Here is a 110,460-nt window from a genome sequence, read left to right on the forward strand (position 1 = left end):
CGGTGACGACTGATCCTGTCGGCAGTACGTCGTTCACAATTCTCGTCGCCCCGCGGGTGCAAGACGCTTCACAGAGGGACAGCCGACAGTACGGCTGAAACGCCGTCAGCGGCGGATTGAACCCCAGCTTACTCGCCTGTAGTCTGAACTTAGCACTCGGAACGGTCCCGGACGGTCGTCGGCGTTTATATGCACCGTCGTGATAGCTCGGCGTATGCTGGAACTCGCGACTCCGCTACAAATCGGTGACGGTGGCTTTCTGTACTGGGCGGTCGTCTTCTTCGTCCTCGCAATCGTTGCAGCCGCGGTCGGTGCTCGCGGTGTCGCCGGAATTTCGATGGAGATTGCACGGATCTTCGTGTTGATCTTCATCATTCTCGCGATCGTCGCGCTCCTTTTGTGAGCCGATAGTTAGCCGGTTGGAATGTGCACACAATCGGTTACGAATGCGCAGAACTTGCCACCGCGCTCGTTGCACTCGAGCCACGGAAAGGCGTGTATTTTGAGCCCGTATTGATTGGTCCGCGACAGCCGGCGTAACTAAATTTGGTTACCTCCCGTCGGGAAGGACTAACACGACGGAGGACGAAGATAATAGTGAGCATTTACCATGACAGATATTGGCGGCTTCCACGACAACGTCGCACGCATCGACCTCGGGGAGGAGTCGGTCGGCTACGAGTCGATCGACGACGAGGACGCGAAGAAGTATATCGGTGCCCGCGGGCTGGGGGTGAAGTACGTCTTCGAACAGGGACCGGACGTCGACCCGCTTGGTCCGGAGAACCTCCTCGCGTTCATGAACGGGCCACTTTCGGGGACCCAGGTGACGATGAGCGGCCGGATCGCGGTCTGTACGAAATCGCCGCTGACCGGGACCGTCACCGACAGCCACCACGGCGGCTGGTCGGGAGCGCGGCTCAAGTGGGCCGGCTTCGACGGCCTGCTGTTCGAGGGCCAGGCCGACGAGCCAGTCTACGCGTACATCGAGGACGGCGAGGTCGAGCTTCGAGACGCCTCCCACCTCTGGGGGAACGGCGTCCATGAGACTCGAGACACCATCGAGGAGGAGATCGACGGAGCGTACGGCAAGAACCTCTCGATAATGGCGATCGGTCCAGGCGGCGAAAACGGGGTCAAGTACGCCTGCATCGTCAACGAGGACGACAGAGCGTCGGGTCGAGGGGGAACCGGCTGCGTCATGGGCTCGAAGAACCTCAAAGCGGTCGTCGTCAAGTCGACGACGAAGATGCCCCAGCCCGCCGACCAGGAGACGTTCAAGGAGGGCCATCAACAGGCGATGGCCGCGATCACCGAATCCGAGGTAACTGCGCCCAACGAGGGCGGCCTCTCGCTGTACGGCACGAACGTCCTGATGAACATCACGGAAGAGATGGACGGCCTCCCGACGAAAAACGGGGTGTACACCTCCACGGAGAGTATGACCGAGGCCGAGGGCGTCGACATCGATGCCGAGCGCGTCTCCGGCGAGAACGTCCGCGAGAATATCCTCGTCGACGAACCGACCTGTCACTCCTGTCCTGTCGCCTGCAAGAAGGAAGTCGAGGTCCAGACGATGCACAAGGGCGAGGAGATGAACGTGACGACCGAGTCCTACGAGTACGAGTCGGCCTACGCGCTCGGCCCGAACTCAGGACACACCGACCGGGACGAGATCGCGCTCATGATCGAACGCTGTAACGATATGGGCATCGACACCATCGAGGTCGGGAACATGATGGCGATGGCCATGGAGATGAGCGAGCAGGGCAAACTCGAGGAAGGCCTCGACTGGGGCGACTCCGAGACGATGATCGACATGATCGAGCGGATCGCCGCTCGCGAGGACGACCTCGCGGATCTGCTCGCAGAAGGGCCGCGCCGAGTCGCGGACCGCAAAGACGCACACGAGAACTCCCTGGCCGTCAAGGGCCAGACTATCGCGGCGTACGACCCGCGCTGTATGAAGGGAATGGGCATCGCCTACGCCACCTCGAATCGCGGCGCATGTCACCTTCGTGCATACACGCCCGCAGCCGAAATCCTCGGCGTGCCGGAGAAGGTCGATCCCTACGAGTACGAAGGAAAGGGCGAACTGACCGCCGCCTTCCAGGATCTCCACGCCATCTCCGACAGCTTCGACATCTGCAAGTTCAACGCTTTCGCCGAAGGGATCGAGGAGTACGTCCTCCAGTACAACGGTATGACCGGACTTGAGTTCACCGAGGACGACCTGCTCGAGGCCGGCGAACGGATCTACAACTTAGAGCGGTACTACAACAACCTCGCCGGATTCGATGGCGCAGACGACTCCCTGCCAGCCCGGTTCCTCGAGGGCGAGGAGGGCATCGCCGGACAGGGTGCGAGCGAGGGCGAGTTCTGTGAGCTCGAGGAGATGAAAGACGAGTACTACGACCACCGCGGCTGGGTCGACGGCGTCGTGCCGGACGAGAAACTCGAGGAACTCGAGATCGATATCGGCCCCGGAACCGGCGTGGATTCGAGCGGCGGTGCGACTGCCACCGGCGACGACTGATCGCCGCCACCGGCGAAGGGAACTCGATCGCTCGATTTTGGCGACAGCAAAGCTTCGGGCGTCGACGACAGTGAGGGAAGCGAAAAATCAGCCGCGATTACTTCTTAAATTCGTACGTGGCGATTTCGGTCGAATCGCAGTTCGGACAGACGTCGCGTTCTTCATCCAGCGTCGTCCCGCAGTTTCGACACTCATAGTGTGGGTCGTCGTCCGTCAGCAGTTCCGTGAGAACGTCTTTGAGAACCATTACGGATCGATTGGGTCCGGCTCTCGGCCGAACTCGGTCGCGGGCTTTTGGAAACTATCGAGCGTTCGGTCGTCGATGCCGTCCCGCGAAAGGACGGTCACGACGTCGTCCGAGCGAATCGTCGTCTCGCCGCGAGGAGTTAGCACGGTACCGTCCCGCTCGATGGCGACGACGAGAAGGTCGTCCGGGAGGACACCGTTGTTTCCGGCCTCCTCGAGCGTGTAACCGCGTATTTCGGATTCGGAGCCGACGGTGACTTCGACGACGTTGGCGTCTCCGGTCAGGCTAATCACATCCATCGGCGTCGGTTCTGCCGTCGTTTCGTCGGGGCCGTACGGCGCGTACGGACGCGAAAGTTCGTCCTGAACGAGATCCTCGTCTTCGATTTCGGCGCCGAGTTCGGACAGCGCGCGCCCGATCCGCTCGAGGGACTTCGTGTCCGCGCCGACGGCGACGACGTGGAGGTTTCGTCGCCCGGTCATCAGTTTTCGAACGTTGATGACGCCGGGAATCGCGCTCACTTTCTGAGCGACCGATTCGCGGTTTTCGACCGGAACGTTGCACTGAAAGAGCGTCGTCAACCCGCCCTCGGCGGACTCGAAATCGACCGACGTGTGGTAGCCGCGGATGATGCCGTGGCTCTCGAGTTGATCGATCCGATTGCGGATCGTCGCCGGAGAGACGCTGACCTCCTCGGCGATCATGGGCGCGGACGTGTTGCGCGCGTCGGCCATCAGCGCGTGGATTATCCGTCGATCGATCTCGTCGAGACGGTATCCCGAATCGGGGCGCTGATTAGCGATAGCGGCTCACCCTCATTGGTCACTCAGTTGGCTTTCACGATCGAACAATAAATACTCCCCGGATTATTCAAACCGTACTCTCAGTTCGAATAGCTCAGGAAGCGAAAATTCTACCGATACAAATATATGTTCTACGCTGACCTGCCAACGTCCGAACAGCACGCCCGCTTGCATAACAGATTTCGCTCTTTTGCCTCGACACTGTTTAGAATCACAACAGAAATCGCGTATGAGAATACGACTGATCAAGAGCTTGGACGCGATTTCGGCTCCTCGAGACGACCTACCACTCGAGTCGGAGAATCGTCCACTTTAGGTCCCGATAATCAGTGGATCTCGGATCTCGAGTGCCGCCTCGAACTCCGAGAGGCGATCCTGTCGTCTCCCGATCCGCTGGAGTTGTTCTTCGTGCGCGCGACGAACCGCCGACGTCTCGCGACGGTCCCAGTCGAACCGCTCGCCGAGTTCCTCCCAGTGGCCCCACTCGACGAGGAACGCACAGCGGTCGTCGTCCTCGAAGACGGTCTCGTACTCGCGTCGATACCGTGCGATATCCGACTCGAGTCGTTCCTGTGCCCGGTCGACGAGCGCGGGGAGCCGAGTCGGGGGAACGCTGGCTTTCGCCGCGGCGAGAACCAGAATCTGTCCCTCGATCGGATCCGCCATCAGCCACCCGCCCGCATTGCTTTCTGCGCGAACTCCTCGACGAGCGATTCGAGATGATCGTCCTCTCCTTCGAAGACGACGGTCACCTCGGTGAGCGTCAGCGACGGACCGATCTCGACCGTCTCCGAGGTGATCGACGCCGACCACCGCTCGCTCTCGACCGTCTCGTCGTCGACCCGTTCGCCCCCCAGATTCGTCAGATATCGGATCGCGAGCCGTTCGGAAATCCCTCGAAAGGAGCGCTCGATACGCCGTGTCATAGTCGGTCTTCGGTCAGCAGCCGAATAAAGCCATCTTCGTCGGCGAAACTGCACTCGAGGCCGGACCCGCGAACATCGGCTCGAAAAAAGTGCCGGCGATTCGACGGATTACCCGCCCGCAACTGGCGGAAAGACGGAGAGTCGATCCCCGTCTTCGAGGGGCGTCTCCGGCCCCTCCATGTGAACGACATCGCGGCCGTTTTTCAGCACGCTTAGCTGCGGTCGGATCGAACCGTTCTCGAGTAACTGCTCTTCGAGTCCGTCGTACTCGTCCTCGAGAGCGCCGAGAACGTCGCCGACGGAGGCACCGTCTTCGACTGTCCGGCGTCGCTCTTTTTCGCCGACGGCCTCTCGAAAGGTCGCGAAGAATCGAAGCTCGAGTTCCATGTCGGTCCCTTGTCGGCTGTAACCATAAGTTCGGGCGGTACGACCGCCGCGTGAGCGTGTGGCCGCCACTCGGAGGGCTTGACCACGAGTGTTCGTCGCACGAGGTCCACGTCGTGACCACGCGGTATCTGACCCCTGATAAATGACGGGGGGAGACCACCGACAACAACTTATTGACGAGCGGATTATCTCCTCTCAACAGGTATGTGCGAGCGTTCCACGAACTGCTCGAAAGAGGATGCGTGTCAGCTCATCGTCCGGAACAACGATACCGGAATCGAGACCGTCGAGTACTATTGTAAGGCGCATCTCGTCGTCCGTATCTGTGAAGTCGAAGATGACGATGGACTCGCTGTCGTCGACGCGACGAAACTCTGGAACTGAGCCGTCCCGCAGGGAAGTACCGCCATCCCCCGGCGTGCTCGCCGAAGAGCATCGGTTCGTTACTCCTCGCTTACAATTGCTGGCGACGGATATGAGACGGATTCGAAACCAGCGTTCTCGACGATCGTCTCGATTCTCCTCGCACCAACTTCTTCCGCCGCTCGTGCGGACTCCGCATCGACACTGACGAAAAGACGAAACGATATCACGATCGTGTACGGGTCGAACGGTGCCGCAGGATGTTCGTACACCTCGGCATCGAGACCGTTCCAGTCGATCCCTCCGGTTGTCTCCGATTCGGCCAGCGACTCGAGCGCCCCGGCGATTTCGTCCGTCGCTTCGTCGCGGGCGGTCGTGTCGGTCCCTTCGTGGAGCGTTACGAGTGTCCGGACCTCGCGCGAGACGATATGGGTCATAGTAGTGCTATCCAGCCGGGAACATTGAACGCTTGGACTGGGCGATTCGACCGCGCCCTCGATCGTCGTCCGTCGCCCGGCAACACTCCGAGAGTATTTACTCGCGACCAGGTAAATTTATTGTTGAGCGTCGTCTGTGTTCGAGCAATGAAAGCGATCGCAGTCGAACCAGGCGCCGGCGATCCCACCGTCATCGAGAAGCCGATTCCCGAGCCGGCGGTCGGCGAGGCGCTCGTTAGAACGCTTCGCGTCGGCGTCGACGGCACCGACCACGAGGTCATCCGCGGCGCGCACGGTGAACTCCCCGACGGGAGCGACCGACTCGTGCTCGGACACGAGGCGGTCGGCGTCGTCGAGGACCCGAACGGAACCGATTTCGAAGAAGGCGACGTCGTCGTCCCGACGGTGCGTCGACCGCCCAACGGGACCAACGAGTTCTTCGAACGCGGCGAACCCGATATGGCTCCCGAGGGTGCCTACCTCGAGCGCGGCATCGTCGGCGAACACGGGTTCATGGCGGAGTACTTCACCAGCCCAGCCGAGACGCTCGTCTCGATCCCCCGTGACCTCGAACCGCTTGGCTTTCTGGTCGAACCGATCAGCATCACCGAGAAGGCTCTCGAGCACGCCCAGGCGGCCCGCTCGACGGTCCACTGGGAGCCCGAATCCGCGATCGTCCTCGGAAACGGCTCGCTTGGGCTCGTCACCCTCGCGATGTTCGAGAAGGTCCTCGAGATCGATCGAACGTACTGTCTCGGAAAGCGCGATCGGCCGGATCCCTCGATCGAATTGATCGAGGATCTCGGGGCGACGTACGTCGACTCTCGAGAAACGCCCGTTTCCGAGATTCCGGACGTTCACGAGCCGATGGACCTCGTTTACGAGGCGACGGGCTACGCGAAACACCCCTTCGAAACGGTCGACGCGCTCGCGCCAAACGGCGTCGGCGCGCTGGTTGGCGTCCCCGACGACTGGTCGTTCGAAATCGACGGCGGGAAACTCCACCGGGAGCTCGTCCTCCACAACAAGGCACTCGTCGGGACGGTTAACTCCCATCGTGGACACTTCGAGGCCGCCGTCGATACCCTCTCATCAGTTCCGGAGTGGGTCACCGACGACCTCGTAACCGGCGTCTACGACCTCGAGAACTTCGACCGGGCCTTCGAACAGGACGAGTCGGTGATCAAAACGGCGGTCGAGTTCGATACGCTCTGATCAGGCACAAGGACTATTTACCGGCTCGCTGGTACGAAAACACGAACCGAACGAGTCCGACTGCGAAATGTATTCACAGGATAGAAAAACATTACTATGATACGAGTAACTCATTAGTCATGGGAGTCGATTACTCACAGCTACACGATCCGAACGCCGAGTACACGATGCGGGAACTGTCCTCGGAGACAATGAACGTCACGCGCGAGCGCGGGGGCGGCCGGGACGTCGAAATCACGGACATCCAGACCACGATGGTCGACGGTAACTTCCCGTGGACGCTGGTCCGCATCTACACAGACGCCGGCATCGTCGGCACCGGCGAAGCCTACTGGGGCGCGGGCGCGCCCGAACTCATCGAGCGAATGAAGCCGTTCCTGCAGGGCGAGAACCCGCTCGATATCGACCGCCTGACCGAGCACCTCGTCCAGAAGATGTCGGGCGAGGGCTCGATCGGTGGCGTCACCGTCACCGCCATTTCGGGCATCGAAGTCGCCCTTCACGATCTGGCGGGCAAGATCCTCGAGATCCCGGCCTATCAGCTGCTGGGCGGAAAGTACCGCGACGAGGTTCGCGTTTACTGCGACTGTCACACCGAAGACGAAGCCGATCCGATCGCCTGTGCCGACGAAGCCGAACGCGTCGTCGAGGAGCTGGGCTACGACGCGCTCAAATTCGACCTCGACGTGCCGAGCGGCCACGAGAAAGATCGGGCCAACCGCCACCTTCGCGGCCCCGAGATCGACCACAAGGTTTCGATCGTCGAAGCCATCACCGAACGCGTCGGCAGCCGCGCCGACGTGGCCTTCGACTGTCACTGGACTTTCTCCGCCGACAGCGCGAAACGACTCGCGACGGCCTTGGAGGAGTACGACATCTGGTGGCTCGAGGACCCCGTCCCGCCGGAGAACCACGACGTCCAGCGGGAGGTCACCCAGTCGACGACGACGCCGATCACCGTCGGCGAGAACGTCTACCGCAAGCACGGCCAGCGCCAGCTCATCGAAAAGCAGTCCGTCGACATCATCGCCCCCGACATGCCGAAAGTTGGCGGGATGCGCGAGACCAGAAAGATCGCGGATCTGGCGGACATGTACTACATCCCGGTCGCGATGCACAACGTCGCCTCACCCGTCGCGACGATGGCCTCGGCCCACGTCGGCGCGGCGATTCCGAACTCGCTCGCCGTCGAGTACCACAGCTACGAACTCGGCTGGTGGGAGGACTTGGTCGAGGAGGACGTCATCGAGGACGGCTCGATCGAGATTCCCGAGAAGCCGGGTCTCGGCCTGACCCTCGACATGGACGTCGTCGAGGAACGGATGGTCGAGGGCGAAGAGCTCTTTGACGAAGCGTGAGCTTCGTCAAGCCAGCAAATCTCTGATTTGCGCTGTTCGATTGAGAGAAGTGAAATCGGACTCGTGAATCTCCGATTCACGGGTCTGACGAGGCATAAGCCGCGTCACGCTCGCTGAGAGCTGTTCAGCGTTTTCGACGAGGGTGAGACTCGAGACGGCGGTTCGAAACGTATTGAGACCACGTTCGGATCAAACGCCAACTCCATAGCAACAGAGAGTCTGTCCGCGACATCGGTTTTCTTCGGTCGGTTTTTCGATCCTCCACGTACCCTCGATTCGAAAAGATAGACGCGAAAATCGAGGGGCCCACCGACTCGAGGAGAACGCCTCGCTCCTCCGTGCGTACGCGGGCCGAAAAACAGAAAGAACGGCGATTAGCCTTCCATCCCGCCGAAGGAGAGCCCGCTTTCGACGTAGCTCTGTGCGAGGAAGTAGATGACCGCGACGGGCAGTGCGAACAGGATGGCAAAGGCCGAGAACTCCGTCCACGGCGTTTCGTAGCTCCCGCCCGCGATGAGCGAGTAGAGTTCGACCGAGAGCGTGTAGTTGTGGGACTGAAGCAGCGTCTGGGCGATGATGAACTCGTTCCAGCCCGCGAGGAACGTAAAGACCAGCACGACGGCGATACCGGGTTTCGACAGCGGGAGGATCACCTCGCGGATAACCTGTAACTGGCTCGCGCCGTCGATAACCGCCGCTTCCTCGTAGGAGACCGGGATGTTGTCCATGAATGTCTTGAGCAACCAGGTGTTGAACGGGATCGCCCCCGCGGCGTAGAACACGCCGAGCACGAGGAGGTTGTTGTCCAACCCGAAGTTGACGAACAGGGCGTAGAGCGCGATCAGCGTCGCGATCGATAGCCCCGCGCCAACCTGCGTGAACAGGACGTAGCCGTAGAGAACCCCACGCCGACCGAGGAACTTCCGGCGCGAAAGCGCGTACGCGCCGGGGATGATCACCGACATCGAGACGGCGACGGTGATCGAGACGACGATGATGCTGTTTCCGAGCGCGTGTGCGAAGTTCGACTCGAAGAGCACCCACCGGTAGGCGTCGAGGTTGTACGTCGTCGGATCGGCGAAGATGCCGTCGGTGCTCATCAACCCGGCTCCCTGCGAGAGCGACGCGGCGAACACCCAGTAGACCGGGAACAACAGGACGATCATCATCGCGAACGCACCCGCCGTGCCGAGTCCCGTCTTCGCGACATCGGTGACGGATCGGCGGCCGGTTCGTACCTGTTCGACGGTCGTCCGCGCCGACTCGGCGACGCGTCGCGGCCAGGTTAGTTTGCGAACGGTCCATCGACCGACGGAACTGGTGTAGCGATTGAGAAGGCTCATTAGGAATCGATTCCCTCCGCGAGTTTTCCTTTCTTGACGGCGAGCCACATGAACATCCCAATGAACGCGATGGCGGTGACCATGATCGCCGAGGCGAACGCGTACTCGTTCAGGTCGATTGCTTCACGATAGCCGTAGAGGATCAGCAGTTCATTCTGTCGCGACGGGCCGCCGCGGTTGAAGATGAACGGGATCAGGAACTGCTGGAACGAGGTCGCGGCGGTCAAGATGGACGCGAACAGCACCGGCCGCTTGATTGACGGCAGCGTGACGTGGAAGAATCGGTGAATGTAGCCCGCACCGTCGACTTTCGCCGCGTCGTGGAGATCCATCGGCACGTCCTGTAACGCGCTGACGATGATGATGACCATGAACGGGTACGCCAGCCACACTTCGGTCGTAATGTACGCGAAAAAGGCGCTCCAGCGGCCACTGAGCCAACTTATCGGGATATCGGCAAGCAAGATATCCGGAGCGGAAAGCGCCACGAAGAACAGGAGACTGTCAAGCGCCCCGACGATTCCCGAAACAACGGAGTTGTACGTTGCGACCAACTGATTCAGCGGGCCGTATCGGGCACCACTGAACATGCCGTCCCAGACGGTGATCACGAAGATTGCCGGAAATCCCATCGGGACGATCACGAGCGCACGCATGTATCGTTTGCCGACAACTCGAGCGTGGGTCAGGACCATCGCGATGCCGATCCCGAGCACGACTTTGATGGCGAGACTGATGGAGAGAAACAGCCACGTGATCCCGAACGAGCGCCAGAACTGCGGATCGGTAAACAGCGAGACGTAGTTGTCGAAGCCGACGACCGAGGCCTCGCCGCCGATGACCGTTCCGGCGTGGGTTGCGTCGGTAAACGAGAGGTAGACGAGAAACGCGATCGGGAACAGCATGAACGAGAGAAACAACACGACGCCGGGAGCGACGAGCAAGAGTCCGGCGAGGCCGACGTTCTGAACGTCGAACGGCAGACGTCGCTGTCCGTGGTCGGAAGCGCGACGGATGAGTGACGAAGACATGAATACTCTCAGTTAGCGCGTGTTAGTCCCAGCGGTCGCGAATGTCTTCTGCGGCCGTTTCCATCGCTTCGTCGGCGCTTTCGTCGCCATGGAACACTCGTTCGAGTCCCTCCTCGAGCGGGTCCCAGATCTGGTCGGACTTCGGGTGGGTCGGAAGCGGCGTCCCCATCTCGACGGTTTCAGCGAAGGTTTCGACGTCCTCGCCGAGGTCGTCGTCGCCTTCCGCGTAGTCCTGATGAACGGGAATGAGTCCCTGCATTTCCGCGTTGTCGACGATCGCCTCCTCGTTGGTCGTGTACCACTCGGCCCACTCGACGGTCGTCTCGAGTTCGTCTTGATCGGCCGCTTCCAGTTCGGAGGTGAAGTACCAGACCTGCACGCCGGTGTACGGCGTCGGCTCGCCGCCCTCGACGTCGGGAAGCGGAGCCACTTGGGCGTCGACGCCGGCGTCTCGGAATCCCTCGAGCTCCCACGGCCCGTTGATCGCGAACGGCGCGTTTCCGTCGTTGAAAACCGGCACCTGACTGTCGTAGTCGGGATCGCCGGGAACGTACGGCCAGATGGAGTCCTCGAGGAGTTCGATTCCCTCGACGAACTCGTCGTCTTCGATGCCGAGCTCTTCGGTCTCTTCGTCGAAGAGGAAGCCGCCGAACGCTTGCAACCACGCGCTCGGGAAGTACGGATCGACGGCGGGCATCGAGAGCCCGTACTGGTTGTTTTCGGGGTCGTGGTGATCTTCCATGATCTCGACCATCTCCGAGAGCGTCTCCGGTGGTTCGTCCACATACTCCGGGTTGTACATCAGCGAAACCGTCTCGATGGCGTAGGGCAGTCCGTAGATCGCACCCTCCCACTGGACCGCTTCGACCGCGTTTTCGGTATACGTTTCCTCGAGATCGATCTCGAGGTCGTCGCTCGCGTCGTAGACGAACTCCTGTTCGTGATACTGACCGATCCAGTCGTGGGCCCAGTTAAACGTCTCCGGGCCCTGCTCGGCCGGAAGTGCCGTTTCGAGTTCCTCTTCCATCTCCGCGGGCGCTTCGGCGTTGAGTTCGTCCTCTCGGCCATCGTTGAACTCCTCGAGGTAGTCCTCGAACGCGTTTTCTTGCGCTTCGGTGAAATCGTACCAGGCGGTCGTCCCCTGATCGCCCCCGGTTATTCGACTCAAACAACCAGCGACACTCACCGTTGCCAGTCCGCCGATCCCCGTAAGTAGCTGTCTGCGTTCCATTGACATGGTGGAAACAGTGATGTATTATATCTTCACATATTTAGTAGTTAGGATCGAAGTCACGCTATCTGGGACGTGAACGAGAAATAGGCCGTTACAGACCTTCTATAGCCCACATAGAGTATATCGAAGAATTATGTAGAACACAGATGGGTGACCGAGGATACGGAGTGTTTCGGCTCAAATACCTGGCTGAGCGCCCACACCATCCGAACAGCGGATCTCGAGTTTTGAGATTGTATGTTGTAATATTACCTCTTACATTCCAATTTTTGGGAAAGGGTTTTACGCCCCCTCGACGAACCAGTGGGCAAATGGCACGAGTCAGGGTCGAATCGCTCCGAAAGGAGTACGACGTTGGAACGGTCGTCGCCGTCGACGACCTGAACCTCGAGATCGAAGACGGCGAGTTCGTCACCGTCGTCGGACCGTCGGGGTGTGGAAAAACGACGACGCTCCGGATGCTAGCGGGGCTTGAGGAACCGACATCGGGAACGATCTCGATCGGCGGGGAGGACGTAACGGACGTGCACGCGAAAAACCGCGACGTCGCGATGGTGTTCCAGAACTACGCGCTGTACCCGCACAAGACCGTCTTCGAAAACATGGCGTTCGGGCTCCGGATGAGCACCGACATGAACGAGGCCGAACGGGAACGACAGGTCGTCGAAACCGCCGAAATGATGGACATCGAAGGGTTGCTCGAGGACAAACCCGACCAGCTCTCGGGCGGGCAGAAACAACGCGTCGCGCTCGGGCGGGCGATCGTCCGCGAACCGGACGTGTTTCTCTTCGACGAGCCGCTTTCGAACCTCGACGCCAAGCTTCGAACGACGATGCGCGCGGAGATTCAGCGCCTCCAGAACGAACTCGGGATTACGGCCGTCTACGTCACCCACGACCAGCACGAGGCGATGACGATGGGCGACCGCATCGTCATCCTCGAGGGCGGAGAGCTCCAACAGCTTGGAAAGCCGACTGACGTCTACGAAAATCCCGCCAACGAGTTCGTGGGCGGCTTCATCGGCTCGCCGTCGATGAATTTCGTCGACGTGGAGGCAGACACCCGGGGAGACACCGTTCACCTCACGGGTCTCGAGGGCGAGTTCGAGTTCGAACTCTCGGCGGCGTACGTGGACCGACACGTCGATTCCCTCGATGCGAAACGATACACGTTGGGGATCCGTCCGGAGAAGGTGGCGTTCACCGACGACTCGTGGAACTCGATCACCGCACGCGTTTCGGTCGTCGAACCGGTCGGCTCCGACAACTTCCTGCACCTCGATATTGCGGGTGAATTTATCGCGCGCGTCGACCCCGCCATCGAGCCCCATCCGGGTGAAAACGTGACGCTCACGTTCGATGAAAACGATATCCACCTGTTCGATCCGGAAACCGGCCGCGACCTTCTCGGGCCGACCGAAGAGCCCCAGGCGATGGCAACGTCCTGAACCGAAAACAACCGCGCGATCGACTGCAAAACGAAATTCTCGCCGAATCTCCCTTACTCCCGCAGCGACGCCTTCGTTCCGACGGTCGATCCCTCGAGATCCTCGAGCGCGGTTCTCGTCGCGAGACCTAACGCGTGAGGCCACCCCAGCGGCGTCGCACAGTCGGGAGTTCCGTCGTCGAACACCTGTTCGGGGAGGTACCCACCGTCGAATCGGAGCGAACCGCCCGGTTCAACCGCTGCGAGGAGTTCTTCGGCTCGCTCGCCGAACTCCCCGGCCGCGTCGTGGCCGTTCGCCGCGAGAAGCTCCTCGAGTTCCACCCCGGCGTGGGCACCCCACGCCGTCGTCACAGTCCAGATCTTCGGCTCGTCCTGGTCCCGAATCCGCCATGGATCGTCCTCGAATCTCGCTATTCCCTCGACCGGTCCGTCGGGATTTCGCCAGAGTCCCTCGATCGTCGTTTCGAAGTGAGAAAACAGCCGATCGAGTCGTTCGTTGTCGACACCCGCGCGACCAGATCCGCCGTCGACGTCGCCGTCCCGCTCGAGCCGGTCGTACTCGTTGTGCGCCGACGCGAGCGCAAACGTGCTACCGTCCAGCCGATCGTCGACGGTTTCACCGTCGAGTCGAAGGGCGTAGATTCCGCGTTCCGGGACCCACAAGTCCTCGAGAGCACCGTAAACCCCCCGAGAGCGTTCGGCGGCGGTCTCGCGAACGCTCTCCTCGAGCGGCGCGCGAGCGATAGCCGCGTAGGCCTCGAGAAACGTCGCCGCAGTGTGGGTGAACCGCCCCGTCATGTTCTCCCAGGCGTTCTGGACGCGGGTCGGCAGGCCATCGTCCTCAAGCGAGGCGTCGAGGCCATCCATCGCGGCGAGCAGCGAGTCGCGGACGCGCTCGTCCGATGGATCGACGACGCGGAGATAGGTCGCGAGGTACGTCGCGACACTCGCGGTCTGGTCGGCCTGATACTCCGCCGCCGGTTCCGAGTCGTCCTCAAGCCGACCGTTCGCCCAGCCGGGCGCGAGACGACCACTGTGGGGCCACACCCGGTGTGGCCAGGTGCCGTCGGAGCGCTGGGTCTCGATGTAGAACTGTGTGCTTTCCTCGTGCCAGTCCTCGAGCCCGAGGCCGGCGCGACGGTCCGCGGCGAGCAGGAACCGCGAGATTTCGGCGTCGTCGCGGAACCACGTGTAGCCGTAGCCGCCGGAGTATTGATAGTACGGGTCGAATTCGGGGCCAGCGATTCGAGAGCCACTCGGGGCCCGCAACAGCTGGAGGGCCCGAAGGTCCTCGAACGTGCCCGCCACGTCTGCATTCGTGAGAGAGTCCCGACCCAAACCGAGACGCCGTACCTGCGTTCGACCCGCCTCGAATAGCGACTCGCGAGTCGTGTAATCGGCCGCACCGGCACGGACGCACTCGAGGGCCTCGCATCGGGTCCGCTCGTCGGCGTCGGTGAGAAGCGTGGCAACCGTCGCCCGCGGGGTCGACCCCTCGAATTCGATCTCCGCCATGGCGATCGGACTGAGCCGACCGTCCTCGTAACGACCGTCGTCGGACGCGCGCGGGAGCCTCGTCGGCTCGGACTCGAGGAGTTCGTCGAACGTTTCCGGGACCTGTCCGGTCACCTCGAGCCCCGTCGACGCGGTGAGAACATCCCGTTCGCTGTCGTGGTGGACCTCGACGGCGTCGTCGTGCCAGAGCTGACCGACCCGACCGGCTTGACCGTCGGGTGCGAAGCCGAGACAGGCCTGAAGCGTGATATCTGCGGCGTCAACGTCGGTGTCAACTTCCGTCTTCGCCGTCCCTTCCGACGGCGCATCGCGTTTGCGGTCCGCCTCCTCGAATTCGGTCTCGAGGACGAAATGTGTGAGATGGAGTCGACCGAGCGTCAGATCGTACTGTGAAATCGCGTACTCGCCGACGTGGTGAGTGGTTTCGACGACGGCAGTTCCGTCGACGTAGCGCTGGGTTCCGCCATCGAACCAGTGGACGCTCTCGCCCACGTCGATACCGAACCGCGATCGGTCGATTCCGACCAGTCCCGAAAGTGGATACGAGTAGTCGCTAATAGCGCCCTCGGGCGACACGAAAACGAGTCGATCGTCGAGACCGGAAAACAGCCCCTCCGTCGACCGACGCTCGCCAGCGAAGCGGCGATCGCTTCCCCGAACGCGCTTGAAGTCGTTCAGGGCGGAATGTAGTGTCATCGTATCTCACCAGTACGTCCGCGAGGATTAAAGTTTGTTGTAATATTTATTCTCACTTTTCGACAGCAGTTCGTCCGACGTTCTCGCCCGTTCGTTCCATCGATCGTAAAACCGCACCAACAGCAGATTGAATACCAACGGACCGGCCTCGCCATCGTCACCGAGCGACAGCGAATCTTTTTCAGGTGGCGACCCAATCTGTGACGTACTGCATATACATGGATCAAGACGGGCTCACCGACCTGCTCGAGCGATTCGGGCTCTCCGAGAAGGAGATCGACACGTACCTCGCGATTCTCGAACACGGAGAGTCGAAAGCGAGCACGATTTCGGACGCCGCCGACGTCTCCAAGCGATACGTCTACAGCATCAGCGAAGCGCTCGAGAAACGGGGGTTCGTCGAGGTCGACGATCACGCCGTGCCGACCGTTATCAGACCGGTTCCGCCCGAAGAAGTCGTCGATCGCTTAACTGAAAGCGTCGAAGCGATCGAGCCGGGGATCCGATCGCGTTACACCGCAACCGAACGCACCGGCGAGCAGTTCGAGGTGATCAAGTCACGCCAGACGGTTCTCAAGCGGATCGAGACGTTGCTACGGAACGCAGAAACGGAGGTCACCCTCTCTCTGCCAACCGAGGTACTCCCCCAGATCAGATCGACGCTCGAGGAAACGGTCGATCGCGGCGTTCTCGTCTTGCTTTTGCTCAGTGCGACCGACGAGAACGACCCGGATATCGCGACGTTTACCGGGACGGCGAGTACGGTTCGAACCTGGGACGCACTGGTCCCGACGATGATGACGACCGACCAGCGCCACGGGCTACTCGCACCCAGTCAGTTGCTGACGAGTACGACCAGCGAGACCAAAGCGATCGCGCTTAGCCAGGAGCAGTTGGTTCCCGTCTTCGTCGGCTCGTTTCTGGCGAACTACTGGCCGACCGCCGACGAACGATACGTCACAACGCCGGCCACGCTCCCCGAAACCTACGACGGGTTTCGAAACGCGGTGTTTCAGGTCGCGCTCCACGAGGCCGCCAACACTTCGCTCGAGGCCACGGTCACGGGTTCACCTGTCGGCGAACGGGACCTCCCCTCGACGCTTTCGGGTCCCGTACTCTCCGTCCAGCAGAGTCTCGTCCGTCCCGTCACCTCGACGTTCCCCGTCGAGAACTCCTTCGAGATCGACGTCGACGGGGAGCGGTACAAAATCGGCGGGAGAGGCGCGTTCCTCGAGGATTTCGAAGCTGAGTCGGTCGCACTCGAATACCTCGAGGAGTGATCCAGCCGAGGGGAATCGACCGCCGGTGACGTGGTTCCGTCCGTTGTCCGCACTCTCCGTGCTGTTTTCAGCCACTCTCGCTTTCGATCTCGGGTCCGTTTGATATTACTCTCGGTCTCGAGTCCGTTCGATATCGACCGACCAGTCCTCACCGTACATGCTCTCGTACTCGAGCCGCGGTACTGCGGTCTCCGGAAGGGCGTCGTACTTCCGCAGGAACTCGAGGACGCCGCTTCCGCCGCCGAAATCGCCGCGGTACCAGAGGAACAGAAACGGGACGGTGGCGGTGTTCGATCCCGCGTCGTAGACGACCGTCTCCTCGAGATACCACTCGGTCGTCAGGTCGAGTTCCTCGTCGATATCCGCCGACGAGAACACTGTTGACGGCGGACCGGTCTCCCCGATTCGACCCAGTGCAAAGTGGATCCGCGGATCGACCGATTCGAGGCGGAACTCGCGTTCGAACGACGAGGGAAATAGACGTGGAAGATACCCCAACCCCCACGGGTGTTTCGATCCCCGAAGCATCCCGTGTTCGATGTCCGCGAGGCTCAGCCAGACGCCAGCTATCGGGATGCGATCACGGGCATAGAACTTCCAGCGCTCGAGGGAACTTCCGTCGAAGATCGAGGGGTCGTCCTCGCACAGGAGATGGAGGTACGCGTTGTAACAGTTAAGCCAGAACGCGAGTCGCTGCTCTCGACCACGGAGCGACCGACGGAGATGAGATCGGTCGAGCGTAGCGAGATGTCGTTTCAACCCTTCAACGTCACCCACAGTCTTGATTTCGTACAATAGATCGGCTGACAAAGAGAGGGGGTCGAGCTGGGTCGACATTCGAGTACCTCTAAGCGCACCAGATTCTTGAAAGACTGTGGCGGGTGCGGACGACTATCACGCCTGTGAACAAGTTTCTGTCGGCAAGTGATTAGTGGGTTGCCAACTGGGGAATCATGTCAGATTGAATGTTCGTGAATTCGAATAGCTTCCTGCCGGTTTTATCCGAGTATCCGTTGACGGACACGAGTGTGAACCGCAGGAAAGGATACCTCCTCGCCCTATTGGCCGCCTTTGGCTATCTATCACTGCTACTGGTGCTTCCATTCGCCCAGTACGTGCTAACCGCGGTGCTAATCGCATACATTCTCTCGCCGCTCCAGCATCGCCTCGAAAAACGGATGTCCTCGACCATCGGCGCGTTCTCGTTGGTCATCCTCGCAATCGTGGCGCTCATCCTTCCGTTCATCCTCGTCGTACTCGCCATCGCGGATGACGCTGCCAGAATGGCGCAGAATCTCGATCCTGAAGAACTCCAGCTAACAGAAATAGAGGAGTATCTCGAAAGCGAGTTCGGCCTCGAAGTCGATATCGCCTCCTCGGCTGCCGATCTCGGCGAGCAACTGGGAACGACGGTGCTCGAGCAATCGACAGCCTGGCTCAGCACGATTACTCACGCTTTGGTCGGATTCGGGCTCGCGCTGTTTCTCATTTACTACCTGCTCAAAGACGGCGACACGCTCTACGGCTGGGTCCGTGAGATGACCCCGCTTCCAGAGGACGTACAGAACGACCTTTACACGGAACTCGACGAAGTCATGCGAGCCGTCCTCCTCGGCCACGTCCTGATCGCCATGGCGCAGGGGCTCATTGCGGGGCTCGGCTTTTTCGTGACCGGCATCCCGAACGCCGCGTTCTGGACGGCGCTGATGATCGTCCTCGCTCTCATTCCGCTCGTCGGAACGTTTCTGGTCTGGGGGCCAGCAGTCGGATACTTGGTGTTAACCGGAGAGCCGCTGTTCGCCCTCGGATTGTTCGTCTACAGTGCGATCATCGTCGGCGTCTCGGACGACTATCTTCGCCCCATTGTTGTCGACCGCTACGCGGATATCAACCCCGCCGTGATCATCGTCGGGGTCCTCGGCGGCGTCTACGCGTTCGGGTTCATGGGACTCTTCTTCGGCCCCGTCGTGCTGGGGGCGTTTATCGCGACGGTTCAGGTGGTCGACGAAAACTACGAGCGACTCGACGAGACGGGCGGACGGTCGGGCAAGCCCGAGTGAGAAGGGGTACCGAGACGCTCGCGGAAACGCCGAATCCGTCGCGCTTTTGGCCGACGAGCCCAGACTACCAGTATACGAATGGCCCGGTATCACATCGAGACGTACGGCTGTACGTCGAACCGCGGAGAGAGCCGCGAGATAGAGCGGCGGCTCCGCGACGCGGGCCACCATCAAGTCGAGGGTCCAGAGCGGGCCGACGTCGCCATCCTCAACACCTGTACGGTCGTCGAAAAGACCGAACGGAACATGCTTCGTCGAGCCGAAGAACTGGCCAACGAGACCGCAGACCTGTTCATCACGGGCTGTATGGCTCTCGCACAGGGCGAGGAGTTCGCCGGTGCGGGGATCGACGGCCAGGTGCTCCACTGGGACGAGGTCCCCGAGGCGGTCACGAACGGCGAGTGCCCGACGACGACGCCGGACGCCGAACCAATCCTTCAGGGCGTAATCGGCATTCTCCCCATCGCTCGAGGCTGTATGTCGGATTGTTCGTACTGCATCACCAAGCAGGCAACCGGCAAGATCGATTCCCCACCGATCGAGGAAAACGTCGAGAAAGCCCGCGCGCTCGTCCACGCCGGCGCAAAAGAGATCCGCATCACCGGCCAGGACACGGGCGTCTACGGCTGGGACACGGGCGAACGAACGCTTCACGAACTCCTCGAGCGGATCTGTGCCATCGACGGCGACTTTCGGGTCCGCGTGGGGATGGCCAACCCGAAGGGCGTCCACGGCATTCGCGAGGAGCTCGCGAACGTCTTCGCCGAGAACGAGGAACTCTATAACTTCCTGCACGCGCCGGTCCAATCGGGCTCGGACGACGTGCTGGGTGATATGCGCCGGCAACATCAGGTCAAAGAGTACCTCGAGGTCGTCGAGACGTTCGATTCGACCCTCGAGTACTGGACGCTTTCGACGGATTTCATCGTCGGCTTCCCGACCGAGACGGACCACGACCACGAACAGTCGATGTCCTTGCTTCGGGAAACCCGCCCCGAAAAGCTCAACGTCACGCGCTTTTCGAAGCGGCCGGGAACCGACGCCGCCGAGATGAAAGGGCTCGGTGGCACGGTAAAAAAGGAACGCTCGAAAGCGATGAGCGACCTCAAACTCGATATCGTGGGCGAAGCTTACGAAGAGATGGTCGGCGAAGTGCGAGAGGACGTACTCGTCGTCGAGGAGGGAACCGCCGACTCCGTGAAGTGTCGGGACGGCGCGTACCGTCAGATCATCGTCCAAAACGCCGACGATCACGGGGTCGAAATCGGCGACTTCATCGACCTCGAGATTATCGGCCAAAACACGGTTTATGCGTTCGGAGAGCCGCTCTAGCCCCTAATTCCCATAGTTTCAGATTCGAGAAAGAGGAGATTTTTGACGTAAAATTCCACAATGGTGGTGGAGTTTTCGATGTCGGTTGCAGACGACACCCACTCTTTTGCGGTTTCGAGACGAAGCCGGGGTATGATCACGCTGTACCAACTCGAGGGCTGTCCGTACTGTGAAACCGTCGACGAAGAGCTCAAGACGCTCGACCTCGACTACGAGAGCATCTGGGTGGAGGGACTACACTCGGAGCGAAACGAGGTCAAACGCGTCTCCGGCCAGCGACAGGTACCCCTCCTCGTCGACGAGGCGTACGGTGTCACGATGGCCGAATCGGAAAACATCCTCGAGTATCTCGATCGGACCTACGCGTAAGGCCGGATTCCGGCCAGAAATCGACGGAATTCAATCGAACACGACGGCCCGGGCGTCTCCGGGAACCGTCGCTCCATCCTGCTCGGCGAACGCTTCGTGGAGGCTCTCGTAGGTTTCATCGAGCGCTTCGACGATGACTGAGGTGTCCCCAATAACCGGCATGAAGTTGGTATCCCCCTTCCAGCGAGGGACGATGTGGGTGTGGAGGTGGTCGCCGATCGAGCCGCCGGCACCCTCTCCGAGGTTGAGACCCGCATTGAAGCCGTCGGGTTGAAGCGCCGTCTCAACGGCCTCGAACGTCCGCTGTTTGAGTCGGGCGTGATCCAGCAGCTGTTCGTCGGTAAGATCCGCGTACTCGCCCGTGTGTACGCGCGGAATCACCATCACGTGACCCGGACTGTACGGGTAGTTGTTCAAGAGAACGAACGCGTGCTCGCTCCGTGCGACGAGCAGGTTCTCCCGGTCGTCATCGCGTTCGGGGAACTCACAGAACACGCAGTCCTCGATATCGGCGTTTTTATCCTCACGTCTAATCCATTCGATTCGCCACGGTGCGAACACCTGGTCCATACGGGTGACCACTCGAGCCGAACCTAAAGCATTTCATCAGTGGCCGTGGCGAATCCTCGATCGTTGCGATCGTAGTTATTGACGCCGACCCGTGTGAACACGAAGGTTGCTACCGCTAAACACGCATCTGAGTGGCAAAGAATCGATAATACAAACTTAACCGATTGTCATGTTCGTGGGAAAGTAGATTAATAAGTCATTAAATCCGGTTCTAAACAATCTCGAGCGATCTCAGCGAGTGATTTGCCCCACCCCGCTCACGTCTTGCGATTATTACGACTCAATATCCGTAATGGGACACGGGTTTATGATGCCCCTAATCTTAAACCAGTTTCAATGGCAACAACAGACAACTCATTCAACGGGATGACCGAACACTGCGACGATTGCGAACTCGAAACTGTCCACGAAGTGAACGTGCAGATCCGAACCGAGAGCCTGAAACAGGAAAACGCACAGTTCTCTCGTGAGCCCTACCGCGTGGCCGAGTGCCAGCGCTGTGGGAACCGCACGAGCCAGCGAATGAACAACGCCTGAAACGGCCCGGAAGCGACGGTACACGATACCAAAACAGTTGCGTAGATTGGACGGTGATCGGTGGGACCACCGTCCGTTGTTTTTTGGTTTCAGGTGTGATAGAGAATGTCTATACGATTCCCTGAGCCGACGCTACTTCGTCGTTACCTCACAACCGTCTTCCGTGACGATGATTGTATGCTCTTTCTGGCTCACGAGACACCCCTCGTCCTCCTTGAGGACGGGATAGCCGTGGACGATGTTGTTGCGTTTGAGTCGCCGCAGTGCAACCTCGGGACGACCCGTCTCGAGCCACCGCGTCGCGAACGGGAGGGTTCGAAAGTCACCGGTGATCTGCTCGAGCGCCTCTCGAGCCTGCCGGTTCCGAACCGACCCCTCCCGCTCGAGCGAGAAGATTTCCTCGCTCGACCCCTCTGTCACCTTTCCGCCGCCGTCCGTCGCGAACGGTTCGATAGCGACGACGTCGCCGGTTTCGAGCGTCGTTCCCTGTGAAACGGCGCGGTTGGGGATATTCGGACTCGTGTGTTGCTCCCAGTGACCCAGTCCATGGCCGGTGAGGTTGACGACGGGATTGTAGCCGTAGCCGTCGATCACGTCCTCGATTTCGGCGCCGATATCGCCCGTCTCCACGCCCGGTTCGATCACGTCGATCGCGGCCTGAAGCGCCTGTTCGGGTGCCTCAGCGAGTTCCGGGTTGCCTGAGAGATCGACGGTGATAGCGGTGTCCGCCAGCCAGCCGTCGATGTGAACGCCGATATCGAGGTTGATCATCTCCTCGCCGAAGGTCGACTCGTCGTCGATACTCGGTGTCGCGTGTGCCGCCTCCTCGTCGATCGAGATATTCACCGGGAACGCCGGTTTTCCGCCCAACTCTCGTATCCTGTCTTCGGCGTATTCGGCGATCTCGAGGTGACTCGCACCGACCTCGACGCGATCTGCGGTTTCCTCGCGGACCTGCGAAAGGATTTCGCCGGCTTCGCGGTGCTTTTCGTACATCTCCGCCTCGAGATCGACTTCCGTTTCGCTCATGTACCCGGGTTGTATCGGTCAGCAAAAAGAGGTTCCGCCTGCCGAGTCCGCGATCCTATCGGTCGAACCCGACGCTAACGCGGCGGATAGACACAGAACATTGGTAGACGACACTCTCCAGCCCGCTCGCGAAGAGTGTGGGTCGCCGGGAGGACAGTTACGAGGAGGACACGGGAGGCGAGTCGGTGTCTCCGGTCCACTCGCAATCGGGACAGGCGGCGACACCCTGAACGTTCGACAGCGTCGCTCGACAAAGCGGACATCGTTGTGCTGCATGCTGTGGGGGGCGGAGCATTATCGAGTAATTTTCATCGACGATAATAAATATGTGCTACGACGATCGTCGATGATCTCGCCGTTCCGTTGCCATTTGCATCGCATTGCTGTTGTACGCCGACCCGAGGTGGCCGCGCGCGTCAACGACGATAACGCCGGCGGTCGACCCGGTCAGTTCCGCGAACTCCTCGATGGCGAGTTCGGCGGCCGCGCCCGCCTCGAGACCGCGCTCGACGTGTCCAGCTACGCGTCGTGAGAGCGTCGTGCGGGCGATATCCTCTCCGGCTCCGGTCGCGCTCACCGCCGCCGCCGGCGAACAGTAAAAGCCGGCGCCAACCTGCGGAACGTCGCCGACGCGGCCGGCGAGGGCCAACCAGCGTCCGCCCGTCGACGTCGCGGCCGCGAGGGAGTCGCCGTCGAACGCAACTGCACCGACGGTATCGTGGTCGTGTTCGTCACCGCGGGCGCGCTGGTCCCCGTAGCGGTCACCATCTTCGCCGGGGTGGTGGACATCGGACTCGTATTCGTTAGACGGAGCCCCTGTCTCGCGGTCGATGTCCGACCCATCTCGTCCGCCGGGATCCGTCTCACCGAACCGTTCGTCGATCCACTCGAGTTGGGTCCGCGCGCCGCCGACCGGGACCTCGAGGTCGTCCCACTTTTCGCGCGTTCGATCGGTCCAGAGGTCGGCGTCGACCTCGACATCGAACGACTCCGCGAGTTCGACGGCGTGATCGCCCGAAACGAACGTGTGTGGCGTCTCTTCCATGACTATCCGAGCAACGCGAGTCGCACGCTTGACTCTCTCCATCGAACAGACGGCACCGACCGAACGGTTGTCGGTCATGATTCCCGCGTCCGTTCGGATCTTGCCGTCACTCTGGACGGCACTCCCGACGCCCGCGTTGAAGCGCGGTGAGGACTCGAGAACGCCGACGGCGGTCTGGACGGCGTCGACAACTTCGGCTTCGGCTGCGCCCGCATCGGCGGCATCCTCGAGAACCTCCTGTCTCTCGGTCGGGTTTTCGGGATCGCTCCCGGCCCCGCCGTGAACGACGATTTGCACGCTCCGATCTGCTGATCCGCGCGGATTAACTCTCTCGGTTTCGATCCTTCAGTGTCACACTGTCGCCCGTCGGTTCGAGTAGCGGCGGTCGGTATCCAATCGCTCAGCCGTCGGCCATCGTCCCGATTCCCGCACACTTACCACGGTCCACCGTGTATCCGGACGACGATGACGCCACTCGTCTTTCTGGTCGGCTTCTGTCTGATCCTCGGGGTGATCGTAATCGGACGAGTGGTGAGCGGAACGTCGACGCGCCCAACCGACGGTGGAAGCGCATCGATTATTATGGGTGTTGCGGTGCTTTCCGTGTTCTGGGTCGCACTCGAGGAATCGTTACTGACGAGTCCGGTGTGGATCGTAATCGTTGGGTTCGGTTCGATACTGATCGCGATTGGAGTGGCCCTCGTGATCCGTCGATGGGACGAGTCGGTACCGGCATGAGTGGGGCGTTTCCATTTTTTGTCCGACCACCTTCCCTGACTTAAAAGAGTTCTCGAGGGAAATGGTAGACCTTTTACCCCTATCGAAGAACCGTACAGACGAAATGAGCTACGACAAGATCGAAGTCCCTGAACAGGGGGAAAAGATCACGCTGAAGGACGGTTCCGAGGACGAACTCGAGATCCCCGACAATCCGATTATCCCGATTATCTACGGTGACGGTGTGGGCAGCGACGTCGGTCCCGCCGCACAGAAGGTGCTCGACGCCGCCGCGGATGCGACCGGTCGCGAAATCAACTGGATGCGCATCTACGCAGGCGAGTCCGCCCGCGAGATGTACGACGAGAATCTCCCGGACGAGACCGTCGAAGCCATCAAAGAACACCGCGTCGCGATCAAGGGCCCGCTCACGACACCGGTCGGCGCCGGCTTCCGCTCGCTGAACGTCGGTCTACGCAAACTGCTCGATCTCTACGCGAACGTTCGACCGACCTACCACCTTGACGGCGTGCCGTCGCCCGTCAAGAACCCCGGCGAGATGGACATGGTCACCTTCCGAGAGAACACGGAAGACGTCTACGCCGGCATCGAGTGGGAGGCAGGCACCGACGAAGTTCAGCAGGTCAAGGAGTTCGTCGAAAACGAGATGGGCGAAGACGACGTCATCCACGACGGCGACGTCGGTATCGGCATCAAGCCGATCACCGAGTTCGGAACGAAGCGACTCGTCCGCCGCGCCATTGACTACGCCTTAGAGCACGACCGAGACTCGGTCACGCTGGTCCACAAGGGCAACATCATGAAGTTCACCGAAGGCCAGTTCCGCGACTGGGGCTACGAGGTCGCCGAAGAGGAGTACGGTGAGGAAGTCATTACCGAGGATACCCTCTGGGAGGAACAGGACGGCGAGGTCGACGACGACACGCTCGTCGTCAACGACCGCATCGCGGACAATATGCTCCAGCAGTTGCTCACGCGAACGGACAACTACGACGTCATCGCGACGATGAACTTAAACGGGGACTACATGTCCGACGCCGCCGGCGCACAGATCGGCGGCCTCGGCATCGCTCCCGGTTCGAACTTCGGCGACGGTCGCCTGCTCGCCGAGCCCGTCCACGGCTCCGCACCCAAGTATGAAGGCCAGGACAAGGTCAACCCGACCGCGATGATCCTTTCGGGTCGCATGATGCTCGAGTACATGGGCTGGAACGACGCCGCAGATCTCGTGCGAGACGCCGTCGAGGAGACCATCTCCTCGGGCAAGGTCACCTACGACCTCGAGCGACAGCTCGAGGACGCCGAGAAGCTCTCGACGAGCGAGTACGCCGAAGAAGTCGTTGCGAATATCGAAAAACTGGCGTAAGCCTGTTTTTCGAACAGTCAGAACGCAAAGCGTTCTGACGACATCGAAACGCTCTCGTAGAGCGTTTTTCAGCCGCTTTCGCGGCTTCACCGCGCGAACGTTATTTTTTCTTTCTTTCTTCGAGTCTCCGACCCCGACGTCCCCCTCGAGCCAACAGGTCACGCGATGGGCGGATACGCTACGAACTGACCGGGTCACCGTCTTCCGGCCGGCTCCGGACGGCGTTCGGTCCCGTTGCCTCGAGGAGCCCGACTGCGGCTGCAATCGTCGCGAATCCAACCATGACTAACAGCTCGAGGCCGAGCGGCGTGGCGTCGGCGCTCGGATCGATTCCGACGGCGATCCCCGTAAAAACGACGATTGAAAGAACGAGAGCGGCGGGAGCCACGAGAGAGTGGTTCATCGAAGGGGCTGGCATCGATAGCGACCTCGGTTCACGTCCGGAGACGGCGTCGAGGCTCGCGTTTCGGCCCCCGAGAGCGGTGGCAACGACGAGGCTCGCGAGCAGTAACGGACCGAGCCGAACGAACCCGAGGACGGTCAACGTGGACAGATACCCAATTGCAACGATCCCGGTGAAACGGGTACGCCAGCCCACGAGCAATGCGACGCCGACCGCGGTCTGAACCACGGCGAAGACCACGACCCAGCCGCTCATTGCAGGGAGGATCACCGTTTCAATGAACATGGCGATCGGTGCGACGTGTTCGGCGGCCATAGCTTCAAACGCCTCCGCTTGCACGTCCGCCGACGCCCAGCCGGGAAGGCCTAGATCGGTCCGAAAGAAAATCTCCTGGAGGAACCGGTACCCGACGAAGATCCTGAGTACATCGGCCGCGACCGCCACCGAACGAACGCCACGGAAGACGGCCAGCAGCCCACCCGCGGTGAGCGCCGACAGGATGGTCATCTCGAGACTGATCGAGAGGATACGCGACGTCTCGGCCGTCGGCATCGAGATCGGTAGTACGCCGAAATCACCGCTAATCCGGCTGCCAATCTTGGGTACCACTGACGAGGGATCGGAAGGGGTCGATTGACCGCGCGGGTCGCCCGACCGATCGAATCCGAGCGAGTTTCAAGAATCGCGTCGAGGCCGTAGTGCCGTCCCGCACTAGCCACGAAGACGAACGCGATCGGAATCGTAAACAGCGGCGAGGTGCGGATCGTACCGAAGTGGAACACGGGAAGGAAGTACAAAACGCCGAAGAAGGCGGCCGGACGGGTCCATAACCCGATGATCAGTGCGACGGCCGTAAGCAGTTGCGCGGCAGTGGCAACGTAGCTCCACTCGGCCGCGTACGGGAGCACGGCAGTCTCGAGCAGCGTCGCATACCAGCCGAAAACCCCGTCGTCAATCGCTCGCTCCGCGACGCGAGTGATGTCGCCGCCGGCGTTCGCACCAACCCAGTCCTCGTTCGTCCCCGAAGCGAGCGTCCCGAGCTTCCACCAGCCGCCAGCGATCACCTCGTACAGTAGCAATAATCCGATAAATACCCGCGTAAAGGCGATCCACGGGCCAGTTCCTCGCTCAGTTCCCGATTCGTCTCGAACGGATGGGTTTTCTAGCATTTCAAAATAATCTTTTACTAATATATAATAAAATCTTCGGCCTAATTATTATCTCGACCACCGAGGGCGATGGTCATTTCACTCGAGCCAGTTGCCGAACTGGTCGAAACCACAACGTTCTCACCGTCGAGTCCGTACACTCCCACGATGGCTGTAGTTCGCGTCGACGACGAGCAACGACTCGAGGACGCCTTCAGTGTCCGACAGACGGTGTTCGTCGAGGAACAGGGCGTCGACGAGGAGGTCGAGTACGACGAGCACGAGGACGACGCCGTCCACTTCGTCGCGTACGAGCGAACGGATGCCGGCGAGGAGCACCCGATCGGGGCAGCACGCCTTCGAGAGCCCGAAGACGGCGTCGGGAAGGTCGAACGCGTGGCGGTGCTCGAGTCACATCGCGAAAACGGCATCGGCCGAGAACTGATGGACGCCCTCGAGACGGAAGCTGGTTCGGACGGACTGGAGACGCTCAAGCTTCACGCCCAGACTCGAGCGGCCGGATTCTATCGCGGGCTCGGCTACGAACAATACGGCGAGGAGTTCGAAGAGGCGGGGATCCCCCACGTCGCGATGAAAAAGTCCCTCGAGTGATCCCGCGGGTACACGAAAGAGCGAGAGTCCCTGCTACTTACTCGAGTCGCGGCAACTCGCCGGTTCGTTCCTTGCGAATGAGATCGCGAACGAACAGCCGAAGCTGTCGCGCCAGATCCGCTCGGTCGTCATAGGAGTAGATGCGCGCCTCCCATCGATCCCGGACGGCCGCGATCATCGCGCTCCGAACGCTCGATTCGTGGACGAACATCACTCGTTCTCGGCGGTTATCGGCGGTCTCGTCGTCGAACAGCGCTTCGAGAACGGCTCCGGTCTCGATGCCGACGCCGAGGTTGTCGCCGATCGCAGGGACGACGTAGACGATGGCATTGCTCGCACGGGCGAATTCGATGCTCTGAGTCGCCGCGTCCATCTCTTCGAGTGGAACGTCGACATCGATAGCGAGAAAGGCGTTGACGCCGGCGTTCGTTCGGAGCCGGTCGCGGACCTCAAGCAACAGATCGAGCGCGGCTTCGTCGTGCTCGAGAACGTGGTTCGAATCGACGAGCGCCCCGAAGTCGACCGTTTCCGGGATCGATTCGGGTTCGGCGTGCTCGAGAGCCCGTTCGACATCGAACGCTTCGTAGGGCCCCATCAAATAGACGAGAAATCGAGGTCGCTGCAGGTCGCCGAGTTCGGCGATCAGACGGTCGCGCATATCGGTGCTGCTGCGCGATACCATATAAACATAGATGATTTCAGTGGTTACTGAGTCAGCGAATACTTAAGCGATCGTACGTACAAGAGATTCATATGGCAGAGTCCGAACGGGTGGCGGGGCGAGAACGCGAGGGGTTACTGCCCGAAAATAGCGTCCTCTCACTCGAGGAGTACCTCGCGATGCAACGGTCGATCGGGAACGAAACGAGGTTTCGGATCGTCGATACGCTCGTCGAGGGCGGGTCCCAAAGCGCCAGCGAACTTCGTGACAGGCTCGAGGTCCGGTCGAACGCATTACACTACCATCTCGAAGAACTCGTCGAAGTCGGATTGATCGAAAATCGAAAGCGAAAATCGCCCGACAAGGACGGATTGTACTCCTATTATCGAGCGACCTCACTTGGCGAAGGGATTCTCACCGACGGCGTCCGCGAACTCATGGCTCGAGAGTGGGACGCACTCGAGGCGTACGGCGAGTGACCGTCGACGCCGATCCACCCTACCGAAACTGCATGCCGCCGTTGACACAGAGCACTTCGCCCTGCACGTAGGAATTTTCGATTAGGTACTCGACCGAGTGAGCGATCGCGTCGGGTTCGCAAGCGTACTGGGGGAGGTGGGTGTCGATCCCCTCGTGGCCCCGAAACTCGACGGACTCGAGATAGTCGACGATTTCATCGTTCATATCCGTTTCCACAGGTCCCGGCGCGACCGCGTTCACCTGTACCCCGTCGTCGCCGAGTTCTCGAGCCAACGAGCGGGTGAGTCCGTGTAGCCCGGCCTTGCTTGCCGCGTAGGAGGCGTCGACGGTGCCAGCCGTTCCGCCGATACTCGAGACCATCACGACGTCGCCCCCGGTTTCACGGAGATCTGGGGCCGCAGCCTGAGTGACGGAAAACGCCCCGGTCAGGTTCGTCGCAACGACCTCCTCGAACGTTTCCGGCTCGAGGTCCTCGATCGGGGCCGGCTCGACGATACCGGCGTTGTTGACCACGGCCTCGATCGAGTCGAACGTGTCACGCGTCCGCTCGAGGAGTGCTGTCACTTCAGTGGGTTCAGTGACGTCCGCCTGAATCGCAACCGCGGACGCCCCGGCGGATTCGACCTGTTCGACCGTTTCTTCTGCCGCACCGCCGTCGGAGCGGTAGTTGACGACGATATCGTGTTCGTGAGCTAATCGGGTCGCGATCGCTCGTCCGATCCCTCGACTTCCACCGGTAACGATGACTGCCATGCGTGCCAAATCGGGAGCAACGGTCTTTCCAATACCGGAATCTCCCTCACCCGTTCGTTACAGGACGTTATCTCGGATATATCGACCGCAGAGCCCGAGCATCGCGAGCGCCATCGCGACGGCGAAGGCGACGACGAACGCCGAAGCAGGCTCCGTAACTGTCGCGAGCTCGCCGCGGACGAACTCACCCGCGAGCACGATCGCGACGAGTAGCAGGGCAACTCCACCGACGTTCTCGAGAAGCGAATTCGTCTCCGGCACCGCGTCGGAATCGTTCAGCAGGTAGAGGATCACGATGAGTGCAAACGGCGTCCCGACGAGTCCGAACGCGAGAACGAGGACGAGCAACTGGAAGAACGAACCGCCGAGGAACGCCCCGAGTGCGGAGACGAGCGCGACGACGACGATCATCGCACGGAATCGCGAGTCCTCGACGGACTGCTCCCAACCGAGTTTGTCCGCGAGGAGGTACGGCGGAACGATCGTGTTCCCGCCGAGCGTCGAGATCGCCGCCCCCCAGAGCCCGAGGAGGAACAGCCAGACGGCGTATTCGCCTGCAACCGGACCGAGCGCCTCCGCGGCCTGGATTTCGGTGATCGTCGCCGGGTCGAGACCGGTTTCGGGCAAGACGCTCGCTGCGACGAGGAAGATCGCGAGACTGAAGATTCCGAACGCGACGAGCATCGAACTAATGATGTCGAATCGGGCTAGTGAGACATCGTCTCGAGTCCAGCCTCGAGCCTGCATCGTGTAACTCTGCATAGTCAACAGCGTGATGTGGACGGCACCGCCGAGCACACCCGCCGCGACCAGTGCGCCGCCGACGCCGGCGGGAATCTCGGGCTGGAGCCCGGAAACCGCAGCTCCCGTATCGATCGGGACGACGAACGCTGCGGCGATGAACGCGAGAACGACCAACGAGACGATGATCTTCACACCGACCTCGGCGAATCGGTAGCCGCCACCGGCGAGCGTCAGCGCGAGGAATATCGCCCAGATGACTCCCCAAATTCGTGGATCGGCCGCAGCGTCGAGTCCGGCACTGCCGACCATCGTCGCGCTGACGTCAGCGAGCGTCTGCATGATCACCAGTTGTGCAAGCCCCGAGGCGAGAACGGCGTCGATAAGGAGCACCCACGCCCAGAACTCGCCGAGGTGTTCCTCGACCACGGCGATGATCCCCTTCTCGGTGAGCAACCCGAGTCGCATGGCGAGATACTGGCCGATCGTCCCGAGAACGGCAGAGACAATGACGACCCACAGCAGTGCGTAGCCGAAACTCGCACCCGCAGTGAGCAGACTCGCCATCGTCGCCGGTCCCGCGGCGATTGCACCGGCGAGCCACGTCGGCCCTAACTGTCTGACGAACGTTTCGATACGACCACCGTACACCTGTCTCGACTCCGTTGCCATCGGCCCACCTTGACAAAGGGAGTTTATAACTCCGTGGTATTGGGCCGTGTTCATCTCATCCTGGTAGTGTTTTCTGGTCGAGTGAGGAGTCGATCTGTCGTGTGAGAATTCGATTATGAAGCGCCCAAAAGAGCGACGAAAGCGACAGAAGCGCCGGTGTCGAACTCGATATCGACTCTCGTCAGCTCGGGTGCTCCCGCGGCGGGCCGAAAATATCCACTCCTCGAACGGTTTCATCGCCGCGATTCGTGACGGCGCGTGATTGATCTCCAGGGATCACGGAGGAATCTTCCGGACCATAGACGATTTCCTCGACAGCGGTAACGAGAGACAGACATCCAAAGCGATACTGGCCGGCAACCCGCGTTCGAGGAAACGGCCCCGTTCCGATCGGTTTCACTTTCACTCCACTTGCCGAACGTTAAACTACGGCGGGAACTACCGTCGGGATATGTACGCCGTCGTCGGTTGCAGCGAGTGCTCGCATCTCTGGCTTCTCGAGGGGCGCTCGGAGACGACCCAGTGCCCCCGCTGTGGGTCGCGTCGGGCCTACGAAAAACGAAAGAAGTTCGTCGAAACCGAAGACGCTGATCACGCGCGAGACGTTCGCGCCTCGATGTTGGCGAACCGTCAGGGCGAGGGGGAAGCGTTCGCCGAAATGGATTCCTATGCCACCCTCGAGACTAGAGTCGATGGCGGGGTCATCGACGAAACCGCGTATCTCGAGGCCTCTGGGCTCGATGTTGAAGCGGTCGACGCCGCCGGCGACCGCGATCCGCGAGGCCCGACTCGGCGCGGGAGCAAGAAAGACGTCGTCACCCGAGCGCTCGAGGAACTCGAGGAACCCACGGAAGATGAGATCGTTCAGTACGCCGGGAATCGCGGGGTGTCGGCGGAGTACGTCCGAAAGGCGCTTAAAAAGCTCTCGAGACAGGGCGAGGTGAGCGAACAGCGCGGGCAGTACCGACCGCTGTGAGTATTTCGATTCGACCCGTTTGAGAACGATACCCCCGATTTAAGCGGCGTGGTGATGAACAACCGCTATGGATCTGAGTGAGTTACTTGAGGGGGATGCGCTTACCGGACGGCAAGCGGCGATTATCTTCTTCGTTTTCCTCAGTCTCATCATTATCGCCGGTATACTCCTGATTCTGTTCGGCGATATCTTCCAGGATCTATTCACGTAACGAGCACCACCGGAGCGAATTCACCGGGACCCTAGACGGGCACGGCTGCGAGGATACCCGAATCGTCACGGCTATTGACGCCGGCCCGAAACGACGGCTATGACAGAGACGGTTGAGACGGTCGACGTTCAGGGGACCGCGATCGGTGTCGGGACCGTGATCGCGATGGCCTGCCTGGTGTACGGAACGGTCGTGAGCCAGACGATCGTCGGGATCGACACGACGACGCTAGCGATGTGGGTGTTCGCCGCAACCTTCCTCGCCGTCGGAACGCTCCACGCCGCCTACGGCCACGGAAACCTCGCGTGGGGTCACGGCGGCGCGGCGGCTGGCTGGCTATTCATCCTGCTCGGAACCTCCGGCTTTCAGATTGGGGTCGGACTCCTCTTGCTCGTCCTCTCGGGTGCCTACATCGTCCTCGTAACGTTGCGACTCCGGCGCGGCGGGGCCGAGACACAAGCATAGCGCCGCCGATTCGAGATGGGGCGAGACCCGACTACAACCACCCGAGCGCAACGGCCAGGGACAGACCGAACGTTGCGACCGAGAGCAGTAACTCGACCACCAACAGGAGTCGGCTGGCGCGGTGGGACTCGAGCAACGGGCGAACGGACGTGTCCGGATCGAGTTCCGGAGCCGAGTCGGGGTCGGGCTCCGAATCCGGATGGGAACAATCACAACTCATATGTGGTGGAGCGCCCGCCGGTGCTCGCCGAACGGACGCATCTTCGACTACAGGAGCCACGGGAAAATACCAAAGCCAACAGCGCGTGGTGAAAGTGAAAGTGGCTTTGAGAAGCCGTTAGATGCGTGTGTAGCCGACAGCGGAGACGAGAGTACGGAACGGTTCTCAAAGCAGGACTGAAACTAAAGACGAAGGCCCCATCGTATTACCAACAAAATCTCCGAATCTCGTCATCACGAAAGACGTGCGTCTCTCGAACGACCTCGGGGTAGCCGCCTTGCGTTCTCGATGAACCGATGTCGAACCGCTACCTGCCGAGATCCTCGTGTGCGCTCGCAAGGTGGTTCGAGGCCAGCGCGGCGAGCAGGGAGAGTTCACCCGCGAGCGCGCCGGCGGCGATCACTTCAGCGAGCGCGTCCGCGTTCGAACCCGCGGGATCGCCGCCGCCACGGACGCCGACGACATCGAGCGCCTCGGCCTGCGTGGGGAGTTTCGTCCCGCCGCCGACGGTTCCGACCTCGAGGGAAGCAAGCGAGACGCTCGCGTACAGGTCGGTCGTGATCTCAGGGTCGTCCGACCCGGCGGTCGGTGTCGTTTCGCGCTCTCGAGTATCCATCGTCGTGATGGCGTTGGCCGCTTCGACGACCTGCGCTTCGTCCTGTCCGGTCGCGAGGAAGGCCGCGGCGACGACGTTCGCGGCGTGGGCGTTGAACCCGAGACTCCCTGCCTTTGCGCTTCCGACCAGATTCTTTCGGGTGTTGGCCTCCACGATTGCGGAGGCGGTGGTGTGAAGTCGATCCTCGAGGAGTTCGCCGGGGATGACGACGTCCGCGGTGACGGATCGCCCGCGGCCCTCGACGGCGTTGATCGCGGCGGGTTTCTTGTCCGAACAGAGGTTGCCCGAGAGGGCGACAAGCGACGCAGGCGTTTCGTCCTCGACGACGCGACAGGCGGCTTCGGTCGCGATCGTTGCCATGTTCATCCCCATCGCGTCTTTCGTGTCGTAGGCAAAGCGGAGGAACACCGAGTCGCCGACGACGTAGGGCTCGACGCCGAGTACCTCGCCGTGGCTCGTGGTCTCCTCGGCGGCTTCGCGGAGTTTGTCGCCGTTCGCCTCGACCCACTCGACCGTCTCGGCGGCGTCCGCGACGCCGGAGACCCGAAAGACCGGCGCTCGAGTCATCCCGTGTTTGGTCACCCGGGCGGTGACGCCGCCGGCGTCGTCGAGCACCGAGAGTCCGCGGTTGACGGAAGCCAAGAGCGCCCCTTCGGTGGTGGCGAGCGGGAGGTAGTACTCCCCGGAAGCCGCGCCGCCGTCGATCGAGACCGGGCCGGTGATCCCCATCGGAATCTGGGCGGCACCGATCATGTTCTCGATCGCCGACTCGGCCTCCGCGGCGTCGAAGCCGTAGGAACCGATCGCCTCGAGGTCCGCGTCGGTATCGGCCTCGAGGAGTTGTCGTCGCGCGCTCGCGGCGGTGTCGTGATCGGCGTGATCCTCGAGTTCGTGCAGGCGAAGGTCGCCCTCGCGGACGCGTCGGGCGAGGGAATCTGCGTCTGTCATGAGTCACCAGTCACAGCCCTCGGACCTAACAGTTGTTGATTCGCCGCGAAGGCGAGGGTCGAGCCAACAGACGCCGGAAGGCAGTTCGCAGTGAGCCAAACGGTTTTGGCGCTCGCCGACGCTCACTCGGATAGGATCATGACCGAGGCCGCCGATCGGCTGTTCGTCGACGGAGAGATACACACGCTCGAGCGCCCATCCGAGACGTACGAGGCGATGGCGGTTCGGGACGGTGAGATCGTTCGCCTCGGTCCAACCCGTGAGATCGCGTTTCTCGAGGGCGTCGAAACCGACGTAATCGACTGCGACGGCCGGGTCGTCCTCCCGGGATTCATCGACGCCCACACGCATATGGAGAACCTCGGCAGATCCATGGTTCACGCCGATCTCGCGGGGGCAAGCACACGCGAAGCGGCACTCGAGCGGCTGAGCGAGCAGGCGACGGCCAACGATCGGGAATGGATTCTCGGCTTCGGCTACGACGAAAGCGATTGGAACGAGTCCCGGTATCTTACCCGCGAGGACCTCGATGCCGTCAGTGACGAGCGGCCCGTGATCGCGGTTCGAGTCGACATGCACACCGCCTCATTGAACACGGTCGCCCTCGAGAAGCTCGCCGACGCAATGGCGGCAACTGATATCGAAACGGAGGGTGGTGAACCGACCGGCGTAGTCCTCGAGGAGGCCACCGACGCCGTCTGGGAGGCGATCGAACCCGACTACGCAGAAACCCGCGAACTCGTCACCGCGGCCATTTCGCGCGCGTCCGAACTGGGCGTCACCTGCGTCCACGACATGAACAGACAGTCAGCATCGCCGCGAGTCTACCGCGATTTAGAGGCTAGCGGAGACCTCGAGTGTCGCGTCCGGCTGAACTACTGGAGCGACCACCTCGAAAGCGCGGTCGACGTCGGCCTCGCGACGAACGCCGGGAGCGAATTCATTCGGACGGGTTCGATCAAGACGTTCACGGACGGGAGTATCGGCGGTCGAACGGCGAAGGTGAGCGAGCCGTACGCTGACGGTTCGGCTGCTGGTTCACGCGACGATCACGCCGGAGACGGGAACTGCGGTCAATGGGTCGTCGATCCCGCCGAACTCGAGGACCTCGCGACTCGAGCCGACGACGCCGGCTTTCAGCTCTCGGTACACGCTATCGGTGACGAAGCGATCGAGGAGACGATCTCGGTCCTCGAGACGACGACAGATCCCGCCGGGTCGCGACATCGGATCGAGCATGCCGAACTCGCCAGTGACGATGCCATCGAGCGGATGGCGAAAGCGGGGATCATCGCCTCGGTGCAGCCGAACTTCCACCAGTGGGCGGGCGAGGGGGGCCTCTACGACCAGCGGCTCGGACAGTCGCGGCGACGGCGCTCGAATCGGCTCCGAACGATGCTCGAGGCGGGTGTTGCGCTCGCGTTCGGTTCGGACTGTATGCCGCTCGATCCGTTACTCGGTGTCCATCACGCGGTGAACGCACCCGCCGAGGCCCAACGGCTGCCGGTTACCGAAGCGCTCCGCGCGTACACGCTCGGCGGGGCCTACGCCGGATTCGACGAGGATCGACTCGGGACCCTCGAGGTCGGGAAACGGGCTGATCTGGTGGTGCTCGAGGCGTCGCCGTGGGAACAATCGGATCGGATCGAGGAGATAGACGTATCGATGACCGTCGTCGACGGAGAAGCTATCTTCGAACGGTGAAAAACACGAATAGCGCAGAAGGGGTTCTCGAGGTCAACTCGACGGTCGGTCGAACGGAAAGATCGATACGCAGGCCCACGAACTGAGCGACAACAATCCCCTCGAATGTAGATGCCGAGAGTTGTACTCAGTCGGGTCTGAGCGTCAGCTCCAACCGATCTAAAACAGTTTTTCAGAGAGAAACACCGATTATAGATTGGATAATATTATGACTGGTTCTGTTGTTGACTCGTATGGCTCAGTGGGGACGACGATCGATACTGGCAACCTGTGCAACGCTTTCGACTACCGGCGCGCTCGGGTCGATCAGTGCTGTGGCCGCTGAGGCTCCGGCAGGTTCGGCGGGAACGACATCGAGTTCCGTTTCGGCCGACGACCCGGCGGGCTGGTCCTCGGCTCGCGGGAACGCTACGAACTCTCGTTCCCTGCCGCTCGAGGACGGGTTCCCGGAGTTGGACACCGAAGCCTGGCGGTACGAACTACCGGGAACCACCCACGCCACAGAGGGTCGAGTCGCCGTCGCCGACGGTCAGATATACGTCCAGACGGAGACCGAACTCTTCGCGCTTGACGCCGACGACGGCGAGTTCGTCTGGGAGAGCGAGATTTCGTCCGAGGATCGACCGACCGTCGCCGACGACACGGTTTACGTCGGCAGTCAGGGCCGCGTCACCGCGTTCGACGTGGCGGACGGTTCGGTCCGGTGGGATCGAGAGTTCGATACCGACGGCCAAATTCACAGTCCCGCGGCTTCCGACGGATCGATCTACGTCACCGCTTCCGGAACGCTCTACGCGCTCGACGGCGACGACGGGTCGAGTCGGTGGGAACGCGACGAGATCGAAGTGCGACCGAATAACGAGGGTGTGGGCGATCCCGTTCCGGCATCGTTCGAAACGGACACGGTTGCCGTTATGGACGGGTCCGTCTATGCGAGAACGGATCGGGTCCAGTTCGGCGACGACGACTCTCGCGAGACCGAGTTCCCCGGTGGGATCGCCGCGATTGAATCGGCGACGGGCGAACCAGAGTGGGCGATCGCGTTCGAGGACGGAATTCCCAGATTCCCCATCGCGGCTGATGAGTTCGTCTACGCCCCGTACTTACACTCGAGCGGGTTTAACGAGACCGGGCCCTTGCTCGACCCCGACACGGGTGAGCACCTGGGAGATTCAGATCGCACGGTAGCCGGAATGTCCGACGTTCGAATCACGACATTTCCCAGCCGCGGCACTATCAGTGCCCACACGTCCGGCTCCGGGGAGGATTGGACTATCTCCACCGCCGAGTACGGCTGGGCCGTTCCGATCATCGCCGGAGACACGCTACTGGTCTCCCACCGACTGCGAGAAGAGTGGGAAGACTCAGAGTATCCCGACAGTTCGATCATCGCGTTCGATCTAGAAGACGGGTCGACGAAGTGGAATCTAGAAGTCGATGGACCGCTCGAGATCGCCGCCGTCGACGGAAATACGCTCTATGTCGTGGCCAATTCCGAACTCGTCGCGCTGCGTGCGTCCGACGCCACACCGGACGACGGAAATGATAACGACGATGAGGGCGACGGAGACAACGACGAGGGCGACGAAGGCGACGACTGTGAGTGTGAAGACGGAAACGACGATAGCGACGAAGACAGTGGAAACAGCGACGATGGAAGCGGCGACGAAGACGGCGGAAACGGCGGGGGCGATGGAAGCGGCGATGACCGCGACGGAGACGACGAAAACGGCGACGCCGACGCCAGCGACGAGAACGGTGACATCGAAGACGACGATGGTTCGAACGGTGGAGACGACGATAACGCTTCGAACGAGGACGCAACTGAGACGGACGATGACGACGGTATGCCCGGATTCACGGCCGGTGCCGGTATCCTCGGCGGCGCGGCCACCCTCGAGTGGCTGCGCCGAAGTGCCGCTGTCGACGAATCGACCGACGTGGACGAACCGGCCGAGTAACGGCTTCTCCGAATGTGGCGAACGGGACGAGAACGCCGACGACTAACCGTGACCGCCGGTCCGCCGAGTGCGTTTTCGTCACGTTCATCGCTCCCGGATATCCCGCCTCCGGTCTCGACAGGTTCTGGGCGGGTCACGATCGATCGCGTTAGTCGCGTACACGTCCTTACCGTGAATTCGCGGCCAACAAAATTTCAGCACCCGTTCGCTCGATCCTCGAGGGTACTGAAAACTCACCGGCACGAGCCTCGAGAGCACTATAAATCCAGTTCCAAAAGTCAGACCGTCTCAGTGATCCGCTTCGGTCAACTCGTCGACACGGTCGATGAGCGTCGTCATGATCTGCTCTTGCTCGTTCGTCGTCTCGACGATGCGCTGGGTCGCCTCCTCCGAGCGATCTGAGCGGTCCCTGACAGTCTGTAACGTTCCGGTGAGTCCTTCGACCGTCGAAGCCTGTTCGTCCGTTACGCGGGCAACCTCGGAAATTCCGTGGGCGGCCTCCTCGACGGATTCGCTGATCTCCTCGAGCGAACTGTGCATCTGCTCGATCTGGTCGTCAGCGTGTTGAATCCGATCCTGCGAGCGGTCGACCGCCGACGCGGTTTTTTCGGATTGGTCCTGGAGTGCGGAGATGCTCTTGGTGATCGCGTCAGCGTGCTCGTTCGTCTCGTCGGCGAGTTCCTTGACGTGATCCGCGACGACGGCGAAGCGCTCGCCTCCCTGCTCGGAGCCCGCGGCTTCGATCGTTGCGTTGATCGCGAGCAGGTTCGTCTCGTCGGCGATATCCGAAATTACCTCGATCACTTCGTCGATGTCGCTGATCTGGTCGGACAGCTCTCGGACGGTTTCGGAGAGTTCGTTGCCGATCTCGACGACTTCCTCGGTCGCTTCTCGAGTTGCATCTCCCGCTTCGAGGCCCTTTTCGGCGGTCTCGAGCGAGGCTTCGGCGGCCGCGCTAACCTCGTTCGCCTCGGCGGCGACTTCCTCGATTTCCGCGGCGAAGGACTGAATTTCGGTCGTCGCGTCTTCGACCAGCTCGTTCTGTTGGGAGACGTTCTTGGCGATTTCGGTCGCCGCCTCGTTGGCCTCGTCGGTCGCGTCGTCCATCTGCTCTGCGTGTTCGTTCACCTGACCGGTGATATCCGCCAGGTTCTGGGCCATCTCGTTGATCGAATCGACGACCGCGACCAGATCGGAATCGAGCGTGGAGAACGTCGATTTTCGCTCGGCTCGAGCCGACAGGTTGCCCTGTTTGATCGACTCGGTGGTTTGTTGGACTTCCGAAATCAAAGCGGTCGTCGCGTCGCGTTCGTTGATCGTCTCCGTGCGGTCGATGACGACTTCGACGACCCCGATCAGCTCGCCATCGTCATACAGCGGCGTCGCGGAGAAATCGATGTGGCGTTCGTCACCGTGTTGGTCGACCATCGTACTCGTATCGCCGACGCGACTCGACGACGGATCGCGGAGTTCGACGTCGTGTTCGACGTGCGCCCGTTCGGGCGTCTCGAGAACCTTGTCCGCGAGCGTCTTCGCTCGGCGACCGTCGGGATAGAACATCTCCGAGGCCCGATCGTGACCGACCGCTTCCTCGCGAGTTGCCCCGGTTAACTCGGCGAGCGTCCGGCTCCACTCGACGATCACTCCATCGGTATCAAGTACGAACGTCGGCGTCTCGATTCCGTCGAACAGTTGCGTGTACCCGGCTCGAGTCAACGTTTCTCGGTCGGCTTCGGTTGAACTCGTGGCTGGGTCGACGTCACCCTCCACAGCGCCTGGAGATGCACCCGGCTCGTCCGGTTCCTTCGCTTCCGGCTTCCCCCCTTCAGTGAGTGACGAACGGTTTCCTGTCATTTGTAGTAACGTGTCCCGTAAAGAGAACGATTGAGAACCGGTTTATTCTTTGTGGCAGGTGCTGTCATAGCCGTTGCTCTCGTCAGGCACACAATTCGAAGACCAAATATTCGGAAGCGATCGAAAACGATATTTCAGTTCATCCTGGAAACGTATAATATTCTTGTCTTCGATGTTAGCCGGCTCGGGAAGCGCATCAAAGCGGGGAGAAAATCGGAATAAGAGACGAACCAGAAGGAACTGGGACGCGAACAAACAGAGAGAGGAGATGATTGATAAACGGTGGTTGACAGGACGAAGGAATGTGGGGACCGAGAATCGAGAACGTGAACGGGGTTTCGTTTACCCGGTGATAAACCCACCCGGCGGACAGTGTTTCGCCGGCCGGCCGTCATCAGTCGTCGCCGGTTCGTTCCCGAACTCGGGCGAGTGACGGATCGTTCGTCGGACTTTGGCTCCTCGTCGTGCGATTCGAGTCGTGAGGACCAGTAGTTTACTCATACATGAGTAATTGTTCCGTGACACGCATAAGTATTTTCGAGACGATAGATTGTGTTGGTTAGTTCCCTGTCCAATCAACGAACGGATATACTATCGGCTGTCCCTCTGTGAAGATTCTCGCACCCCCGGGCGGGAGAATCGTAAATGACGTACAGGCGGCAGTATAGCTCACGCCGTCGATTTCGAATCGATGACGATGAGGGAGCTACTGAAACGTCGCTGAAAGAACGGGCCGAGGTTTTTGCCCTGTGACGTGAATAAGCCGGCATGGAACTCGATCTCATCGTCTCGGAACTCCACGGGGAGGACCCGGCCGATCTCGCGAGAGAAGCGGAATCGCTCGGTTATGATGGGCTCTGGCTGACGGAGCTCTGGGGCGAAAACGCCGTCGTCCAGCTCACCGAGATGGCGATCGCGACCGAGGATATCGGTCTCGGAACGGCGATCGTCAACGTCTATTCGCGCTCGCCCGCCGTGCTCGCGATGACCGCCAACTCTCTCGAGCGAGCGTCCGACGGCCGGTTCGTGCTGGGAACCGGCGTGAGTACGAAGAAGGTGATCGAAGACCTCCACGGCGAGTCGTTCGACCGGCCGGTTCGGCGAGCCCACGAGACGATCGAACTCGTCCGAAAATTCACCGCTGGCGACGGCGACCGCGTCCGGTACGACGGCGAACTCATCGATGTCGCGGATTTCCCCGCGCTCGAGGCCGACGTGCCGATCTATCACGCCGGACTCGGGCCCGCGAACCGCCGCGTCGTCGGCCGGCTCTGTGACGGGTGGATCCCGCACAACATCCCGTTTTCGGGACTCGAGGAGGCGTTCGAGACCGTCGCCGAGGCCGCACGGGAACGGGACAGAGATCCAGACGAGATTACCGTCGCACCCTACGTTCCGACGGCGGCGAGCGAGGATCGGGAACTGGCTCGAGAAACGATGCGACAACACGTCGCCTACTACGTCGGGAGCGGCGAGGGGTATCGAAAGGCCGTCGCGACGAAATACGAGGACACCGCGGAGCGAATCGCCAACGCCTGGCGAAACGGGGCTCGAGACGAGGCGACGGGGATGGTTACCGACGAGATGGTCGACGATCTCGGCGTCGCCGGCACCCCTGAGACGGTACGGAACCGGCTTCGAAAGGTGGCGGAGGAGACGATCATCGACCGGCCGATCGTCGTCGTTCCCGAACCGGCGACTGCCGACCTCCGCGAGGAAACGATCCGAGAAGCGGCACCCGAGCGGTTCTAAAGGACTCAGCGCGAGTTCGACAGGTTACCCGACCCGTGGTCGTTTACGCGCCTCGGATCACAGCCCCGAACTCGCTTACGATTCTAATTCGACGCGGTCGCCCGTCTCGGCGGACTCGTAGGCGGCCTCGATCACTCGAAGGTCCGCAACACCATCCGTTCCGTCGGGTTCCGGGTGCGTACCCGTCTGTACGCAGTACCCGAAGTAATCGAATTCTTCGCAGACCTCGTCTACAGGTGGTCCGGTGTACTCCATTCGCATCTCGCCGCTCTCGACGACGATTTCCTGAGGGACGACGCCCCCGAACGGCGAGGCAATCGAGATCATCCCGTCCGTTCCGACGAGTTGGAGCTGACTGCTTGCGTGGGCGTCGAAACTCGCCGTACAGGCCGCCGTTGTACCCCCGGGGAATTCGAGTTGGACCGAAACGTGCTCATCGACGCGGTCGAACGGCTCGTCGCTCGAGTGGGTCGATGCGTACACCGAGACGGGGTCAGCATCGAGGAGGTATCGCATGGTGTTGATCGGATAGATGCCGAGATCGACCAACGCGCCGCCGCCGGCGAGTTCCGGATCCAGCCGCCACGTGTCGGCGTTCGTATACTCGAGCAACGGATGGGAGAACGCGCCGTGAACCTGCACGACGTCGCCGATGATGCCGCCGCCAACGAGTTCCCGGGATCGTCGGACCGTCGGCTCGAGTTGCAGTCGATAAGCGGTCATCAGCGTAACGCCTACTGTCGAACAGGCGTCGACGACCTCGCGCGCACGCTCAAGCGTTACCTCGAGCGGTTTCTCGCAGATGACGTGTTTTTCGCGTCGGGCCGCCGAAAGCGCGTACCGTCCGTGGTACGCGTTCGGCGTCGAAATGTAGACGGCGTCGTATTCGGCCTCGAGGTCGCCGGCCAGATACGCGTCGTAACCGATGACGTGCTCGACATCGAACTCGTCCGCGACGGCTCGCGTTCGACGCGCCGAACTCGTCACGAGAACCGTCGTCTCGCAATAGGATCCCGCACGAATACCGGGGAGCGCACGGTTCCGTGCGAAGCCGCCGATTCCGAGTACTGCGATCCGAACCGTGTCGTCGATCGATTCTCGCTCCCAGTCACGCCGTCTGAAGTCAGTGAAGTAGTCCTCGAGCGTCATACCACCGCTACGACATCGACCCAAAAGATTCCAATTCAGGGGGTGAAGACAGTTCGAGTGAGATGGTAGTTTCGTCCGTCGAAGGGGAGACGGCCACAGCATTGGCAGTCAATAACAATCAGTCAAACGCTGTAATTGAAGGAAAAAGTTATTCAATGGCGGCCTGTGGACTAGGATAATCCACAGGAAGATACAATGGTAACAATGGAAACCGCAGATCTCGATACAGATCTAAGTTTATTCAAATACGACAATCTCGAACAACTTCCACCAAGGTATCGGGATCTCGAAGAGGATGAACGAACGGAGCGTATCGAAGCCGCACTCGAGGCGTTAGGCGAGGACGTGGTGATTCTGGGACACAATTACCAGCGTCGGGAGATCATCGAACACGCCGATTTCGTCGGCGACTCATATCAGCTTTCGAAGGAGGCCGCGAAAGCCGACGCCGAGTACGTCATCTTCGGCGGCGTGACGTTCATGGCCGAGTCCGCAGACATCATCACGGACGACGACCAGACCGTTATCCTCCCGTCGATGGAAGCGTCGTGTCCGATGGCCGGAATGGCCGAAGCGTTGCAGGTCGACGCCGCCTGGGCGGAGATCACCGACGCCGCACCCGACGAGGAGATCATCCCGATCACGTACATGAACTCCTACGCGGATCTCAAGGCGTTCTGTGCGAGTCAGGGCGGCCTCGTCTGTACCTCCTCGAACGCGCATAAGGCGTTCGAGTACGCCTTCGAAAAGGGGGACAAGGTCCTGTTTTTGCCCGACAAACACCTCGGTGAGAACACCGCCCACAGGCTGGGCTTGGCGGACGATATCGCTGAGTGGGACCCCTGGGACCCCGAGGGGAAAGACGCCGAGGAGGTCGCCGACAGCGACATCATCCTCTGGGACGGCTACTGTCAGGTCCACGAACGATTCCGGGTCGAGCACATCGAGGAAATCCGCGAATCGGATCCGGACGCGAAGGTCATCGTCCACCCGGAATGTCGCCGTGAAGTCGTCGAAGCCGCCGACAAAGCGGGCTCGACAGCGACGATCTGCGAGACGGTCGAAAACGCAGATCCCGGCGACACGTGGGCGATCGGCACTGAAATTCATCTCACGAACCACCTCCAGCGCTGGCACCCCGAGGTGAACGTTTTGCCGCTCTGTGGTGACGCGTGCATGGATTGTAACGCGATGCGCCAGATCGATCCCAACTACCTCACCTGGGTCCTCGAGGAACTACTCGAGGGACGCGAACGGAACGTTATCGAGGTCGCGCCCGGCGAAAAGGAGATGGCCGAACTGGCCCTCGAACGAATGCTCGAGATCTAACCATGACGAACGAATCCAGTACCACGATCGATCGAGAGCAAGAAGAGTTCGCGGACGTCCTCGTCGTCGGAAGCGGCATCGCGGGCTGTTCGGCGGCGCTCGCCGCCGCTCGAGAGGGTGCAGACGTTCTCCTCATCACGAAAGCGAGCCGACCCGATGGGGCGAGTACGGATTGGGCACAGGGCGGGATCTCGACGACTCGGGGCAATCCGGAGAGCCTCAAGGCGGATATTCTCGAGGCGAGCGACCAGACTGCCGACCCAGACGCCGTCGACGCGCTGGTCGAGGATGCGGACGAAGCGGTTGAAGACGTTTTACTTTCAACGCTCGAGATCGAATTCGATGAGTCTTCGGAAGATCGCGACGAATCCTCCACGGACGGGAACGAACCGGCGGCGGACGACACCTTCGACTACACGAGAGAGGCCGCCCACTCCGAACACCGAATTCTCCACGTCGACGCCTCGACGGGGACGCACATCCTCCGACCGTTTCTAAATCATCTCGACGAGTACGACGGAATCGAGATTCGCCAGGATACCGCCGCACTCGAGTTACTTACCCACGAGGGCCGAGTCCACGGCGTCGTCACCGACGAGCAAGCGAACGGGAAGCCGATCTGCGCGGGCGCGACGATTCTCGCGACCGGGGGTATCGGCGCGCTCTACAGTCGGTCGACCAACCCCGACGACGCCACGGGAGACGGCATCGCGATGGCCGCCCTTGCGGGAGCCGATGTCTCGGATATGGAGTACATCCAGTTTCATCCGACCGCCTATGCCGGGGGCAAGGCGCGTGGCGACTCGAATCGAGGCGACGATGTCGCCGAGGGAGACGACCCCTTCTTGCTCTCAGAAGCGCTCCGAGGCGAGGGAGCCGTCCTCCGAAACGGAGACGGCGAGCGGTTCATGACGGAGTACCACCCGCAAGGAGACCTCGCCCCGCGGGATATCGTCGCCCGCGCGGTGGCCGACGAACGCGACGCGACCGGCGAGGTCGTCCTCGACGTGAGCCCACTCGAGTTCGAGACGGAGTATCCGTCGCTGGCCGAGAAGTGCCGCACCCGAGGAATTACGGGCGAGGAGATTCCCGTCGCACCCTGCGAACACTTCCTCTGTGGCGGCATCGACGTCGACGAGGACGGCCGCACGTCGCTCGACCGTCTCTATGCAGTCGGCGAGTGCGCCCGAACGGGCGTTCACGGAGCGAACCGATTGGCGAGTACGAGCCTGCTCGAGGGGCTCGTCTGGGGGCTCCGCGCCGGCGAAGATGCCGCGGGGGACGAACCCGAACCCGACCGCGTCGAGGCTCCCGACCTGTTAAATCGAGACCCCGAACTCCCCGAACGCTTCGCCGCGGAAAAATCGCGCCGGCTCGAGCGAACGATGGACGAGCACCTCGGATTGCGACGCAACCCCGGCGACATCGGGCGTGCGAACGCGGTACTCCGTCGACTCAAAGGCGAGGTCGACGCCTACATTCGCACGCGCACCGCCCGAGACCTCTACGAACTCCGGAACGCGAGCGTGACAGCGCTGTTGATCGCCCGCGCGGCGGGCGAGACTACGACCTCGAGAGGGTGTCACTACGTCGTCGACGATAGCGAGAGCGTCGAGACACAGGCGAACACGTCGGCCGACGACTGATACCGAACGATACGACGCATCCATACATGATATCCGACACGCAGATCGAACACTGGCTTCGCGAAGATCTCGGCCACCACGACGTAACTAATCAGGTTCCCGGCGAGACGACGGGACGACTCGTTGCGAAAGAGTCCGGCACCGTCGCCGGCCTCGAGGCGGCCCGTGCCGTCTTCGACTATCTCGGCGTCGACGTCACCGAGTCGATCGATCCGGGAACTCGAGTCGACGCCGGCGACGTTGTCTTCCAAGTCGACGGACCCGCACGCGACGTGCTTCGGGGCGAACGCGTTGCCGTCAACCTCGCCGGCCACGCCTCGGGAATCGCGACGAAAACGCGGGCAGCGGTCGAGCGCGCTCGAGGCGAATCCGACGCCGTTCGGATCGCAGGGACCAGAAAAACGACGCCCGGCCTCCGTGGACTCGAGAAGCGAGCCGTCGTCGCTGGTGGCGGCGACACCCACCGACTCGACCTGTCGCATATGGTCATGGTCAAAGAGAACCATATCGCCGAAATGGGCCTCGAGGAAGCCATTGGAGAGTTCCGAGAGCAGATCTCGTTCGCGACAAAGATCGAAGTCGAGGTGGAAACGGTCGAGGATGCCCCGCGAGCGGCCGAAGCCGGTGCCGACATCGTTCTACTCGACAATATGGACCCCGCAGCGGTCGAGACGGCCGTCTCGGCACTCGAGGCGTACGAAGGGACGCTTACCGAAGCCAGTGGAGGGATTACGCTCGAGACGGTCCCCGAATACGCGGCGACGGGAGTCGACATCGTTTCGATGGGGGAGCTCACCCACTCCGCGCCGACGCTTGACCTCTCGTTTCGAACGTCCGGGTAGCAATTTGATGGGGAGATTGTCAAACCATAATACATATAAATTCAACATGAGAGATGCGAAGGTATGGACGGGACACACAACTCTGAGGCGGAAGGGTTCGAAAACACGCCGTTGACGCCGACACGGCTCGGAGCGGCCGCCGCAGTTTTCGACGTCGTCGCTTTCACTTTCATCGGTTATCTCGTATTCGAAGATCCTGCACTCGGCGCCGTTTCCGGCCTTCTGATCGGCCTCGGCGTCTACCAGTTCCTGCCCCTGATGATGCAACCGGACGGCCTCGAGTCGAATGAGGACTCCGCCTCCGGTAATCCGGTCCGCGGATACCACCGACTCGCAGGCGGCTACGGATTGTCCGTCGCGGGCCTCGTCTTTTTCGCGGTGGGGTTCGCCGAGTTCGAGTTCCTGGTCGGCGTCCCGGCGGCGCTCGTCGCCGGTGCCGTGGTGTATATCGTCGCCGGGTTCGTGTTCCCTAACGCGGCGGTAGGTGAGTAGAGCGGTCACACCATCGAATGGGCCGGTTTCATCACGACTCGAGCCGACAGCGAGTGCACTCGAGCGAACCGAATCCGTTCCACCGTATCGTCATACGCTCGAGCGAACTCACTCAGAGCATATAATCGGTCTCCGAGGCGGCAAACGGCATGACGGTCGCGTTCCGCTGGGCGACCCATGAAAGCCGCAGGACGAACGACGCGAGAATCGCCAGCGGAGCGAAGCAGGCGACCAACGCGACCAGCGTCGCGCCGACGATAGCGGTCGCCGGAAGCGCCTCGATCGCCGCGAGATCGCAAACCGCGAGCGTCGCGGCGGTGAGAAACTGCGCCGGAAGCCCGACGAACAGCAAGATCCTCGAGAGAAAGGACAGCTCCTTCGTGATGTAGACGGTTCGAAAGTACTTCCGAGCGACGTCGATGTGAAGCAGATGCTCGCGGATCGATTCGACTAATTCGCGCTGGGACTCCGAAAGCCGGTCCGCGTATTCGGTCTCGATTCGGGAGAGTTCATAGAGCTGTTTGGCCTGTGTCGTCCCGAGCGTCGCCGCAATGGCACCGAAAATCTGCTCGGCGGCGGCGGGCGTATCGAGTGCCTTCGTGACAGTTCGGACGTCCCGACGGAGCGCGCCCGCGAGGTCGTCGAGTTCCGTCGCCAACTCGTCGCTCGCCGCGTCCGTGCTCGATTCGCGAAGTCGCTGAGCCCGATTGCCGAGGTTCTCGTGGAGCACTCGCAAGAACGCCCCCGGCATCACGGGGCTTACCTCCCGATCCATCACCGATTGGACCTCGTTTCTGTACTCGACGGCGTTTCGCGTTCGTTGCTCGAGATTCCCCGATGACCCCAGTTCCCTCGAAAACACCAACTGGTTGATCGCGATGACGACCGTGATCAGCGTGAGGTTTCCACCGAGAAACGCGCTGAACAGCAGGTAGAGCAGTTCTCCGGGCTCTCGAGGGAACAAGTTCGTGACGAGAAGCACGCACAGCAACCCCAAAATCCCGCCGAACAGGAGTCCAGCGACCGTGAGGCGATCCCCCTCGATGATTGCCCACCGAAAAACCGGATTCGCTCGAGTACCCGATTCGTTGGCCATAGTCGGTCTTGCTATCAGAGCCGCCATTGTGAAGGTGCTACCAGCGAGAGAAACGACTCGAGGAGTTCGGGATCGCTCGGTCAGCGGGCGATGACGGTGTAGAAGACGAGGGTTGGGATTTGAACTACGCGAAGACGTTCCAGGACGCTCGTTTCACTCGCGTCCGGGCTGCGACTTCTCTGCTTCAAATCCCGCTTGTCGCATACACGACTCTCACTGTCGTTCGAGTCGGTATGCGAGGGTTGGGATTTGAACCCAAGGACCCCTACGGGAGCGGGTCTTAAGCCCACCGCCGTTGGCCTGCTTGGCTACCCTCGCCCAAAACGTACTTGCTCGTTGCCACCGCCTTGGGATGTGCGTTTCGGTGTGTACTCGAGTGAATTCCAGTTAACCTACAGACACGACCCACTGATAGGGTCGTTCATACCTATTTTCAACCAGCCCCAGCGGAGAACGAGTTTCGCCGAGCGAAACCGACGACTGAGTATCTATGCCGGGAGAGAATTACGAACGCCCCTATGACTACCAATCGACGCTGAGCGTGCCGTCACCGTGCGGGTCAGGTGCGATCTCCTCGTCGGTTCGGCGGTCGACGACGTGGATACAGCCGTCGTCTTTTTTCGCCGGACAGACCTCCGCGGCGCGGACGTTCTCCTCGAGATCCTCCTCGCCGAAGAAGTACGATTCGGGCTGTGCTAATCCGGATTTGATATCCATCGTCCAGTTATCGGCGACCTCGGCGCACTTGCCCGCGCCGAAGCACTTGTTCGCCTCGAAGATAATCTTGTAGGGCTTTTCCTCGACCGGCGGGGCGTCGGCCGAACCGACATCGCTCGGGCGCATGACTTCGTCGTCGCTCATTACTCGAGTATCGGAATTCGGGCGACTTTCACGTTACGGTCGAGCGAGACGGAACGCGGGGCGACGGCCCGCTCTGAACCGCCGCCGAAATGGTTCACCTATTATCAGTTTCGTCAGTTAATACTAGGTGGTAAAATCATTTTTTTAGCTAGAGTAAGTTGTTTATTATCTTCGGTCGAATTACAACGTGCCCATGCAGTATACTCGACGGCAAGTACTCGTGGTCACAGGTGGATCGCTCTCGACCGCTCTCGTGGCTGGCTGTCTATCCGATACCGGCGCGAAGAGAACTCCAGCGTCCGGTTTCACGGCTGGCGGAGATCCGAACGGACCCGGTGATCGCGACGCTGGAGGTCCGACCCAGGAGCTCCCCGACGATCTCGATCGGATCGACGTTCCGCCGTACGAAATCGAGCGGGAAAGCTGCGGTTCCGACTCGGATCGCGATCCGATCTATCTCAGCGCCCAGATGCCCGCCGAACCGTCCCTTCCCTTCGAACACGAAGAGACGGCACGATCGATACTGCTCGATGACGGGCTCGGCGCCGAGGGAAGCTCTAACGGCGACCTGCAGCTGTACGCAACGCTCCTCACCGACGAGGACGACCTCGAGCGGGTCGACCTCGAACCCGACACCCCGGCGACGGCGTTGATCGAAGATGCCGATTTCGACGAGAACACGATCCTGATCGCCCAGACCGGCTGGGGCTCGAGCGCGGAAACGCCGTTCATCAAGCGGATCGAAGAAACCGAAGACGGCATCCACGCCTTCGGGTGTTATCGCCGGCCGTGTCTGATGACAGCGGATTACACCTATCGAACGACCGTCGTTCGCGTCGACCGACCCGACGAACTCGAGTCCGGCCTGGTCAGTCTGACGGGCGATCCTGACACGCGCGTTAATTTCGCCGCCGGCGAAGGCGTCGTCACGCTCGAGGACGACTGGGCTCGACCCATGTAACGGTCGGGAACAGGTCGAGGTGAGCGCTATCGCGTTTTTTCGATGGAACGGCGATAAGTTGGCCGATGGTACCGATACGACGAGAGGCGAAGAGAGACAACGATACAGCAAGAGACACATTCGGCCGACAATGGTGATACTGCCGAGTGCGACGATACCGCGGTTGATACGTACGATACCTCGATGAATATTCGCGACCCACCAGGTAATGAACCGGAAAACCGTCACGCGCGGGGCGTCGATTACTCGTCGTCGTGAACGGTCACGGACTCGAGGAGGAGTTCCTCCGTCGGCCGGTCGTTCGCGTCGGTTTCGACCGTTCCGATGTCGTGGACGACGTCCATTCCACTGGAAGACCCGCTTTGCTCGTCTTCTAGGTCTCCGCTCACGTCACTTGCGGAGCCGTCGATGACCGATCCGAAAATCGAATGATGGCCGTCAAGGTGGGGCTGGGCGCCGAGCGTGATAAAAAACTGCGAACCGTTCGTGTCCGGGCCGGAGTTGGCCATACTCAGGATACCCGCGTCGTCGTGGCGCAGTTCATCGTGGAACTCGTCGTCGAACTGGTAACCGGGGCCGCCGCGACCGGTCTCGGTCGGGTCGCCGCCCTGGATCATGAAGTCCTCGATAATGCGATGGAATGCCACGTCGTCGTACAGCGGCTCGCCCTCGACTTCCTCACCCGTTTCGGGGTCGGTCCAAGACTTGGTACCGGTCGCGAGGCCGACGAAGTTGTCGACGGTCCGCGGCGCGCGGTCGTCGTAGAGTTCGACATTGATGTCGCCCTCGCTCGTGTGTAACGTCGCGATCAAACGCTCGCCAGTCGAGCCCGTCCCTGAACTGTCGGCGTCGGGACCCGTCTCTCCGTCCGTCTCGTTCGAGTTGTTCACACAGCCAGCGAGAAACACTCCGAGACTCGAGGCGATTCCGGTCAGTAACGGTCGTCGATAGCGGTCGATATCGCTCGTGGGGGCGGCGATGACCTAACGCTATCGTATTTACTGTCGGTGACCGATATCGGATCGCACTCGACTCGAGCGCGAATCGCCGCAAAACAGGTCGCAAACGGCCGCGTTCGGTCGTAATTTACTCGTAGTCAACAGAAACTGACTCGAGGACGACGTCTTCTTTCGGCTGATCGTTCGCGTCGGTGTCGACGTTTCCGATCTCGTGGACGACGTCCATCCCGTCGGTGACTGTTCCGAAGACGGCGTGGCGGTCGTCGAGGTGGGGCTGGGCGTCGAGCGTGATGAAAAACTGCGAACCGTTCGTGTCCGGGCCGGAGTTGGCCATACTCAGGATACCTGCGTCGTCATGGCGCAGTTCGTCGTGGAACTCGTCGTCGAACTGGTAACCGGGGCCGCCGCGACCGGTCTCGGTCGGGTCGCCGCCCTGAATCATGAAGTCCTCGATGATGCGATGGAATGCTACGTCATCGTACAGCGGCTCGCCCTCGACTTCCTCGCCCGACTCGGGGTCGGTCCAGGTTTTGCCGCCGGTCGCGAGGCCGACGAAGTTGTCGACGGTCCGCGGCGCGCGGTCGTCGTAGAGTTCGACATCGATATCGCCACGGTTCGTGTGCAGTGTCGCAGTAACGTCTCCCATATTCACCGGGACGAGGGGCCGAGTGAAAACGGTAGTGGTCTTCGTTGCTATCGGCGGCCGCAGGTACATACCACTGGCCGTAAAACGGATACCTATGAGCGACGGCACGCACACGGCCGATGAGGTGACTCTCGCTCGATTGCCCTCGGGCGTGGAACTAACGACCACGGTCCACACCTATCGCGGCGACGAACCGGGACCGACGCTGTACGTGCAAGCGGCCCAACACGGCCGCGAGATAAACGGGACGGAGGTACTCCGCCGATTCCACGAGCGCCTGCCGCTCGAGTCGCTCTCGGGAAGGATCGTCGCCGTTCCGGTCGCGAACCCGCTAACCTTCGATCGCGTCTCCTACACGACGCCCGAATCGCTCGACAGCGTCAACCCCAACATGAACCGCGTCTGGCCGGGGGACGACGAGGGGAGCCTCCACCAACGCATGGCGGCTCGCCTCTGGGAGTACGGCGAAGACGCGGACGCCGTCGTTGACCTCCACACCGGGAGCCCGGACATGCTCCCGCACGTTGTCTATCTCGGTGACGACGACGCATCCGCCGACCTCGCGCGGGCGTTCGGCACCGACCTGCTTCTCGCGGAGGAAGCCGACGAAGACGCCCCCCACGAGTGGCACAGGCGCGGGTTCGCGGGGAAGCTCCGGGTCGCCGCGACGAAGGAAGATATTCCGTCAATCACGCCCGAACTCGCCCACAGCAAACAGATCCTCGAGGATGTCGTCGAAGACGGCGTGGACGGGCTGTTGAGCGTCTCGAGCCACCTCGAGATGCTCCCGCCGGTGTACGCCCGCGAACGCGGGTCGGATCGATCGACGGAACCGACCGTCGCGCGAAACCACCTCGGGCAAGTTACTGCGAACGAGTCGGGATTGTTTCGGCCGAACCCTGAACTCGAGCTCGGCCAGACCGTCTCGGTAGGTGTCGATCTTGGGACTATCTATCACCCGACGACGTACGAACCGCTCGAGGAGGCCGTGACCGATCGGGAGGGAATCCTCTATACGCTCACGCAGGAAGCGACGGTAACGGCGGGGAGCAAGCTCGCGAGCGTCGCGATTCGCGAGTGAAGTCACGCTGCTACTGATGGGAAACGTATTCCAGATCCGGCCTATGGATAGTGTTCGGCGGTTTATGTCAGATAGTTACCATCGGCCTGTAAATCGTTTCCGCAAGGTGAACCAACGATTTCGGTCATCGATCGCTCAGTCAGCACGATGGGTTGTCCAACAACCCAACGATTCGAGGATCGTCTTTTCAGCGGACGCACATCGTGTTACGGAGGCGAACGGTGGAACACTCCGTCACGCGTTCAGCAGGTCGAAAAGCCGCCGTCGACGACCAGTCCGTGACCGCTGACGAACGACGCCTCCTCGCTCGCGAGAAACAGAATTGCGTCGGCGATCTCCTTGGGTTCGGCCAGCCGCTTGAGCGGGTACTCAGCTTCCATCTCCTCGCGTGCGGCTTCGGGATCGCCCTGGCCCTCGAGATACTGTTCGACCAGTTGCGTGTTCGTAAAGCCGGGACAGACCGTGTTCGCCCGAACGCCGTAGGGCCCCGCCTCGGCGGCGATCGCTCGAGTAAAATTCAACACCGCACCCTTGCTCAGCGAGTAGGCGGCCTGTTTCGGGAGTCCGAGAATGCTCGCGAGCGAGCCGACGTTGACGATCGCGCCGTGGCCCTGCTCCTTGAGATGGGGAAGCGCGGCATGACAGCCGTTCCAGACGCCGTTGACGTTGACGTCCATGACGAAGTCGCGGATCGACTCGTCGGTCTCTTCCATTCGCGACGACGGATGGCCGGTCCCGGCGTTGTTGACGAGCACGTCGAGATCCTCCTCCTCGGCGACAGCGTCGATGACCGCGTGGAACTGATCGCTATCAGTGACGTCGAGTTCGTAAAACGCCGCCTCACCGCCAGCGTCCTCGATCGACGCGACGACCTCATCGCCGCCGCTCGAGTCGATGTCGGTGACGATAACCTGCGCACCCTCCTCGGCGCACCGTTCGGCGGTCGAGCGTCCGATTCCCGCGGCCGCACCGGTGACAACCACTGTCTTGTCTTCGAGTCGCATAGATCTGCAATCGAGCGGACACTATATAAATTCGTTCATGATTTTCCACGCAATACCCGATCTCGTTCAGCTATCTCTGGCCCCAGGCAAACACTGGTAACAGGATCGCTCGAGAGCCCGATCGATTCGTCGCAGTCGGGGCTCGCCGGATCACGGAGCTAGCGGGGAACGAAGCGTGGAGAATAAACAAACGGCCGAGTACAGAAATCGAGTCAGTTCACGTCCTTTTGGACCTCAGAACGACTGGAGGTCCTCGAGCACCGCCTGCGCGCTTCCGTCTTCGATGACATCCCGTGCCGCCTCGAGTCCGTCCTCGAGTGAGTCGACGTCGCCGCGGGCGTAGATCCGGAGCGCGCCGTTGAGAGCGATGGCGTCGGCGAAGTGATCGTCTCGCTCGCCGGCAAGCACTTCCTCGGTGATTGTCGCCGAGTCGGCCTGCACGTCCTCGACTTCGAGGTCCTCGCTTTCCATCTCCATGCCGTACTCGGCGGTTTCGATCTCGAAGTCCTCGAAGGTGCCGTCGGCTTCGTCCCATTCGGCGACCTTCGTGTAGCCGGGACGGATGTCGTCGTAGCCTTCCATCCCCTGGAACATGATCACGCGCGAGTACTCGAGGTGCTCGCTCCCTTTGATCAGGTCGGTCATCTTCTTTGCGAACGCGAGGTGGTAGAACGAGCCCAGATGCACGTCGGCGTTGGCCGGGTTCGCGACCGTTTCGATGGTGTTGACGAACGTCCGGACGCCCATCTGGTCGCGCCGGTTGTGCAACGAGTCGATAGCGGGGTTGAACTCGGGCTGGTAGTAGAAGCCGAAGCCGGTTTCGTCGACCATCGCGGCGCTCTCCTCGGGTTCGATCGCCGTTCGAACGCCGAGTTCATCGAGGACGTGCTTGTACGCGGTCTCTTTTTGGGTCGGGACGCGGTCGCCGGAGTGGACGACGACCGGTGTGCCCGCGGCGGCGGCGACGAGGCCCGCACCGACGCCGAGGATCGCCGAGGTGTGTTTGCCGTCGTAGTTCGCGCCGCAGTCGACGGGATCGCAGTCGGGTTCCGCGCCGACGACGCCCTCCTCTATCATCACGTCGGCGAAGGCCGAAAGTTCCTCAGCGTTGTTGTGCTTCCACCGGTTCGCGAGCCAGAACGCACCGAGTGTCGTGTGGTCCGGTTCGTCGGCAAGGATGCGCTGGAAGGCTTCTCGAGCCTGCTCTCGAGACATGTCCTCTGCCGACTTCGTTCCGGTCCCGACGACTTCAGTCATCAGCCGTTTCACGGGCCATTCGCCGAACTCCTGAGTCGTTTGAGCCATAGTCTGTGGTTCGGACGGGCGGCGCAAAAGCCTCCCGCTTCCGGGCCTCGACTGTCCCGAAAATCCATTGTACTGTACTCGAGGTTCGGTTCCGAACGAAAGACAATTACCCCGGAACGCTCCCGAGATCCGAAACCACTACCTTTGGCTCGTCCCTAGTCCGGCCAATGAGTACCCAGTCGGGTGACTGGCTCGAGTCGGTCGACGACGTCGACGCCGCGATCATCGACAGCTACCAGAGCGGCTTCCCGGTCGTCGAACGGCCGTTCCGCCGACTCGCCAGCGCGCTCGAGATAACCGAGTCGGACGCCCTCGAGCGGGTTCGGCGGCTTCACGAGGAGGGGATCTTCCGGCGCTTCGGACCGGTTCTCAACCCACCCGTCATCGGCTCGTCGACGCTGGCTGCGGTTTGCGCACCCGAGGAACGCTTCGAAGAGATCGCAGAGGTGATCAACGGCTACCAGCAGGTCAACCACAACTACGCCCGCGATCACGAGTGGAACATGTGGTTCGTCGTGACCGCCGGCTCTCGCGAGACCAGAGACGAGATCCTCGCGGAAATCGAGAGCCGAACCGGCTGTTCGGTTCTCAACCTGCCGATGCTAACCGATTACTACATCGACCTCGAGTTCCCCGTCGTCAACGCCGACCGGTTCGCCCGCCAGAGCCTCGAGTCGGACGCTCGTCCCGCAGAGAGCGTCGAGCAAAGCGAGGCCTCGCCCACCCGAATCAGCGAGGACGCGGCGACAGATCTCTCCCCGTTCGAAGCCAACCTCTTGCTCGAGGTTCAAGATGGGGTCCCGCTTTCGGAGACGCCGTATCGAGATCTGGCGACGGCGCTCGAGGGAGACGTTTCGGACGTGCTCGAGGCGATCGAGCGACTCAGCGAGAACGGCTGTATCAAGCGGATCGGTTGCGTCGTGAACCACGTCGTGACGGGCTTCGACGCGAACTGCATGGTCGTCTGGGACGTGCCCGACGACGAACTCGACGAGCGCGGCGTTCGCGCAGGCGATCTCTCCTACGTCACGCTGTGTTATCACCGGCCTCGTCGGGAAGCCCTCGAGTGGCCCTACAACCTCTTTACGATGATCCACGGACGCGATCCGGCGGCCGTCGATGAGAAGATCGACGAACTCGCCACGGAGTACCTGCCCGTGGACCACGAACGATTGTACTCGACGGAAACGCTGAAACAGACCGGCGCGCAGTACGAAGAGTTGGTCGGGAACTGAGTGCTCGTTTGGCCTCGCCGCGCAGTCACCGTGCGGAGCTTCGATACCCCGAAAGCCCCGCTTGCTCGAGTCGAAAACTGCCCACGGCTTCGCCATTCGCTTGGCCTCGACGCGCCTCCTTTCAGCACCACTCCCGACACCTCGAGCCGCCCCAGCCTCGGCGTTCGACGCCGTCGACTGCGTGTGCGAGTACGAGAGGCCGGGCCGGGAGTGCGGCTCGAGCAACGCAAGAGCCGCACGACTCGGGGAAAGGCAGGCAATCGCGAGCCCTGGCGGAATGAAAGGGCGAGGTGGTGTCGCGGGTGTTCTGGCGGCTCTATCTGAACGAAGTGAGGATATCCGTCAGAACACCCGCGAGCACGCCGAGGGCTTTCACTTGATTGTTAGCTTTAATGTAGCCACCGCACAAATATCTGCACCTATTGGGATGAAATAAAAATTAGACTTACTCGAGCGCTTTCCCTACCAACTCGATCGGCGTTGGCGGCTCCTCCTCAGCGTCAGGATGGCCCTCGAGCTGGCTCCGACAGGAGGCACCCGGCGCGACGACCCGGTCTCCCTCGCTCGAGTCGACCTGCTCGTAGAGCACGTCAGCGATCGCATTGCTCATCGAGGCGTGTTCGGCCTCGTACCCGAAACTGCCGGCCATGCCACAACAGCCCGAATCGAGCGGGTCGACGGCGTAGCCCGCCCGCCGGAGGAGGCCGACGGCGTGGTGGTCTTTCGCCGTCGCCTTCTGGTGGCAGTGGCCGTGGTAGGTGAGATGCTCGAACGCACCGCCGTCCGTCTCGGCGTCCGCCTCGCCGCCGGAATTCGGAGCCGAAACGAACGATATCGACTCGTCGAGCCGGAACGTATCGAGGTATTCGCAGACGCCGTAGGTGTGCTCCGCGAGGGTCCGAGCGTCGTCGCCGAGCAGGTCCAGGTAGTCCGACTGCAACATAACGGCGTCGGAGGGCTCGACGAGGAGGATATCCCGGCCGTCCTCGAGGTGAGAAGACAGCGCTTCGAGGTTCGCTCGAGCGGTCTCGCGGGCCTTCTCGAGGAATCCCTTCGAAAACGCCGGTCGGCCCGTGTCGCCGACGCCGTTGGGCACCGTGACGTGGATGTCCGCGGCCTCGAGGACCCGAACCGCCGCTTTGCCGGCCTCGGGATGGTTGTAGTTGGTGTAGGTGTCGGGGTAGAGGACGACCTCGCGGGCGGCGTCGGCTTCTTCGACGTTCGCCCCGCCGCGGCGTTCGAACCAGTCCGAGAAGGTGTCGCTGTGGAACGTCGGCAAGGGCCGGTCGGCGGCGATACCGACCGTCTTCTCGAGGAGCCAGCGCGATCCCGGAATCTTCGGGAGGACGTTCGACAGCGGCGCGAAGCGACTGCCCCATCGGGAGAGATTCGAGACGTTCGCGAATAACCGATCGCGAAACGACGAGCCGTTTCGCTGGTGGTACTCGTGGGTGACTTCGGCTTTTAACTTCGCCATGTCGACCTCGCTCGGACAGTCGATGGCACAGCCCTTACAGCCGATACAGAGGTCCATCACCTCTTCGGTGAACTCGTCGGAGAACTGCTCGCCCGGCGGAAGGTCGCCGCTCATCGCCTGCCGAAGGGCGTTTGCCCGCCCGCGGGTGCTCGTGATTTCCTCGTGGGAAGCGCGATAGGTCGGACACATCACGCCGCCGGTGGTCGACTGCTCGCCGCGACAGCCGCCACAGCCGTGACAGAGTTCGACCATCCCCTGCATGCCGTTGTCGTTCTCCCACTCGAGTTCGGGCTCGAAGCCGGCCTCGTACTCGTAGTCGGGGTCGAATCGAAGGTTCTCCCGAAGATCCGCCGGATCCTCCTCACGGTAAACGACCTGTCCCGGATTCAGGAGCCAGTCGGGATCGAACGCCGTCTTGAGGTCCCGAAAGGTCTCCCAAAGATCTTCGCCGTAGAGTTTCCGATTCCACTGCGTTCGAGCGCGGCCGTCCCCGTGTTCGCCCGAAACGGAGCCGCCGAGATCGACCACGAGATCCGTCACATCCTCGGCGATCCCGTGCAACTGGTCGATCCCGATATCGGTCTTCGTGTTCACCAGCGGCCGCACGTGCAACACGCCGGGTCCGGCGTGGGCGTAGAAGGTCGCGTAGGTGTCGTGGGCCTCGAGGATCGCCTCGAATCGTTCGACGAACTCGGGCAGGTGTTCCGGCGGAATCGCCGTATCCTCGATGAACGAAACGTGTTTCTCGTCGGTGGTCCTCGAGAGCAAGATCGGGAGCCCCGACTTGCGGAGCTTCCAGAGCTGTGCCCGTTCGGACTTCTCGTAGGCCTCGAGGGCGTCGATCGCGATCGGGTCCGCTCCGTTCGGGGTTATCGCGTCCGAGCCCATCTCCGAAACGCCGCCGTCGGGCGTCCCGGCTGGCGTGACGGACGGGCACCGATCGGCGAGCAGTTCGGCGACCCGTTCGCGACCCTCGGCCTCGTCTTCGGCGTAGAACTCGACCAAAAGTGTCGCGTTCGTACCCTCCGGAAGCATCTCCGTCACGGGGGCGAACTCCGCGGTCCCGCGGGCGAGATCGATCAACACGTCGTCGAGCACCTCGACCGCCGCGGGGTCGTGCTCTATGATCGGCGCGACGTCCGTCATCGCGTCGTGGAGCTCCGAATAACAGAGCAGGGCGACGGACTTCGTTTCGGGAACCGGCTCGAGCGAGACGGTCGCCTCCGTCACGATTGCGAGCGTTCCCTCGCTTCCGGCGAGCACTCGAGCGAGGTTGACGGTTCCCGGATCTCCGGTATCTTCACCGCCGGGAAGGGGTTGGCCGCGGGCCTCCGCAATTAGCCTGTCGAGGTTGTAGCCCGAGACATTTCGCTTGATATCGGGGTACGCCTCAGCGATTGCGTCCGCGTCTTCCTCGAGGATCCGGTCGATTTCGGCGTAGATCCGCTCCTCGAGAGAGCCGTCCGGGTCGGCGCGTTCATCAATCTCCTCGAGGGTCACCTCGCCGAATCGGGTGACCGTTCCGTCCGCGAGGACGACCTCGCAGGATTCGACGTAGGCGTCGGTCTTGCCGTACTGCAGGGAGTGTGCGCCCGTCGAGTTGTTTCCGATCGCGCCGCCGATCGCGCTCTTGTCGCCCCAGGCGGGATCCGGCGCGAACTTGAGATCGTGGGGCTCGAGCGCTTCGTTTAGCGTCCCGAGGATCGTTCCGGGCTGGACCGTCGCGGTCCGGCCGTCGGGATCGACCTCGAGGATTTCGTTCATGTGCCGAGTGAAGTCGAGAACGACGGCGCGGTTGACCGTCTGCCCGGCGAGGCTCGTCCCGCCGCCGCGGGGGAGCACCGGAATTCCCCGTCGCGCGCAGTACTCGAGAACGCTGGCGACGTCGCTCGTCGATTCCGGAAAGACGACGCCGACGGGCGTCATTTCGTAGGCGCTGGCGTCGGTCGCGTACAGCTCGCGCGAGTACGAATCGAATCGAACCGAACACTCGACCAGGTTCTCGAGGTCGCGAACCAACCCCGGCCGGTCGACGTCGGTGCTCGCGTAGTCGTAACTCGCACGTGCGTCGGCGGCCGGGTCGTCGCTCGGCTCCGTGGCCATACCTTACTCTAAGGCGTCGTCAGCATAAAGCGTGGGGCATCGGCCGCGGTCCGTCGAGTCGAAAAATTCGACAGGATTAGTCCACGTTGACGGCCTCTATCTGTCGATCGCCGACCAGCGTCTCTTCGAGAACGCGTCGAACGCGCTCGGTGTCGAGACGCCCGCCCGAGTGCGACCCGGTCTCACCGCGGCCGCTCCGGCCGGTGTTCGCGATCGCACCGACGGACGCGGAATCGAACGGAACCTCGAGCGCCTCGTACACGCCCGCGAGAACGTCCGCGAGTTCGTCCCGGTTCGCGACAACGATGATCCCCGAGGCGAGCGCAGCGTCTTGCTGGACGCGCTGGGCGATGCCCACGATTTTTCGAGGCTCCGCAGACGACGGTGAACCGGCGTGATCCCTCGAGTTCGCGACCGAGAGCGAGTGCGCACCCGGACAGAACGAGTCGTCGGGTTCGCCGCGAACGGCGGCGATGTCGAGGCGTTCGAGGGCCCGCTCGAGGTTGTTGGTCAGTCGTTCGTACCGCTCGTCCGTTCCCCGCCGAAAGTCCTCGACTGGTTCGGCGCGGGCGAACGCGAGCGTCGTCTCCCCGTCATAGGCGACCGCGCGGCCGCCGACGCTCCGCTCGACCGGCGGAAACCCGTGCGTTCGCGCGACCGCTCGAGCGTCCTCGTACCCCTCGAGTCTGGCGTCTCGCCGACCGAAGGCAACCTGCCTGTGGGGTCGCCAGACGCGGACCGCCGGGGTTCCGCCGGATGCGATCTCGAGGAGTCGCTGACTCGCCGCTCGGTCGGCATCGACGCTCTCGGCTCGGCCCCGCAAGACGGTGACTGACATTCGTCGTACTGCGACGGGCTACGCGCCGACGTGCCTAAACCTTCGTGGCGCAGACGAGAAGACGAACAGATGGCCGTCACCCTTCCCAAGTCGATGCTCGCCCGGTACGAGCGGTTCTCGCTGTACAACTCCCCGTACCCGGCCCACGACGGCGGCCGCGCGATCGACCTCTACCCCGGCACGCTCCGAGACGGCCGAACGACCGACGCGCCCAGCCCCGTCTCGGGAACCGTCCTCGAGACGAAAACCGTCCGCGCGCCGTCGAAACCCTACGCGCCCGAGCACGATCACCTCATCCTGCTTGAGGTCGACACGCCGACAGCTGGCGGTGGATTCGCCGAATCCAAGGCCGTAACCGAAACCGATGGCGAAGGCCTCGTCGCCAGAATTCTCCACGTCGAACCCACCGTCGAGGCTGGTGATACCGTCTCCGTAGGCGACTCCCTCGGAACGCTCGTCCGCGCGGGCTTTTTCGCGCCGTGGGTGGACAACCACCTCCACGTCGGTTTTCGTCACCCCGAGCAGAACCACTACCGCGCATCGGGCTCGCTCCCGCTCGAGATCGGACCGGATGTCGAGCTAACGCCCCTCGAGTGGGACGGAACGGGAACGATCGTCGAGACCGGCGACACCTACGCGATCCTCGACAGCCCGACCCATCCGAATCCCGGCGTCGCGTTCGCGGGTATTCGAGCCGACGGCGGCGGGATCCTCGACGGCGGGATTCCTCACTACGATGGCGGCGGGGTTCTCGAGAGAAAACGCGGGTCCGGTTTCGGCGAGTCGGTGGTCGGCGAATCGACCGCGGTCTCGCTCAACGGCGACCGGCTCGGCGTCGCCACGGATCGGACGATTTCCTGGGACGACGTAACCGTCATCGTCGACGGTGAACCGATCACCGGCCTCTCGCTGTTTTGCGCTCGAGACGCCACCTTCGGTGCCAAGCTCATCTGTCCGGAGCGATCGCTCGAGGTCGGACGAACGGTTCGGGTCCGCGTTCACAACCGCGACTGATCGCCTGCGATTTCATCGGCCCGCTTTACAAGCGGTCTAGAAGGCTCCGGGGCTTGACCCCGAGGCGGTTCACCGGGTTCGGATCCACTCGAGAAGGCGTTGACTGTGATGGCGAAGTCCAGCGTAGGCCCGCCGCCACGTACTCGGGGTAAGCAGATAGCGGATACCGAGCAGGCCCATGCGGATCCAGAACGAAATCGCACCGCCGACTCGGCGGGCGTACTCGGAGTGGCGCATCACCGGGATCGTGACGATCACTGCCGTCATGAGGCCGATCGTCCCGCCGGCAGTGTACGCCGACAGGAGCGGGAAGTATTCGTAGGTCGCGAGCAACGATGCGAGGGCAAGCGACGCGAATCCGCCCCGGACGGCGATCGGGCGCAGAGCCCGAGAGGGGCGCGAAACCGCGACCAGTTCGCGGCCGAGCATGATGAGTTGCCAGCCGGCGAACGCTCCCAGGGAGGACCCCAGGATAAAAATCGCGTCGGCGTCGATCTCGCTCGTCACGACGAAAAAGACGCCGAAGAGCACGGCCAACCCGAACGTAATCGTCGCCGGATCGCTGAGGCGACGGTTGATGAGCGCTCGAGCGGCCAAAAGCAAGGCCAGCCCGACTGCGACGCCGACCACAACGTCAACGAGGTAGTGGACGCCGAGTGCGAGGCGGGTGAAACAGACGGTGGTGACGACCGCCGCCGCACTGGCAAAGCGCCGGCGAGCCGTACTAACCCTGAGGACGTACGCCAGCCCGAAGTAGACGATCGTCGTGTTGACCGCGTGGCCGCTCGGGAACCCGTACCCGGTCGCCATCGCCGTTGCTTCGTACACCGGTTGGATAGCCCACGGAAGCAGTTCGGGATCGAGCAAGGGCTCGTTCGGTCGCGGAAAGCCGAAGATCTCCTTCAATCCCTTGTACATCCCCATTCCGGCCAGCCACGCGCCGGCAACCGTTGCAATATTGTCCCGCCGTGGCGCGTCGAACCAGTAAAACGCAGCGAGGACGAGCGCCAGAAACCAGATGTCACCCAGCTGCGTGAGCAAGGCGACGACGACCGCCAACCACTCGGGAACGAATTCTTGAATCGGCTCGAGTTCGCCAATACCCCGCGACATACGAGACGGTTAGCTACTTGAGACAAAAAACCCGCTATATCGTGACGGGCCGCGGTCGGATTCCACGGGACCGACTCGATACACGCAACCCCACGAACTGACGGCACACGAGGGCGAAAACGCACTCGAGTCGACCGAGGGGCCGCCGGCCCAATAAACGGGTGTGAACGTGAAATCGCGAAAGCGCAGAGATCAAGGCGGCCGCTCGCAGACAACTGGGCATGAGCGAGGAGACACCGGAATCGATCGGAATACCGAATTCCGTCGAGGATCCATCCGATCTCGGGGAGATGCTACAGGGATATATCGACGAGTACCAGGAATTTCTCTCGTGGATCGGAACCTCGGTAGATCACATCGGCGAGGGAACGATGACCCTCTCGATTCCCTACGACGACAAACTCACGAACGTTCGCCCGGACGCGGGCCCGGATCGCCGCCCCGATATGCACGGTGGCGTGGCCGCGACACTTATCGACACCGCGGGTGGGTTGGCCCTGCGGACTGAACTCGAGGACCCCTTCGCGGCCAGCATCGCGACGATCAACCTCAACGTCAACTACCTCCGGCCGGCGACGGGCGACCTGAGCGCGACCGCGAACGTGATCCGCGTCGGCTCGAGCGTCGGCGTCAGCGAAATCACCGTCGAGAGCACGACCGCCGACGGCGAGACGAAAGCGGTCGCGACCGGACAGGGATCCTACCGGGTTTTCCGCGGAGAGAGCGACTGAAGCCGTCGACACGGAACTAGTTCTCGGGACGGTTCGTTCGCCGGTAGCCCTGCCAGATCCGCCGGTGGAGAAAGAGCCCAACCAGTGCAACCCCGACGAAGTAGAGATAGATCGCCGCCTCGAGGTAGCCGGGAACCGTTCCGACGGAAGCCGCGCCAGCGAGAACCGGTTCGATCACAGTTTCGAGTTCGACTCGATCGGCTTCAGAGCACGGCTTCACAAAGACGGATACTATGAGCGGGTTCGAACCGTTCAGGAAAACGTGACTATCAGGTGATTCGAACGGTCGAAATCAGGTCTTCGATCGGCCCGTCAGCGGATTACCCGTCGGATCGGAACGCCTCGAGGGACTGATCGGTCGCCTCCGTTCGGTGGCTCGTCGCGAGCCCCGCGAGGTGTGGCGCTTCGGGGACGATGAGCTTCTCGCAGGCGGTTCGACAGGCGTTCGTGCTTCCGGGGAGAGTAAAGACCGGCGTGTCGACGGCGATGCCAGCCGTGGCTCGAGAGGCCATCGCACGGGTTCCGACTTCGTCCCAGGAAAGCGACCGGAACAGTTCGCCGAAGCCGGGCAGTTCGCGTTCGAACAGCGACGCGGTCGCTTCGGGCGAGACGTCGTCGGCGGTGACCCCCGTTCCGCCGGTCGTCACCACGATATCGATCTCGCGTCTGGCGACCAGTCGCCGCACCGCCGTCCGGATCGCCGCGTAATCGTCTCGGACTAGAACGCGCTCGCGTACTTCGTGACCCTCGTCCTCGAAACACTCCGCGACCGTGTCGCCGCCGGGATCCTCGAGCGTTTCCGGGTCGTCAGTTTCCGTCTGCGCCGCGGCCGCTCGAGAGGACGATACCGTCACGATGGCGACGTACAGCGGGTCGATGATGTCGTGGCCGTGCTCGTCCGTCGTCCGTCGAGACTCGTCTGTCGTCATGTGTATGAGTCTATACTCGAGGGCGATAATAGCTCCCCCACCGATATCGATAATCGAGAAGCTATCCCAGATCGAATCCGCGTTGTCACGGCTCCGTCTGTCTCTATGCAAGGGCGAAGATTTTCCATCCAAAAGCACGTTTTGAGGCAAATGGAAGGTAATCGCCTCATTTCGTCATTACGTCGGGGGCCAGCTGAGGGGGGCACTCCGTGACCGACGACGGAGAACTCGCTCGAAACCTCGGCTTCACAGAGGCGATGACAATGGGCGGCGGCACGATGATCGGCGCTGGAATCTTTATTCTCCCGGGGATCGCGGCCGAAGGCGCCGGTCCGGCGAGTTCGTTCTCGTTCGCAATCGCGGGAATCGTCGCGTTGCTCGCAGCGATTTCGCTCTCAGAACTGGCGACCGGAATGCCCATCGCCGGTGGCAGCTATCATTACGTCAACCGCACGCTCGGCAGTTTCTTCGGGAGTATCGTCGGCTGGGGGATGTGGACCGGACTGATGTTCGCCAGCGCGTTCTACATGATCGGATTCGGACAGTATCTGGTCGAACCCGCGCCGGTGCTCGATGGCCGCGTCTTCGTGATCGTGCTCGGATTGCTCGGCCTTGGCTTCCTCGTCGGGGTCAACTACTACGGAACCGAAGAATCGAGTACGTTCCAAAACATCATGATCGGCATCGAAGTGGCGATAATCATCGTCTATCTCGCAGTCGGTTTCTTCTACATCGATACGGCCAATCTCGAGCCGTTCGCCCCGACAGGACCGAGCGGGATCATCGCCACGACCGGCATTGTCTTCGTCACGTTCCTTGGCTTCGAGATTATCGCGACCGTCGCTGAAGAGGTCGAGAATCCGGGCCGAAATATCCCGCTGACGATGATCCTCTCCGTCGTTCTGGTCACGATCCTCTACATGATCGTTATGATCGTCAGCACCGGCATCGTTCCGTTCGACGAACTGGGTGGCTCGCTCGTTCCAGTTTCGGATGTCGCGATGGAGACGATGGGCCAGGCAGGCGTCGTCGCAATCGTTGCCGCAGCGGTGCTTGCGGCTATCTCGAGTTCGAATTCGTCGATCCTCGCGGCGGCGCGCGTCGTCTTCGCGATGGGACGGGACAACTTGATGAGCGACTGGTTGAACGCGACCCACGGCAGGTTTCGAACGCCCCACCGGGCTGTCGTAGCCACCGGAGCTGTGACGGGCTTACTGATCTCCGCCGGACTGCAGGTGGATGCGATTATAGCCCTGCTGGCCGAAGTGGCCAGCTTCAGCTTCCTGGTCGCGTACGCTCTCGTTCACGTCTCAGTCGTCGTCATTCGGCGTGCCGATCCCGACGAGTACGACCCGTCGTTCGAGATACCGAGTGCGCTTTACCCCTGGGTTCCCGGTGCTGGCGTCGTCCTGTCGTTCGCGATCATCACGCAAATGGATCCGCTCGTCATCGCGATCGGCTGTGGGATCGTTGCGCTGGGAGCCGCGTGGTATCTCGGATACGTTCGCCGTCGAGACGTCGACGAGAGTCTCATGGGGGAAGCGATCGTCGAGGACTCGACGGAGGCCGGTGCGTCGACGGACGGCTACACCGTCGTCGTCCCGATCGCGAACCCCGAAACCCAGCGGAATCTGTTGCGCCTCGCCGCGATCAACGCCTCTACTCACGCCGAGAACGGCGAACCGGAAATCGTCGCGGTTAACGTCGTTCAGGTACCCAGTCAGACATCGCTCGAGCAGAACATTCAGTTCGAACAAGAGCGCGTCGAAACACAACGCCAACTTCTCGAGAGCGCCCGCGACGCCGCCGCGGATCTGGATGTCAACTTGCGTACCCGTGCGATCGTCGGTCGCGACGTGGGCAAGACGATCCTGACGGTCCTCGAGGAAGAAGAAGCCGATCACGTGCTGATCGGCTGGCGGGGAGAACGGCGGACCCGCGACACCGTCTTCGGATCGACCGTCGACCCGATCCTGCAACGAGCGTCCTGTGAGGTTTCGATCGTGAACCTCGAAAACGGTGAGATCGGCGCGCCCGTCGCGCTGGCAGGCCCGGGTCCACATGCGCCGGTTGCCGCTCGTCGTGCGGCCGAATTCGCGAAGCTATCGGACTCCGAACCGACGCTACTGAACGTCCAGCAGCCGTCGGACGATCCCGAGATCGATCCGATCGAACTCGGGAAGGAGACGATCGACGATATCGCGACAGAAGCCGGTCTCGAGCCAGAATCGTACGATACCAGAGTGGTCGTCGCAGACGACATTCAGTCCGCGGTCCTCAAGGCGATCGAACAGTACGATACCGTCTTCGCCGGTGTCTCCGAGAAGAGTGCCGTCTCGAAGATCCTGTACGGATCCATCGCCGAATCCGTCGAGAAGGAAGGCGACGACAACGTCGTCATGATCCGGGCTCCGTACGAGACCCGCCGATCCGTGGGAGAAGCAGTCGTGGAGCGCCTGACCGGCGGGTAGAGACTACCTGCCCCACTCGTCGTCGTCGGTTTCCGTCCGTTCGTCCTCTCTCCCATCCTCGGAACTCGAGAGCGGAAAATCGTCGGCGCGGGAGGGGTGGACGTTGTAGCCGCCGCCTGCGTAGGGGTCCTCCGACGGGTCGTACTCGAGTTCGCTGCGCTCGAAGAGGTACATGAAAAACCCGAAGATCGGGATCAACCCGACGAGCAACAGCCAGCGCCTGCGCTCGAGGGGCACCCGGCCCGTATCGTAATAGACGAGCGCCACGACCCCGAGGTGGATGCTCAACGGGATGAAGATGAGCGCGAACAGCAGGATGTTGCTCATGGAGATAATTCGAGCTCCGAGCTTGTAAATCGCTCCGTCCCAATCCGACCACAGAAACGAGAATCAACGGCCAGCGCGTCTCAGTTACCGTCGAACTCGATCGCCGCTCCCTGACGCGACCACCTTTTATCTCGACCGACTCGCTCGCTTCGCTCGCTCGCGGCCTCGTAAAATCTGGGCTAAAAGGTGAAGGGTACCGCCGCTTAGTTGACCTCGAACTCGATCGCCGCTCCCTGTCCGAAGCCGACACAGAGCGTCGCCAGTCCGCGGCCGCCGCCGCGTTTCTGGAGTTCGTGGATCAGCGTGACGGGCAGGCGAGCGCCGGAAGCACCCAGCGGGTGCCCGATCGCGATCGCGCCGCCGTTGACGTTGAAGATGTCGGGATCGATGCCGAGCTCGTCTCGAGAGTAGAGACTCTGGCTGGCGAAGGCCTCGTTGAGTTCGACCAGATCGTAGTCCTCGATATCGCGGCCGTTCCGCTCGAGGAGTCCTCTCGTGGCTGGCACCGGGCCGATTCCCATAACCGTGGGGTCGACGCCGGCGACGTTGTTCATGCCGACTTCCGCGAGGATCTCGAGGTCGTTCTCCTCGGCGAACGCCTCGCTCGTCACGAGGAGCGCGGAGGCACCGTCGGAGATCTGGGAGGCGTTTCCGGGGGTGACGCTGCCGTCAGATTTGAAGACCGTCGGTAGTTCACCGAGTTTCTCGGGGGTCGTTCCCGGACGGAGTCCCTCGTCTTCGGTGATCGGACCGTCCTCAGTTTCGATCGGAACGATTTCGTCCTCGAACCGACCCTCTTCTGTCGCTTCGACGGCTCGCTGTTGACTCTGTGCGGCGTACTCGTCCTGTTCCTCTCGAGTGACGCCGAACTCCTCGGCGACCTTCTCGGCGGTCATGCCCATCTGGAGTTCGCCGACGTTGTACTCGGCGGCCATCCGCGGGTGGACCTCCATCGTGTTCTCGCCCATCGGAACGCGGGTCATCGACTCGACGCCGCCGGCGATGATCGCGTCACGGTTACCCGCGGCGACGGCGTCCGACGCGGAGATGAGCGCCTGCATCGAAGAGGCACACCAGCGGTTGATGGTCGTCGCCGGAACGCTCTCGCCGAGATCCGAGAGCAGTGTAATAATGCGGGCAACGTTGTTGTCCTGTTCGCCGCGTTGCTGGGCACAGCCCCACATCAGATCGTCGATATCGTCGCTCGAGAGGCCGCTATCGGCGAGGATTTCGTTGATAAGCGGAATGGAGAGATCTTCGCTTCGCAGGTCAGCGTACACGCCGTCTTCTTTCCCTTGCGGGGTGCGATACGCGGCTGCGATAACTGGCGTCTGTGACATAGGCTACTGGACGGTCTTTATCATCTTAAAACACACAGAACCACTCGAAATGCAATGGGAGTTTATCGCATCAGTCGCACCTCGAGAAAATATCCCAGGGAGCGGCCGGAGACGAAAATACCGGAGTAACAGGATCGGGGAATGAACGGCGTCGAGAACAATCCTTATCTCTGGCCCTTGGGAATAAGCAGTCATGAACGAGGACGGTTCGCAGACGGAGTCGACGGAATCGGACGACTCCGGATCGAACGAGGTGGAAGGCGATGGGCCTGAACGGGACGAGATGCAAGAACGAGACGCTGGTCAGCGCGAATCACCGCCTCGGTCTTCCGACTCGAGCGAGTCCACCCCTGTGGAAACTCCCACCGTCGATTCGGCAGTCGACGACCCCGATACTCTCGACGGTGGCGAATCCGTCGAAGACCCGGAAGACGAACAGTCCATGCCGGGCGTTCCGAACCCCGACGAGGCCGACGAGAGCGACGTGCCGACGGACGTCCAGAAGTACGCGCGCTTCCAGAAGATGGACGGGGCACAGTACGATCGGGTCAACGAGTTCCTGCGGGATCGGACCTACATCACGGCCCGCGAGTGGGCCATCGCCCGACTCTGTTCTGACTTTCGGACCGAAACCGGCGTCGAGATGACCAAAATCGGCGAGAACCTCCCCGAACTCGTCCCCTTCATGACGGACACGTACACCCCCCAGGCCGTCAATCAGGCTCGAAGCTCCTTCGAGGACAAGATCCGAACCGCCGGCGCGACCTTCCTCTACGGCGCGATGTGTGACTTTTTCACCGCCGAAGAGCTCGACGACGTGATGTACGAGTCGACCGAGGTCGCGAAGTTCCTCCTCGAGGTCGAGGGCGTCGACCTCTCGGTCGAAGAGGAACTCGAGGCCGAAGAACGAATCTCGTCGGTGATGCGCGACGTCCGCGACGCGAGCCAGGAGCTCCGAGAAGACGAAGCCTGAGCGGAACGAATCGGCGGTAGCGTTCTGACTCGAGCGTTAGTCCTCGAGTTCGTCGACTGCATCGATAAACAGCGACGGCTCGTCGTGGGAGAAGACGATCCACCGGTCGTCGCCTTCTTCGGTTTCGTTCGTCCCGTCGGCCTCACCGGTTTCGTCGGCCGCCGTCTCGAGGTAGACGAAGAGGTGCCCCTCCGCGAGCGAGGCTTCGAGCATCGACCGTGTATCGGGGATATCGTAGTACAGCGGGAGCAACACGGCGTGTTCGCTCGAGTCGTCGCGTTCGACGGCGAGGACGAACGTCGTCTGACCTTCCGTCTGGTAGTAGACATCGACCGCGGCGAACGTGACGTCATCGCGACCGATCAGCTCCTCGACGGTGGTGTACTGGTCGCCCGAAACGGCCGCCCGAAGACCGACTCGATCGTCGGTATCGACCGGTGTAACCGCCTCCGGTTCGACGAAGGTCGTCTCCCAGCCCGCAGTCTGGAACTCGCCCTCGATGGCCGCCGCGTCCGCGAGTAACTCCTGCCACGGATCGGCCTCGTCGGGCATCGATCCCGGCGTCGTTCCGTCAGTCATCGGCGAACCACCTACGAGAGTCGAGGGTCTCGTCCATACGTGTTTCACCAACGGTCTCGAGGAAAAGCATTGTCCTCAACAGTAAGCGGTGTGGAGAACGTTCCAACAGCCAGGCCGGTCCAACGACCTTTCTTCATCGGGCACGTGATACTCATGTGAGTATTATAACCGAGTTCACGGTCCCAGCGGAGGCGTTCGCGCTCGAGGAAACCTTCGAGGAGGTTCCGAACGTGACGATCGAAATTGAACGGCTCGCGACCCACAGCCGGGAGTGGGTGATGCCGTTTCTCTGGGCGACGGACGGCGATCTCGACGCTCTCGAGAGCGCGCTTCGAAACGATTCGTCGATCTCAGAGCTCAAAGTAATCGATGTGACCGACGATATCGGCTATTTCAACGTCACCTGGACCGAGGAAATCGAGGAAATGATCGATCAGATCGTCAACAAACACGGGATCGTCCAGGAGGCGAGGGCGGCCAACGGACGCTGGCACCTCAAGCTCCAGTTCGTCGATCAGGAGACACTCAAAGAATTTCAGGAGTACTTTCGGGAGCAAAACTACTCGCTGGAACTCGAGCGACTATACGACGGGACGGCACCGAAAGAACGAGAGTACGACCTGACGCCGCCACAACGCGAAGCCCTCGTAGCCGCACTCGAGATGGGGTATTTCTCCGTTCCCCGCGATTCACAGATCGGAGACATCGCCGAAGAGCTCGAGGTTTCGACAAACGCGGTCTCCCAGCGGCTTCGCCGGGCAACCGGAAACCTCACTCGAAACGTCCTCACGGTTTCGACGGGCGAGGCGCCTGCCGGCGGAACGAAACCGAGAGAGTAGCCGGTTTCTTATAAACAGTCTCGAGTTCAAAGCACGAGTCGTATCCCCCTGAGAGACGTTACTTCGGGTGATGAGTAAAAGTACGACTCCGGAGGTCTCCGTCGAATCGGTATCTACCGAGAGCGAAGCGGAGAAAACCAAAGTCGCCGCCATGTGCACGTCTTGCGGTGAGATCTACGCCGCCGAGCAGGCGTCGGACGGCGAGGTCCGACCGATCGGCCGGAAGGACGGCTGTCGGTGCGGCGTCGGAACGTTCGAAGCGATCGGAACCGAAGCTGCGAACTGAAATCGAGCGGAGTCGGCCGGGATACCAGCTTTTATTCGATCCGGCGACGGGGCTACCGGTATGGGAACGAGCGACGTCCACGAAGTCACGGCTGGCGACTGCACGGACCTCTACTACGTCGACACCGGAATGTTCGGGACCGACGAATACGGCGCGGCGTACGTGCTCGAGAGCGATCGGCCGGCGATCGTCGAAACCGGCGTCGGAACGAACTACGAACGGATCCTCGAGGCGATGGACGAGATCGGAATCGACCGGGAGGACCTCGAGGTGATCGCGGTCACGCACATCCACCTCGATCACGCCGGCGGCGCGGGGCTGCTCGCCGAGGCCTGTCCGAACGCGGACGTCTACGTGCCCTCGATCGGCGCGGGCCACCTCGCCGATCCCGCCAGACTGGTCGAGGGGACGAAACGAGCCGTCGGCGATCGCTGGGAGTTCTACGCCGAACCGGAGCCGATCCCCGAATCGCGAATCGTCGAACTCGAGGACGGCGATACCGTCGATCTGGGCGACCACGAACTTCGCGTCCACGCCGCGCCCGGACACGCGCCCCACCAGGTCGTCTTCGAGGATCCCGAAAACGACGCGGTGTTCACCGGCGACGCCGCGGGGATCTGGGTCCCCGAACTCGAGGAAATTCACGAGACGTCACCGCCGTCGAATTTCGACCTCGAGCAGTGTCTCGAGGACGTCGAGACGGTGAAGGCGATCGATCCGGACATGCTCCTGTACACGCACTTCGGGCCGCGAGCGGTCGGCGACGACGCCGAAGCCGCACTCGAGGAGTACGCGGCGGTTCTTCGCGAGTGGGTGAGCGACGTCGAGGACGCACGCGAGGAACTCGCGGACGACGAGGCGGTCATTGATCAGTTCGCGGATCAGGCCGCTTCGGTCGGTGCCTGGGGCGAGCGGGCGGCTCGAGCCGAAGCGACGATGAACACCCGCGGCGTCCTCGGCTATCTCGATCACCGGGAGTGAAAATCCGGCGATCGGCCATTCGCGAACTCGAGTTTTGGAACGGGACGCCAGCTCGTCGGTTAACAATGGTAGCGACCGCCGAACTGTTCCTCCGCCTCGCACGATCATCGGATATCGGCCCTTCAGGCGGCCTCGAGCTCCTCCAGCGGAGATAATCGAGCAGATAAACCGGAAAACATGTGAAACTCGTTTCAACATGTTTTATCGCTCGGGACCGTCTGTCACACGTATATGAACTGGCGGGATGCCGAACGAGAGTACGACGACGAGGTAATCGGGGAGACGACGCTCGGGCGAATGTTCGAGAACGGTGCCGAGCGGCACGCGAACCGGCCAGCACAGCAGTACAAGGGCGGGATTTACGATCGGTCGCTCACCGATTCGATCCTTCCCGCGGCCGACACCGGACGGTTCCGGACGATTTCCTACACGGAGATGCGGAACATCGTTCGAAACCTCGCGGCGGGCTTTCGTGACCTCGGCGTCGAGACCGGCGATCGGGTCGGCATCTTCTCGAACACCCGGATGGAGTGGGCCCAGACCGACTTCGCCCTCCTCGGCATCGGGAGCGTCATCACCACGGTCTACACCAGTTCCTCGCCGGATCAAGTGCGATACCTGCTCGACGATCCCGACGCGTCGGGCGTCGTCGTCGAGAACGAAGAGCTCTTAGAGCGCGTCCTCGAGGTCGAAGACGAACTCGACCTCGAGTTCATCGTCTCGATCGACCGGCTCGAGGGGTACGACGACCGCGACGATATCATGACCCTCGCCGAGGTCCACGACCGCGGCGAGGAGGACTTTGATCTCGAGGCATACGAGGAGTGGGTCGACGAGCCCGCGATGGACGATCTGGCGAGCCTGATCTACACCAGCGGCACGACGGGCAAGCCCAAGGGCGTCCAGCTCACCCACCGGAACTTTCGAGCGAACGTGAATCAGATACGCAAGCGCTACGGTCCCCGTCCGGACAAGGGCGAGGACGTGTCGGCTATCGACGAGGAGACGACCGTCGTCTCGTTCCTGCCCCTCGCACACGTCTTCGAGCGAACGGCGGGGCACTTCCTGATGTTCGCCAGCGGGGCCTGCGTCGCCTATGCAGAGGACACGGAGTCACTTCAGGAGGACTTCGGACTCGTCCAGCCCCAGAGCGCGACGAGTGTCCCTCGCGTGTACGAGAAGATCTACGACGCCATCCGCGAGCAGGCGAGCGAGTCGCCCGTCAAAGAGCGCATCTTCCATTGGGCGACCGGCGTCGGCCGGGAGCACCACGAAGCCGACTCGCCGGGTCCGATCCTGAACCTCAAGCACTCGATCGCGGACAAACTGGTGTTCTCGACCGTTCGAGAGGCGCTGGGCGGCGAGATCGAGATGTTGATCAGCGGCGGCGGGAGCCTCTCTCCCGAGTTGGCGACGCTGTACCACGGAATGGACCTCCCGATCTACGAAGGGTACGGGCTAACCGAAACCGCTCCCGTCGTCTCCTGTAACCCGATGGAGGAGCCGAAGGTCGGAACGATCGGCCCGGCCGTCCCGGGCGTCGACGTCAAAATTGACGAGTCGGTCACCGACGACGATACCTTCGACGACGATCCGGGCGAGGTCGGCGAACTGCTCGTCAACGGGGAGAACGTCACGCAGGGCTACTGGAACAAACCCGGCGCGACCGACCGGGCGTTCACCGAAAACGAGGACGGTAAACGGTGGTTCCGGACCGGTGATATCGTCCACCTGCGTCCCGATGATTACATCGAGTTCCGCGAGCGGGCAAAACAGATCCTCGTCCTCTCGACCGGCAAGAACGTCGCACCCGCGCCGATCGAGGATTCGTTCGCCGCCAGCGAAGTCGTCGAACAGTGTATGGTCGTCGGCGACGGCGAGAAGTTCGTCGGCGCGCTACTGGTTCCCAACACCGCACACGTCCTCGAGTGGGCCGAAGAAGAAGGAATCGACCTCCCTGACGATCCCGAAGCGATCGTCGACGACGACCGGGTGCAGGCGTACGTTCAGAAGGAAGTCGACCGCGTCAACGAGAACTTCGAGAAACACGAGACGATCAAGCAGTTCCGACTCGTCCCACAGGAGTTCACCGAGGAAAACGACATGCTCACGCCGACGATGAAGAAGAAACGTCGCGTTATCCTCGAGCGGTTCGACGACCGGGTCGACGAGATCTACGCGGAGTAACGCGGTATCGAACCCCATCTGCCCGTCGCAGGAATCGACCTCGAGCGACTCAGGAGACGAGTTCGACCGAAAGGTTATGCCGGGGCTGATACTATCCTCCACGGAATGACGTTCGTCGCTGAGTTTACGATGCCACCTGAAGAGTTTTCTTTTGGAAACGTACTGCGGGAACATTCTGATCTCGCTATCGAATTCGAAAGCGTCGTTCCAATGCACCACGGACTCATGCCGTTTATCTTCGTCTGGAGCGACGGAAAGTACGACGAGATTGAATCCACGATTCAATCGGATCGAGGCGTCGAAACGATAACGGAAGTCGACCAATTCGACGGCGGCCGACTGTACAAAGTCGGCTGGTCCGACTCGGTTCCCGGTCTCGCAGACGCGGTCCTCGAGTCCCGCGCGACGCTGATCGAAGGAGTCGGGACTGACGACGGTTGGAGCTTCGAGATCAGGTTCCAAGAGCAAGAACGGATCGAAGCGTTTCAAGAGTGCGTCCGCGAGTACGGCATCAGTCTTGATCTCGAGCGATTACAGGCGGAACTCGAAGTCTCGACGAGTAGGAAGTATGACCTTACCGACAAGCAGTACGAGACACTGGTGACCGCCCTCGAAGAAGGCTACTTCGAGAATCCGAAGGAAGCGACGCTCGAGGAAATCGGCAACGAACTCGGCGTCTCGGGTGCGGCTGTCACCGGGCGTTTGCGACGCGGCCTGACGACGGTGCTCTCACAGACCGTGATGCGCGGTGATCGAGGTGAGAAATCGTCGTGACGGGAACTGGACAGCAATCGGATGACGGAAAAGAACCTAAAGACATTAAGGACGATATTGAGGGAGGGCGAGAACGTACTACGACACAGAGTTGACGAATCGACGCCAAACAAGGGATTCCATGTCAGATTCATCGGGAACGCATCCACAGAGATCCGGAGAAACAGTCACGTATAAGACGACAATTCAGGCGAACGAGGGAACGACTGGCGCAATCGTTCGTCTCCTCGAACGGATTCCGACGAGCAGTTACGAGGAGGTGAGCCCGCTCTACGAGCACGTCGACCCCGAAGCGCTCGATCAACTGTTCGCGAACACGAACTCGGTCCCTCGAGAGGGAACGGCGACGGTGACGGTCGGTAACCTCCAGATCGTGGTGAGAGACAGCAAACGCGTCGAAATCAGGGTACCAGTCGAAACAGTGACAAGTTCCGCCGAGGGCGGCTCGACGGAGCGCTGACACGAATCGTCCTGACTGGTCGAACCGGTAGCGTTTTGCAACTTCACGTCGCAGAAATTCACATGAAAAATGCACGGGGACCGTTGTGTTCGATAGACGTGAGCGATCGAACGGCCGATCTCGAGGAGATCGACGACGTGCTCGAGTCGTTCATCGGCGGTCGCGGCGTCGGAACGAAGTTAGCCCACGACCGGGTTCCCTTCGACGCGGACCCATTCGGTCCGGAAAACAGCCTCTACCTGGCGACGGGGCCGATGCAACACGCGACCATGAGTTTCACCGGCCGAATGTCAGCGACGGCCGTTTCACCGCTGACCGACGGGTTGCTCTCTTCGAACGCCGGCGGCTTTCTCTCGCGAAACTTCACCGCGACGGGGTACGGAGCCGTCGAGATCACCGGTGAGAGCGACGAACTGCTCGTCATCCATATAACCGATGACGGCGTCGAGTTCGAGGAAGTCCCTGAACTTGAGGGGGCAGAAACCACCGAGACGTGCGAGTACATCGCCGACGAGCACGGTCTCGACGCCGAAAACACCGTCACGATCGGACCCGCCGGCGAGAACCTCGTTCGATTCGCTTCGATCATGACCTCGCGAGAGCGAGCGTTCGGTCGCGGCGGACTCGGGGCGGTGCTTGGCTCGAAGAACGTCAAGGCAATCACCTTCGACGGCGACTCGACCCGCGAGGTCGAGATTCCACCGCTGCAGATGGACGTCCACCGCGAGGCCGCCCAGTCCGACCACATCATGAAAGAGCAGGGGACGACCTCGGTGACCGAGTACGCGAACATGGTCGGTGCCCTGCCGACGCACTACTTCTCCGAGCTCACCTTCGACGGGGCCGAGGGGATAAGCGGCGACGCGGTCGCGGAGAAGAAATACCAGAAAGGAACCTGTTCGGCATGTGCGTTCGCCTGCAAACTCCCGACCAGAGACGAGGAGAGCGGCCTCGAGACAGAAGGACCGGAGTACGAAACCGTGATGGCCTTCGGCTCGAACTCGGGCGTCGACGACATCGTCGACGTGATGAAATCGAACAAGCTCTGTGACGAACTCGGGCTGGACACCATCTCCTGTGGGGACGTCGTCGCGGCCTACCTCGAGAGCGAAGACGAGTTCGGCAACGTCGAGTTGATCCACGACCTCGTCGAGAAGATCGCCCACCGAGAAGGGGTCGGTGACACACTCGCGGAAGGGGTCGACCGATTCCACGACGAACTTGGCGTCGAGAACTGGAGCGTCAAGGGGATGGAGTTCCCCGCCCACGACGGCCGCACGCTCAACGGACAGGGCCTTTCCTTTGCGACCTCCAACCGCGGCGCAGACCACATGTACGCTGAGTTCTATTCGCTCGAGTACCCCCTCGTCGACGCCGACAAGGCGTTCGAAAAGGAAGGTCTCGAGGGCAAGCCGCCGAAGGTCGTCGAGAAGGAGAACATGAACGCGGTCAAAGACAGCGGCGTCATCTGCAAGTTCTCGCGGGACTTCATGACCGACGAGCGGTTCGAAACCTTGCTCGACGCCGACTACGAAACGCTTCTCGAGACTGGCGGCCGGATCGTCACCCTCGAGCGCCACTTCAACAACCAGCGCGGCTTCGATACGGACGAGGACACGCTTCCCTACGAGCTCCCCGACTTCGACAGCGCGCTCGAGGAGTACTACGGCGAGCGCGGCTGGAACGACGACGGCACCGTCCCGACCGAGCAAGTCGAAGGCGGCGCGCCCGCCGACGACTGATCGCGGAGCCAGTTTTCTCCGCAGGTTTCGCTCTCGAGCCGGTTCAATTCTCGAGTCACGTCGTTTCGTAGGCCTCGAGCGACCGCCGGGCGTATCGGTAGCCGAGCCAACCAGCGACGACACAACACACGCCCGTCGCCGCGACCGCAAACACCGCAACGACGGCTTGTGAACCCACGGGCTCGGTAAATCCGAGTCCCACCATCGCCGGCGCGGAGAGGACGCTCATTACGAACAGGAACGCGACCATCGCATACAGTTCGGGCGGCGTCAGCGTCGCCGAGGTCGCCGGCCCCTCGAGGTTCGGGAGCCACGCGCCGATTCCGAGCGAGACGCCGACGCCGCCGGTCGTGAGCGCGGCCGCGACGAGTATCAGCGCGAGGAGTTCGATCGGCGAATAGCCGCCCGCGACGCCCGCAACCAGCGCGACGATCACGACCAGCGGGACACCCGGAACGAGCGCGGCTAACGCGTGTCCCTGAAGCACCGATCGCCGTCCGTCGGGAGTCGTAAGGATCGCGGGCAACGCGACCCGCGCGTTACCGATCGGGTTGAGCGTCGTCCCGAGGCCGACGGCGACGGCGAGGTAGGTTATGACGAGGACGGGGACGAGCCCGGGGAACACCCACGAAAGCTGGATGACGACCGGCCAGAGCAACCCGATCGGCAGAAGGACATAGGTCATTGCCCGCGGTGACCGGCGCATCCGTCGCCAGGTCGCCTGCGCGACACCCGCCGTGGGGCGACCGACGAACCGATCGGTCGAACGGCCCAGCAGTCCCCTCCCCATCGATTCGGCCGCGTCGTCGCCCGGTTCTCCCCCCTCGTCGTCTCGTTCCGTCTCCTCGCCACTCCGGGCAGTTTCGTCGAACCAGAGCGTTCGACCGGCCAGAATCGCCAGCGGAAGACAGCCCGCGAAGACGACAGCCAGCGCTGTGAGTGCGCCGCCGACGCGGAGCGGACTCGAGGCGACGCCGGGCGTCGTCGCGACCAGCACGTCGCCGTACCAGCCAAGCGGCGTCGCGGCGAGGCGATTTCCGATCTGCCGACTGAACGAGAGGACGACGAACGTGAGAAAAAGGCTCAGCATGCCAATCGCGTACCGAGCGGCGTAGAGTCGCGACGAGCGACGGAGCACGGCGCGAACACCCAGCCCCAGACTGGCACCGAGGAGCAGTCCGGTGAGTGCGATGGCAACCACACCCGCAGTCGCCCCCGCGAGCGTCGCCGGGGATCCCGTCCCAGCCGCGAACGCCAGCGCGCCCGCACCGACGACGGGGGCGACGAACCAGCTACTCTCGAGGAGTTCGTCCCCTAGCACGCCGAGGATCGCTTCCGGCACCGAAATCGCCGTCACGAGTTCCGGAGGAGATTCCTCCCAGGCGTCGCTCGTGACCGCGCTGAGCGCCGTCAGTGCGGTGATCGCGACGACGCCGATCGCGCCGATTTCGCGGGCCCGCCCGAGGACCGCGGGTCCGTTCTCGCCCGCGAGCGCGCCGTAGTGGTAGGCGCCGGGCTGGGGCCAGACGTGCTCGTAGGCACCCAGCGGGAGCGAGCCGACGACGGCTATCGCCCCGACGACGATCCCAATCGAGAGCGCGACGAGTATCTGGGGGTGGCGAAGCCGTCGCCGCACCTCGACTCGGTGTCGGACGACGGTGACGAGGGCAATCCGCCGAAGGACGCCGATCACGGTTGCTCGAGCGGGGCGACGGCGGTTTCGGTAGCAAGGACGAGCGCGTTCATAGGCGTCCGTTTTCGTGATTACGTGTTAACGGTTTCTCGATGGAGATGCCGACTCCTCGAGCGGAGACGCGGCTGAGGGTCCAAGCGACGTCTTCGTCAGGCGTTCAATCGCCAGATTTCGAACGTGAGAACGGTCGCGAACGCGACCCAGAGGAAATAGGGAACCAACAACGCGGCCGCAGTCCGGTCGACGCGCCGAAACGCGGCGATGGTGGCGACGACCAGAACAAGGAGGACGGCGATAACGCCGAGCGCGAGCAGCGGCTGTTGTAGCGTGAAAAAGGTCGGCGTCCAGGCCACGTTAAAGACCATCTGGACTCCAAAGAGGGCAAACGCGAGTCGGCGTCCTGGGCCCTCTGATCGCCAGACGAGCCACAGCCCGATCCCCAGCAGCGTGAACAGGACGGTCCAGACGATCGGAAACGCGATCGAAGGCGGATAGAACCACGGTTTCGCGAGACTTCGGAACCACGCCGTCTCCGTCGAGGTGACCAGCGCCGGGGCGCTTCCGACGACGTTGACCAGCAGGACGAATCCGACGAGTTCGGCTATCGGACGAGGCTCGAGATCCGGCAAACGAAAGCCGTATGCCATGGCGAACGGACACGCTCGAGGCTATTATAGCCGGAGTGTACCCCCTCGTCTACGCGTCTGGCAAGTCAGGGGCGTTTCCGGACGAAATCGTTATCATCTCGCCCATCGCCGCCGGAGCGTCGTTCTCGTAGGCGTCCCATGCTTCGTCCATCTCGGCGTCGGTGAGCAGACAGTCCTCGAGTCGCGACTCGAGGGCCTCGAGGTCCAGATTCCGACCGATGAGCGCGAGCCGACTCTCGCGGTCGCCCCACTCCTCGTCCCACGGCATGTCGGGTTGGCCGCGGCGATAGGCCTCCTGGCGCTCCTCGGAGAAGCTGGCGATCCACCGTCCGGTTACCTCGAGGCTCGTCTCGGTTCCGGCGTAGCTCATCGTGATCGCCGCCCGTTCGCGGCCGGCGATCCAGCAGAGCCCTTTCGCGCGGACGAGACCGTCCGGAACGTCCTCGAGGAACTCGAGGAGTCGCCGGGGGTGGAAGGGACGAGTTCGATGGAAGGTCGTAACCTCGATTCCGTACCGTTCGGGCGGATGAACGTGGTCGTGGTTAGCGGAATCGTGGTCAGTGTGATCGTGGTCAGCGTGATCGGGGTCGTGATCAGCGTGACCGTCCCCGTCTCCGTGATCACCACGATCGTGATCTGCGTGCTCGTGACCGTGCGAATCGTCGTGCTCGTGGCCTTCGTCGTCACCATCCGAACCATCGGCTCCCTCTTTGACCGCTTGTTTCCAGCCCGCAGATTCCTGTGCGGCCTCGAGATCGAATCGCTGGCTCTCGAGCAGTTCGTTCGGGTCCACGGAACCGTACTCCGTGGTCACGATATCTGCCCGCGGCTGGAGCGTCTCGAGGACGGCGACGACTTCGTCTCGTTCGGCCTCGCTCACCAGATCGCACTTGTTGAGGACGAGCAGATCGCAGAACTCAACTTGCTCGAGCAGGAGGTCGGCGATCGGACGTGAACCGCTCTCGTCGGGACCCTGCCGGACCGGCTTTTCGTCCCCGTCTACGAACGTATCGTAGAAGAGGCGAGCGTCGGCGACGGTGACGACGGCGTCCAGATCGTAGGGGCCGCCCGCGGGTCCGCGAACAAACTGGCGGGCGATCGGCTCCGGTTCGCCGACACCGGAGGCTTCGACGACGAGGTAGTCGAACTCGTGTTCCTTCCAAAGCTGGATAACCGACCGGGAGAGTTCGCTCCCAAGGCTACAGCAGATGCAGCCGTTCTCGAGGGCGACGACCTCGTCGCCCGTTTCGAGGTCGGTGCGCGCTTCGACGAGGTCCGCGTCGACGTTCACCTCGCCGACGTCGTTGACGAGGACGGCGATATCACGGTCGTCGGACTCGAGCAACTGCGAGAGCAACGTTGTCTTGCCTGCGCCGAGCCCGCCACAGAGGATGGTAACCGGAACGGACATTTACTGATCCGCGAGCGCGAGTTCACGTCGTTCTTCCGGTTCGAACGGATCGGCGTACCGATCCCAGTCCTCGTTGGCGTACTCCTCGTCGGTGAGTAGACAGTCGTCGAGTCGATCCACGAGGGGCTCCGGGTCGAACTCGCGGCCGATGAAGACGAGGCGGGTCATCCGGTCGCCCCACTCGTCGTCCCAATCCTCCTCAAGGCCGGGTCTGGCGGCGAAGTACTGCTCGCGCTGGGACTCGGGGAGCGTCGCGAGCCACTGGCCCGAGGGGCCCGCCCGAACGGAGGTACCCGCTTTGTCGATCCCCATCGCGATATCCTCGCGGCCCGCGCTCCAGAAGAACCCTTTCGCGCGGATGAGTTCGTCCGGCAGGTCGGAGAGGAGTGCGGCGATTCGTTCGGGGTGGAACGGTCGGTCCCGTTCGTAGGAAAAGGAAGTCACGCCGTGTTCTTCCTGCGGATCGTGGTGGTGTTCGTGTTTGAGTTCGTGTTTCCAGCCCGCCGAATTCTGGGCGGCCTCGAAGTCGAACCGTCCGGTTTCGAGGATATCGGCCGTCTCGACGTTCCCGAACTCCGTCCGGCGGATCTCGGCTCGCGGCTGGAGCACCTCGAGGACGGCTTCAATCTCCTCGAGGGCGTCGTCGGGAACGAGGTCGCACTTGTTGAGCAGGATGATGTCGCAGAACTCGATCTGGTCGAGCAACACTTCCTCCGGGACTCGTCCGGATTCGGGGTCGATCTCGCCCTCAGAAAGCGCCGACCCGGAGTCGAACGACTCCCAGAAGCTGTGGGCGTTGACGACGGTGACCATCGTATCGAGCGCGTAGGTGTCGGTCGGATCGAACGTCGCGTCCTCGAAGCCCATCGCGAACGTCTGGGCGACGGGGATCGGCTCCGAAATGCCGGAGGATTCAACGATCAGGTAATCGAACTCGCGCTGGTCTGCCAGGCGTCCGACTTCCTCTAACATGTCCCCACGAAGGCGACAGCAGATACAGCCGTTCGAGAGTTCGACGATCTCCTCGTCGCCGCCCAGATCCGACTGTTGGGTGACCGCCTCCGCGTCGACGTTTACTTCTCCCATGTCGTTTACCACGACCGCGGCATCCATCCCGTGGTCCGCGGTCAAAACGTGGTTGAGAACCGTCGTTTTCCCCGCACCGAGACTCCCACTCAGAACTGTTACCGGAATTCGGTCGTCACTCATAGTGTGACCTAGTATGATCCGTGTCTGACTTAATACTAGTTATTGCCCTATGAACGGACAGGTAATAATAAATCCTATTAAACTAGCGACACAGATTGATATATGGCCGTCGTTAGCGTCTCGATGCCCGACGAACTGATCGAACGACTCGACGAGTTCGCCGCGGACCACGAGTACACCGGACGAAGCGAAGTCGTTCGCGAGAGCGCACGGACCCTCCTTTCGGAGTTCGAAAACGAGCAACTCGCAGGTCGCGAACTCGCCGCCATCGTCACCGTTCTGTACGATTTCGATACCCAACACGTCGAACGTCGCGTCACGGAGTTACGTCACGAGTACGAAGAACGCATTTCCTCGACGGATCACAGTCACGTCGACGACTACTGTCTCGACTGCTTCGTCCTCGAGACCGATCTCGAGGACGTTTCGACGTTCGTCGGCCGGATTCGCTCGATCGAGCGCGTCAAAACGGTCGAATACTCGCTCGTACCGCTCGATGCGGTCGATGCAATCGGCGAGCGAGGGTTGCACGAGAATTGAGGCACGACCGATCCCGACGGAAGTCCTGAGCAATACGCAAGCATCTTCGTTTACGCGTTCGATGATGTAATAAATCGCGATGAGTGCGTACGAGATCGCCCTTATTATCGTCGCCATCGGACTGTTAGGCGCGATCCTCTTGCCTCGAATTCTGGCCGAAAAACCGCTTTCGCTGCCGATGTTCTACGTCGTGCTCGGCGCTGGGTTGTTTGCGGTCGTCCCCGGTGCGCCGACGGTCGACCCCGTTGGGAACTCGACGGTGACCGAGCACCTGACCGAACTGGTCGTCATCATCGCTTTGATGGGGGCGGGACTGAAAATTGATCGCCCGTTCGAATGGCGTACCTGGAGTGCAACCTGGCGATTGCTCGGGATCACGATGCCGGTGACGATCGCTGCCATCGCGGTACTCGGCTGGAGTGTACTCGGGCTTCACCCGGCGACCGCGATCCTGTTAGGAGCAGTAATCGCCCCTACGGACCCCGTTCTGGCCTCGGACGTCGAAGCCGGAGCGCCGCTGACGGAACTCGAGGAAGAACGCGCTTCCGTCAATCGGTGGGGGTCGATCCGGTTTTCGCTGACGTCCGAAGGCGGTCTCAACGACGGCCTCGCGTTCCCGTTCACGTATCTGGCATTGGCCGTCGCCGCGGCGAACGGGGCGTCGAACTGGACGTGGCTCGCAGACTGGATTCTCGTCGACATCTTTTACAGGATCGGGGCTGGCCTCGTTTGCGGGTACGTAATCGGACACCTGATGGCTCGAGTCGTGTTTCAAACGCCGACGCCGTCCCGACGAGCGGAGATCATGTCGGGAGCCGAAGCGCTTGCGACGACGTTGCTTGCGTACGGGGTCGCAGAGTTGCTCGGCGGGTACGGGTTCGTCGCGGTGTTCGTCGGAGCGCTCGAGCTCCGTCGCTACGAGTGGGAACACGAGTACTACCGGGAGTTACACGATTTCGCCGCGCTCGTCGAGCGGTCGTTAATGGCGACCGTGCTCGTCCTGTTCGGAGCCGCGATTGCGGATGGCCTGCTCGCACCGCTGACGCAGATCGACATCGTCATCGGGCTCGCCATCGTGCTCCTCGTTCGACCCCTCGCCGGACTCCTTGGATTCGTCGGCTCCAATGCGCCGTGGGGCGATCGGGTTGCGGTGAGCTTCTTCGGGATCCGCGGCATCGGCTCGTTCTACTACCTTGCGTTCGCACTGGCGCACGTTTCGTTCGCGGAACTCGAACTCGTCGTCGCCGCAGAGCGGCTGTGGGCAATCGTAGGATTCGTCGTGCTGACCTCGATTATCATCCACGGCGTGACCGCGAGTCCGGTGATGAACGCGATCGAACGGCGTCGAGAAGGAGTGTGACCGAAATCGGGGACCTGATCCGCCGAATGTGGACAATTCAGGGACCGACCGCACTCGCGTCGCCGATCAGCCGATGACGGCCTGAAATCGAACGGAGGGTGGCGGTCGGAAATCGTTGGCACGAAGCACCTCCGTTCGATCCGAAACGGTTCCGGCAGTCGCCGGAACCTGGTCACATCGCTACTCGCTCGAGTATCCCACTCCCGAGTCGCCGACGTACTGGACGGTGTCTACGCCGTCGGCGACCTCGACGGTCTCGACGAGTTCTTGGGTTTCCATGTCGACGACCGTAACTGTTCCATCAGTATCCGACGGCGTGAAGAAGTACTCGCCGCCGGCGACGCCGGCACGATACTCGCCATCGACCTCGCCCGCGTCGATGCGATCGACTTCCTCCATTTCGTCGACGTCGATCACGACCACGTCGGCCGATCCGATGTTCGCGGTGAACGCGTACAGGCCGTTATCGGACTCGTGGAAGCGAAGCGCCGCGGGTTCGCCGTCGACCTCGACGGAATCGACGACCTCGCTCTCCTCGCTCGTCGCGTCGACAAAGCGGATCTCGTCGTCGAGGATAAATCCGAGCAACTCGTCGTCCGGCGAGAGATACATGCCGCCGTCGAAGTCCAGGACATCGACCACATCGTCGGTCTCGGTGTCGATAACGGCCGTTCCGCCATTCGTCTGCTGGGCGTACGCATAGCCCGTCTCAGGTGCGTAGGCCTTGTAGTGCGTTCCACCGGCGTCCTCGAGTTCGACGGGGTCGGTAGCCTCACGAGCGTCGAGATCGACGCCGATCGCCGCCGCTTCGGTGACGTTCATCGCGTAGGCGTCGTCGCCGAGGTCGTCGTGGGAGAGGAGTTTTCCGTGGCCGCCGTCGGCGATATCGACCTCGTCGATCACCGACAACTCCTCCGAATCGACGACGTAGAACGTTCCCTCGTCGTCGGCGTGGGTCCAGATCTCTCCCTCGACCAGGTTGTAGATATGCGTCGGATCGCCGCCGACGTCGATCCACTCTTCGATCTCCTGATTCTCGGTATTAACGACGAGCAGTTGATCCCGGCTCCCTTCGTTGACGAAAATCCGTTCGTGATTCCGTGAGATTCGCGGATCGCCCCACTCGGAGCCGTCGAGGTCGTCGTCAGTTATCTCCTCTATGAGTTCGCCGTCTTCAGGGTCGATGATTCCGATCGCGTCGGGACCAAAGGCGTAAACGAGCCCCTCGCTCCCCGGCCCATCGCCGTTCTCGTTATCGCCGTTGTCGTGGTCATCGTGTCCGTCGTCGCCGTTATCGTCATCACCTTCACTAGTACATCCCGCGAGAGCCACGACGAATCCGCCGCCGAAGGCCTGTACGAGTCGTCGTCGAGTGGTTGGGGTCACCATACCCTTTCGTTGTAACGGCCCCTTATTGCCGATTCTGGTGCGGTAATCGAATTCGAGTCATCAGTTCACACGATCCGTCGAAAGGCCTGACCTAGTTCCGGTCTCCGCCAACGCGTGTCGCTTCGATCGCAACCGCGACGCTTCCCACTACTGCGACGGCGACGGCTCCGAACTGCAAGAGAACGGTCAACGGACTCGGATCATCGGTCGCGTGCTCGTCGTGATCGTGGTGTTCGTGGTCGCCAGATTCGCCGTCGTGATCTGCACCGTCATTGGCATCGTGGTCGTGGTCTGCACCGTTATCGCCGTACTCGTCGTGGCCGCCGCCTTCTCCGTCGGGAACGACGTAGACGTCGACCCACTCACTGACGTATGTCTCGCCGACCCATGCGTCGATCCGGAGCTCCCACTCGTGTGCATCGGGTAACGCCTGAACGGCCGAATACGTACCGTCGTCGTTCTCCTCGAGATCTACCTCGAGCGTCTGGTCGTCGTGGTGGAACGTAAGCGACGGATCGTCGGCTGAAGCCGGTTGTCGATCATCGGCTTCCGCATCGTCCGCGCCGTCAGCGCCGCCTTCGTCTCCGTCACCACCGCCACCTTCCGCGAGGAACGTTGCGTCGAAGACGACCGGTTCGTTCTCCTCGAGTTGGATCATGCCGGCCGCCTCCTGACCCGGTAACGCTACCAGCTCGAGATCGACGTCGTCACCCTCGATCTCGATCGTCGCCTCTCCGGGGCCGTCGTCACCGCCGGCGAGCGCCGCCGTCGGTGCCGTCGTCAGCAGCCCCGAGAGGACGATCACCAGCAGGAGGACGCCCAGCTCGAAGCGGACGCCGCGAACGAACGTTCGGAGCGTACGGCCGTCTGAAGCGGCTGATTCGGAGTCTCGCCGTAATCGTTTGAGGACGACGAACCTGGCGAACCCGCCGAGTCCGAGCGCCAGCGCGACGAGGGCAGTCTTCGCCGAAAGCGCCGTTCCGTACAGGGTCTCACGAAGCGACTCGATATCCGGCACGTGCCACGCGGCGAGGATCAGTCCGCTGGTCAGAGCGAGCGTGACCCCGACGAGCGCCACCAGCGAAAAGCGCTCGATGGCCGTCGCCGCGATCCGCCGACGATTGGACTCCTCAGCTCGAGACAGTGCACCGGGAACGACGAGAGCCAACGTCACGAGCCCGCCAACCCAGAGCGCCGCACCTCCAACGTGGCCGCCGTCGGTTATCACTCCCTGGAGCCTGCCGATCATCGTCGCCGAGTGACTCGTCCAGCTCACGGACAGCGCAACGACCGTCCCGCCGACGGCCGCCACGGGGAGCCAGCGACGACGAGAGAGCCGCCACCGGAGCGCGCTCAGCAGAACAGCGGCGACGAGGGTCGCGAGAACGAGCTGTGCGACCCAGATCGAACCGAGCGACGTCTCGAGGAACTCCTCGAACGCCCCCGTCGAAAGCGAGCCGTCCGAATCGAGGCTCCGAGCGACGCCGATCCCGAGAACGCCGACGAGTGCGGCGAGGCTCGCTCCCGCGAGCAACCACTTGGCACGGCGGTCGACGACGGCCGAGGAGACACCACTCGAGCTGATGGCCGGATAGACGCTCGCCCACATCGTTACCGGGACGCCGACGAGTCCGACCAGCGAGAGCAAGACGAGCGCGTTCGACCCGAACTCGAGCGCGGAGAGGTCGTCGTCGTCCTCTCCGTCTTCATGGATCTCGAGGACGGCGTCTCGATCGAGTTCCTCGTCGCCGACGGCGAAGAAGAACGTCCCGGTGGTCGTATGCCCGTCGTCCGCGAGGACCTCCCACTCGACGATGTACATACCGTCGTGGTCCGATTCGGACTCACCATTCCCGGCGTCGACCTCAAGCGGAACAGTTACCTCCCGAGTATCGTCGGGATCGATCGACGCGGCGGCGCTTACGTCCGAACCGTCCGGGCCGGTGACGGAAACGTCCGCGCTCTGGATGCCGTCGCCCGTGTAGAGCAGTTCGATATCGTCGGGGACTTCCTCGAGTTGCTCGCCCTGATCGGGGTTCGTTTCGCCCAGATACGCGTGGCCGCTGACCACAGGAGCGAAGAGACCGACCGCGAGCACGAGCAAAAGCGCGAGAACGGCGATCTGCTGGCTACTCGATCTACTTCGGCTCATACACCACCTCGAGTCCAACGATCCTGCGGTCGCAACCGACGTGGCTTTCGTTTACATGATGACCGCCGAGAAGACAGACAGTGCTTACGAGAGGAACGCATACGTGCTCGCTCCTTGTCGCTCGACACCACTTCGTGTTCTGGTTCATTCCTCGAAATCGTGTGCTCGAGAACGAAGCCAAACCGAAACCGATACGCGACGCTCGCCGATCGAGCAACAACAAACGAAGAAGCGCCAAAGCCAGGACTCGAACCTGGGACAACCTCGTATCTGCGGCGAACAGGAGACCTGAATCGCCGTAACAGCGAGGTGCTCTACCAACTGAGCTACTTCGGCTTATCATAACGTACTCGGTGGGTATTTGATAGGGCTTTCGTTTTGCCCGCACCGAGTTCGACACCCTTTCACGCGGTGGTTGAGTATCCCATCGTGATGACACCTGAGGACGCCGACCGGGGCGGCTCGGATCCCGAACACCTCGAGTCGAACGACGACACGGCCGAAAACGACGACTCGAGCTTCGAGACCGTCGTCGCTCGGATCGACGAACGAGTCGATCCCGACGACGACGAGCGGGAAGCGCTCCGCGAGGCTGCCACCGCGCTCATCGAGCGGGCCGAATCGGCCGCGACGGAACGCTGTCCCGAGGCGGACGTCCTGCAGGTCGGCTCAACCGCCCGGGACACCTGGATCAGCGGCGACCGAGATATCGACATCTTCGTCCGTTTTCCGCCCGATCTCGAGCGCGACACGCTCGAGGAGTACGGACTCGAGGTCGGCCACGAAACCCTGCCCGACGGTCACGAGGAGTACGCCGAACACCCATACGTAAAGGGGATCTTCGACGGGTTCGACGTCGACGTTGTCCCCTGTTTCCGGCTCGAGTCGGCGACCGATATCCGCTCTGCAGTCGACCGCACGCCGTTTCACACCCAGTATCTGAACGAGCGCCTCGACGACAACCTCGCCGCCGAGGTTCGGGTCACGAAGCAGTTCGCCAAGGGAATCGGCGTCTACGGAAGCGACCTCCGAACCCAGGGGTTCAGCGGTTACCTCACCGAACTGCTCGTCTGCGAGTACGGCGGCTTCCGACCGCTCCTCGAGGCCGCTAGCGACTGGAAGCCGCCGATCTGGCTCGATCCCGAGGGTCACGAACGAGCGAGTGAAACGGCGTCGCCACCTCGAACCCCCGAGGTCGAGAACGGCGACCCCCCATTCGACGACCCGCTCGTCGTGATCGACCCCACCGACCCCGAGCGAAACGTCGCCGCCGTCTGCTCGGCCGAGAACGTCGCCCGATTCCAGCACTACGCCCGAGAAATGCTCGAGTCACCCAGTCTCTCGCTTTTCGAGCCCCACGAACCCGCGCCGCTCGAAGACGACGCCCTCGAAGCCCACCTCACGAACCGCGCTACGACTCCAGTCGCGGTGCGCTTCGAGGCCCCTGACCTCGTCGAGGATCAGCTCTATCCGCAGCTCCGGAAATCCCTCGAAGGGGTCACCGACAAACTCGACACCTACGGATTCGACGTGTTTCGCGCAACGACGTTCGCGGACGAAACCGCCGTCATCTTCGCCGAACTCGCGGTTACCGAACGGCCGGCCCTCGAGCGCCACGACGGCCCACCGGTACACGTCCGAAACCACGCTGAAGGGTTCTTCGAAGCCTACGCGGACGACCCAGACGCGTACGGACCGTTCATCGAGGACGATCGCTACGTGACCGAACGCGAGCGCGAGTTCACCACCGCACTGGAATTTCTCGAGAGCGACCGCCTGCTCGACGTCGGACTCGGCGCACACGTCGAAACGGCACTCGAGGACGAGTACGAGGTACTAATCGGCGAGGACATTGCCGGCCTACTGACGGAGTTCGATCAGGAACTCTCGCGGTACTACGACCCCCGTCCCTGAGGAATTCTTATACCGTTCGTTCCCGTTACTACGTTGAACAGATCGTGTCACAAATTGACCCACGAGCGCCACGATTCGGCCAGGCGATAACCGCAGCACTTTCGCTCGGTGCCGTCCTCCTTCAAGAACCCGCCCTCGTGTATGTTGTTGCAACGTTGTTACTCGTTCCCGTTCTCTCGAGTTGGCGAATTGATCCCTACGGATTTCTCTGGAAACGGGTTGCCCGCTCTCTCGTCGAGCCACCGAAAACGACCGAATCCCCCCTCCCACATCGATTCGCTCGAGTCGTCGGCGCGGGATTGACGGGATCGGCAGCTATCCTATTCGTCGTCGCGACAGGAGCTGATCTCGCATCGGCTAGCATTCTTGCCTACGGGCTGACGACCGTCGTCGGGTTGCTCGCGACACTCGGTGCGACAACTGGATTCTGTCTCGGCTGTCGAATGTACCGTCAGGTGGCGTTCGTCAGGGATCTCGGAGTCCTCTCCTCGCCGAGTGAATAAGATATGGAAACATGGGACTGACCACCACCGTTTTGAACCAACAGTGATGGAATAGTTCGGAAACGACGCGTGCGAAAACAGAAGGCGGCTCAGTCAGTCGTCCAACCCGTGTGCGACGCGGACATCCTCGATCACCGACGCCGCGTCATTGCTCACTTCTCCGCCCGGCTCGATCGGTTCGCGTCCGTCGAACGTCTCGTGGACGAGCGCCACGCTATCGGCGAGCACCTCGAGCCCGTAGCCGCCCTCGAGGACGAACGCCAGCGCGGCGTCGGCATCGTCGGCGATCGTTCGGAATCGATCGGTCATAAGCGCGTAAGCCTCCGTCGGAAGCCGAATCCGCGAAATCGGGTCGTGACGGTGAGCGTCGAACCCGGCACTGATGAGGATCAGATCGGGGTCGAACACCTCGAGTGCCTCGGTGAGCGGGCCATCGAGCGCCGCGAGATAGCCCAGTTCGTCCGACCCGGCGGGCATCGGGATGTTCATCGTCGTTCCGCTTCCATCGCCTGTCCCCGTCTCGTCGATCTCTCCGGTGCCGGGATACAACCCTTTCTCGTGGATCGATCCGAAGAAGACGTCACCATCGTCGTAGAAGATATCTTGCGTCCCGTTTCCGTGGTGGACGTCCCAATCGAAGATCGCCACGCGCTCGACATCGTCGTTCGAGTCGATCGCATGTTGGGCGGCGACAGCAACGTTGTTGACGAAACAAAAGCCCATCGCGTCGTCGGAGACCGCGTGATGACCCGGCGGACGACCGATCGAAAACGGCGTTTCTCGACCGTCTGCGCCCTCGAGAGCGACATCAGCCGCCCAGCACGCTGATCCGGAGCTTCGGCAGATGGCGTCCCAGCTCTCTTCGACGGCGGTCGTATCCGGATCCCAGTTACCGCCGCCGTCCGCACAGAACTCGTCGACGGATTCGACGTAATCTCGATCGTGAACAGCGGCGATCGTCTCGATCGTCGACAGATCCGGTTCGACGTATTTGACGCCGTGTTTTTTCTTCAGCCGCTCTCGAATAGCCCGAAGCCGGTCGGGTGTCTCTGGGTGACGCGGACCAGGGTCGTGTGCGAGACAGTCCTCGCTGTAGCCAAACTGCATCGTTTATTCAAACAGTGAGAAGTACGTCTCGATGTCGTCCTCGATGATCGTCCGCCGATCGGCGTGGTGGGCGAGGATTGCCGCCGCACGCGCGACGTTGTCGGCGAAGTCCTCGAGGATATCGGCGAGTGCGATCCGAGCGTCCATCGAGACGCGGTATTTGTCGTCGATCTCGATTCTGGCGATACGGTCGACGGGCGCGACCGGTAACTCGAGATCGTCCTTGTCGATCACCGTCTCGACCTCGAAATCGGATGCCATGAGTGTTTTGCGTCCATCTGCGATCGCGCGCTCGGCGGCGTCGATCGCGAGTTCGCTCCCGTGTTCTTGAATCCGCTTTGCGAGTTCCTCCGACGCGTCAGCGCTCACCCGAAGATCACCCGCGTTCCGCCGGATGATCGTATCAACCGGGGCGAACGGGAGTTCGACGTTCATGTTTTCATACCCGAAGGTAACTCCCTTAACGCTTTTCCTACCGGCCCGAGACACTCTCGGCCGCTCAGAATACGTCGCTCGCCTCGAGACGGCCGTCACGGATCACACCTCGGGCAGTGACCTCTTCTCCGAGGCCGACGTCGGCGGTCGTCTCCACGCTCATCGTCGTCTCGCCGTCGTCCAGAACGACCGGGCTCCCGGCCTGTACAACGACACCCGTGAACTCGGTCTCCTCGCCCTTGCTGCCCTGCTCGTCTGCGGTTTCGGGTTCGGACGAGTCGGCGGTTGCGTCGCCATCGCTCGCACTGGCAGTCTCGCTCTCGTCCGAGCCGTCGTCACCGGCGTCGGCAAACGACGACAGACCGGCCGATTCGGTATCAGTTGACTTAGCTGAATCAGCCCCCTCCTCGCTGGAACCGAGGACGGTTATCGTCGACCGCCAGCCGGCCGACGCCTCGAGGTCGTCCTGCCAGCCGTCCTGGATCTCGACATCTGCGAGCGCGACTTCGTCGCCGGGCCCGATGTCGAGGTCGGCTTTGTCGCCCCACATTGCGACGCGAATGTCGCCCGTCGCGTCCTGAACGCGGATGTTTCGGACCTGCCCTTCGGAGCCGTCGTCCCGATCGAACGTTCGTTTCGGATCCGCGGATCGAACGACGCCCGCGATGTCGACCACCTGATCGATTTCGAGCGATTCGATCGACGTGGTTTCGGGGACGTACTCGACGTCCTCGTCGACCTCCTCGAGCGCCCCCCGGTTTCCGACGTGAAGCTCGAGATCGCCGTCGCGCTCTCGGACGTAGCCGTCGACGACCTCCACCGTGTCGTCGACCTCGAGTTCCGTCGCGCGATCCGCCTGCTCGTCCCAGAGCGTAACCCGAATTCGGCCGGTCTCGTCGCCGAGCGTGAGGTTCGAAACTTTTCCTTCCGAGCCGTCGTCCCGATCGAACGTTCGCACGGTATCCGTATCGAGAACCTTTCCGACGAGGTTAACATTCGAGAGACCGAGTGAGAGGTTCTCGACGGTGTGGACATCCGACACCTGCACGTCGACCTCGGTGTCGTCGTCCGGCTCGAGGTCGTCCACGCTGATTTCGACGCCGTTGAACCCTTCCTTCGGTCGGCCCTTGATTCGGAGCACCTGGCCCTCCTCGAGTTGCTCGATCGCGGCCTCGGCGTGGTCGTCCCACAGCGAGGCTCTAACGGCACCGGTCTCGTCAGCGACTTCGACGTTGACGACGCGACCATCCTCGTCCTCGCCGTCGCGTTCGAACGTCCGAAGTTCGCCGATGCTCACCACTTTGGCGACGAACTTCGCTTCCTCCATTCCCGGCTCGATATCGGCGACGCCGCCAACCTCGCTTTCGCCGACCTCGTGAGCGATGAGCATCGCTGCGGTCTCCTCGTCCGCGAGCCCACCCATCTGCTCGACTTTCTCCTCGACAGCCTCGCGAAACTCCTCGAGCGAGACGTCGGCCTCGAGGTCTTCGTAAACCCCCTCGATGTCGCTCATTCTACTCTGAACCATGCGTAGCCCGCGCATAAGCGTTGTCCATTCGACCGGTCAGATCGTCGTCGCTGCTGGTGGAAACCGCGTCTTTCCGGCGTTCTGAACCCCAACTCGAGGGGATCGGTTCTGCGGTCATGCTCGGTTCTGGTTCGGGATAGTATATAAACCTCCGGCGGCTGGTCGCGGCGTCGAACGACGACGTGTTCAACGGGTCGTGTGGTGTGTTCTCGAGAATCTGACGCAGAGAGCGGGGTTTCGAAAGGGCTTTAACTTACACGGCGGTACGTTGAGTTGAGTCCTGGTAGGGTAGTGGACTATCCTCTTGGCTTGCGGAGCCAGGGACCGGAGTTCAAATCTCCGTCAGGACGCTCACTTATCGCGAGGGCTTCGCATTGCTCAGCCCTCGCTTTGAGGTTCGGTCCTGACGTGCCCAACGCTCACTTCGTTCGCGTTGGACTCCGTCAGGACGTTTCTCTTCAGTAGGCTCTGGTGAATCACTAGACGCCGTCGACTTCTATGGACGAGGGTTAGGTCCGAGAGGCGCTATTCTAAACAATTCCAGCCACAACCTCAGAAGACTCCACGAGAAGAGAGCGAGTAGACTCCGTCACAGTCTCTCCATTATCTCCCAACCTAACGCCATATGGCGACTCACCAAAGCTCTTCAGTACAATACTCCGAACAAGTCACTCCGATAACTCGAGTCATCACGAAGCCCAGCGACCTTCTCGAGGATCCGCCCACCGAACGGCACTGGAATGTGCCTGCAGGACGCGTACCTGCGCCCAACACTGAGACGCAGTCGATCAAGGTGTGACAGTGGGAATATGAACGAAGCACACGCGAACTCGAGCGGCGTAACGCACGAAAATGATGGCGGGTCGGCGACGGTCAGCCGACGGCGGATACTTCGAACGACGGCAGTGACGGCCGTCGGTAGTGCCGGTCTCGCCGGGATAACAGGGTCGGCTTCGGCAACCGGATTCACGGGATGTGAAGACTGGGAGAATGCCCCGGCGGAGTACCCGGAGATCGATCTCACCACCGGCAATCCATCAGCGGCGAATTTCGAGGACCTCGAGGACGAATCGGAACTCGTCGTTTTCGTCCACGGCTGGCTCGGACTCGAGACGAGCACGGACCAGGCGTACACGCTCGAGCGAGCCCTCGAAGAGAACGAATACGACGCGCCGGTTGCCGCGGCCTCGTGGGAGGCGGACACGCGAAATTACTGGCGCGCGGAGAGCAGGACCGAGACGGCCGGTCAGCGGCTCGCGTCGTGGCTCGAGTCCGACCGAGTCGACCTCGATGAAACGACGGTTCGGCTGGTTGGGCACTCGCTGGGTGGCCGGGCGTGTCTCGAGACGCTCACCGCGCTAGGCGGCGAAGTGGTCATCGAAACCGTCACACTGGTCGGCACCGCCGCGGACGACGATTCTGTCTGTACTGAGGGGGCGTACGCTTATGGCATCGACGCCAGCGCAGAGGGGGTCTACAACTATCACTCCGAAAACGACGACAGCGTCTGTTATGGCTACGACCTCCAGTCGCTTTCGAGCGGCCTCGGCTGCGGCGGTGCCGACTGTAGCGGCGGCCTGCTCGGCGACGACAGCGGTTCGACCCTGGACAACTACACCGACGTAGACGTGACCGACGAGGTCGACGATCACTGTGCGTACACGAAATCCGGTGTCGGTTGCGTTTCACAGATCGTCGACGACTTCGAGTAATCGGTACTCGAGACTCGAGGTTACCTACTGACGCGAAACCACGGAGCGTTGCCACTCGAGGGGTTAAAACTGGGTGAGAGGAATAAGCCCCCTTCTGTTCATCCCGGCATTCGGCTGAGCGTTCGCGTCGCCCGCTCTCGCGGCGCGTTCGGGCTACCAGCGACGCGAACTTGCACCGGTGAGGATTCGCCGTTCCATCGCTCCTCGGCCGTCGACAGCCGATCGCATCGAGCGATCTGCGATTTTGAATCGCACTTGCCAGCTGTCTGCCCTCTGCGGGTTCACTCCCCTTCCTCTCGGTCGGGTTCGCACGCATCATCGGTCGGGCCGAGACGTGTCGTTTCTGTTCCAGAGCCAGCGGTCTCCCGCTCCGAATTTGCATCCGGTCACCCGCCCGAACGGTGGGGGGACTTTCCTCGCGAGCGCGAACCGACCTCAAGGGGCGGAACACGTTGGACAGCCGACTCGTCGCCGAGTCAGCCGCCGCGGCAGCCAGGCTCTCTCTCCCAGTTATCGTAGAATCGGGGGCCGAATAAGTCCCTCGGTCGGCAACACTCACCGGATTTCTGAATGGAAGCGCTTTAGGGTCTCAACATACATGTACATTTGTATGTCCCAGCGACAGGGCGTCGACCTTTCCTACGAAGACGGTGCACGTGCGGCCGAACTCGCACGAGAATCCGTCGAGTCTTTCGTACTCAACGGTCAACGAGAACATCCAGGTAGCATGCGAGAAGCGTTTTACGAGCGAACGGGCGCGTTCGTCCGCCTCGAGTCGACTCGAGGCCGCGGAAGCCTCCGCGGCTGTGCCGGCGGCTACCGATCTGATGATCAACTCGGACACGTCATCGTCGACGCAGCGATCGAAGCTGCAAGCGACGATTCGTGCGGTTCTGAGGTGACACCCTCGGAACTCGACAACCTCACCGTCTCGGTGTGTACCGTCAAGAACGTACTGTTGACCGACGATCCACTCGCGGATATCGAGCTCGGAAGCCACGGCGTCGCCGTCGACGGCGGCGGCAAAAGCGGTTGGCTCTACCCGACCGTTCCCGTCCAGAACGACTGGAGCGAGCGCGAGTACCTCGACCGAGCGTGTCGGAAAGCCCGACTCCCACCGACGGCGTGGCAGGACGACGATGTCGTCGTCACGCTCTTCGAAGGCCAGGTCTTCCGCGAACGCGAAGCCGACGGAAGCGTCGAACAGGTATAATCGGCGACCGAATTCTCCGACGAAATCCCGGTCAGCGAGCCGGTCGCTTCTCGATCTCACTCGAATATGCTAACGGGTCGAAGAGTAGTCAGCGTCGTTGATACGTTACAGACGCCGAACACCAGGCCGCAATGAGAAAGACGGCTACTGATAGCCGTGCTACTCCGCTGGACCTCTGAATCCAACAGCCTCCGCATCCTCGAGACACCGTTCGCTCGCCGCCTCGAGATCGGGTTCTCGAACGATCTCGCCGTCTCGAACGAGCGGCTCGAGGAGCGCTTCGCCGCTGTCGGGAGCGTCGCCGCCCGCGAGCGCGACGTGGTGGCCGCCCTCCGGAGTCCGGTACACGTCTTTGACACCCGAGAGCTTGCCCCGCTTCGAGATGGGTTCGCCCTCGAGTTCGACGATATCGAGGCTGAAATCGAGCGGATCCCTGTTCGTGATGTGGCTCCCGACGCCGAAGCCGTCGGCGACGTCTCGGAGGTTCCGGATCGAGGCTGGACCGATGCCGCCGCTACAGAAGATATCGATGTCCTCGAAGCCTCGGGCGTCGAGTTCCCAGCGGATTTCTCGAACGATGTGTCGGAAGTCGCCGCGGCGGGAACCGGTGGTATCGAGGCGGACACCGTCGAGTCGGTCGCCGAGCGTGTCCGCGGCGAGCAACGTTTCGCTCTTTTCGTCCCAGAAAGTATCCGTTAGCGCGATTCGGGGAACGTCTTCGGGAACCGCCTCGTCGAATGCCTCCCACGCCGCCGCCTGGTTTCCTTCGCCGAAGGCGAACATGAGCGCGTGGGGCATCGTTCCGCTGGCCTCGCGCTCGAGCAGTTCCCCCGCGGCGACGTGAGAAAAGCCGTCGAAGCCGGCGAGCAACGCGGCGCGTTCGACCGTCGTCGCGATCGAGGGATGGACGTGGCGAGCGCCGAAGGAGAGAAGCGTCGAATCGGGCGCGGCGAGTCGAGCCTCGAGGGCCGCGGTCGCGAAGCCGCTCGGCTGAGAGAGAAAGCCGAGCAGTGCGGTCTCGAGTTCGGCGAACTCGAGATAGGGGCCTTCGATTCGGGCGACGGGTCCGCCGTCGAAGAGCTGTCCGTCCGGCAGGGCGTCGATATCGACGGCTCGTCCCTCGAACAGCGTTGCGATGTCAGCGATGCCAGTGAGAACAGAAAACTCGCCGGTCGGGAACTGATCTGCGGTCACTTCGGCGACGACGTGAGGATTCTTTCCCGCGTGCTCGAGGGTGGTCTGCGTCCGGTCGAAGTAGGCGTCGGTCGCAGTGCCCTCGAGAATCGCCTCCGCTGTGACGGTCTCGAACGGGTTCGACATACCCTCGCTTTCCGACGGAGGGCGAAAAAGCTACCCGTCTGTCGGTGACGAGGAAGTGTTGACACCCTTGACGCAGGACGAGAGCAACACCGGCTATCCCGTGGCCCCTACAGCGACCGGGGAGCGCTCAGAAGCGGGCGTAATGGATGTGCTCGAGACCGAATCGACGTCGTGTACTTCAGCGAGTTCGCCGACGGTCGGCGCGGCGACGATTTCGACTCGGTCGTCGACGACGGCGACGTGATACGCACCCTCGAACGACCCGTCGTCGATCAGATACGTTTGACCGCCATCATCCGTGGCGGGTGATTCGTCTGCGTCGGTCGCCGCCGCGTCGTGGTTTTCGAGGAGTTCGACGTACGCGTCGGCAAAGCGCCCGGCGTCGGTATTGCTGTCCCACTCGAGGTGCCAAACGTGACCGAGTCGGTCGTCCTCGGCGTCTCGATCCTGGTACGCGACGAAGCTGTCGCCGGCCCAACCGTCAGTCGTCGGGTGGGAATAGTTGTACGGCGAGAGGGGTGCGGTTCCGTCGCTTTCCGCACCCTGGCCGTCGTCGACGCCCTCATCGATCGGGCGGTCGATGACGCCGTTGGCCCACAGCGATGCGAACAGCGTCGCTTCTCCGACGGTCTCGACGTGCGAGCCGCCGTCGTCGTCCGTCGCCGGCTCCCAGTTCGAACTCGAGCGGTCCGGCACCTCGACGGTGACCGGCTCGGTGTCTGGATACAGTTCGGGATGGATCACCTGCGACGTGCTCACCGGGCGGTTTTCGTAGGCCTCGTCGACGGCTTCCCAGCCGTGGCGTTCATGGAGGGACTCGACGAACGTCGGGCCCTCGGAGTATGGCGCGTAGATCGAGAGGAAGAGGCCGAGATTGGACGGCTGACCGACCGGTTCGTCCGGCCCGTCGGGATCGTCGAGTGCTCCGCTATCGGGCAGACACTCCCATGCAGATCCACAACGCTGGTCGTACAGGTGTGGAACGTAGTTCGCTTCGCCCTCGATGAGCGCGTTTTCGGCTCGTTGTTCGTCGGCGGTTTTGCCTTCTCGCTCGAGTCCGAACTGCTGGTCCTGTAGCGCGTGGACGAGTTCGTGGACTAACGTGGTTCGATCGATCCAGATCTCGTCGGTGTCGTCGGTGACGATAACGATCCGGTCGGCGCTGTAGTAGCCCTGCACGGAGTCTCCGTAGAGTTCCTCGAGCGCGTCGTTGACATCGGTGTCTCCGTCGACGACGAACGCTCCGCGCCATAGTTCGTTGGTAGCCGGAGAAGCGGGATCCGCCGAACCGATCACGCCGGATCGCTCGCGGAACTGCTCGCGGCTAACGACCTCGAGTTCGACGTCGTGGTCGAACTTCTGTTCCCGAACGACCTCGATCCGGGCCATCGACCGGTATTTGAGCGCCTCGAGTTCGGCTTCGGAAAGCGCCGCCGGATCGTCGATTTCGAGGACGTCGTCGTGGGCGTACTCTCCAACGTATCCGAGGTCTCGGTCCGTGTCGAACTGCTCGGGTCCGCTCGGTCCGAACGGGAGCGTGCATCCGGAAAGAACGATCAGAACGGCAATCGCGACCAACCCGAGTCGCCGCGACCGCGCGGGAGGACTCGAGCGCGGCGACGGTCCCGACGGCGTCGATCCGGTCATCGAGAAACACGAGCGGCGAGCGCGCCCACGAGTAGCGCCGCCAGCCCGATGGGGACTCCGAATCCGGGTATCGGCTCGGCGCTGGTCGTCTCGATTTCGTCCGAGTCATCCGCGTCGGATTCGTTTTCGGCCCCCGCATCAGTCGCGTTCGCATCCAGCTCGAGCGTGTCCTCGCCCGCTGGCGCAGCGTCGGCGTCGAGTTCCGACAGCTCCGAGACCGAGGGCGCACGAACGACGGTCACGCTCTCGCCATCGTGATCGACGAAGTACGCTCCCGGATAGCCGGTTTCGTCGTCGATCTCGAACGTGTCCCGATGGTCGTCGACCTCGTCCGCATCGTGGATATTGAGGAGTTCGAGATAGCCGTCGAGGAACTGCTCGGCGTCGTTCTCCGAATCCCACTCGGTCTGCCAGACGTAGCCGCTGTCCTCGACCGAGTCGTTTTCACCGACGTAGGTGACGAGTTCGTCGCCGGCCCAGCCGTCGGTGTAGTCGTGATCGTACTCGATCCCCGCGATTTCGCCGAACGGTCCGTCGGGGAGTAACTCGCCGACGCCAATCACCGACTCCCCACCGTCGAGTCCGTCAGCAGCGAACATCGCGACCAGCGTCGCTTCGCCGACGGAATCGTTCGCACGCTCGCCGTCGACCTCGTGCTGGCTCCAGTTCTCGCTCGAGCGGTCCTCGATTTCGATATCCCGCGGCTCGCGGTCCTCGCCGGGTCGGATCACTTCGGAGGTACTCGCCGGCGGATCGTCGTAGGTAGCGTCGAGTGCGTCCCAGTCGTACGCGTCGTCGCCCTGCCGATCTCCCTCGAGAATCGAGTCGACGTATCCGGGGCCGTCATCGTACGGGAAAAACGTCGTAAGGTAGAGTCCCCAGTTGATCGCCGGGGGCTCTTCTGGAGAGTCCGTGGACGGGAGGGTGCACGCCCACTCGTCCTCGCATCGCTCCTCGTATTCGGTCTCGACCCAGACCGCGTCGCCTTCAATTAGACCGTTCTTTGCGTTGTCCTGATCCTGCGTCTCGCGGTCGTAACTCGTCAGGTCGAAGTGTTGGTCCTGCAGCGCGTGGAGCAATTCGTGACCGAGCGTGATCTCGTTCAACTCGGGCTCGTCGGAGTTGTCGGAGACGATGACGATTTCGTCGGTTTCGGGATCGTAGTAGCCGGCGACCGAGCCGTCGTACAGCGCTTCGTGTTCGCCGATCGCGTCAGTCTGGCGATCGGCCATGAACAGCGCCTCGAGCCGAACGTTCTCGTGGAGCCGTTCGTCGGCGTCGGGATCCGTCACCATCGCGTCGTCCTGGGCCTGGAACTCCTCGCGAGAGATGACATCGACCGAGACCTCGTCCTGGAACGTCAGCCCACGAATGGTCTCGACTCGAGCCATCGATCGGCTGATAACGCCGTCGAGGTCGTCGTCGGCGACCGTCGCATCGTCGCTCTCGTCGACGGAAAGCTCGTCGTCGTACCAGTAGCCCTCGACGTACCCGACGGTGTCTTCCGTCGACGGATCGTCGGGCCAGTCCTGCGTCGGACCGTCGCCGATCGACAGGAGCGGGAATCCCACACCGGCGACCACAACTAACAGCGAGACTATCGAAAGGACGAGGACGACACCGAGCACCCGCGTTCGCGTCGGGTTCATTCGAGATAGATACACTGTCTTGGCAAGCGAGTGTAAAAAGTACGATGGTTAGAGCGAGCGCACCAGGACCAGAACAAACCTGGCGTGAACGTTTTTATGACCATTCGCCTAGAATCGAGTATGGATCTCGAGTCAGACAGCACCGCGGTCGTCGTGGTCGATATGCAAAACGCGTTCTGTCACCCCGACGGCTCGTTGTACGCGCCGGGGAGCGAATCAGTTATCGATCCGATATCCAATCTTGTTTCGCGTGCTCGCGAGACTGGAACGCAGATCGTCTACACGCGCGACGTTCACCCGCCCGAACAGTTCGAAGACGCCCACTACTACGACGAGTTCGAGCAGTGGGGAGAGCACGTCCTCAAGGGATCGTGGGACGCCGAACTCGTCGACGAACTCGCGGTCGAAGAGGGCGATCACGTCGTCGAAAAACACACCTACGACGCGTTCCACCAGACCGAACTCGAGGGATGGCTGAACGCTCGCGGAATCGACGATCTGGTCCTCTGTGGGACGCTCGCTAACGTCTGCGTGCTCCACACGGGCGGCAGTGCGGGACTTCGAGACTTCCGCCCGCTCATGGTCGAAGACTGTATCGGTGCGATCGAGGAAGGTCACCGCGAGTACACCCTCGACCACGCCGAGTGGCTGTTCGGAGAAGTTATCCAGAGCGACGAACTCGAGTTCGACGGCTGAACCGCCTCACTCTCCCTCCTCAGCCGATGTCGTGCCGTCCGCTCGCCACCGATCGGGCTGGTCCTTCCACTCACCGATTCCGGAGGGGTCGAGGTGGACGTGCGCGTCGCCGACATCCTCGAGGTTCCGAAGATCGTCGACGAGAGTCGACTCGATGTCGTGAGCCTGCCGAAACGGCATGTTGCCGTCGACCTCGACGTGGACTTCGACCTCGAGGACGGTGCCGTCGTAGAAGACGGTCAGATCGTGAACCCCCTCGACGTCGGGGTGGTCGCGCAACGTTTCGGTGATCCGCTCGCGCTGTTGGGGCGTCGCCGCCGCGCCGACGAGGTAGTCGAGGTTTTCGCGGCCAATACTGACGCCCTGGGAGATGACGAGGATGCTCACGAGCCCGCCGGCGATGGGATCGAGCATGGGAAACCCGAAGAGAATGCCGGCGACCCCGACAAGCGCGGCGATGGACGTGTAGATATCGTTGAGACAGTCCGTCGCCAGCGCTTCTAGCGCCGTCGAACCGATATCCGCGTTTACGTACTCGGTGTACCGATAGACGAGGTACATGTCGGCGATCGCAAAGAGGAGCGCGCCGAACAGGAGGTAGCTGAACGTTACGTCGGTCCCGAAGACGATCCCCTCGAGGGAACTATAGAGCAAATTGAGCCCGAGGAGTGCGATCACCGCACCGACGAACAGCGCCGTCAGCGGTTCGATCCGTTCGTGACCGTGTGGATGAGTGTCGTCCGGTTCGTCGAACGAACTCCGGCCCCAGATGAGCACGACGACGCTCGCGATGAGATCCGCGATCGAGTGGGCGGCGTCGGCGATCAACGCGATACTCCCGAATAAGAGGCCTGCAGCGCCCTCGACGATGATTTTAACCGCATTGCCGAGGACGTTCGCCCACGAGGCGCGCGTAAATCCGCGCCGGTTCGAGTCGCCGTCCATACTCGGTTTAGAGCCAGTCTAAACTTGGGTCTTTCCGTTCGAACTCGGAGACGCGTGCGAGCCCCGATTCGGAAGCGTCAGCGTCGAATTCATCCACAAATCTCTTTGTATCCCCCTGAGTATGCCGGGATATCCGGGCGATGGGGCCCGCCTGATCCAACCGCCGGTCGTACTCGCGAACGAAACACCGACGATTTCGACGAAAATCACCGACTGCCGGCTGACGGTCCCTGTTTCGACCACTCAGCCATGGCAACGGATCACCCACTCGTCCGACTCGAGACGCTCGCACTGATCGGTATCGGCGGCTTCGCCGGCTCAAACCTCCGGTTTTTCGCCCTCGGACAGCTCTCGGACGTGCAGGCGGTCCTACTCGTCAACGTGCTCGGAAGCCTCGCGCTCGGCTTTTTGCTGTACGAAGCGAAATATTCGGGGCTCGTCAACCAGACGTCGCGACTCCTCTTTACCACCGGATTTCTCTCGTCGTTGACGACCTACAGCACGTTCGCACTCCAGACGGCGACGGCGGGCGATCCGCTGTTAACCATCGGCATCGTCGCCGGAAACTACGGCATCGGATTCGTTGGCGTCCTCGGCGGCCGCGAACTCGCTCGAGCGCTTCGGGGTGATGAGTCGTGAGTTCGGTGATCGACGGCCCGACCGCCGGCGCGCTGTTGATTGGGCTGGTCTCGGTGGCGGTCGACTCGAGTCTCGAGCTTCACGCCGTTCTCGGCCTCCATGCGGCCCTCACTCTCCACTCGATTGCCCCCGTCTTGCTCGAGCCCGCTTTTGCCTTCGATCCGGAACCAGCCCATATCGTCGGCACCGGCGGAGCGATTGGCGCAATCTTGCGACACTGGATCTACCTCCGCGTGTCCTGGGAGGACTTCCCAGCGGCGACATTGACGGTCAACGTCGTCGGCAGTTTCGTTTTCGCGCTGGCGACCTTCGCGGGCGCGAGCGAGTCGCTCGTCCAGTTGGTTGGAATCGGAATTTGCGGCTCGTTTACGACGTTTTCGTCGTTTTCGGTCGAAACCGTCCAGCTCTGGGAGCGGGGCGACCGACGGCTCGCGGTCGTCAACGCCGGCGCGAATCTCGCAGTTTCGCTCGCTGCGATCGGTCTCGCCTGGATTCTCGTTTCGCTCGTCTGATCGTGCGGCCGTCATCTCCCGATCGGTAGTTCAATCTCGAGAATCGGACATTCATACACTTTTTTTCGTTCGGGGGAGCCTATTAGGAGTCACCCGCCGTAGGCCGACCCATGATCGACCTTCGCTTTTCGGAGGGGGAACTGGAGCGACGACGCGAACACATCCAGACGTTCGTTCGAGAGCAAGTTGCCGCCGCCAGAGCCGACGGTGCGGTTCTTGGACTTTCGGGCGGCATCGACAGCACGACGGTCGCCAATCTCGCCGTCGAGGCGCTCGGTTCGGAGAACGTCCACGGCCTCGTTCTCCCGGCGCGAGTCAGCAGCGACGAAAACATGAGCGACGCCGAACGAGTCGCGGTCGACCTCGAGATCACCTACGACGTGATCGAGGTCGAACCGATCATCGACGCGCTACTGTCTGCCTATCCGGAAGCCGAAGGAGACCACGTCGCAGTCGGCAACGCGCGAGCGCGAGTGCGTGCGGTACTGAACTATCTCGTCGCCAACCACGAGGATCGACTCGTGTTGGGAACCGGCAACCGAAGCGAAGCCGCGGTCGGCTACTTCACCAAGTACGGCGACGGAGCCGTCGACTGCCACCCGATCGGGAACCTCTACAAGCAACAGGTTCGACAGGTCGCGAGCAGTCTCGGCGTTCCGGAGGATCTGGTCGAAAAGACGCCCACGGCGGAGCTCTGGGAGGATCAAACCGACGAGTCGGAGATGGGCTTTGGCTACGATACGCTCGATTCGATCCTGGCGACACACATCGACGGACCGCTTTCGGCGACGGCGACCAGCCGATTGCTCTCCGTCGAGGAAGAAACAATCGAAGAGGTGCGCGGGATGTACGAAGCCAGCGAACACAAACGTAACGCCCCGCCCGCACCGGAACCGCTCGAGTGAATCGCGTCGACTGTCGCTTCGCGTCGGTCTTCGATTTTCCCACTGAGTCCGCCGGCGGTTTTCTCGCTGAGTCCGCCGGCGGACTACTCGAGTAGCGACCGTCCGTCAGCCGAGTGCGCCTCGAGCAGTTCGCCGAACGCCTCGGCTTCCGCACGCTCTTGGATCGGCCGCTCGCGATCATCTCGGATTCGACGCTTGAGAACCGCGAGCGCATCAGGTGCGTTTTCCGCGATTTCCTCGGCGACGACGTGCGGTTCCGCTTCGATTCGAGAGATGAGCCCGATTCGGCGCGCCTCCTCGGCCCCTACGACCCGGCCCGAGAGCACGAACTCGAGGGCGTCGCCCTCGCCGATAATCCGCGGAAGTCGAACGGTGCCGCCCCAGGCACCGAAGAGACCGAACGTGACGCCGGGTTCGCCGAAGGTCGCCGAGGGCGTCCCGACGCGGACGTCACAGGCAAGCGCCAACTCGAAGCCGCCGCCCCTGACCGGCCCGTCGATTCCGGCGACGACCACGGCAGGCGACTCCTCGATGGTCCGGGCGACGCGCTGACCTCGACGAGCGAACGCCTCCGCTCCCTCGCGGTCGAGATCCTCGACGACCGAGAGGTCGGCACCGGCACAGAACGCCGGACCGTTCCCCTCGAGCAGAATCACCGGTTCCTCGGCCGCCTCGATGGCCGCCTCGAGGTCCTCGAGCGCGTCGGTCGTGAGCGCGTTGCGAGCGGCCGGCCTGTCGAAGACGATCCGTCGGACTCGCCCGTCCGCTTGGGAACCAATCATGTCTCGTCTCTGCCGTCCGTTTCCAAAGGTCTTTGGCCGGCCCGTCGTAACCTTCCGTTAATGGATAGGGCCGACAACTGTCGGCGTGCCGCCCGCGATGCAGTTTCGGACGTCGAGCCACCCAGGTTGTACGACTTCATCGAAGAGACGCTCGAAGACGCCTCGATGGTCCCCGCCGTCTTGACGCTCGAGAGTGCGCGCGAACTCGAACCGAATAGCGACCTCGAGCGGATCGACCACCACGCCGCCGGCGTCCAGTTGATCTACGAAGGGCTTCGACTGACTCGAGCGCTCGCCCACGACGAACCGTGGACCGAGAGCGACGGCGACAATGCCGGAGATCTCGAGATCCTCGCGGCCGACATCCTCGTCGCCCGCGGATTCTACCTGCTGGCGCGTACCGACGCGGCCGGAAAGGCCGTCAGGACCGTCCAGGAGTTCGGCCGAAACGAGACCAGACAAGCTGAATCAGACCTCGAGCCGTCCGAAGGCGACACCGGCGCACAGTTAGAGCAAAACGTCCTCGAGCTCGCAGCGCTCACCGGCGCGTCGGCCGTCGGCAAAACGCCGACGCCGGCTCTGCTCGAGACCGCGACTGATATCGCCGACTCTGCCGGCTCGAGGTTCCCGCCCGCGACGGACTGCGTTTCGAGACACGATCCCGAACCGGCCGAAGCAACCCCGGAGGACGGTCACAGCCCGGATCCAGCGACGTCAGCAACGGATTCGTAGCGGGTTTTGGAACTGATTCGTAGTGAGTTTTGGAACTGATTCGTAGCGGATTCGATAACGGACTCACAGCGAGTTTGACGACGGCCCACGACTCGAGTGAACCGTACCCACGCCCTGCGGTGAATCGAAACGCATAAAGACGACTCGAGTCAACGATTACATGCGTGCCTGGGTAGCTTAGCGGTAAAGCGCGTCCTTGGTAAGGACGAGAGCCCGGATTCAAATTCCGGCCTAGGCTTTCTGCGACGAACGACGGTGAGGAGCGAACCCACATCCGGAATTTGAAACACGCGAGTCGCATGCTCACGAGCAGTGTGCGGTTCGGAACAAAGTGAGAACCGCAATGTGAGCGGCTTGCCGCGAGCAACGCGAGTGAGACCGTCTCGCCATCGGATTCAAATTCCGGCCTAGGCTTGCTTTTTGTGGCAGACTGTAATCCCCATACAACACTGCTCTAGCATAGTTTTACGGCTGTTTTCGGCATGAAGGACAGCCGTTTATCAGACGGTCTTCCGGAGATAAAAAGCGAGAAAGGAACCCCGCGAGCGCACTTCCCCGTTTACGTGTCGCGTTTTCCTCAAATTACTTGGTTCAGCAGGGATTCGGCTAACAGCCTTCCGAGCGAAGGGTAATCGTGATATCCCACTGGCCAGTGTTTATGAACGCCTCGTTGACGAATCGAACGTAGTACGTTCCGTCGGTCTGAGCCGTCACCGTTCGGTCGATATTCTCCGACGGACCGACCTCCGCGGCGAGCGTTCCGTTCGGATTCTCGACCTCGAGTTTCGGTCGAGCACCGTCGCCGGTCTGTACCGCCTCGATCGCTAACTTCTGGTTCTCCTCCATCTCGATACGCCACGTGACGTTTTGCCCGGCGCTGTACGTGTCGTATTCGTCGACGACCGTTTCCTCCTCGCAGGAATCGCCGACCGCTTCGCTCGTACAACCCGCAAGCGAGACTGCAGTCGCCGTCCCCACACCAGCTAAGAACGCTCTTCGGTGAATCATACACGGGAAGAATTACCCGTTTGGTACATGCTTTGTGGTGTGTATTCGACTAATTCGGGACGGGCCACGATAATAATTGACAAGTATACAGTTCTACAGTTGCAGTTCGGCCGCTGGATCCCGGTTCACGAACGCGTGACCGACGACGGGTCCCACTGTTGCCGACAGGTCGGTCCACAGAAGAGCTGGACTCGAGCATCGCCGTCCGGTTCGATAACTGCGGGATGCCACTCGGTCGTGTCGATAACGGAACCGCAGTGTTCACACCTCGCGATCGATTTGGGGGAAGGGGTCGAAATCATCTCTTCGTTAGTCGACGCTCGTCGGTTCGGCCTGCGGCGACGATTGGGCTAACGCATCTCGAGCGATGTCGATCGACCCGTCCGCATCGATCGTCACCATACACTCGGCATACGAAAACGTGACTGAACCCACCGCTCGCGGACGACCGGATTTCGTCGGTTCGAACAGGGTATCCAGACTTTCCGGATCGACGGCGTTGAAGATCGGATCGAGCTCGAGGGGGTCGATACCCTTCTTTTCAGCAACCGCTTGAACAACTCGCTGGCTAACTGGCTGCGAGGGGGTCGACGCAGACTCGAATGGACTCATTGTACAGTGTTCGTTAGAACTCTTGCCGGATAGCCGTTACCAGTATCACAATATCACCTCCCGCGGTAACGGGCTATCAAGCTAGCCCCGCTCCCGTCGTCACTCCTAGTTTCGTTATCGGTCCCGCTTTCGTCGATATCTCCGAGCGGCTGGGACCTGTCGTCGATATCTTCGGCCGGCTGAGACCCGCACGACAACTCATGCACGGGAAACTCGCCTGTCGAACAGTCGGGAAACGACCTACTCCCTCGAGTCCTCGTACAACATCGAGAGGAACTTCTGCTCGCTCGAGCGGATGTGCCGGCTCGTCGTCGGCTGTGCGATGTCGAGAATGTCGGCCAGTTCGTTCGACTGGGTTTCGCGCGGCCACTCGAAAAAGCCCGCGTAATAGGCCGTCTCGAGGACCTCGTTCTGGCGCTCGGTCAACCGATCTCGGAACTCGGCCTCGAACTCCTCCGGCGTCATGACCGGCTCCTCGTACTCCCGTCGCGCGACGAGTTCGGCTTCGTCGAGCCGATCCGAGAGGAGCGTGTCAAACGCTCTCGGGTCCGCGCTTCGTGGGATTCCGATCACGATCCGCGCGCTCCCGTCCGTTGTGGCGACCTCGCGAACGACGGCCCCACGATGGAGCAACTGCGCCCAGACGGTCGAATCGTCGAGGACGCACTCGAACAGACACTCCTCCGACCGATCCGTCAGCAGTCGAACGTTGTGAACCAGTTCGGAATCTTTCGCCCACGCTTTGACCTCGCCCGGATCCTGCTCGTGAGCGGCGAAGAACATCGTCGTCGCGCCATCGCGGCGCTCGATGAGGTTCTCGAGTTCGATTTGACCGTCGGTTTGTTCAACCAGGTCGAGAATCGGGTCGGCGCGGCCGCGAACGTCGAACGCGAGTTCGACGGACTGTTCGCTCGTAAAGGCCTGTTTGCGCTCGTCCGCGTTCAACGCGTAGCCGATCGTCTCGCCGAGTTCTCGAAGAACCGCGATCTCCAGTTGATTGAACGCGTTCTCCGTCGTCGCATAGAGATCGAGTACCCCGTAGAACGTGTCTCGATAGACGACCGGGATGGCGAGGTTCGACCGGTAGCCCTGTTGAATCGCCTCCTGACGCCACGGCTCGAACGGCGGATCCTTGTAGATCGTATTCTGGACCCGGGGCGTCCGCGTCCGGATCGCACGCTCGATCGGCGACTGGGTCGAATCGTCGGTTTCCGTCTCCCCGTTTGCCGATTCGGCGGTTATCGACTCGTCATCCTCGGACGCGGCGTTCACCGGCTCGACATCCGCTGACTCGCCGTTCGCGGTTTTGTCATCGAGTCTCTCCCCGTCTACAGGCCCCACGCTCCCACGATCCTGATCCACTGGTTGCCCGTCCACTAGCTCGACGATTGCCTCGAGATAGCCGTCTTCGACGCCGGCGGCGGCCTCCGAAACGAGTTCGTCGCTCGCCGGATCGAGCGAGCCGAACCACGCGAATCGGTAGGGCTCCAGCGAGACGAGTTGCGAGCAGATATCCGACGTGATTTCGTCGCGCTCGGTCGCCTGACGGAGCGCTTTCGTGAGATCGCGGATGATATCGTTGATTCGTCGAACGCGCTCTAGGGTCTCGGTTTTCTCCTCGAGCTGGTTTTTCCGGTCGCGCAACGCCCGTTCCCGGTCGACCCGCTCGATCGCCGAATACGCGTTCGCGACGAGTATGCTCGCGATGTCGATATCCGAATCGACGAACGTCCCGCTTTCGGTCGCCCCGACCACGAACACGCCGTGGGTTCCGATCGGGTGTAAAATCGCGCTTCGAAGATTTGTTTCGTCGGCGTCGACGGTCGTCTCCGCGAGGAGGTCGGTGAACACGCGACTCTCCTGGCGAACGAAGACATCCCACGGGATCGATCGATCCGTCGCGAACAGCGATCCGTCATCCGCAATCGAGAGCGCGTCCACGGCCGGCGTCCACGAACACGGCTCGAGCCGACCGTCCTCCTCGTCGTACAGCAGTATCGAGGCGATCGGTTGCTCGAGCGTCGACTGGGCGGCCGAGACGGTCCGTTCGCAGACGCCGTCGCGCGATTCGGCCTCGGTCAACTCCTGCGCGAAGTTGTTGAGCCCGGCAAGCTGGGCTTCTCGTCGCTGGTGGTCGGTGACGTCGCGAACGATGCCGCTGAAATACCGCGTTCCGTCGTGTTCGAACTCGCTCAAGGAGATGCTGAGCGGTATCTTCTCGCCATCTTGATGTTGACCCGAAAAGCGAATGTCGTCCCAATCGAGGGTCGCTTCGTTCGTTCGAAGGTATCGATCGAAGCTGTCTCGGTACCGCTGAGCCTGCTCTGACGACATCAATTCGGTAATCGATCGGCCGAGGAGTTCATCGGGCGGGTATCCGAAGATATCT

At 61.9% G+C, this 110,460-nt stretch carries 108 protein-coding genes, 4 tRNA genes, 1 other RNA gene and 1 pseudogene (2 of these 114 running past the window's edge); 53 read left to right on the top strand and 61 right to left on the bottom strand.

Annotated elements, in window-relative coordinates:
- The 3 genes from ACYQ14_RS07240 to ACYQ14_RS07250 form a co-directional block, all read left to right on the top strand.
- Window positions 1–13: the 3' portion of a bacterio-opsin activator domain-containing protein gene (locus ACYQ14_RS07240; protein ID WP_459886499.1), read on the top strand. 1,877 nt of this gene lie to the left of the window's left edge; only the last 13 of its 1,890 coding nucleotides appear in the window; the start codon falls outside the window, past its left edge; it ends in the stop codon at window positions 11–13.
- Between the two features lie 201 nt (window positions 14–214).
- Window positions 215–403, top strand: coding sequence for a DUF1328 family protein (locus ACYQ14_RS07245; RefSeq protein ID WP_283834772.1), 189 nt, complete (start codon window positions 215–217; stop codon window positions 401–403).
- Between the two features lie 207 nt (window positions 404–610).
- Window positions 611–2,536: an aldehyde ferredoxin oxidoreductase family protein gene (locus tag ACYQ14_RS07250; protein ID WP_459886502.1), complete on the top strand. Its 1,926-nt coding sequence runs from the start codon at window positions 611–613 to the stop codon at window positions 2,534–2,536.
- 97 nt (window positions 2,537–2,633) lie between these two features.
- Here ACYQ14_RS07250 and ACYQ14_RS07255 read toward each other — a convergent pair whose 3' ends face one another.
- The 5 genes from ACYQ14_RS07255 to ACYQ14_RS07275 all read right to left on the bottom strand — a co-directional run bounded on the left by ACYQ14_RS07255 (window position 2,634) and on the right by ACYQ14_RS07275 (window position 4,899).
- Window positions 2,634–2,783, bottom strand: a complete 150-nt coding sequence (locus tag ACYQ14_RS07255) for a hypothetical protein (protein WP_283834774.1) — start codon at window positions 2,781–2,783, stop codon at window positions 2,634–2,636.
- Window positions 2,783–3,586 carry an Lrp/AsnC family transcriptional regulator gene (locus ACYQ14_RS07260; protein ID WP_459890009.1) on the bottom strand — a complete coding sequence of 268 codons (804 nt, stop codon included), beginning with the start codon at window positions 3,584–3,586 and terminating at the stop codon, window positions 2,783–2,785. Before ACYQ14_RS07260 ends, ACYQ14_RS07255 begins: the two co-directional genes overlap by 1 nt.
- A 312-nt stretch (window positions 3,587–3,898) precedes the next feature.
- Window positions 3,899–4,255: a DUF8048 family protein gene (locus ACYQ14_RS07265; protein WP_459890011.1), complete on the bottom strand. Its 357-nt coding sequence runs from the start codon at window positions 4,253–4,255 to the stop codon at window positions 3,899–3,901.
- The gene (locus ACYQ14_RS07270) at window positions 4,252–4,512 is read right to left on the bottom strand and encodes a MoaD-like domain-containing protein (RefSeq protein ID WP_283834776.1); all 261 of its coding nucleotides are present in this window, start codon (window positions 4,510–4,512) and stop codon (window positions 4,252–4,254) included. Before ACYQ14_RS07270 ends, ACYQ14_RS07265 begins: the two co-directional genes overlap by 4 nt.
- A gap of 108 nt (window positions 4,513–4,620) precedes the next feature.
- The gene (locus ACYQ14_RS07275; RefSeq protein WP_283834777.1) at window positions 4,621–4,899 is read right to left on the bottom strand and encodes a ubiquitin-like small modifier protein 1; all 279 of its coding nucleotides are present in this window, start codon (window positions 4,897–4,899) and stop codon (window positions 4,621–4,623) included.
- Between the two features lie 204 nt (window positions 4,900–5,103).
- Between ACYQ14_RS07275 and ACYQ14_RS07280 the strand changes: the two genes are divergently transcribed.
- On the top strand, window positions 5,104–5,283 hold the full coding sequence (locus tag ACYQ14_RS07280; protein ID WP_283834778.1) for a hypothetical protein: 180 nt from the start codon (window positions 5,104–5,106) through the stop codon (window positions 5,281–5,283).
- A gap of 59 nt (window positions 5,284–5,342) precedes the next feature.
- On the opposite strand, the gene ACYQ14_RS07285 is transcribed toward ACYQ14_RS07280, so the two are convergent.
- On the bottom strand, window positions 5,343–5,699 hold the full coding sequence (locus tag ACYQ14_RS07285; RefSeq protein ID WP_459886507.1) for a hypothetical protein: 357 nt from the start codon (window positions 5,697–5,699) through the stop codon (window positions 5,343–5,345).
- A gap of 147 nt (window positions 5,700–5,846) precedes the next feature.
- On the opposite strand from ACYQ14_RS07285, the gene ACYQ14_RS07290 reads away from it, so the two are divergent.
- Both ACYQ14_RS07290 and ACYQ14_RS07295 read left to right on the top strand, forming a co-directional pair.
- Entirely contained in the window at window positions 5,847–6,914 is a 1,068-nt protein-coding gene (locus ACYQ14_RS07290; protein WP_459886510.1) for a glucose 1-dehydrogenase, read from the top strand.
- A gap of 119 nt (window positions 6,915–7,033) precedes the next feature.
- Window positions 7,034–8,272 (top strand): mandelate racemase/muconate lactonizing enzyme family protein, encoded by a 1,239-nt coding sequence (locus ACYQ14_RS07295; protein ID WP_459886512.1) that lies wholly within the window; start codon window positions 7,034–7,036, stop codon window positions 8,270–8,272.
- 374 nt (window positions 8,273–8,646) lie between these two features.
- Here ACYQ14_RS07295 and ACYQ14_RS07300 read toward each other — a convergent pair whose 3' ends face one another.
- Genes ACYQ14_RS07300 through ACYQ14_RS07310 form a run of 3 tightly spaced genes read right to left on the bottom strand, consistent with a single transcriptional unit; the run spans window position 8,647 to window position 11,877 of the window.
- Window positions 8,647–9,615 carry a sugar ABC transporter permease gene (locus ACYQ14_RS07300; RefSeq protein WP_459886515.1) on the bottom strand — a complete coding sequence of 323 codons (969 nt, stop codon included), beginning with the start codon at window positions 9,613–9,615 and terminating at the stop codon, window positions 8,647–8,649.
- Window positions 9,615–10,646 (bottom strand): carbohydrate ABC transporter permease, encoded by a 1,032-nt coding sequence (locus ACYQ14_RS07305; RefSeq protein WP_459886518.1) that lies wholly within the window; start codon window positions 10,644–10,646, stop codon window positions 9,615–9,617. The genes ACYQ14_RS07300 and ACYQ14_RS07305 overlap by 1 nt, the downstream gene beginning before the upstream one ends.
- A 22-nt stretch (window positions 10,647–10,668) precedes the next feature.
- Window positions 10,669–11,877 (bottom strand): extracellular solute-binding protein, encoded by a 1,209-nt coding sequence (locus ACYQ14_RS07310; RefSeq protein WP_459886521.1) that lies wholly within the window; start codon window positions 11,875–11,877, stop codon window positions 10,669–10,671.
- A 314-nt stretch (window positions 11,878–12,191) separates the two neighbouring features.
- Here ACYQ14_RS07310 and ACYQ14_RS07315 point away from each other — a divergent pair, with 314 nt between their 5' ends.
- Entirely contained in the window at window positions 12,192–13,328 is a 1,137-nt protein-coding gene (locus ACYQ14_RS07315; protein ID WP_459886524.1) for an ABC transporter ATP-binding protein, read from the top strand.
- A gap of 53 nt (window positions 13,329–13,381) precedes the next feature.
- Here the strand turns inward: ACYQ14_RS07315 and ACYQ14_RS07320 are convergent, their stop codons facing one another.
- Complete coding sequence (locus ACYQ14_RS07320) at window positions 13,382–15,538, bottom strand: DUF7997 domain-containing protein (RefSeq protein ID WP_459886527.1); 2,157 nt, start codon at window positions 15,536–15,538, stop codon at window positions 13,382–13,384.
- Between the two features lie 218 nt (window positions 15,539–15,756).
- Here ACYQ14_RS07320 and ACYQ14_RS07325 point away from each other — a divergent pair, with 218 nt between their 5' ends.
- On the top strand, window positions 15,757–16,818 hold the full coding sequence (locus tag ACYQ14_RS07325) for a TrmB family transcriptional regulator (protein ID WP_459890012.1): 1,062 nt from the start codon (window positions 15,757–15,759) through the stop codon (window positions 16,816–16,818).
- Between the two features lie 105 nt (window positions 16,819–16,923).
- Here the strand turns inward: ACYQ14_RS07325 and ACYQ14_RS07330 are convergent, their stop codons facing one another.
- A complete protein-coding gene (locus ACYQ14_RS07330; RefSeq protein WP_459886530.1) occupies window positions 16,924–17,655 on the bottom strand; it encodes a DUF547 domain-containing protein in 732 nt (243 codons plus the stop codon).
- Window positions 17,656–17,846: 191 nt separating this feature from the next.
- Here ACYQ14_RS07330 and ACYQ14_RS07335 point away from each other — a divergent pair, with 191 nt between their 5' ends.
- From ACYQ14_RS07335 to ACYQ14_RS07345, 3 genes are all read left to right on the top strand, one after another.
- Window positions 17,847–18,878, top strand: coding sequence for an AI-2E family transporter (locus tag ACYQ14_RS07335; RefSeq protein WP_459886532.1), 1,032 nt, complete (start codon window positions 17,847–17,849; stop codon window positions 18,876–18,878).
- Between the two features lie 78 nt (window positions 18,879–18,956).
- Entirely contained in the window at window positions 18,957–20,210 is a 1,254-nt protein-coding gene (locus ACYQ14_RS07340; protein ID WP_459886535.1) for a tRNA (N(6)-L-threonylcarbamoyladenosine(37)-C(2))-methylthiotransferase, read from the top strand.
- A 132-nt stretch (window positions 20,211–20,342) separates the two neighbouring features.
- Window positions 20,343–20,579 carry a glutathione S-transferase N-terminal domain-containing protein gene (locus ACYQ14_RS07345; protein ID WP_459886538.1) on the top strand — a complete coding sequence of 79 codons (237 nt, stop codon included), beginning with the start codon at window positions 20,343–20,345 and terminating at the stop codon, window positions 20,577–20,579.
- A 30-nt stretch (window positions 20,580–20,609) separates the two neighbouring features.
- Here the strand turns inward: ACYQ14_RS07345 and ACYQ14_RS07350 are convergent, their stop codons facing one another.
- Complete coding sequence (locus ACYQ14_RS07350; protein WP_459886541.1) at window positions 20,610–21,149, bottom strand: HIT family protein; 540 nt, start codon at window positions 21,147–21,149, stop codon at window positions 20,610–20,612.
- A 336-nt stretch (window positions 21,150–21,485) separates the two neighbouring features.
- On the opposite strand from ACYQ14_RS07350, the gene ACYQ14_RS07355 reads away from it, so the two are divergent.
- Window positions 21,486–21,686 carry a DUF7835 family putative zinc beta-ribbon protein gene (locus ACYQ14_RS07355; protein WP_283834792.1) on the top strand — a complete coding sequence of 67 codons (201 nt, stop codon included), beginning with the start codon at window positions 21,486–21,488 and terminating at the stop codon, window positions 21,684–21,686.
- Window positions 21,687–21,818: 132 nt separating this feature from the next.
- Here ACYQ14_RS07355 and map read toward each other — a convergent pair whose 3' ends face one another.
- Both map and ACYQ14_RS07365 read right to left on the bottom strand, forming a co-directional pair.
- On the bottom strand, window positions 21,819–22,715 hold the full coding sequence (gene map, locus ACYQ14_RS07360; RefSeq protein WP_459886544.1) for a type II methionyl aminopeptidase: 897 nt from the start codon (window positions 22,713–22,715) through the stop codon (window positions 21,819–21,821).
- Between the two features lie 331 nt (window positions 22,716–23,046).
- A complete protein-coding gene (locus ACYQ14_RS07365) occupies window positions 23,047–24,057 on the bottom strand; it encodes an isoaspartyl peptidase/L-asparaginase (RefSeq protein ID WP_459886547.1) in 1,011 nt (336 codons plus the stop codon).
- Window positions 24,058–24,225: 168 nt separating this feature from the next.
- Between ACYQ14_RS07365 and ACYQ14_RS07370 the strand changes: the two genes are divergently transcribed.
- Window positions 24,226–24,498, top strand: coding sequence for a hypothetical protein (locus ACYQ14_RS07370; RefSeq protein WP_459886550.1), 273 nt, complete (start codon window positions 24,226–24,228; stop codon window positions 24,496–24,498).
- A 103-nt stretch (window positions 24,499–24,601) separates the two neighbouring features.
- The gene (gene icd / locus ACYQ14_RS07375) at window positions 24,602–25,864 is read left to right on the top strand and encodes an isocitrate dehydrogenase (NADP(+)) (protein WP_459886551.1); all 1,263 of its coding nucleotides are present in this window, start codon (window positions 24,602–24,604) and stop codon (window positions 25,862–25,864) included.
- A 178-nt stretch (window positions 25,865–26,042) separates the two neighbouring features.
- Here icd and ACYQ14_RS07380 read toward each other — a convergent pair whose 3' ends face one another.
- Window positions 26,043–26,819 carry a hypothetical protein gene (locus ACYQ14_RS07380; protein WP_459886554.1) on the bottom strand — a complete coding sequence of 259 codons (777 nt, stop codon included), beginning with the start codon at window positions 26,817–26,819 and terminating at the stop codon, window positions 26,043–26,045.
- A complete protein-coding gene (locus ACYQ14_RS07385; protein ID WP_459886557.1) occupies window positions 26,771–27,436 on the bottom strand; it encodes a hypothetical protein in 666 nt (221 codons plus the stop codon). The genes ACYQ14_RS07380 and ACYQ14_RS07385 overlap by 49 nt, the downstream gene beginning before the upstream one ends.
- A 147-nt stretch (window positions 27,437–27,583) precedes the next feature.
- Here ACYQ14_RS07385 and ACYQ14_RS07390 point away from each other — a divergent pair, with 147 nt between their 5' ends.
- Window positions 27,584–28,027, top strand: coding sequence for a GNAT family N-acetyltransferase (locus ACYQ14_RS07390; protein WP_459886560.1), 444 nt, complete (start codon window positions 27,584–27,586; stop codon window positions 28,025–28,027).
- Window positions 28,028–28,064: 37 nt separating this feature from the next.
- Here ACYQ14_RS07390 and ACYQ14_RS07395 read toward each other — a convergent pair whose 3' ends face one another.
- Window positions 28,065–28,685 carry a DUF7509 family protein gene (locus ACYQ14_RS07395; RefSeq protein WP_459886563.1) on the bottom strand — a complete coding sequence of 207 codons (621 nt, stop codon included), beginning with the start codon at window positions 28,683–28,685 and terminating at the stop codon, window positions 28,065–28,067.
- A gap of 95 nt (window positions 28,686–28,780) precedes the next feature.
- On the opposite strand from ACYQ14_RS07395, the gene ACYQ14_RS07400 reads away from it, so the two are divergent.
- Window positions 28,781–29,167 carry a helix-turn-helix domain-containing protein gene (locus ACYQ14_RS07400; protein WP_459886566.1) on the top strand — a complete coding sequence of 129 codons (387 nt, stop codon included), beginning with the start codon at window positions 28,781–28,783 and terminating at the stop codon, window positions 29,165–29,167.
- Between the two features lie 19 nt (window positions 29,168–29,186).
- Here the strand turns inward: ACYQ14_RS07400 and ACYQ14_RS07405 are convergent, their stop codons facing one another.
- From ACYQ14_RS07405 to ACYQ14_RS07415, 3 genes and pseudogenes are all read right to left on the bottom strand, one after another.
- The gene (locus ACYQ14_RS07405; protein WP_459886569.1) at window positions 29,187–29,930 is read right to left on the bottom strand and encodes an SDR family NAD(P)-dependent oxidoreductase; all 744 of its coding nucleotides are present in this window, start codon (window positions 29,928–29,930) and stop codon (window positions 29,187–29,189) included.
- Between the two features lie 48 nt (window positions 29,931–29,978).
- Complete coding sequence (locus tag ACYQ14_RS07410) at window positions 29,979–31,334, bottom strand: NRAMP family divalent metal transporter (protein ID WP_459886572.1); 1,356 nt, start codon at window positions 31,332–31,334, stop codon at window positions 29,979–29,981.
- Window positions 31,335–31,515: 181 nt separating this feature from the next.
- Window positions 31,516–31,647 (bottom strand): annotated as a pseudogene (locus ACYQ14_RS07415) (cupin domain-containing protein); the annotation flags it as partial.
- A gap of 138 nt (window positions 31,648–31,785) precedes the next feature.
- On the opposite strand from ACYQ14_RS07415, the gene ACYQ14_RS07420 reads away from it, so the two are divergent.
- The 3 genes from ACYQ14_RS07420 (at window position 31,786) to ACYQ14_RS07430 (ending at window position 32,986) form a co-directional block, all read left to right on the top strand.
- A complete protein-coding gene (locus tag ACYQ14_RS07420) occupies window positions 31,786–32,310 on the top strand; it encodes a DUF5817 domain-containing protein (RefSeq protein ID WP_459886575.1) in 525 nt (174 codons plus the stop codon).
- A 67-nt stretch (window positions 32,311–32,377) separates the two neighbouring features.
- The gene (locus ACYQ14_RS07425; protein ID WP_459886578.1) at window positions 32,378–32,521 is read left to right on the top strand and encodes a hypothetical protein; all 144 of its coding nucleotides are present in this window, start codon (window positions 32,378–32,380) and stop codon (window positions 32,519–32,521) included.
- Between the two features lie 99 nt (window positions 32,522–32,620).
- A complete protein-coding gene (locus ACYQ14_RS07430) occupies window positions 32,621–32,986 on the top strand; it encodes a hypothetical protein (protein WP_459886581.1) in 366 nt (121 codons plus the stop codon).
- Between the two features lie 31 nt (window positions 32,987–33,017).
- Here the strand turns inward: ACYQ14_RS07430 and ACYQ14_RS07435 are convergent, their stop codons facing one another.
- Entirely contained in the window at window positions 33,018–33,206 is a 189-nt protein-coding gene (locus ACYQ14_RS07435; RefSeq protein WP_459886583.1) for a hypothetical protein, read from the bottom strand.
- A gap of 307 nt (window positions 33,207–33,513) precedes the next feature.
- Window positions 33,514–34,770 carry a hydroxymethylglutaryl-CoA reductase (NADPH) gene (gene hmgA / locus ACYQ14_RS07440; protein ID WP_459886585.1) on the bottom strand — a complete coding sequence of 419 codons (1,257 nt, stop codon included), beginning with the start codon at window positions 34,768–34,770 and terminating at the stop codon, window positions 33,514–33,516.
- A 138-nt stretch (window positions 34,771–34,908) separates the two neighbouring features.
- Between hmgA and ACYQ14_RS07445 the strand changes: the two genes are divergently transcribed.
- Both ACYQ14_RS07445 and ACYQ14_RS07450 read left to right on the top strand, forming a co-directional pair.
- A complete protein-coding gene (locus tag ACYQ14_RS07445; RefSeq protein WP_459886587.1) occupies window positions 34,909–36,474 on the top strand; it encodes an amidohydrolase in 1,566 nt (521 codons plus the stop codon).
- Between the two features lie 233 nt (window positions 36,475–36,707).
- On the top strand, window positions 36,708–38,435 hold the full coding sequence (locus ACYQ14_RS07450; protein ID WP_459886589.1) for an outer membrane protein assembly factor BamB family protein: 1,728 nt from the start codon (window positions 36,708–36,710) through the stop codon (window positions 38,433–38,435).
- A 288-nt stretch (window positions 38,436–38,723) separates the two neighbouring features.
- Here ACYQ14_RS07450 and ACYQ14_RS07455 read toward each other — a convergent pair whose 3' ends face one another.
- Together ACYQ14_RS07455 and ACYQ14_RS07460 are read right to left on the bottom strand one after the other, a co-directional pair.
- Complete coding sequence (locus tag ACYQ14_RS07455; RefSeq protein WP_459886591.1) at window positions 38,724–40,289, bottom strand: methyl-accepting chemotaxis protein; 1,566 nt, start codon at window positions 40,287–40,289, stop codon at window positions 38,724–38,726.
- A 342-nt stretch (window positions 40,290–40,631) separates the two neighbouring features.
- Window positions 40,632–40,790 carry a hypothetical protein gene (locus ACYQ14_RS07460; protein ID WP_283834809.1) on the bottom strand — a complete coding sequence of 53 codons (159 nt, stop codon included), beginning with the start codon at window positions 40,788–40,790 and terminating at the stop codon, window positions 40,632–40,634.
- A gap of 267 nt (window positions 40,791–41,057) precedes the next feature.
- On the opposite strand from ACYQ14_RS07460, the gene ACYQ14_RS07465 reads away from it, so the two are divergent.
- Window positions 41,058–42,041: an LLM class flavin-dependent oxidoreductase gene (locus ACYQ14_RS07465; protein ID WP_459886595.1), complete on the top strand. Its 984-nt coding sequence runs from the start codon at window positions 41,058–41,060 to the stop codon at window positions 42,039–42,041.
- 75 nt (window positions 42,042–42,116) lie between these two features.
- Here the strand turns inward: ACYQ14_RS07465 and gfo6 are convergent, their stop codons facing one another.
- The gene (gene gfo6, locus ACYQ14_RS07470) at window positions 42,117–43,190 is read right to left on the bottom strand and encodes a D-xylose 1-dehydrogenase Gfo6 (RefSeq protein WP_459886597.1); all 1,074 of its coding nucleotides are present in this window, start codon (window positions 43,188–43,190) and stop codon (window positions 42,117–42,119) included.
- A 195-nt stretch (window positions 43,191–43,385) separates the two neighbouring features.
- On the opposite strand from gfo6, the gene nadA reads away from it, so the two are divergent.
- From nadA to ACYQ14_RS07490, 4 genes are all read left to right on the top strand, one after another.
- Window positions 43,386–44,519, top strand: coding sequence for a quinolinate synthase NadA (gene nadA / locus ACYQ14_RS07475; protein WP_459886599.1), 1,134 nt, complete (start codon window positions 43,386–43,388; stop codon window positions 44,517–44,519).
- Between the two features lie 2 nt (window positions 44,520–44,521).
- Window positions 44,522–46,165 carry an L-aspartate oxidase gene (locus ACYQ14_RS07480; protein ID WP_459886601.1) on the top strand — a complete coding sequence of 548 codons (1,644 nt, stop codon included), beginning with the start codon at window positions 44,522–44,524 and terminating at the stop codon, window positions 46,163–46,165.
- Between the two features lie 26 nt (window positions 46,166–46,191).
- Window positions 46,192–47,007: a carboxylating nicotinate-nucleotide diphosphorylase gene (nadC, locus tag ACYQ14_RS07485; RefSeq protein ID WP_459886603.1), complete on the top strand. Its 816-nt coding sequence runs from the start codon at window positions 46,192–46,194 to the stop codon at window positions 47,005–47,007.
- 63 nt (window positions 47,008–47,070) lie between these two features.
- Window positions 47,071–47,499, top strand: coding sequence for a hypothetical protein (locus ACYQ14_RS07490; protein ID WP_459886605.1), 429 nt, complete (start codon window positions 47,071–47,073; stop codon window positions 47,497–47,499).
- A 112-nt stretch (window positions 47,500–47,611) separates the two neighbouring features.
- On the opposite strand, the gene ACYQ14_RS07495 is transcribed toward ACYQ14_RS07490, so the two are convergent.
- The 3 genes from ACYQ14_RS07495 to ACYQ14_RS07505 form a co-directional block, all read right to left on the bottom strand.
- A complete protein-coding gene (locus ACYQ14_RS07495) occupies window positions 47,612–48,595 on the bottom strand; it encodes a DUF7972 family membrane protein (protein ID WP_459886608.1) in 984 nt (327 codons plus the stop codon).
- Window positions 48,596–48,829: 234 nt separating this feature from the next.
- Window positions 48,830–48,913, bottom strand: a tRNA-Leu gene (locus tag ACYQ14_RS07500).
- A 204-nt stretch (window positions 48,914–49,117) separates the two neighbouring features.
- Window positions 49,118–49,456 carry a ferredoxin gene (locus ACYQ14_RS07505; RefSeq protein WP_459886611.1) on the bottom strand — a complete coding sequence of 113 codons (339 nt, stop codon included), beginning with the start codon at window positions 49,454–49,456 and terminating at the stop codon, window positions 49,118–49,120.
- Window positions 49,457–49,649: 193 nt separating this feature from the next.
- On the opposite strand from ACYQ14_RS07505, the gene ACYQ14_RS07510 reads away from it, so the two are divergent.
- On the top strand, window positions 49,650–50,417 hold the full coding sequence (locus ACYQ14_RS07510; protein WP_459886614.1) for a hypothetical protein: 768 nt from the start codon (window positions 49,650–49,652) through the stop codon (window positions 50,415–50,417).
- A 242-nt stretch (window positions 50,418–50,659) separates the two neighbouring features.
- On the opposite strand, the gene ACYQ14_RS07515 is transcribed toward ACYQ14_RS07510, so the two are convergent.
- Entirely contained in the window at window positions 50,660–51,229 is a 570-nt protein-coding gene (locus ACYQ14_RS07515) for a peptidylprolyl isomerase (RefSeq protein WP_459890014.1), read from the bottom strand.
- Window positions 51,230–51,503: 274 nt separating this feature from the next.
- A complete protein-coding gene (locus tag ACYQ14_RS07520) occupies window positions 51,504–52,022 on the bottom strand; it encodes a peptidylprolyl isomerase (protein WP_459886616.1) in 519 nt (172 codons plus the stop codon).
- A 94-nt stretch (window positions 52,023–52,116) separates the two neighbouring features.
- Between ACYQ14_RS07520 and ACYQ14_RS07525 the strand changes: the two genes are divergently transcribed.
- Window positions 52,117–53,103: a succinylglutamate desuccinylase/aspartoacylase family protein gene (locus ACYQ14_RS07525; protein WP_459886619.1), complete on the top strand. Its 987-nt coding sequence runs from the start codon at window positions 52,117–52,119 to the stop codon at window positions 53,101–53,103.
- A gap of 242 nt (window positions 53,104–53,345) precedes the next feature.
- On the opposite strand, the gene ACYQ14_RS07530 is transcribed toward ACYQ14_RS07525, so the two are convergent.
- Window positions 53,346–54,107: an SDR family NAD(P)-dependent oxidoreductase gene (locus ACYQ14_RS07530; protein ID WP_459886622.1), complete on the bottom strand. Its 762-nt coding sequence runs from the start codon at window positions 54,105–54,107 to the stop codon at window positions 53,346–53,348.
- 234 nt (window positions 54,108–54,341) lie between these two features.
- Entirely contained in the window at window positions 54,342–55,412 is a 1,071-nt protein-coding gene (locus ACYQ14_RS07535; RefSeq protein WP_459886625.1) for an anthranilate phosphoribosyltransferase, read from the bottom strand.
- A gap of 167 nt (window positions 55,413–55,579) precedes the next feature.
- Here ACYQ14_RS07535 and ahbB point away from each other — a divergent pair, with 167 nt between their 5' ends.
- Window positions 55,580–56,647: a siroheme decarboxylase subunit beta gene (gene ahbB, locus ACYQ14_RS07540; protein WP_459886628.1), complete on the top strand. Its 1,068-nt coding sequence runs from the start codon at window positions 55,580–55,582 to the stop codon at window positions 56,645–56,647.
- Between the two features lie 445 nt (window positions 56,648–57,092).
- Here ahbB and ACYQ14_RS07545 read toward each other — a convergent pair whose 3' ends face one another.
- A complete protein-coding gene (locus tag ACYQ14_RS07545) occupies window positions 57,093–60,227 on the bottom strand; it encodes an FAD-binding and (Fe-S)-binding domain-containing protein (protein WP_459886631.1) in 3,135 nt (1,044 codons plus the stop codon).
- Between the two features lie 76 nt (window positions 60,228–60,303).
- Window positions 60,304–61,065 carry a lipoate--protein ligase family protein gene (locus tag ACYQ14_RS07550; RefSeq protein WP_459886634.1) on the bottom strand — a complete coding sequence of 254 codons (762 nt, stop codon included), beginning with the start codon at window positions 61,063–61,065 and terminating at the stop codon, window positions 60,304–60,306.
- 69 nt (window positions 61,066–61,134) lie between these two features.
- Between ACYQ14_RS07550 and ACYQ14_RS07555 the strand changes: the two genes are divergently transcribed.
- Window positions 61,135–62,079, top strand: a complete 945-nt coding sequence (locus ACYQ14_RS07555) for a DUF8155 domain-containing protein (protein WP_459890016.1) — start codon at window positions 61,135–61,137, stop codon at window positions 62,077–62,079.
- Window positions 62,080–62,148: 69 nt separating this feature from the next.
- Here the strand turns inward: ACYQ14_RS07555 and ACYQ14_RS07560 are convergent, their stop codons facing one another.
- The gene (locus ACYQ14_RS07560; protein ID WP_459886636.1) at window positions 62,149–63,192 is read right to left on the bottom strand and encodes a phosphatase PAP2 family protein; all 1,044 of its coding nucleotides are present in this window, start codon (window positions 63,190–63,192) and stop codon (window positions 62,149–62,151) included.
- A 221-nt stretch (window positions 63,193–63,413) separates the two neighbouring features.
- On the opposite strand from ACYQ14_RS07560, the gene ACYQ14_RS07565 reads away from it, so the two are divergent.
- Window positions 63,414–63,923, top strand: coding sequence for a PaaI family thioesterase (locus ACYQ14_RS07565; RefSeq protein ID WP_459886639.1), 510 nt, complete (start codon window positions 63,414–63,416; stop codon window positions 63,921–63,923).
- A gap of 16 nt (window positions 63,924–63,939) precedes the next feature.
- Here the strand turns inward: ACYQ14_RS07565 and ACYQ14_RS07570 are convergent, their stop codons facing one another.
- Window positions 63,940–64,143 carry a hypothetical protein gene (locus ACYQ14_RS07570; RefSeq protein WP_459886642.1) on the bottom strand — a complete coding sequence of 68 codons (204 nt, stop codon included), beginning with the start codon at window positions 64,141–64,143 and terminating at the stop codon, window positions 63,940–63,942.
- A gap of 100 nt (window positions 64,144–64,243) precedes the next feature.
- The gene (locus ACYQ14_RS07575; protein ID WP_459886645.1) at window positions 64,244–64,852 is read right to left on the bottom strand and encodes a MogA/MoaB family molybdenum cofactor biosynthesis protein; all 609 of its coding nucleotides are present in this window, start codon (window positions 64,850–64,852) and stop codon (window positions 64,244–64,246) included.
- 209 nt (window positions 64,853–65,061) lie between these two features.
- Here ACYQ14_RS07575 and ACYQ14_RS07580 point away from each other — a divergent pair, with 209 nt between their 5' ends.
- On the top strand, window positions 65,062–67,323 hold the full coding sequence (locus ACYQ14_RS07580; RefSeq protein ID WP_459886648.1) for an amino acid permease: 2,262 nt from the start codon (window positions 65,062–65,064) through the stop codon (window positions 67,321–67,323).
- A 3-nt stretch (window positions 67,324–67,326) separates the two neighbouring features.
- Here ACYQ14_RS07580 and ACYQ14_RS07585 read toward each other — a convergent pair whose 3' ends face one another.
- Together ACYQ14_RS07585 and ACYQ14_RS07590 are read right to left on the bottom strand one after the other, a co-directional pair.
- On the bottom strand, window positions 67,327–67,650 hold the full coding sequence (locus ACYQ14_RS07585) for a hypothetical protein (protein ID WP_459886651.1): 324 nt from the start codon (window positions 67,648–67,650) through the stop codon (window positions 67,327–67,329).
- A gap of 203 nt (window positions 67,651–67,853) precedes the next feature.
- Window positions 67,854–68,990 (bottom strand): thiolase family protein, encoded by a 1,137-nt coding sequence (locus tag ACYQ14_RS07590; RefSeq protein ID WP_459886654.1) that lies wholly within the window; start codon window positions 68,988–68,990, stop codon window positions 67,854–67,856.
- 193 nt (window positions 68,991–69,183) lie between these two features.
- Here ACYQ14_RS07590 and ACYQ14_RS07595 point away from each other — a divergent pair, with 193 nt between their 5' ends.
- Window positions 69,184–69,963: a DUF5806 family protein gene (locus ACYQ14_RS07595; protein ID WP_459886657.1), complete on the top strand. Its 780-nt coding sequence runs from the start codon at window positions 69,184–69,186 to the stop codon at window positions 69,961–69,963.
- Between the two features lie 36 nt (window positions 69,964–69,999).
- Here the strand turns inward: ACYQ14_RS07595 and ACYQ14_RS07600 are convergent, their stop codons facing one another.
- A complete protein-coding gene (locus ACYQ14_RS07600) occupies window positions 70,000–70,542 on the bottom strand; it encodes a DUF7529 family protein (protein WP_459886659.1) in 543 nt (180 codons plus the stop codon).
- 155 nt (window positions 70,543–70,697) lie between these two features.
- Between ACYQ14_RS07600 and ACYQ14_RS07605 the strand changes: the two genes are divergently transcribed.
- The 7 genes from ACYQ14_RS07605 to ACYQ14_RS07635 all read left to right on the top strand — a co-directional run bounded on the left by ACYQ14_RS07605 (window position 70,698) and on the right by ACYQ14_RS07635 (window position 77,811).
- Entirely contained in the window at window positions 70,698–71,381 is a 684-nt protein-coding gene (locus tag ACYQ14_RS07605; protein WP_459886661.1) for a helix-turn-helix domain-containing protein, read from the top strand.
- A gap of 70 nt (window positions 71,382–71,451) precedes the next feature.
- Window positions 71,452–71,667 (top strand): hypothetical protein, encoded by a 216-nt coding sequence (locus ACYQ14_RS07610; protein ID WP_459886663.1) that lies wholly within the window; start codon window positions 71,452–71,454, stop codon window positions 71,665–71,667.
- 60 nt (window positions 71,668–71,727) lie between these two features.
- Entirely contained in the window at window positions 71,728–72,648 is a 921-nt protein-coding gene (locus ACYQ14_RS07615; protein WP_459886666.1) for an MBL fold metallo-hydrolase, read from the top strand.
- 231 nt (window positions 72,649–72,879) lie between these two features.
- Window positions 72,880–74,835 (top strand): AMP-dependent synthetase/ligase, encoded by a 1,956-nt coding sequence (locus tag ACYQ14_RS07620; protein WP_459886669.1) that lies wholly within the window; start codon window positions 72,880–72,882, stop codon window positions 74,833–74,835.
- Window positions 74,836–74,940: 105 nt separating this feature from the next.
- Window positions 74,941–75,609 (top strand): helix-turn-helix domain-containing protein, encoded by a 669-nt coding sequence (locus ACYQ14_RS07625; protein ID WP_459886672.1) that lies wholly within the window; start codon window positions 74,941–74,943, stop codon window positions 75,607–75,609.
- A gap of 121 nt (window positions 75,610–75,730) precedes the next feature.
- Entirely contained in the window at window positions 75,731–76,069 is a 339-nt protein-coding gene (locus ACYQ14_RS07630) for a HalOD1 output domain-containing protein (protein ID WP_459886675.1), read from the top strand.
- Between the two features lie 62 nt (window positions 76,070–76,131).
- Window positions 76,132–77,811 (top strand): aldehyde ferredoxin oxidoreductase family protein, encoded by a 1,680-nt coding sequence (locus tag ACYQ14_RS07635; protein ID WP_459886677.1) that lies wholly within the window; start codon window positions 76,132–76,134, stop codon window positions 77,809–77,811.
- 55 nt (window positions 77,812–77,866) lie between these two features.
- Here the strand turns inward: ACYQ14_RS07635 and ACYQ14_RS07640 are convergent, their stop codons facing one another.
- From ACYQ14_RS07640 to ACYQ14_RS07655, 4 genes are all read right to left on the bottom strand, one after another.
- The gene (locus ACYQ14_RS07640) at window positions 77,867–79,504 is read right to left on the bottom strand and encodes a hypothetical protein (protein ID WP_459886680.1); all 1,638 of its coding nucleotides are present in this window, start codon (window positions 79,502–79,504) and stop codon (window positions 77,867–77,869) included.
- Window positions 79,505–79,653: 149 nt separating this feature from the next.
- Window positions 79,654–80,151, bottom strand: a complete 498-nt coding sequence (locus ACYQ14_RS07645; RefSeq protein ID WP_459886683.1) for a TspO/MBR family protein — start codon at window positions 80,149–80,151, stop codon at window positions 79,654–79,656.
- 49 nt (window positions 80,152–80,200) lie between these two features.
- Complete coding sequence (locus ACYQ14_RS07650; protein ID WP_459886686.1) at window positions 80,201–81,562, bottom strand: CobW family GTP-binding protein; 1,362 nt, start codon at window positions 81,560–81,562, stop codon at window positions 80,201–80,203.
- Window positions 81,563–82,771 (bottom strand): GTP-binding protein, encoded by a 1,209-nt coding sequence (locus ACYQ14_RS07655; protein WP_459886689.1) that lies wholly within the window; start codon window positions 82,769–82,771, stop codon window positions 81,563–81,565.
- A gap of 102 nt (window positions 82,772–82,873) precedes the next feature.
- Here ACYQ14_RS07655 and ACYQ14_RS07660 point away from each other — a divergent pair, with 102 nt between their 5' ends.
- Together ACYQ14_RS07660 and ACYQ14_RS07665 are read left to right on the top strand one after the other, a co-directional pair.
- A complete protein-coding gene (locus ACYQ14_RS07660) occupies window positions 82,874–83,311 on the top strand; it encodes a CopG family ribbon-helix-helix protein (protein ID WP_283834848.1) in 438 nt (145 codons plus the stop codon).
- A gap of 79 nt (window positions 83,312–83,390) precedes the next feature.
- Window positions 83,391–84,671 carry a cation:proton antiporter gene (locus ACYQ14_RS07665; RefSeq protein ID WP_459886693.1) on the top strand — a complete coding sequence of 427 codons (1,281 nt, stop codon included), beginning with the start codon at window positions 83,391–83,393 and terminating at the stop codon, window positions 84,669–84,671.
- Between the two features lie 180 nt (window positions 84,672–84,851).
- Here the strand turns inward: ACYQ14_RS07665 and ACYQ14_RS07670 are convergent, their stop codons facing one another.
- From ACYQ14_RS07670 to ACYQ14_RS07680, 3 genes are all read right to left on the bottom strand, one after another.
- A complete protein-coding gene (locus ACYQ14_RS07670) occupies window positions 84,852–86,060 on the bottom strand; it encodes a YncE family protein (RefSeq protein WP_459886696.1) in 1,209 nt (402 codons plus the stop codon).
- Between the two features lie 91 nt (window positions 86,061–86,151).
- Window positions 86,152–88,212, bottom strand: a complete 2,061-nt coding sequence (locus tag ACYQ14_RS07675; RefSeq protein ID WP_459886699.1) for a copper resistance CopC/CopD family protein — start codon at window positions 88,210–88,212, stop codon at window positions 86,152–86,154.
- A 232-nt stretch (window positions 88,213–88,444) separates the two neighbouring features.
- Window positions 88,445–88,548, bottom strand: a tRNA-Asn gene (locus ACYQ14_RS07680).
- Between the two features lie 96 nt (window positions 88,549–88,644).
- Here ACYQ14_RS07680 and cca point away from each other — a divergent pair.
- Together cca and ACYQ14_RS07690 are read left to right on the top strand one after the other, a co-directional pair.
- Window positions 88,645–90,126, top strand: coding sequence for a CCA tRNA nucleotidyltransferase (gene cca, locus ACYQ14_RS07685; RefSeq protein WP_459886701.1), 1,482 nt, complete (start codon window positions 88,645–88,647; stop codon window positions 90,124–90,126).
- A 44-nt stretch (window positions 90,127–90,170) separates the two neighbouring features.
- Complete coding sequence (locus ACYQ14_RS07690; protein ID WP_459886704.1) at window positions 90,171–90,629, top strand: DUF4395 domain-containing protein; 459 nt, start codon at window positions 90,171–90,173, stop codon at window positions 90,627–90,629.
- Between the two features lie 93 nt (window positions 90,630–90,722).
- Here the strand turns inward: ACYQ14_RS07690 and ACYQ14_RS07695 are convergent, their stop codons facing one another.
- From ACYQ14_RS07695 to ACYQ14_RS07710, 4 genes are all read right to left on the bottom strand, one after another.
- The gene (locus ACYQ14_RS07695) at window positions 90,723–91,736 is read right to left on the bottom strand and encodes a histone deacetylase family protein (protein ID WP_459886707.1); all 1,014 of its coding nucleotides are present in this window, start codon (window positions 91,734–91,736) and stop codon (window positions 90,723–90,725) included.
- Window positions 91,737–91,739: 3 nt separating this feature from the next.
- The gene (locus ACYQ14_RS07700; RefSeq protein ID WP_283834854.1) at window positions 91,740–92,171 is read right to left on the bottom strand and encodes a histone; all 432 of its coding nucleotides are present in this window, start codon (window positions 92,169–92,171) and stop codon (window positions 91,740–91,742) included.
- A gap of 64 nt (window positions 92,172–92,235) precedes the next feature.
- Window positions 92,236–93,684: a single-stranded DNA binding protein gene (locus ACYQ14_RS07705; RefSeq protein WP_459886710.1), complete on the bottom strand. Its 1,449-nt coding sequence runs from the start codon at window positions 93,682–93,684 to the stop codon at window positions 92,236–92,238.
- Window position 93,685: 1 nt separating this feature from the next.
- The gene (locus ACYQ14_RS07710; protein WP_459886713.1) at window positions 93,686–93,817 is read right to left on the bottom strand and encodes a hypothetical protein; all 132 of its coding nucleotides are present in this window, start codon (window positions 93,815–93,817) and stop codon (window positions 93,686–93,688) included.
- A gap of 159 nt (window positions 93,818–93,976) precedes the next feature.
- Here ACYQ14_RS07710 and ACYQ14_RS07715 point away from each other — a divergent pair.
- Window positions 93,977–94,049, top strand: a tRNA-Arg gene (locus ACYQ14_RS07715).
- A 459-nt stretch (window positions 94,050–94,508) separates the two neighbouring features.
- Window positions 94,509–95,411: an esterase/lipase family protein gene (locus ACYQ14_RS07720; protein ID WP_459886716.1), complete on the top strand. Its 903-nt coding sequence runs from the start codon at window positions 94,509–94,511 to the stop codon at window positions 95,409–95,411.
- Between the two features lie 71 nt (window positions 95,412–95,482).
- Here the strand turns inward: ACYQ14_RS07720 and rnpB are convergent.
- Window positions 95,483–95,919: RNase P RNA component (gene rnpB / locus ACYQ14_RS07725), an RNA gene on the bottom strand.
- A 102-nt stretch (window positions 95,920–96,021) separates the two neighbouring features.
- Between rnpB and ACYQ14_RS07730 the strand changes: the two genes are divergently transcribed.
- Window positions 96,022–96,624 carry a TIGR00296 family protein gene (locus tag ACYQ14_RS07730; protein ID WP_459886719.1) on the top strand — a complete coding sequence of 201 codons (603 nt, stop codon included), beginning with the start codon at window positions 96,022–96,024 and terminating at the stop codon, window positions 96,622–96,624.
- A 159-nt stretch (window positions 96,625–96,783) separates the two neighbouring features.
- Here the strand turns inward: ACYQ14_RS07730 and ACYQ14_RS07735 are convergent, their stop codons facing one another.
- From ACYQ14_RS07735 to ACYQ14_RS07745, 3 genes are all read right to left on the bottom strand, one after another.
- A complete protein-coding gene (locus ACYQ14_RS07735; RefSeq protein ID WP_459886722.1) occupies window positions 96,784–97,944 on the bottom strand; it encodes a nicotinate phosphoribosyltransferase in 1,161 nt (386 codons plus the stop codon).
- A gap of 93 nt (window positions 97,945–98,037) precedes the next feature.
- Window positions 98,038–99,591 (bottom strand): Hvo_1808 family surface protein, encoded by a 1,554-nt coding sequence (locus ACYQ14_RS07740; RefSeq protein WP_459886725.1) that lies wholly within the window; start codon window positions 99,589–99,591, stop codon window positions 98,038–98,040.
- Window positions 99,588–101,240 carry an Hvo_1808 family surface protein gene (locus tag ACYQ14_RS07745; protein ID WP_459886728.1) on the bottom strand — a complete coding sequence of 551 codons (1,653 nt, stop codon included), beginning with the start codon at window positions 101,238–101,240 and terminating at the stop codon, window positions 99,588–99,590. The genes ACYQ14_RS07740 and ACYQ14_RS07745 overlap by 4 nt, the downstream gene beginning before the upstream one ends.
- A 120-nt stretch (window positions 101,241–101,360) precedes the next feature.
- Between ACYQ14_RS07745 and ACYQ14_RS07750 the strand changes: the two genes are divergently transcribed.
- Window positions 101,361–101,936 carry a cysteine hydrolase family protein gene (locus ACYQ14_RS07750; protein ID WP_459886731.1) on the top strand — a complete coding sequence of 192 codons (576 nt, stop codon included), beginning with the start codon at window positions 101,361–101,363 and terminating at the stop codon, window positions 101,934–101,936.
- Window positions 101,937–101,942: 6 nt separating this feature from the next.
- Here ACYQ14_RS07750 and ACYQ14_RS07755 read toward each other — a convergent pair whose 3' ends face one another.
- Window positions 101,943–102,881, bottom strand: a complete 939-nt coding sequence (locus ACYQ14_RS07755) for a cation diffusion facilitator family transporter (RefSeq protein ID WP_459886733.1) — start codon at window positions 102,879–102,881, stop codon at window positions 101,943–101,945.
- Between the two features lie 249 nt (window positions 102,882–103,130).
- On the opposite strand from ACYQ14_RS07755, the gene ACYQ14_RS07760 reads away from it, so the two are divergent.
- The 3 genes from ACYQ14_RS07760 (at window position 103,131) to ACYQ14_RS07770 (ending at window position 104,937) form a co-directional block, all read left to right on the top strand.
- Complete coding sequence (locus ACYQ14_RS07760) at window positions 103,131–103,520, top strand: fluoride efflux transporter FluC (RefSeq protein ID WP_459886736.1); 390 nt, start codon at window positions 103,131–103,133, stop codon at window positions 103,518–103,520.
- A gap of 122 nt (window positions 103,521–103,642) precedes the next feature.
- Window positions 103,643–104,032 (top strand): fluoride efflux transporter CrcB, encoded by a 390-nt coding sequence (gene crcB, locus ACYQ14_RS07765; protein ID WP_459890018.1) that lies wholly within the window; start codon window positions 103,643–103,645, stop codon window positions 104,030–104,032.
- Between the two features lie 110 nt (window positions 104,033–104,142).
- Complete coding sequence (locus ACYQ14_RS07770) at window positions 104,143–104,937, top strand: NAD+ synthase (protein WP_459886739.1); 795 nt, start codon at window positions 104,143–104,145, stop codon at window positions 104,935–104,937.
- An 83-nt stretch (window positions 104,938–105,020) separates the two neighbouring features.
- Here the strand turns inward: ACYQ14_RS07770 and ACYQ14_RS07775 are convergent, their stop codons facing one another.
- Entirely contained in the window at window positions 105,021–105,719 is a 699-nt protein-coding gene (locus tag ACYQ14_RS07775; protein WP_459886742.1) for an enoyl-CoA hydratase/isomerase family protein, read from the bottom strand.
- 60 nt (window positions 105,720–105,779) lie between these two features.
- Here ACYQ14_RS07775 and ACYQ14_RS07780 point away from each other — a divergent pair, with 60 nt between their 5' ends.
- Both ACYQ14_RS07780 and ACYQ14_RS07785 read left to right on the top strand, forming a co-directional pair.
- Window positions 105,780–106,451 carry a DUF7114 family protein gene (locus tag ACYQ14_RS07780; protein WP_459886745.1) on the top strand — a complete coding sequence of 224 codons (672 nt, stop codon included), beginning with the start codon at window positions 105,780–105,782 and terminating at the stop codon, window positions 106,449–106,451.
- A 166-nt stretch (window positions 106,452–106,617) separates the two neighbouring features.
- A tRNA-Thr gene (locus ACYQ14_RS07785) sits at window positions 106,618–106,689 on the top strand.
- A gap of 368 nt (window positions 106,690–107,057) precedes the next feature.
- Here the strand turns inward: ACYQ14_RS07785 and ACYQ14_RS07790 are convergent.
- The 4 genes from ACYQ14_RS07790 to ACYQ14_RS07805 form a co-directional block, all read right to left on the bottom strand.
- A complete protein-coding gene (locus ACYQ14_RS07790; protein ID WP_459886748.1) occupies window positions 107,058–107,459 on the bottom strand; it encodes a hypothetical protein in 402 nt (133 codons plus the stop codon).
- Between the two features lie 125 nt (window positions 107,460–107,584).
- On the bottom strand, window positions 107,585–107,761 hold the full coding sequence (locus ACYQ14_RS07795) for a DUF7576 family protein (RefSeq protein ID WP_459886751.1): 177 nt from the start codon (window positions 107,759–107,761) through the stop codon (window positions 107,585–107,587).
- Window positions 107,762–107,768: 7 nt separating this feature from the next.
- Window positions 107,769–108,071: a DdfA family disk-determining factor gene (gene ddfA / locus ACYQ14_RS07800; protein WP_459886754.1), complete on the bottom strand. Its 303-nt coding sequence runs from the start codon at window positions 108,069–108,071 to the stop codon at window positions 107,769–107,771.
- Window positions 108,072–108,311: 240 nt separating this feature from the next.
- Window positions 108,312–110,460, bottom strand: partial view of a bacterio-opsin activator domain-containing protein gene (locus ACYQ14_RS07805; RefSeq protein WP_459886757.1) — the 3' portion only. The gene runs 119 nt beyond the window's last position; 2,149 of the gene's 2,268 nt are visible here — the last part of the coding sequence; its start codon lies beyond the right edge, outside the window; it ends in the stop codon at window positions 108,312–108,314.

The sequence above is a fragment of the Halostagnicola bangensis genome, from assembly GCF_054653435.1.

Bases quoted from the DNA above. Each gene is read 5' to 3' on its own strand.
- ACYQ14_RS07245 (WP_283834772.1), top strand. From the start codon at position 215: ATGCTGGAACTCGCGACTCCGCTACAAATCGGTGACGGTGGCTTTCTG.
- ACYQ14_RS07250 (WP_459886502.1), top strand. From the start codon at position 611: ATGACAGATATTGGCGGCTTCCACGACAACGTCGCACGCATCGACCTC.
- ACYQ14_RS07255 (WP_283834774.1), bottom strand. From the start codon at position 2,783: ATGGTTCTCAAAGACGTTCTCACGGAACTGCTGACGGACGACGACCCA.
- ACYQ14_RS07270 (WP_283834776.1), bottom strand. From the start codon at position 4,512: ATGACACGGCGTATCGAGCGCTCCTTTCGAGGGATTTCCGAACGGCTC.
- ACYQ14_RS07275 (WP_283834777.1), bottom strand. From the start codon at position 4,899: ATGGAACTCGAGCTTCGATTCTTCGCGACCTTTCGAGAGGCCGTCGGC.
- ACYQ14_RS07280 (WP_283834778.1), top strand. From the start codon at position 5,104: ATGTGCGAGCGTTCCACGAACTGCTCGAAAGAGGATGCGTGTCAGCTC.
- ACYQ14_RS07285 (WP_459886507.1), bottom strand. From the start codon at position 5,699: ATGACCCATATCGTCTCGCGCGAGGTCCGGACACTCGTAACGCTCCAC.
- ACYQ14_RS07290 (WP_459886510.1), top strand. From the start codon at position 5,847: ATGAAAGCGATCGCAGTCGAACCAGGCGCCGGCGATCCCACCGTCATC.
- ACYQ14_RS07295 (WP_459886512.1), top strand. From the start codon at position 7,034: ATGGGAGTCGATTACTCACAGCTACACGATCCGAACGCCGAGTACACG.
- ACYQ14_RS07300 (WP_459886515.1), bottom strand. From the start codon at position 9,615: ATGAGCCTTCTCAATCGCTACACCAGTTCCGTCGGTCGATGGACCGTT.
- ACYQ14_RS07305 (WP_459886518.1), bottom strand. From the start codon at position 10,646: ATGTCTTCGTCACTCATCCGTCGCGCTTCCGACCACGGACAGCGACGT.
- ACYQ14_RS07310 (WP_459886521.1), bottom strand. From the start codon at position 11,877: ATGGAACGCAGACAGCTACTTACGGGGATCGGCGGACTGGCAACGGTG.
- ACYQ14_RS07315 (WP_459886524.1), top strand. From the start codon at position 12,192: ATGGCACGAGTCAGGGTCGAATCGCTCCGAAAGGAGTACGACGTTGGA.
- ACYQ14_RS07320 (WP_459886527.1), bottom strand. From the start codon at position 15,538: ATGACACTACATTCCGCCCTGAACGACTTCAAGCGCGTTCGGGGAAGC.
- ACYQ14_RS07325 (WP_459890012.1), top strand. From the start codon at position 15,757: ATGGATCAAGACGGGCTCACCGACCTGCTCGAGCGATTCGGGCTCTCC.
- ACYQ14_RS07330 (WP_459886530.1), bottom strand. From the start codon at position 17,655: ATGTCGACCCAGCTCGACCCCCTCTCTTTGTCAGCCGATCTATTGTAC.
- ACYQ14_RS07340 (WP_459886535.1), top strand. From the start codon at position 18,957: ATGGCCCGGTATCACATCGAGACGTACGGCTGTACGTCGAACCGCGGA.
- ACYQ14_RS07345 (WP_459886538.1), top strand. From the start codon at position 20,343: ATGATCACGCTGTACCAACTCGAGGGCTGTCCGTACTGTGAAACCGTC.
- ACYQ14_RS07350 (WP_459886541.1), bottom strand. From the start codon at position 21,149: ATGGACCAGGTGTTCGCACCGTGGCGAATCGAATGGATTAGACGTGAG.
- ACYQ14_RS07355 (WP_283834792.1), top strand. From the start codon at position 21,486: ATGGCAACAACAGACAACTCATTCAACGGGATGACCGAACACTGCGAC.
- map (WP_459886544.1), bottom strand. From the start codon at position 22,715: ATGAGCGAAACGGAAGTCGATCTCGAGGCGGAGATGTACGAAAAGCAC.
- ACYQ14_RS07370 (WP_459886550.1), top strand. From the start codon at position 24,226: ATGACGCCACTCGTCTTTCTGGTCGGCTTCTGTCTGATCCTCGGGGTG.
- icd (WP_459886551.1), top strand. From the start codon at position 24,602: ATGAGCTACGACAAGATCGAAGTCCCTGAACAGGGGGAAAAGATCACG.
- ACYQ14_RS07380 (WP_459886554.1), bottom strand. From the start codon at position 26,819: ATGCCGACGGCCGAGACGTCGCGTATCCTCTCGATCAGTCTCGAGATG.
- ACYQ14_RS07385 (WP_459886557.1), bottom strand. From the start codon at position 27,436: ATGCTAGAAAACCCATCCGTTCGAGACGAATCGGGAACTGAGCGAGGA.
- ACYQ14_RS07390 (WP_459886560.1), top strand. From the start codon at position 27,584: ATGGCTGTAGTTCGCGTCGACGACGAGCAACGACTCGAGGACGCCTTC.
- ACYQ14_RS07395 (WP_459886563.1), bottom strand. From the start codon at position 28,685: ATGCGCGACCGTCTGATCGCCGAACTCGGCGACCTGCAGCGACCTCGA.
- ACYQ14_RS07400 (WP_459886566.1), top strand. From the start codon at position 28,781: ATGGCAGAGTCCGAACGGGTGGCGGGGCGAGAACGCGAGGGGTTACTG.
- ACYQ14_RS07410 (WP_459886572.1), bottom strand. From the start codon at position 31,334: ATGGCAACGGAGTCGAGACAGGTGTACGGTGGTCGTATCGAAACGTTC.
- ACYQ14_RS07420 (WP_459886575.1), top strand. From the start codon at position 31,786: ATGTACGCCGTCGTCGGTTGCAGCGAGTGCTCGCATCTCTGGCTTCTC.
- ACYQ14_RS07425 (WP_459886578.1), top strand. From the start codon at position 32,378: ATGGATCTGAGTGAGTTACTTGAGGGGGATGCGCTTACCGGACGGCAA.
- ACYQ14_RS07430 (WP_459886581.1), top strand. From the start codon at position 32,621: ATGACAGAGACGGTTGAGACGGTCGACGTTCAGGGGACCGCGATCGGT.
- ACYQ14_RS07435 (WP_459886583.1), bottom strand. From the start codon at position 33,206: ATGAGTTGTGATTGTTCCCATCCGGATTCGGAGCCCGACCCCGACTCG.
- hmgA (WP_459886585.1), bottom strand. From the start codon at position 34,770: ATGACAGACGCAGATTCCCTCGCCCGACGCGTCCGCGAGGGCGACCTT.
- ACYQ14_RS07445 (WP_459886587.1), top strand. From the start codon at position 34,909: ATGACCGAGGCCGCCGATCGGCTGTTCGTCGACGGAGAGATACACACG.
- ACYQ14_RS07450 (WP_459886589.1), top strand. From the start codon at position 36,708: ATGGCTCAGTGGGGACGACGATCGATACTGGCAACCTGTGCAACGCTT.
- ACYQ14_RS07455 (WP_459886591.1), bottom strand. From the start codon at position 40,289: ATGACAGGAAACCGTTCGTCACTCACTGAAGGGGGGAAGCCGGAAGCG.
- ACYQ14_RS07460 (WP_283834809.1), bottom strand. From the start codon at position 40,790: ATGAGTAAACTACTGGTCCTCACGACTCGAATCGCACGACGAGGAGCC.
- ACYQ14_RS07465 (WP_459886595.1), top strand. From the start codon at position 41,058: ATGGAACTCGATCTCATCGTCTCGGAACTCCACGGGGAGGACCCGGCC.
- gfo6 (WP_459886597.1), bottom strand. From the start codon at position 43,190: ATGACGCTCGAGGACTACTTCACTGACTTCAGACGGCGTGACTGGGAG.
- nadA (WP_459886599.1), top strand. From the start codon at position 43,386: ATGGTAACAATGGAAACCGCAGATCTCGATACAGATCTAAGTTTATTC.
- ACYQ14_RS07480 (WP_459886601.1), top strand. From the start codon at position 44,522: ATGACGAACGAATCCAGTACCACGATCGATCGAGAGCAAGAAGAGTTC.
- nadC (WP_459886603.1), top strand. From the start codon at position 46,192: ATGATATCCGACACGCAGATCGAACACTGGCTTCGCGAAGATCTCGGC.
- ACYQ14_RS07490 (WP_459886605.1), top strand. From the start codon at position 47,071: ATGGACGGGACACACAACTCTGAGGCGGAAGGGTTCGAAAACACGCCG.
- ACYQ14_RS07495 (WP_459886608.1), bottom strand. From the start codon at position 48,595: ATGGCCAACGAATCGGGTACTCGAGCGAATCCGGTTTTTCGGTGGGCA.
- ACYQ14_RS07505 (WP_459886611.1), bottom strand. From the start codon at position 49,456: ATGAGCGACGACGAAGTCATGCGCCCGAGCGATGTCGGTTCGGCCGAC.
- ACYQ14_RS07510 (WP_459886614.1), top strand. From the start codon at position 49,650: ATGCAGTATACTCGACGGCAAGTACTCGTGGTCACAGGTGGATCGCTC.
- ACYQ14_RS07520 (WP_459886616.1), bottom strand. From the start codon at position 52,022: ATGGGAGACGTTACTGCGACACTGCACACGAACCGTGGCGATATCGAT.
- ACYQ14_RS07525 (WP_459886619.1), top strand. From the start codon at position 52,117: ATGAGCGACGGCACGCACACGGCCGATGAGGTGACTCTCGCTCGATTG.
- ACYQ14_RS07530 (WP_459886622.1), bottom strand. From the start codon at position 54,107: ATGCGACTCGAAGACAAGACAGTGGTTGTCACCGGTGCGGCCGCGGGA.
- ACYQ14_RS07535 (WP_459886625.1), bottom strand. From the start codon at position 55,412: ATGGCTCAAACGACTCAGGAGTTCGGCGAATGGCCCGTGAAACGGCTG.
- ahbB (WP_459886628.1), top strand. From the start codon at position 55,580: ATGAGTACCCAGTCGGGTGACTGGCTCGAGTCGGTCGACGACGTCGAC.
- ACYQ14_RS07545 (WP_459886631.1), bottom strand. From the start codon at position 60,227: ATGGCCACGGAGCCGAGCGACGACCCGGCCGCCGACGCACGTGCGAGT.
- ACYQ14_RS07550 (WP_459886634.1), bottom strand. From the start codon at position 61,065: ATGTCAGTCACCGTCTTGCGGGGCCGAGCCGAGAGCGTCGATGCCGAC.
- ACYQ14_RS07555 (WP_459890016.1), top strand. From the start codon at position 61,135: ATGGCCGTCACCCTTCCCAAGTCGATGCTCGCCCGGTACGAGCGGTTC.
- ACYQ14_RS07560 (WP_459886636.1), bottom strand. From the start codon at position 63,192: ATGTCGCGGGGTATTGGCGAACTCGAGCCGATTCAAGAATTCGTTCCC.
- ACYQ14_RS07565 (WP_459886639.1), top strand. From the start codon at position 63,414: ATGAGCGAGGAGACACCGGAATCGATCGGAATACCGAATTCCGTCGAG.
- ACYQ14_RS07575 (WP_459886645.1), bottom strand. From the start codon at position 64,852: ATGACGACAGACGAGTCTCGACGGACGACGGACGAGCACGGCCACGAC.
- ACYQ14_RS07585 (WP_459886651.1), bottom strand. From the start codon at position 67,650: ATGAGCAACATCCTGCTGTTCGCGCTCATCTTCATCCCGTTGAGCATC.
- ACYQ14_RS07590 (WP_459886654.1), bottom strand. From the start codon at position 68,990: ATGTCACAGACGCCAGTTATCGCAGCCGCGTATCGCACCCCGCAAGGG.
- ACYQ14_RS07595 (WP_459886657.1), top strand. From the start codon at position 69,184: ATGAACGAGGACGGTTCGCAGACGGAGTCGACGGAATCGGACGACTCC.
- ACYQ14_RS07600 (WP_459886659.1), bottom strand. From the start codon at position 70,542: ATGACTGACGGAACGACGCCGGGATCGATGCCCGACGAGGCCGATCCG.
- ACYQ14_RS07610 (WP_459886663.1), top strand. From the start codon at position 71,452: ATGAGTAAAAGTACGACTCCGGAGGTCTCCGTCGAATCGGTATCTACC.
- ACYQ14_RS07615 (WP_459886666.1), top strand. From the start codon at position 71,728: ATGGGAACGAGCGACGTCCACGAAGTCACGGCTGGCGACTGCACGGAC.
- ACYQ14_RS07620 (WP_459886669.1), top strand. From the start codon at position 72,880: ATGAACTGGCGGGATGCCGAACGAGAGTACGACGACGAGGTAATCGGG.
- ACYQ14_RS07625 (WP_459886672.1), top strand. From the start codon at position 74,941: ATGACGTTCGTCGCTGAGTTTACGATGCCACCTGAAGAGTTTTCTTTT.
- ACYQ14_RS07630 (WP_459886675.1), top strand. From the start codon at position 75,731: ATGTCAGATTCATCGGGAACGCATCCACAGAGATCCGGAGAAACAGTC.
- ACYQ14_RS07635 (WP_459886677.1), top strand. From the start codon at position 76,132: ATGAAAAATGCACGGGGACCGTTGTGTTCGATAGACGTGAGCGATCGA.
- ACYQ14_RS07645 (WP_459886683.1), bottom strand. From the start codon at position 80,151: ATGGCATACGGCTTTCGTTTGCCGGATCTCGAGCCTCGTCCGATAGCC.
- ACYQ14_RS07650 (WP_459886686.1), bottom strand. From the start codon at position 81,562: ATGTCCGTTCCGGTTACCATCCTCTGTGGCGGGCTCGGCGCAGGCAAG.
- ACYQ14_RS07655 (WP_459886689.1), bottom strand. From the start codon at position 82,771: ATGAGTGACGACCGAATTCCGGTAACAGTTCTGAGTGGGAGTCTCGGT.
- ACYQ14_RS07660 (WP_283834848.1), top strand. From the start codon at position 82,874: ATGGCCGTCGTTAGCGTCTCGATGCCCGACGAACTGATCGAACGACTC.
- ACYQ14_RS07665 (WP_459886693.1), top strand. From the start codon at position 83,391: ATGAGTGCGTACGAGATCGCCCTTATTATCGTCGCCATCGGACTGTTA.
- ACYQ14_RS07670 (WP_459886696.1), bottom strand. From the start codon at position 86,060: ATGGTGACCCCAACCACTCGACGACGACTCGTACAGGCCTTCGGCGGC.
- ACYQ14_RS07675 (WP_459886699.1), bottom strand. From the start codon at position 88,212: ATGAGCCGAAGTAGATCGAGTAGCCAGCAGATCGCCGTTCTCGCGCTT.
- cca (WP_459886701.1), top strand. From the start codon at position 88,645: ATGACACCTGAGGACGCCGACCGGGGCGGCTCGGATCCCGAACACCTC.
- ACYQ14_RS07695 (WP_459886707.1), bottom strand. From the start codon at position 91,736: ATGCAGTTTGGCTACAGCGAGGACTGTCTCGCACACGACCCTGGTCCG.
- ACYQ14_RS07700 (WP_283834854.1), bottom strand. From the start codon at position 92,171: ATGAACGTCGAACTCCCGTTCGCCCCGGTTGATACGATCATCCGGCGG.
- ACYQ14_RS07705 (WP_459886710.1), bottom strand. From the start codon at position 93,684: ATGAGCGACATCGAGGGGGTTTACGAAGACCTCGAGGCCGACGTCTCG.
- ACYQ14_RS07710 (WP_459886713.1), bottom strand. From the start codon at position 93,817: ATGACCGCAGAACCGATCCCCTCGAGTTGGGGTTCAGAACGCCGGAAA.
- ACYQ14_RS07720 (WP_459886716.1), top strand. From the start codon at position 94,509: ATGAACGAAGCACACGCGAACTCGAGCGGCGTAACGCACGAAAATGAT.
- ACYQ14_RS07730 (WP_459886719.1), top strand. From the start codon at position 96,022: ATGTCCCAGCGACAGGGCGTCGACCTTTCCTACGAAGACGGTGCACGT.
- ACYQ14_RS07735 (WP_459886722.1), bottom strand. From the start codon at position 97,944: ATGTCGAACCCGTTCGAGACCGTCACAGCGGAGGCGATTCTCGAGGGC.
- ACYQ14_RS07740 (WP_459886725.1), bottom strand. From the start codon at position 99,591: ATGACCGGATCGACGCCGTCGGGACCGTCGCCGCGCTCGAGTCCTCCC.
- ACYQ14_RS07745 (WP_459886728.1), bottom strand. From the start codon at position 101,240: ATGAACCCGACGCGAACGCGGGTGCTCGGTGTCGTCCTCGTCCTTTCG.
- ACYQ14_RS07750 (WP_459886731.1), top strand. From the start codon at position 101,361: ATGGATCTCGAGTCAGACAGCACCGCGGTCGTCGTGGTCGATATGCAA.
- ACYQ14_RS07755 (WP_459886733.1), bottom strand. From the start codon at position 102,881: ATGGACGGCGACTCGAACCGGCGCGGATTTACGCGCGCCTCGTGGGCG.
- ACYQ14_RS07760 (WP_459886736.1), top strand. From the start codon at position 103,131: ATGGCAACGGATCACCCACTCGTCCGACTCGAGACGCTCGCACTGATC.
- ACYQ14_RS07770 (WP_459886739.1), top strand. From the start codon at position 104,143: ATGATCGACCTTCGCTTTTCGGAGGGGGAACTGGAGCGACGACGCGAA.
- ACYQ14_RS07775 (WP_459886742.1), bottom strand. From the start codon at position 105,719: ATGATTGGTTCCCAAGCGGACGGGCGAGTCCGACGGATCGTCTTCGAC.
- ACYQ14_RS07780 (WP_459886745.1), top strand. From the start codon at position 105,780: ATGGATAGGGCCGACAACTGTCGGCGTGCCGCCCGCGATGCAGTTTCG.
- ACYQ14_RS07790 (WP_459886748.1), bottom strand. From the start codon at position 107,459: ATGATTCACCGAAGAGCGTTCTTAGCTGGTGTGGGGACGGCGACTGCA.
- ACYQ14_RS07795 (WP_459886751.1), bottom strand. From the start codon at position 107,761: ATGATTTCGACCCCTTCCCCCAAATCGATCGCGAGGTGTGAACACTGC.
- ddfA (WP_459886754.1), bottom strand. From the start codon at position 108,071: ATGAGTCCATTCGAGTCTGCGTCGACCCCCTCGCAGCCAGTTAGCCAG.